Source organism: Synechococcus sp. CS-1328 (assembly GCF_025128095.1).
GTDB lineage: Bacteria > Cyanobacteriota > Cyanobacteriia > PCC-6307 > Cyanobiaceae > CBW1002.
The window spans coordinates 1-109072 of sequence record NZ_JAHLYT010000051.1 but is presented as its reverse complement, the minus strand read 5'-3'; the positions used below and the strand labels follow the sequence as shown (position 1 = coordinate 109072).

Genomic DNA, 109072 nt, shown 5'->3' with positions numbered 1-109072 from the left:
TTGGTAATCCAGGGCCTGAAGGCTCCGGAAGAGGTATGGACGGGGTCCGGTGAGGGAAACCCCTCCACGGCGGTGCTCCGCCTGTAACGACCGTAACGGAATGTTGCGGTTCTGTAAAGGGGGTTCATGAAGTTTCTGGGATGGGCGGCTTCCCCTCCCTCTGTCCCCGGGCTGGCCGCCTCGCCCTCCGGATGTGCTTGTTAGCGTCCGCCCATCCCCACCGTTGACCCCGCCGGAGCCCCATCGGAGTGAGCACCCTGCCTGATCGGAGCGCCCCGAGCCAGCAGCGGGTTCTGCTGGTGCGGCTGCCCTGTAATCCCATCTTCCCGATCGGGCCCATCTACCTGGCCGATCATCTGCACAAGGCTTTCCCGGAGTTGCCGCAGCGGATTCTGGATCTGGCGGCCCTGCCGGTGCTGGATGTGGAGCGGGTGCTGCTCCACACGATCGAGGCTTTCCGTCCCACCCTGCTGGTGTTCTCCTGGCGAGACATCCAGATTTATGCGCCGGTGGACGGGCGTGGCGGCAACCCGCTGCAGAATTCCTTCGAAGTGTTCTATGCCCGCAATCCCCTGCGGCGCCTGCGCGGTGCCATGGGCGGTCTGCGACTGATGGGTGCCTTCTACGGCGAGTTGTGGCGCAATCTGCGGCTGGTGCGTCGCGGACTGCGGCGGGCACGGCGCTTTGCCCCCGAGGCCCGTGCCGTGATCGGTGGCGGCGCCGTGAGTGTGTTCTATGAGCAGCTGGGCCGCAGCCTGCCCCGCGGCACGGTGGTATCCGTGGGAGAGGGCGAGCCCCTGCTCGAGAAGCTGCTGCGGGGGGACTCCCTCAGTGGCGACCGCTGTTATGTGGTGGGTGAAGCGCCAAGGCCCGGGCTGATTCACGAGCAGCCGCTGAGCCTGAGCAAGACCGCCTGCGACTACGCCTACATCGAAACGATCTGGCCCCAGCTGAACTGGTACCTGGACGGGGGTGATTTCTACGTGGGCGTGCAGACCAAGCGCGGCTGCCCCCACAACTGTTGCTATTGCGTCTACACCGTGGTCGAAGGCAAGGCGGTGCGGGTGAACCCGGTGGAGGAGGTGGTGCGGGAGATGCGGCAGCTCTACGACCGGGGCGTGCGCGGCTTCTGGTTCACCGATGCCCAGTTCATCCCCGCCCGCCGCTACATCGAAGACGCCAAGCAGCTGTTGCGGGCGATCCAGGCGGACGGCATGACCGACATCCGCTGGGCCGCCTATATCCGCGCCGACAACATCGATGCCGAGCTGGCCGAGCTGATGGTGGCCACCGGCATGGACTACTTCGAGATCGGCATCACCTCCGGCTCCCAGGAGTTGGTGCGCAAGATGCGCATGGGCTACAACCTGCGCACTGTTTTAGAGAACTGCCGCCTGCTGGCCCGGGCCGGTTTCCGCGAGCATGTGTCGGTGAACTATTCGTTCAACGTGATCGATGAGCGGCCCGAGACGATCCGCCAGACCGTGGCCTATCACCGCGAGCTGGAGAAGATCTTCGGGGCCGACAAGGTGGAGCCGGCCATCTTCTTTATCGGCCTGCAGCCCCACACCCATCTGGAGCAGTACGGCTTCGAGCAGGGCCTGATCCAGCCGGGCTACGACCCGATGAGCATGCTCCCCTGGACGGCCCGCAAGCTGCTCTGGAACCCCGAGCCGATGGGCAGCACCTTCGGCCGGATCTGTCTGGAGGCCTTCGAACGCAACCCGGCCGATTTCGGTCGCACCGTGATGGCCCTGCTCGAGCGCGACTACGGCACCGCTCCCCTGGAGGAGGCCCTGCATGCGCCGGTGGAGGGGAGGCGGGCTCTCGCTACGGCGGTGCATTGAGCCAAGCAATGACTTCAGTAAGCGGTGCGTTGAGCAAACAGTGCTTTGAGCAGGTACTCAGCTGAACGCTCAGCCACTCGACGGGGCCCACCAGCGCCGCCTCACCCAGAGCAGTGCCCCCAGGCCGAGCCAGCCCACCAGCCCACCGATCGGGTTGGGGGCCACCTCTCCCGGACCCACCAGCCAGGCCGGGGCCTGGTTCGACAGTTGCAGCAGGCTGCCCTGCAGCAGGAACCAGCCCCCCACCAGGCCGCCGTGCAGCCCGATGGCGCCCCAGAGCAGGCCCCCATCGGCGCGGCGCTGCAGGCCCAGCACCAGGCCCAGCAGCCCCAGTCCGCCCAGCAGGGCCAGCAGCCCAGCCGGAGCCAGGTTGAAGCGGGTGTGCACCAGGCTGAACAGAACGGCCTGGGCCAGCAGGGCCCTCTGGCCTGCCGAGCGGCTGCCCCCCAGCAGCTGGGTGAGTTCGCCCCAGAGCCAGCCCCGGAAGACCAGTTCCTCGGCGAAGCCCACCCCAAGCATCAGCAGCAGGGCGTTGATCCAATCGCTCGGAGCCACGGCTCCCTGCCAGCGGGCCCAGCCGCCCAGCACCAGTGCCAGGCTGAGGACCAGCAACAACAGCAGGGCCTTGATCAGGCCCCGCAGCAGCGCCCGCAGCACAGCCGGTGCGGGGCCGAGCACCCCCAGCGACGTCCAGGGGGCCTGCTGCCGCCACATCCGGCCCACCCAGAGGGGCAGGCTGAGCAGGAACAGGGCCAGGGTGAAGCCGGTGCCGATCAGGGGGCGATCCACTGGCTCCAGGGGCAGGGGCAGGGCCAGCAACCATCCCGCTCCATAGAGCAGGGGCACGTAGAGCAGCCCCGCCAGCCAGCGCCAGGGGCCGGCGGCACCGGCCAGGCTCATGTCTCCGGTTCGATCGTGCTGGTGAGCCCCTTGCCTTTGAGGGTTTCGCAGTAGAACTCCGCCGGCTCCAGATCACAGACGATGACCAGGCCCACGCCGGTGTTGTGGGCTTCCAGCATCACGGCAATCGCGTCCTGCTCGCTGAGGGAGGGGACCACCTGGCGCAGGGTCGTCACCACGTATTCCATGGAGTTGACCGGATCGTTGTGCAGCAGCACCTTGTAACGGGGGGAGGGCTTGCGCACCCGCTCCGTCGTCTTTTCGATCACCGCCGCCCCGCCGGGGGAACGGCTGGGTGTGGCGGTGGCGCGTGGGTTGGCGCCAGCGGCAGCATCCAACACGTGGATCCTGGAGGCATCAGCCACAGACAGCGCCAGGGAAGGAGGTGTCATGAGGGTCTCCAGCATGACCTGGCCCAACTGTATCGATTCGCCCTGGGCTTGCGGCCGCAGGGCAGGATTGGAGATCAGCTGACTCACAGGGCCCGCACCCGGCGCATCGCCTCCTCCACATTGGCGCGGCTGTTGAAGGCCGAGAGGCGGAAGTAGCCCTCACCGGCGGCACCGAAGCCGCTGCCGGGGGTGCCCACCACATGGGCCTGGCTCAACAGCCGATCGAAGAAACCCCAGGAATCCACGCCCTCGGGGGTCTTCAGCCAGACGTAGGGGGCCTGCTCGCCGCCATACACCTGCAGCCCAGCGGCGCTGAGCTCCTGGCGGATGATCGCGGCGTTCTCCATGTAGAAGTCGATCAGGGCCTTCACCTGGGCCTGCCCTTCGGGTGAATACACGGCCTCGGCCCCCCGTTGCACGATGTAGCTCACTCCGTTGAACTTGGTGCACTGGCGCCGGTTCCACAGGCCCCACAGCTCCACCTTCTCGCCATTGGCGGCAGTGCCCATCAGGCCGCGAGGCACCACGGTGAGAGCGCAGCGGGTGCCGGTGAAGCCCGCATTCTTGGAGAAGGAGCGGAACTCGATCGCGCACTCGCGGGCCCCTTCGATTTCATAGATCGAATGGGGCAGTTCCGGGTCCTGAATGAAGGCCTCGTAGGCGGCATCGAACAGGATCAGGGCCTCGTTGGCGCGGGCGTAGTCCACCCAGGCCCTGAGCTGCTCCCTGGTGGCCACCGCGCCGGTGGGGTTGTTCGGGAAGCAGAGGTAGATCAGATCCACCTGGCCTGTGGGGATCTGGGCCGTGAAGCCATTCTCGGCGGTGATCGGCAGGTAGGTGAGGCCGCCGTACTGACCCGCGGCATCGGCGTCGCCGGTGCGGCCGGCCATCACGTTGCTGTCCACATACACCGGATACACCGGATCGGTCACGGCGATGCGGTTGCCCTCGCCGAGGATGTCGAGGATGTTGCTGCTGTCGCACTTGGAGCCGTCGGAGACGAAGATCTCCTCGGCCGTGATCGCACAGCCGCGGGCCTGGAAGTCGGTGGCGGCGATCTTCTCGCGCAGCCACAGATAGCCCTGCTCGGGGCCGTAGCCGTGGAAGCCCTCGCGGGTGCCCATCGCATCCACGGCGGCCTTCATGGCGGTGCGGCAGGCCTCGGGCAGCGGTTCGGTCACATCGCCGATGCCCAGGCGAATGATGGCGGCCTCGGGGTTGGCCTCGCTGAAAGCCTTGACCCGTCGGGCGATCTCGGGGAACAGGTAGCCCGCCTTGAGCTTGAGGTAGTTGCCGTTGACCTGAACCATTGCAAGAGAGGGCTGCGCCGCAGCTGGAGTCGCTGGCGGGATTGTCCTACGGCAGTGGCCCTTGATCTGAGCCGCACAGCAGACCACCGGCTCTGGTGCCGCCTGCGGCGCTGCATAGCATCAAGCTCTGCCAAGCCGTGCCCGCCGTGCCTTCCACCGCTCCCGCCGCCACGGCTCTGTCTGACGACGCTGTGTCTGCCGGAGCTGTCTCTGCTGAGGCTGGCTCTGCCCCGATCGATTTCGATGCCCTGGTCGATCTGGGCATCAGCAAGCCCGCCCGTTACCTGGGCAACGAGCTGGGGGTGATGCCGCGCGACTGGGAGCGCGACTGGCGAGCGGCTGGGGTGCGCTGGGCCCTCACCTATCCCGAGGTCTACGAGGTGGGGGCGAGCAACACCGGCCACATCATTCTCTATTCGATTCTCAATGCGGTTCCCGCTCAGCTCTGTGATCGGGCCTACCTACCCGCCCCTGACCTGGCCGACCGGCTGCGGCAACGGCGGCAGCCCCTGTTCGCGGTGGAGAGCCGCCGCCCCCTGGCGGCCTTTGACATCCTTGGCTTCAGCCTCAGCTACGAACTGGGCGGCACCAACATCCTCACGATGCTGGAGCTGGCCGGCATCCCGATCCGCGCCGCCGATCGGGGAGACCTGCCCCTGGATGATCCCGCCGCGCCGCCGTTGATCTTCGCCGGTGGTCCCACGGCCACCAGCAACCCCGAGCCCTATGCCGCCTTCTTCGATTTCGTCGCCCTCGGCGATGGCGAGGAGCTGCTGCCGGAGATCGGCCTGGTGGTGGCGGAGGCCCGTGCCGCCGGCCTCAGCCGCCGCGCCCTGCTGCGCGATCTGGCCCAGGTGCCGGGGGTGTACGTGCCGGCTCTCTACGGCCCAGGTGCCGATGGGGTGAGCCTGCAGCCCATCGAGCCAGGGCTGCCGCCGCGGATCCAGCGCCGCACTGCCACGCCGATGCCCCACTACGCCATGGGGCTGGTGCCCCACATCGAAACGGTGCACGACCGCCTCACCGTGGAGATCCGGCGCGGCTGCACCCGTGGTTGCCGCTTCTGCCAGCCGGGCATGCTCACCCGTCCGGCCCGCGATGTCGAACCGGAGGCGGTGATCGAGGCGGTGGAGGAGGGGATGCGACGCACCGGCTACAGCGATTTCTCGCTGCTGTCGCTCAGTTGCAGCGACTACCTGGCCCTGCCGGCGGTGGGTGTGGAACTGCGCAACCGGCTGGCCGAGCGCAATGTGAGCCTCACCCTGCCCAGCCAGCGGGTGGATCGCTTCGACGAGAACATCGCCCATATCCTCGGCGGCACCCGCAAGGGGGGGCTCACCTTTGCGCCGGAGGCCGGGACCCAGCGCCTGCGCGACATCGTCAACAAGGGCCTCACCGACGCGGAGCTGCTGCGAGGCATTCGCACGGCGATGCAGAGCGGTTACCGCAAGGTGAAGCTCTATTTCATGATCGGTCTGCCGGGTGAAACCGATGCCGATGTGCTCGGCATCGCCGAGACCTGCCGCGCCCTGCAACGCGACTGCGCCGATCTGGGCCGGCTGGAGCTGAATCTCACGATCAGCAACTTCACGCCCAAGCCCCACACGCCCTTCCAGTGGCACAGCGTTTCAACCGCCGAGTTTGTGCGGCGTCAGCAGCTGTTGCGCTCCGCCCTGCGCCAGCTGCGCGGCATCAAGACCAATGTCACAGACGTGCGCCTGTCGGCGATCGAGGATTTCGTCGGCCGCGGCGACCGACGCCTGGCGCCGGTGCTCGAGGCGGCCTGGCGGGCCGGCGCCGGTCTCGATGCCTGGTTCGAGTCGGCCGATCGAACCCATGCCGCCTGGACCGCCGCCATCGAGGCCGCCGGCCTGGGGGGTCGCTACCGGGCCCTGGAGATGGGGGCCTGGAGCAGCGCCGAGGCCCTCTCGGCCGAGGATCTGGAGGCGTTCTGCGCCCAGCCCCTGCCCTGGGATCACATCGATGCGGGGCTGGAGAAACGCTGGCTGGCCGAGGATCTGCAACGGGCCCTGGCGGCCCTGGTGGTGCCGGATTGTTCCTTCGCCGGTTGCAGCAGTTGCGGTGTCTGCGGCCCGGAACTGGGACACAACGTGGTGATCGCGCCGCCGCCGATTCCGCCCCTGGAGGCGCAGCGTGCCCCGGCCAGCGAGCGGGTGTTCCGGCTGCGCTTCGGGTTCGCCAAGACCGGCTCCCTGGCCCTGATCAGCCATCTCGACACGGTGCGGCTACTGGAGAGGGCCCTGCGGCGCAGTGGTCTGCCGGTGAGCTTCACCGGTGGGTTTCATCCCCTGCCCCGGTTGCAGTTCGCGCTCTCGTTGCCGCTGGGGGTGGAGGGCCTGGGGGAATGGATGGATCTGGAGTTCACCGAGGCCTGCGATCCGGCGGCGGTGCGCCAGGCGCTGCAGGCTGAGCTGCCCGCGGAGTTCCGCCTGCTCTCGGTCGGGGAGGTGGCGGTGTTCGGCCCCAGCCTCTCCCAGGAGGTGGAGGCGGCCTTGTGGCAGTTTACGGCCAGCCCTGTGGAGCCTGATGCCCCCAGGGCTGAGGCAGACCCGGAGCTGGTTGAGCAGCAGCTCTTGTCGTTCCCTCGCTGGCAGGCGGCAGTGGCGGCCGTACTCCAGGCCGAATCGCTTCCCTGGGCGGACACCGACAAAAAAGGCCGGCCGCGGCAGCGGGACTGCCGGCCCTATCTGCTCGACCTCGCCGTGGACACCAGCGCTGGCGCCGGCCTCCATGCCGCTGAAGCGGTTGTGACGGTCCGGGCCTGGGTGGATCCCCAGGGGCGCAGTCTGCGGCCGGAGCAGGTGATCCACTGGCTCGACGAGGCTTTGGGCTGTCGACTGCGGGCCTCCAGAACCCAGCGGCAGGGGCTGATCTTGCGGGCGTGCTAATTTGCCTACAGGACGGCAGAAAAGTTCGCCGGTCTTTCCAACGACGGTCGGATCGAGCATTCCGCCGCCAGAACGTTTCTTCGAACAAGTCGCTTCTCTGGCGACCCACTTCCCCGGACGTTCCTCCGCGGTTTGTCTGACGCAGCGCGTCTGCGTCTTCAATTACTTCCGGATGGGCTGTCGCAGGCTTGCCGTTCCGCTGACAGTTCCACCGGCGTGCTGATGCACGCGCTATCGCCTCGCAGGGTCCTCTGAGGGGCGGGTCGATCCACCTTTGGCGGCGCTCTTTCGCGCCCAGAATTTTTCCATGCCCCAGCAGATCGTCATTGCCGAGCACCTGCGGATCGCCGCGGTTCTCAACGACGAGCGTGTTGATGAACTGGTCGTGGCCCAGGGCCGCTACCAGATTGGCGACGTCTATCTCGGCACCGTTGAAAACGTGCTGCCCGGGATCGACGCCGCTTTTGTCAACATCGGCGAAAGCGAAAAGAACGGCTTCATTCACGTCACCGATCTCGGGCCCCTCCGGCTCCGCAAAGGGGCTGCCGGCATCACTGAGCTGCTGGCGCCGCGCCAGACCGTGCTGGTGCAGGTGATGAAGGAACCCACCGGCACCAAAGGCCCTCGCCTGACCGGCAACCTCACCCTGCCGGGGCGTTTTCTGGTGCTCCAGCCCCACGGTCAGGGGGTGAACATCTCCCGCCGGATCAATGGCGAGAACGAGCGCAACCGCCTGCGGGCTCTCGGCGTCTTGATCAAGCCCCCGGGAGCCGGCCTGCTGATCCGCACCGAAGCTGAGGGCGTCAGCGAAGATCTGCTGATCGACGATCTCGAATCCCTGCTGCGCCAGTGGGAAGGCATCCAGCAGGCTGCCGAGACGGCCAGTCCGCCCACCCTGCTCAACCGGGATGAGGATTTCGTCCATCGGGTGCTGCGCGATCTCTACACGCCTGAGGTGGTGCGGGTGGTGGTCGACACCCACGCAGCGGTGGAACGGGTCAATGCCTTCCTCGGCGCGGATCAGGCCAATCTCCTGGTCGAATTTCACCAGGAGCCCAGCGAGATCCTGGAGCACTTCCGCGTCAATGCGGCGATCCGCGATGCACTCAAGCCCCGGGTCGATCTGCCCTCGGGCGGCTACGTGATCATCGAGCCCACCGAGGCTCTCACCGTGATCGATGTGAACTCCGGTTCCTTCACCCGCTCCGCCAACGCCCGGGAAACGGTGCTGTGGACCAATTGTGAGGCGGCGGTTGAAATCGCCCGTCAGCTGAAGCTGCGCAACATCGGTGGCGTCGTGATCATCGACTTCATCGATATGGACTCGCGCCGCGATCAGCTGCAGCTGCTCGAGTACTTCACCGATGCGGTGCGCCACGATGCGGCCCGCCCCCAGATTGCCCAGCTCACCGAGCTGGGTCTGGTGGAGCTCACCCGCAAACGGCAGGGCCAGAATCTTTACGAGCTGTTCGGTCGCGCCTGCCCCAGCTGTGGCGGTCTCGGCCACGTGGCGGTACTGCCCGGCCAGGACACGCTTCAGCCCCTGGCCACGATGACCGGTCTGGTGCGTTCGGCGGCATCGGCCCGAGCAGAGGTGGCCAGTCCCGGCGCCGCGGAGGCCAGTGGCAGTGGCCGCAGGCGGCGTGGAGGCCGGGGCGGTCGTGCTGGTTCTGGCAGTGAGCTGCCTGAGTTGACCACCTTCCCCAGCGCCATCGAGGACGGCTCCGAGGGCGCTGCGCCTGCCGAGGCTCCTGCTGCCATCCCGACTCCGGCGACCGAGTCCGGCCCGCGGCGCCAGGAGCCCCAGGTGGTGGTGGTGCCCATGGAGCCGGATCAGGAGCTCGTATACGGCTGGATGGGCCTCAATCCCTCCCTGCTGCTGGATGCGCCCCCTGCTTCCGACAACGTCGTGGTGCGGATCGCCCGTCCAGGTGTGGATCCCGAGCTGGTGCTGGAGGAGGCCCGCCAGCAGATGGCGGCCTCCGGCCCGCGCCGTCGCCGCCGTGGTCGCGGTGGAGACGTCGGCAGCAACGGCCGCACCCACGCTGAGGCCACTCCTCTTGCCACCCAGGCGGTTGGGGGATCGATGCTCAGTGAGTTCGCGCCGATCGGACCGGCCCCAGTGGCGATTACGCCCCTGCCCGTTGATCAGGGTCCCGAAGACGTGGTCACGGTGACCGTGCCCAGCCATCCCGCGGCCAGCCATGCGGCGCCTCGCCGCAGTCGCAGCCGCTCGTCAGCGGCCGTCGCCGAGCCCTTGGTCGTGGCCGTGGCGATTGCCGCGGAGGTTCCCGCCGAAGCGGCTGCAGAACCCGAGGACAATGGCGAGCCCCGCCGCCGCCGCCGCCGCTCCTCTGCCAGCGGTTGAGTTCGGTGTCATGGTGCCGCCGCCGCTCGAGTCCTGGCAGGAGCGTGATCCGCTGCTCTGCGCTGGAATGGACGAAGTGGGTCGCGGCTGTCTGTTCGGTCCGGTGTTCGCCTCGGCGGTGATCCTGTCTGCCCAGGCGTCCCACTCCCTGGTCTCGGCGGGGCTCACCGACAGCAAGAAGCTCACGGCCCGCCGCCGCGCTGCCCTGGTGCCGCTGATCGAGGCCGAGGCGTTCACCTGGGCGATCGGTCAGGCCAGCGCTGCCGAGATTGATCGGTATGGCATCCGGCCGGCCACGGAGCGGGCGATGCACCGCGCTCTGCAACGCCTGCCCAGGCCGCCCCAGCTTGTGCTCGTGGATGGCAACTTGCCCCTGCGGGGCTGGTCCGGTGAGCAGCGCGCTTTGGTGGGCGGCGATGCCCGCTGCCCGGCCATCTCGGCGGCGAGCGTGCTCGCCAAGCAGTGCCGCGATGCCCTGCTCGAACGGCTGGCCCTGCAGTTCCCCGGCTATGGCCTCGAACGGCACCGGGGCTATGGCACGGCCCAACATCGCGAGGCGCTGCAGCGGCTGGGCCCCACCGCACTGCACCGCCGCAGTTTTCTCAAACCTGCGTGCACCAGTCCCGGAAGTCCCCCAGCAGCTGCTGCCCCACCCGGGTTCTGATGCCCAGCAGGATGCGGCTGAGCACCGAGTGACCGGTCGCTTCGAGCACCTTGGTGGGGATCAGCTTCAGCAGCGGTGGCTGGCTCACGGTCACCGCCAGGGTGGCCTCCCCCTCCAGACCGGTATCCGCAGCCTCCAGCCACGACTGCAGGGTCAGCTGGAAGTCGTCGATCAGACCCAGGCCCTCCAGTTCGCAGTCGATGGCGTTGAGCTCGATCCGGCCAGGCTGGCGCCGCACCTGCAGCTCCACCACCGGCTGAATCTGCAGTTGGAACACCTGCAGCCGGGTGACGGCGTAGCGGTAGCGGCCCGCCTCCAATCGCTCCAGCTGACTGGGATCGAGCAGGGCGCCGATGACGCGCTCCTCATCGTCGAGGTAGGGAGGCAGCAGCCCGACCCGATCGCAGTCCTCGGCGGGCAGGGAAAGTTTCAGCGACTGGCTGGCGCTGAAGGCCACGGGCATGGCCGGCAGGCCGACGCGGCATGATCTTATCGGTCCACCGTGAGCAGTCCCGAGTCCATGCGCCTTGCCTTCCTTGGCCCGACGGGCACCTACGGCGAACAGGCGGCCGGGCATTTGGCGCGTCTGGAGGAGATCGCCGATCCCCAGCTGGTGCCGCAGCGGGAGATCCGTGCCGTGATCCGGGCTCTGGCCGATGGGGACTGTGAGGCGGCGGTGGTGCCGGTGGAAAACTCGGTGGAAGGTGGCGTCACCACCTGCCTGGATGCGCTGTGGGAGCATCCCGATCTCACCATTGCCCGGGCGCTGGTGCTGCCCATCCGCCACGCCCTGATGGGCAGCGGCAGCCTGGCCGACATCAGCGAAGTGCTCTCCCACCCCCAGGCCCTGGCCCAGTGCGGTCAGTGGCTCGCGGCCCAGCTGCCTGCAGCCGTGCAGTTGCCCACCAGCTCAACCGCCGAGGCGGCCCGGCTGGTGGCCGGCAGCCGCTTCCGCGGCGCCATTGCGTCGCGGGAGGCCGCCGCCGAACACGGTCTGGAGGTGCTGGCCTACCCGATCAACGATGTGCCGGGCAACTGCACCCGCTTTCTGCTGTTGCGCCGCGGCCCCCGCGCCCGGGTCGGTGCGCTGGCCAGCCTCGCCTTCTCGTTGCAGGCCAATCGCCCCGGCGCGCTGCTGGAGGCCCTGCAGTGCTTCGCTGCGGAGGGGCTCAACATGAGCCGGATCGAATCGCGCCCATCCAAACGGGAGATGGGGGAATACATCTTCTTTGTCGATCTGGAGTTCATCGCGTCGGATCCCACCGACGCCACTGCCCGGCTCGAGCGCTCGCTAGACCGCCTGCGGCCCCTGTGTGAGCACGTCATGCTGTTCGGGGCCTATCCGATCACCAACCTGGCCGAAGCGGATGCAGCGGACTCTGCTGCAGCGGCGACTCCCGCCAACGCAGAGGTCGCCTAGTCGCCTTTCCGGCCGCGGAACACTCCGAACTGCATCATTCCGGTGCGGAAGGCCCAGTCCATCAGCAGCAGGGTCGGCGTTTCCCTCAGGCCCTGCAGGGCGGCGCCGGGGCCGAGGCCCAGCACGGCCCCGGGCCGGCGCACACCCTCGAGGATCGACTCGATCCAGGAGGGTTGGGTCTGGTTGCTCCAATCGCCGGTGCTGATCTGGATGCCACCGCCCCAGGGGCTTGTTTCCAGGTTGTGCTGCAGCGAGCGGATGCTGGCGAACTCCGGGTGGGCCCATTGCTCGAGCAACTGGCGCATCACCCAACGCTCCACTCGGTTCAGGTGCCCATCGGCCGGGTCGCGCCGGTTCCAGTCCGCCACTGCCAGCAGGCCCGCCGGTTTCAGCACCCGCAACAGCTCATCGGCGTAGCGCTGCTTGTCAGGCATGTGCGGACCGGCCTCCACGCTCCACACGGCATCGAAGCTGGCGGGCTCCAGATCGAGGGCCAGGGCGTCCATCACCGCGAAGCTGCAGGTGAGTTCGGCTGGCGTGAGGGCCTGGGCACGAGCGATCTGGGCGGGGCTGATGCTGATGCCCAGCACGTTGAAGCCATAGTCGCGGGCCAGGATGCGGGCGCTGCCTCCGATGCCACAGCCCACGTCGAGCACCCGACTGCCCGGCGGCAGCTGATCGAGGCCGCTCCAGCGCACCAGCTCATGCACGAAGCTGGCCTTGGCAGCGCGGAAGTCGCAGCGGCGCGGCGGAGTGCCGTAGTGGCCCAGGTGCACATGCTCGCCCCAGAGGCGCTCCAGCAGCTGGTCTTCGGTCCAGCGGTCGTAGGCCGCCGCCACGCTGGCGGTGCTGGAGAAGCTGCGCCGTTGGCGCTGCCACAGCCAGACCGCCCCGACCAGGCCACCGGCCAGCAGGGCTGTCCCCACGAGGGGCAGGGTCAGGTTCGCCATGGTTCAGCCCTGGCCGCGAGGCTCGGAGCCATCCTCTGGATCCCCACCGGATTCTGCGTCGGACTCACCGTCCGAGAGATCACGGAAGGTGTCCATCAGAACGGTACGGGCGGCGAGCTGGCGGCGTGTCTGGTCGAGAAGGTCGTATTCCTGCCGCAGGCGGTCGCCGGTGTCGGTGAGCTCCAGCAGGGCCTGCTGCTCGTCGGCCACGGGGCCACCCAGATGGGAGCCGATCCAGAACGAGAGTTCCCGGGGCAGATCCGGCAGGTCGTTGGGCAGCTGAGCGGGCTTGCCCACCAGCTTTCCGGTCAGTTCGACCACGTCCTGCAGGGCCTGGGTCACAGCGGCGGTGAGAGTCTGCAGGTCGTCGTGGCTGCTCGAGACTTCATCCTCGATCCAGCTCACGAGCCCCACCCGGAAGGGGGCTTCGCGCACGATCTCCAGCACCCGGAAGCGCTGCTGGCCCATGGTCACGATGTTGCTGCGATCGTCCGGCTGGGTCTGGCAGTGCAGGATTTCGGCACAGCACCCCACCGACGCCATCCGCTGCTCCTGAGGATCCCAGCGCACCACCCCGAAGCGTCGATCCTCGGCCATCACCGTGCTGAGCAGCATCCGGTAACGCGGCTCGAAGATGTGCAACGGCAGTACTTCCTGCGGGAACAGCACCACATCGGGCAGGGGGAACAAGGGCAGTTCCCGGATGGTCGTGGTGCTGGTCATGCCGTGATTCCTGCCCAGGTGAAGGCTCGCCCCGGTCCAGCTGGACGGCTGCTCGATGCGGTGGCGCAGCAGGGGCTCAGTACAGGCGGAGAGGCGTGCAACGGGGTGGTCAAGAATGGTTGATCCTAGAAAGAACACCCCCGCCACCGGATGGACCGGCAACGGGGGTGCGTCATCAAGCCTCTGAGAAAGCGACAGCTTCAGAGCTTGACTTCAATGTCGACACCACTGGGGAGATCCAGCTTCATCAAGGCGTCGATGGTTTTGGAGGTGGGGCTGTAGATATCGATGATGCGGCGGTGGGTGCGGGTTTCGAAGTGCTCGCGGGAATCTTTGTCCACGTGGGGCGAGCGCAGCACGCAGTAGATCTTGCGCTTGGTGGGCAGGGGAATCGGACCGATGGCCGTGGCAGCGGTGTGATCGGCGGTTTCGATGATTTTTTCGCAGGAGAGATCCAGCATGCGGCGGTCAAAGGCCTTCAGACGGATGCGGATCTTCTGCTGGGCGATGGCAGTGGACATGGAGGGGCGCGCAGGAAGACCGACCTGACAGGGTCGGCGGGAGGGATGGGTTGTCGAGGTGCACGAAAAGGGGCGGGGTTTTGGGCCCCGACCCCTTCAACCTAGATCAGCAGCGGCGGCAAGCCGGCTCAGGCGACGATCTTGGAGACCACGCCGGCACCGATGGTGCGACCACCTTCGCGGATGGCGAAGCGCATGCCCTGCTCAATGGCGACCGGGCAGATCAGTTCGGCACTCATCTTGATGCGGTCGCCGGGCATGACCATTTCCACGTTCTCCCCGTCATCGGAGGTGAAGGCGGTGATCTGGCCGGTCACATCCGTGGTGCGGATGTAGAACTGCGGGCGATAGCCAGCGAAGAAGGGGGTGTGGCGGCCGCCCTCTTCCTTCTTGAGCACATACACCTCGCCCTCGAACTTGGTGTGGGGCTTGATCGAGTTGGGCTTGACGAGCACCATGCCGCGCTCGATGTCTTCCTTCTGAATGCCACGCAGCAGCAGGCCGACGTTGTCGCCTGCCATGCCCTCATCGAGCAGCTTGCGGAACATTTCGACCCCGGTCACGGTGGTCTCGCGGGTGTCGCGGATGCCCACGATCTGGACGGTTTCACCCACTTTCACCTTGCCGCGCTCAATCCGGCCGGTGGCCACGGTGCCACGACCGGTGATCGAGAACACGTCTTCGATCGCCATCAGGAAGGGCTTGTCGATCTCGCGCTCGGGCTCGGGGATGGCCTCGTCAACGGCATCCATCAGATCGAGGATCTTGTCGACCCACTCGTCTTCACCACGCACGGCCTTCTTGCCACCCTGGATGTACTCCAGGGCTTTGAGGGCGGAGCCAGCCACAATCGGGATGTCATCGCCGGGGAAGTCGTAGCTGCTCAGCAGCTCACGCATCTCCAGTTCGACGAGTTCGAGGATCTCCTCGTCGTCGACCATGTCCTTCTTGTTGAGGAAGACCACCAAGGCGGGCACGCCCACCTGCTTGGCCAGCAGGATGTGCTCCTTGGTCTGGGCCATCGGGCCGTCAGTGGCGGCAACCACCAGGATGGCGCCGTCCATCTGGGCGGCACCGGTGATCATGTTCTTCACATAATCCGCGTGGCCAGGGCAGTCGACGTGGGCATAGTGCCGCTTGTTGGTTTCGTACTCAACGTGGGCTGTATTGATCGTGATGCCCCGCTCTTTCTCTTCGGGAGCGCCGTCGATTTCGTCGTAGGCCTGGGCCTTGGCCATGCCCTGGGACGCCAGCACATTGGTGATAGCAGCCGTCAGGGTGGTTTTGCCGTGGTCAACGTGGCCAATGGTGCCGATGTTGACGTGAGGCTTGTTCCTTTCGAACTTCTCGCGAGCCATGGAAGGGAAGAATCGGGGGGTTAGTGAGTAGAGAGAAGATCAGGAATTGCCCTGATTCTTGGAGATGATGGCCTCGGCCACGTTGCGAGGAACTTCCTCGTAATGGCTGAATTCCATCGAGAAGATACCCCGACCCTGGGTCATGGATCGGAGCTGGGTGGCGTAGCCGAACATCTCGGCCAACGGTACCTTGGCCTGCACCTTGGACTGTCCGTCATCGACGGACTGCCCCTCCACCTGGCCGCGGCGGGAGGAGAGGTCACCGATGATCGAGCCGAGGAAATCCTCGGGAACTTCGACCTCGACCTTCATCATCGGTTCAAGCAGTACGGGATTGCACTTCTTGACGCCGTCTTTGAAGGCCAGCGAGCCGGCGATCTTGAAGGCCATTTCCGACGAGTCCACATCATGGTAGGACCCATCGACCATGGTGACCCGCACATCGATCATCGGGAAGCCGGCGATCACGCCTGACTGGCAGGTCTCCTTCATGCCCTGTTCGGCAGGGCCGATGTACTCCTTCGGCACGATGCCGCCAACAATCTTGTTGACGAACTCGAAACCGGAACCTGGCTCTCCAGGCTCCATTTCGATCACCACATGGCCGTACTGGCCCTTGCCACCGGTCTGGCGGGCAAATTTGCCCTCACCCTTGGAGCTGGCGCGGATAGTTTCCCGATAGGACACCTGAGGGGCGCCGATGTTGGCCTCCACCTTGAATTCGCGCAGCATCCGGTCCACAAGGATTTCCAGGTGGAGCTCGCCCATGCCAGCGATCACGGTCTGGTTGGTTTCCGGATCGGTGCGAACTCGGAAGGTGGGATCTTCTTCTGAAAGAGACTGCAACGCCTTCGATAGTTTCTCCATGTCGCCCTTGGTCTTGGGCTCCACAGCCACCGAGATCACCGGCTCGGGGATGTAGAGGGATTCTAGAATGATCGGATCATTTTCCACGCAGAGTGTGTCTCCGGTGGTGGTGTCCTTCAGACCAAGAACGGCGCCAAGATCACCGGCACGAAGTTCGTCCACTTCCTCACGATCATCGGCCTTGAGAATGATCAGACGGGAAATGCGCTCCTTCTTGTCCTTGGTGGAATTGAGCACGTAGCTGCCCTTCTGGAGCACACCCGAATACATGCGGATGAACGTCAGTTTGCCGAAGGGATCGGCCATCACCTTGAAGGCCAGGGCGCTGAAGGGGGCGCTGTCGTCCGAAGGCCGCATGGCCTCGGTGCCATCGGGCAGCAGGCCTTGAATGGGGGGAACGTCGATCGGCGCAGGCAGGTAATCCACCACGGCGTCGAGCAGCAGCTGAACACCCTTGTTCTTGAACGCTGAACCACACAGCATCGGTACGAGGCCGTGCTTGAGCACGCCTTCGCGAATGCCTTTGTTCAGCTGTGCTTCAGTCAGTTCGCCGTTCTCGAGGAAGGCTTCGAGGAGCTCCTCATCGTTTTCAGCGACCGATTCCATCAGCTTTTCGCGCCAGGTCTCGACTTCATCGGCCATGGAGGCAGGGATATCGGCCTCTTCGATGTCCTTGCCGAGGTCATCTTTATAGATATACGCCTTATTCTTCACCAGGTCGATGATGCCGCTCAACTCGCCTTCGGCGCCGATCGGCAGCTGGATCGGGGCGGCATTGGCCTTGAGGCGATCCTTGATCTGCTCGTAGACCTTGAGAAAATCAGCGCCGGTGCGGTCCATCTTATTGACGAAGACCATGCGGGGCACCTTGTAGCGGTCCGCCTGACGCCACACCGTTTCCGACTGGGGCTGAACGCCACCGACTGCGCAGAAGACCGCAATCACACCATCCAGCACCCGCATGGAGCGCTCCACCTCGATGGTGAAGTCCACGTGACCGGGCGTATCAATGATGTTGATGCGGTGATCCTTCCAACTGGTGGAAATCGCCGCCGCGGTGATCGTGATGCCCCGCTCCCGCTCCTGGGCCATCCAGTCGGTCACAGCGGCGCCGTCATGCACCTCACCCATCTTGTGGACGACGCCCGAATAAAACAGGATCCGTTCGGTCGTTGTGGTCTTGCCCGCGTCGATATGGGCGGCGATACCGATATTTCTGACGCGTTCCAGGGGGTAGGCGCGGGCCACGGGGACTGTCTCCGAAGGGGGTCGTGAAAAATGCGGGACTTACTTTACAAAGCGGCCGAACGGTCAGGCACAGGCCGGTCCGATCGGGCACACGTGTCATCCCAGAGATCCGGCCGCAACCGGATCTCTGCGTGGGGTCGCCTCAGTAGCGGTAGTGGGCGAAAGCCTTGTTGGCCTCGGCCATCTTGTGGGTCTCTTCCCGCTTGCGTACGGCGCTGCCAGCCTCATTGGCGGCATCCATCAGCTCGCCGGCCAGCTTCTGAGCCATGCTGCGGCCGTTGCGGGCTCTTGAATAGTTGACCAGCCAGCGCAGGGCCATGGCAGTGCCCCGCTCCTGACGCACTTCCATGGGAACCTGATAGGTGGCACCACCGACCCGGCGGGCCCGCACTTCCACCAGGGGGGTGGCGTTGCGCACGGCAGTTTCGAACAGTTCCAGCGGATCCGAGCCTGTGCGCTCGTTGATCATCGTGAAGGCGTCCGAGAGAATCCGCTGAGCGGTCGACTTCTTACCGTGCTTCATCAGCCGCGCCACGATCATCGAGGCGAGGCGACTGTTGAACTGGGGATCGGGAAGGACCGGGCGCTTCTCGGCGGCGTTACGGCGGGACATGGACCTGGGTTAAGGGCAGGGGGGCAGGAGAGGGGAAGGCTGAGGGCTGGTCAGCTCTTCGGGGTCTTGGCGCCGTATTTCGAACGGCTCTGACGCCGATCCTTCACGCCTGCGGTATCAAGGGTGCCGCGGATGATGTGGTAACGAACGCCTGGCAGATCTTTGACACGGCCGCCGCGGATCAGCACCACGGAGTGCTCCTGCAGGTTGTGGCCGATGCCGGGGATGTAGGCGGTCACCTCAAAGCCCGAAGTGAGCCGCACGCGAGCCACCTTGCGCAGAGCTGAGTTGGGCTTCTTGGGGGTGGAGGTGTACACGCGGGTGCACACACCACGCCGCTCGGGGCAGGCGCGCAGGGCCGGAGACTTGGTCTTGCGGGTCAAGCGCTGCCGTTCGGTGCGGATCAGCTGCTGAATGGTGGGCATCGAGGGCCTTAGTGCTTCTCGGAGGGGACTGGTCGGACGTCCGACCGATTTCGACAATCCGCCACGTTACTGGGTCGTCGGACGCTCATCTGACGAGCGGCTGAAGGCGGCCCCGCAGGCACAGGCACGGATGCTGCCGACGGGCCGGATCAGGAAGCCGCCGCCACTGAGGTCGCCGCGGTAATCCAGGCTGAGGCCTGTGAGCAGGCTCTGCTGTGGGGCGGGGGCGAACAGGGTGATGCCATCGGCCCGGGCGATCGGCGTGCCCGCCAGATGGCCCGGGCGCAGGCGGATCGCCCAGCGCTCGCAGCTGCCGTCGATCAGATCCAGATGCATCATCCCGGGGGTGCCGGCGACGGCGGCCTGGCGACCCAGTTCCGCCGCCGCCGCCGCCGTCAGGCGCAGGCTGTGACCCTTGGGCATGGGGGGCTACACGACAGGCAGAGCTTGTCAATAGTGTGCCAGCCGCCCACCCCCGGCTTCAGGGTCCGCTCCCGATCCGGGCCATGGGGCGACCAGCGGGCACCAGGCCGAGGCCGTTGTGCACCGAGCCCGCCACGCCGCGGCCCTTGACGGTGTGCTGCCCGCCCATCACCAGCCCCGTGGAGCTGCCGCCATCGAGATTGAGCGCATCGCGCAGGCCCATCTGCTGCAGCACCCAGGCGGTTTCACTGAGGGTGGGGCCGGCCTGATCCACTCCCTCCAGGGTCACCAGCCAGAGTCGCCGGCCGTCGCTGCCGACCACGGTGCGGGGGGCTCCCTGGCGCAGGAAGGCATCGCCGAAGCCCTCGGCGGCCCCGTTCAGCACCACCTGGCCGTTCTGCAGCAGCAGTGGCCCACCCCCCATGACGGAACCGGCCTGTCCAAGGGCGGAACTGGCCCGGCTGTCGATCTGCAGGCGCTCTCCCGGGGCCCAGGGAAGCGGCGCACCGGCGCGGGCCACCAGCAGGGAACTGCCCTCGGGCAGGGGAACGCCACGGGCCAGGGCGGTGCTGTCGAAGAGTTGCGTCACCACACCGTTCTGGATCAGGGCCCCTGATTCAGAGCCGCTCAGGGCCTGGTAGGCGGCCCCCCAGTCGGCGGTGTATCGGCTCAGGCCGCGCTGCACATAGCCGCTGTTGAGCACCGTCAGGGGCGTGCGGCTGCCGTTGGCGTCCAGCACCCATTCCTGCAGTTGCAGCCGGCCGAATTCAGGCAGTCGCTGGCCGCTCCAGGCCATCACGCCGCGGTTGAGGATCGGCCCCGACAGCCAGCGGCCACCCTCCTTGAGAGCCCCGAGCGGCAGGCGGCGCACCCGGTTGAAGTAGCCGCCGTTGATCGCCACCAGGGCGTCCTGTTGGCGTGCCAGATCCGGCAGGGAACTGAGGCCCTGCATGCCGTCGCTACGGGTGAGGGTGCGCAGCTCCAGGGTGCTGGCCGCCGGATCCATCACGACACTGTTGATCCGCAGATTGCGGCCGGCCACCGTTCGGGTCTGCCGGTCCCAGAGGAGGTCGCGGCCGAGCAGGGCCTGAAGCCGGGGATCGATCGGTGCAGGCTTGGCGGCAGGCGCACTCGCGGTCGTGGCAGCGGCGGCATCGCTGGCCAGATCGACCACCAGGCGGTGCGGGGTGCCGAGGGTGAAGAGTTTGATCAGGCGGGTGCCAGCGCTGACCCCCAGCTCCACACCGCCGCTGCGGGGGCGGGGCTGGAGGCCCAGGGCAGCGAGCTGGCGGAGCTGGTCGGGGGAACCCTCTAGCGCCACCCAGAGCTGGCTTCCCTCCTGCCGGACCAGGGCGGGTGCATTGAGATCCAGCACCACCCGGCGTGTGCCGTCCGGGGTGGAGGTCCGCAGGCCCAGCAGAGTCGCCGGCGGCAATTCCAGATGGAGGGCGTCTCCGACGATGCGCGTCTGAACCCCCATCGGGTTCAGCAGGGGCAGCACGTTCACGGCCACCTCGTCGTCGAGGCTGCGCTGCTCGATCGCCGGCACCACCAGGGGTCTGCCGTACCACTCCAGATCAAGGGTGCCGCCGGCGATGCTGCGGCTGCTCACCCCCAGTTGGCCCTGGAGCACCTCCAGTGGCAACCACAGTTCCGAGCCGCCGGCAGGCGATTGCCGCCATTCCCAGCGGGCTTGCTGGCGCTGGCCGTTGATCACCAGCGCCGTGCCCGTGCTGTCGCGCTGGGCGATGGATCGGCTCTGGGCCGACCAGGGCGGCGCCAGGGGGCTGGGTGGTGCGGCGGGAAGCCGCGTGGCCTCAGCGGTCAGGGCCTGTGGTGCCGGCAGCGCGGCCAGGGATCGTGGCAAGGCCGCCACGGAATCGGCGGCGAGCAGGAGCAGCAACGGAGCCAGGACCATGGCGGGCTGCGGCAGGGGCCGGAAACCTAACCCTGATGGTTGTGGTCTGCCAGTCCGCAAGGACCCGTGAGCGTGCAGGACGCCCATGGTGAACACAACCTCGGCGGCGGGGGCTTCGGCGGAACCTGCGGGTCGCGATGGGAACGGCGTCAGGGGTGCAACTTCGGTAGTGTCAGTCCTTACGATGGACCGTTCTGCGTATTGCCGGGGCCATACCGCCATCGGTCTTAGCAGTCGCACGTCGTGTCCGCAGGTCCCGTCCAGCGTTATGCCCCGTCACACCCAGCCCGTTTGGCCCCATTGCGACAGCCCGGCGCCGGCGGCCGTGGCCGGGGAGAAAGATGCCTGCGGGGTTGGTTTTCTGGCGCACCTCAATGGTGAGCCGAGCCACTGGGTGTTGCAGCAGGCCCTGCGGGGGCTCGAATGCATGGAGCACCGCGGCGGCTGTGGCGGCGACAGTGATTCGGGCGACGGCGCCGGTCTGCTCTGCGGCATTCCCTGGGGCTATCTCGAGGCCGTCTGGCCCGAGGCGGCAGCGTCGGCGGGGAGCGCCCGCGGACTGGGCATGGTGTTCATGCCGGCGGACGCCGACCTGCGCGAGCAGGCCCGTCAGTTCTGCGATCAGGAGGCCGAGCGGCTGGGTCTGCGCTCACTGGGCTGGCGGCAGGTGCCGGTGGAGCCGGATGTGCTCGGTCTCCTGGCTCGCCAGACCGCACCGGCGATCGCGCAGTGGCTGCTCGCGGCCGAGCAGGACGGTGACGCCCTCGAGGCTCTGTTGTTTCGTCTGCGCCGCCGCATCGGCGACCGGGCCCGCGAGGCCTGGGGCCCTGGCCCGAACGACCTCTACTTCGCCTCCCTCAGTGGGCGCACTGTGGTTTACAAGGGCATGGTGCGTTCCGCCGTGCTCGCCGCCTTCTATGGCGATCTGCGCGATCCGCGCTTTGCGGTGAGCTTTGCGGTGTATCACCGCCGCTTCAGCACCAACACCTTGCCCCGCTGGCCCCTGGCGCAGCCGATGCGGCTGCTGGGCCATAACGGCGAGATCAATACCCTGCTGGGCAATCTCAACTGGGCGCGGGCTGCGGAGGCCCACCTTGAGGACGTCTGGGGTGAGAGTGCCGCTGACATCCGGCCGGTGGTCAATGCCGCCTTCAGCGATTCGGCCAACCTCGATGCCACCCTCGAGCTGATGGTGCGCAGCGGCCGGCCGATCACCGACAGCCTGCTGACCCTGGTGCCGGAAGCCTTCCTCAACCAGCCCGAGCTGGAGAGTCGTCCGGCCATCCAGGCGATGTACGAATTCAACTCCTGCCTCCAGGAGCCCTGGGACGGCCCTGCCCTGCTTGTCTTCACCGACGGTCGCAGCGTCGGCGCCACCCTCGATCGCAACGGCCTGCGGCCGGCTCGCTACTGCATCACCACCGATGGCTACGTGGTGATGGGTTCGGAGACCGGTGTGGTGGACCTGGAGGAGAGCCGCATCCTCGAGAAGGGACGGCTCGGCCCCGGCCAGATGCTGGCGGTGGACCTGGAGAGCGGCCGTCTTCTGCATAACTGGGAGGTGAAGGAGGAAGCGGCGGCCCGGTACCCCTATGGCGCCTGGCTGGCCGAGCACCGCCGCAGCCTCTCGCCGCAGCCCTGGGAGCAGGAGCAGCGTCTGGGGGATCTGGACCTGCTGCAGCACCAGACCGCCTTCGGCTTCAGCGCCGAAGATCTGGACCTGGTGATCGAGGACATGGCCGGAGCGGCGAAGGAGCCCACCTACTGCATGGGTGACGACATCCCGCTGGCAGTGCTCTCGAGCAAGCCCCACCTGTTGTTCGACTATTTCAAGCAGCGCTTCGCCCAGGTCACCAACCCGCCGATCGACCCGCTGCGGGAAAAGCTGGTGATGAGCCTCGAGATGTTCCTGGGGCGGCGAGGGTCCGCCCTGAAACCCGAGCCCCAGGCGGCCTCCGGGCTTCATCTCGAGACCCCCGTGCTCAATGAGGCCGAGCTGCTCGACCTGGGATCCCATCACATCCCACTGGCCACCCTCTCCACTCTCTACGCGGTGACCGATGGCCCCACTGGCCTTGAGGCGGCCGTGCGGCGGCTGAGCGAGGCCGCCGCCGAAGCGGTGCGGAACGGTTGCCAGATCCTGGTGCTCTCCGATCGGCAGGGTCCCGATGGTGGATCCGCTGGGATTGGCTCCACGATCACCTACATCCCCCCGCTGCTGGCGGTGGGCGCGGTGCACCATCACCTGCTCAACCTCGGGCTGCGGCTGCGATGTTCCCTGGTGGTCGACACGGCCCAGTGCTGGACGACCCACCATCTCGCCTGCCTGATCGGCTATGGCGCCAGCGCTGTCTGCCCCTGGCTGTCGTTTGAAACCACCCGCCACTGGCTGGCGCACCCCAAGACCCAGTCGCTGATCGAGCGCGGCAAGCTGCCTGCTCTCAGCGTGGACCAGGCCCAGGCGAATGTGCGCAAGGCCCTGGAAGATGGCCTGCGCAAGATCCTCTCCAAGATCGGCATCTCCCTGCTGGCCAGTTATCACGGCGCCCAGATCTTCGAGGCGATCGGCATCGGCGCCGATCTGATCGAGCTGGCCTTCAAGGGCACCACCAGCCGCGTCGCCGGTCTCAGTCTCACCGATCTGGCCTGCGAGACCCTGGCCTTCCATGCCAAGGCCTATCCCGAACTCAATCGCACCAAGCTCGAGTTCATGGGCTTCGTGCAATACCGCACCGGCGGCGAGTTCCATCTCAACAGCCCGGAGATGGCCAAGGCCTTGCATGCTGCTGTGAAGCAAGGTCCGGGCTACGACCATTTCTCCACTTACAAGACCCTGCTGGAGAATCGCCCGGTCACGGCCCTGCGGGACCTGCTCCAGCTGCGGCCGGCTCCTGAGCCCCTGCCTCTCGATCAGGTGGAGAGCGTCGAGAGCATCTGCAGTCGCTTCTGCACCGGTGGCATGAGCCTGGGGGCCCTCTCGCGCGAGGCCCACGAGGTGCTGGCGATCGCGATGAACCGCATCGGCGGCAAGAGCAACAGTGGCGAAGGTGGTGAGGATCCGGCGCGCTACCACCCCCTTGCCGATGTGGACGATCAGGGCCACTCGGCCACGCTCTCCACCATCCGCGGCCTTCGCCCTGGCGACTCGGCCAACTCGGCGATCAAGCAGATCGCCTCAGGCCGCTTCGGTGTGACTCCGGAGTATCTGCGCAGCGGCCGGCAGCTCGAGATCAAGGTGGCCCAGGGCGCCAAGCCTGGCGAGGGTGGTCAGCTGCCCGGGCCCAAGGTGGACCCCTACATCGCCTGGCTTCGCAACAGCAAGGCCGGCGTGGCCTTGATCTCGCCGCCGCCCCACCACGACATCTATTCGATCGAAGATCTGGCCCAGCTGATTCACGACCTCCACCAGGTGCATCCCGCCGCCAAGGTGAGCGTCAAGCTGGTGTCCGAGATTGGAATCGGCACCATTGCTGCCGGTGTGGCCAAGGCCAACGCCGACGTGATTCAGATCTCCGGCCACGATGGCGGCACCGGAGCCTCACCGCTGAGCTCGATCAAACATGCCGGCAGCCCCTGGGAGCTGGGGCTGACCGAAGTGCACCGCAGCCTGCTGGAGAACGGCCTGCGCGATCGGGTTCTGCTGCGCGCCGATGGCGGCCTCAAGACCGGCTGGGATGTGCTGATCGCCGCCCTGCTCGGCGCCGAGGAGTACGGATTCGGTTCGGTGGCGATGATCGCCGAGGGCTGCATCATGGCCCGCGTCTGCCACACCAACAACTGCCCGGTGGGCGTGGCAACCCAGAAGCAGGCCCTGCGCCAACGCTTCACCGGCCTGCCCGAGCATGTGGTGAACTTCTTCCAGTTTGTCGCCGAAGAGGTGCGCCAGTTGCTCAGCGTGCTCGGAGTCGCTCGCCTGGAGCATCTGATCGGCCGCACCGATCTGCTCGAGATGCGTGAGCTGGCACTGGCCAAGACCGGCACATTGGATCTCTCCTGTCTGCTGGCGCCGATCGAGGCTGCCGCCGATCGCAGCTGGCTCCGCCATGACGGCCAGGCCCACAGCAACGGTCCGGTTCTGGAAGACCAGCTGCTGGCTGATCCCGCTGTGATGGCGGCCATCGACGGCCATGGTGCGGTGGTCCGCGCCCTGCCGATCCTGAACACCGATCGCAGCGTGGGTGCCCGCCTCTCCGGTGAGATTGCCGCCCGCTATGGCAACACGGGCTTTGGTGGTCGTGTCGATCTCCGCTTCGACGGTGCCGCCGGCCAGAGCTTCGGCGCTTTCCTGCTGCAGGGCATGACTCTGCGGCTGGTGGGCGAGGCCAACGATTACGTCGGCAAGGGCATCAACGGCGGTCGCATCACCGTGGTGCCACCGGCTGGGGTTCACGACCCCGGCAGCCAGGTGATCCTGGGCAACACCTGCCTCTATGGGGCCACCGGTGGCGAGCTGTTCGCCCTGGGCCGCGCCGGTGAGCGCTTCGCCGTGCGCAACAGCGGCGCCGCCACCGTGGTGGAGGGTGCCGGCGATCACTGCTGCGAGTACATGACCGGTGGCGTGGTGGTGGTGCTCGGCAGCACTGGCCGCAATGTGGCTGCCGGCATGACCGGCGGTGTGGCGTTCGTACTGGATGAGGACGACGCCTTGCGCGATCGTCTCAACCCCGAGATCGTCGCCCTGTGCGACCTCACCACCCCTGAGCAGGAGGCCCTGCTGCGGCCGTTGCTGGAGGCCCATCTCGAGGCCACGGGCAGCAGCCGGGCTGCCCAGATCCTCGCCGACTGGTCCAGCTGGAAGACCCGCTTCAAGGTGCTGGTGCCCCCCAGCGAAAAGGCCAATCTCGGCCTGACCGAACGGGAGGCCGTGGCGGCCTGAACTGCGTCACGGCCCTGCTGCAACGGCTGCCACGACTGCTTCCGCTGTGGCTGCTCCTGCTGGCTCTGCCGCCGGCTGCCCGCTCTGAGCTCCAGGCTCCGGTGAGGGGCGCACCCGGCGCCTTCGGATTGCCACAGCTCTGTCGCAGCCTGGCGCTGGCAGAGGCGCGCGAACTGGTGCGACGCTCCGGGGCGGAACCTGTGCAGCTGGTGCAAAGTTCTGGCTCAGAGCTGGTCTGGGATGGCCGGTTCCTGGGTCTGCAGGGCCGCGCCACGCTTCTGTTCGACCAGCAGGAGCGGCTGGATCAGGTCGCCCTGGTGCTTCAGGCCGCTCAGATGGCTCCGGAGCTGTTTGATCGCTTCAGTGGGCAGATGGCCGCTGAAGCCCCAGTCCCCGGTACCGCCGGACCGTTGGTGCGCGGCACGGATGACCTGACCCGCCTCTGGAGTGAAGGGGGCGCTCCGCTGATGGCCCTGCGCTGGCTGCGCCGGCCCGAGCCCGAGATCCTTGAGCTGCGCTGGCTCGGTGGAGGTGGCAGTGGCAGTGGCAGTGGCGCTCAGCGCGGGAATTCCCGCATCAGCCGCTGCACCTCACCGGCGTGGTAGCTGCTGCGGGTGAGGGGTGTGCTCACCACCTGCAGGAAGCCCAGGTCTGCTTCGCCGTGGCGGCGGAAGGCCTCGAATTGCTCGGGCGTCACGAAGCGATCCACCGGCAGATGCTTCGGACCGGGGGAGAGGTACTGGCCGATGGTCACGATGTCCACCGCGTGGGCGCGCAGATCGCGGAGCACGCCGTCCACCTCGGCGTCGTGTTCGCCCAGTCCCACCATCAGGCCTGATTTGGTGTAGGTGCGGGGCCAGCCTTCCTGCACCCTCTGCAGCAGCTCCAGGGAGCGTTCGTAGATCCCCTGGGGTCGCACCTGGCGGTACAGACGCGGCACGGTCTCGATGTTGTGGTTCAGCACCTCTGGCGCGGCCGCCATCACCGCAGCCAGGGCCTCCCAGTTGCCGCAGAAGTCGGGGATCAGCAGCTCGATCGTGGTGAGGGGCGAGCGGCGGCGCACCGCTTCGATGCAGGCCACGAACTGGCTGGCACCGCCGTCGGGGAGGTCGTCGCGGTTCACCGAGGTGATCACCACGTGGCTGAGCCCCATCCGGCTCACCGCTTCCCCCAGCCGCTCCGGTTCGCTGGGATCGAGGCTGCGCACGCTCTTGTCGAAGTCGATGTCGCAGTAGGGGCAGGCCCGTGTACAGCCGGGCCCCATGATCAGAAAGGTGGCCGTGCCTCCGGCGAAACACTCGCCGATGTTGGGGCAGCTGGCCTCCTGGCAGACGGTGTTGAGCTTCAGGTCCACCAGCAGATCGGCCACGGCTCCGATCCGCTCCCGCTGGGGCGCCTTCACCCGGAGCCACTCGGGTTTGGTGGGGGTGGGCTGGCTGGTCACCATGGCCGGGCGCAATGCACGACTCTAGAAACCGGTCTCGGCCGGCTGGCTGGGGCGATCCCTTACACTCCGGAAATCGGGATGTGGCGCAGCTTGGTAGCGCACTTCGTTCGGGACGAAGGGGCCGCAGGTTCGAATCCTGTCATCCCGACTCTTCATCGCTCAGTTCTGGCGGGTCAGCTGAGCTCGGCTCCTGGATAGCCCCGCGGGGTGACCATCCGACCATCGCAGACGTAGCTGCTGCTATTGCCCACCAGCACCAGGGTGAGCATGTCGACCTGCTCGACCGGCAGATCCCCCAGGGTGTGCAGGCTCACGGCCTCTTCCGCCCGGCCCAGCTGACGGGCCAGGGCCACAGGCGTTGTCTTGGGGCGCCCTTGCAGCAGCAGCTCCCGGGCCCGATCCAGCTGCCAGTCCCGGCCTCGCGAGCGGGGGTTGTACAGCGCCACCACGAAATCACCAGCGGCAGCGGCTCCCAGCCGGCGTTCGATCACCGCCCAGGGGGTGAGCCGGTCGCTGAGGCTGATGGTGCAGAAGTCGTGCATCAGGGGGGCGCCGCAGCGGGCCGCCGCCAGTTGCAGCGCCGAGATGCCCGGATGCACCGCGAACGCCGGCCGCTGATCGCTGGGCAGTTGGCCCCAGAGCTCCAGGGCCAGGCCGGCCATGCCGTAGATGCCGCTGTCTCCGGAGGAGATCAGGGCGACGGGCAGGCCGGCCCCGGCCAGCTCCAGGGCGGTGGCGCAGCGCTGACGCTCCTCGGTGAGTTTCCCTTCAATGCGCTGTTGATCAGGCCGGCGCAGGGGTTCCAGCAGATCGAGATAGAGCCCATAGCCCACCCAGATGGTGGCCTCCGCCAGGGCACGGCGGGCATCGGGGGTGAGCAGATCGAGGCTGCCCGGTCCGCTGCCGACCAGTTCCAGCCGGCCCCGGGCCGGAGCCGACTGCCGCGGACTGAAGGCGATCGCCAGGGTGGCGGCTCCGGATTCCCCGGGGCCGGCCTTCTCGATCGTCTTGGTCAGCAGCAGACGGGGGGCGGGGGGCTCATGGGTGGATGAGGCGGCGCCCCAGGGCGTGATCGCCTCGGCGGCCAGCAAGGCCGACGCTTCCGCCACGCTGGCGGTCCCCATCTCGCCAGCCACCACCGGCGACGGGTTGGGCACGGCCACGGCATCCAGAGCGGTGGCCTCGAAGAGCCGCAGCGACCAGCCATGGCGCTCCGCCAGCTCCAGCAGCGCTGGCTCGTCGCCCTTGCGGTCAATGCTGCCCAGGCCGGCGACGGCTTCACGGGCCAGTCCGGTGCTGCTGAGGCCGCGCGTCACCAGGCGTTCCAGCAGGCTGGAACTGGTGTTCCGCTCGCAGCCGATGCCGAGCCAGAGGGTTGGGGGATGCCAGCGGCAGCCAAGGCCTTCGTAAGGGGTGATCCAGAGATCGGCCGATGGTTCAGCCGTGGTCTGCTGGCGAGGGCTCTGAATCTCGGTATCGACGCAGGTGGTCTCGATGCCGGCATCACGGTCTCCGCTGTCGTCGTTGGCCTGGCTCTCCTGCATCTGCAGCCCCAGAGCCTGGCTGGCCTCCAGAACGGCCCACCCCGTTTCGCCGCAGTCTTGCCGCACAAGCAGGGGCGAGCCTGGGTGAGGGTGGAGGCCGCCGTCCGTCTGGCATGCTCGCTGCATCAGCCTGGTCCAGTCGCCGCTGCCACGGCGCCAGCCCCAGGCCGTGCCGAAGCTGTCGAGTGCCAGTCGGCCCTGGCCTGAGCTGGCGCCGGTGACAACAGCCTGCCCGCCCAGCAGGGCCGCCAGGCGATGGCTGAGCGCTTCGCCGCCGCCAGCATGGCCGCCGAGCAGCGGAATGGCGAAGCGGCCCTGCGGGTCGAGCACCACCACGGCTGGGTCGCTGATCTTGTCTTGCAGCAGTGGCGCCACCAGGCGGATCGCCAGGCCGCAGGCTCCCACCGCCACCACGGCGCTGGCCCCGTCCCAGTGGTGCCGCAACCAGAGCGCTGGGTCGGAGGCGTCATCCGCCGCGCTGGTTCCTTCGCCTGGCTCAAGCCCTGGCATCGACGCAGTGCCTGGCAGTCGCACACGATCCACAAGGCCGGCCTGCTGCAGCTGGGCCAGCAGGGGCCGCGCGGCTTCGCTGAAGCCCAGGCCCAGCACCGGCCCTTTGCGTTCCAGGTTCATGCTTCCTCCTGGGTGGTGAGCGGCGTGGTCACATCGGCTGGCGGGGAGGGCATCGTGCCGGTCTGCAGAGTCGGTGCGGCCTCGATCGGTGCGGGTCCTGATTCCTTGTCCTCGTTGCTGCTGTCTGCGTTGGTTTCTGCGCCCTGCGGCTTGCCCCCCTGTTGCCCAGACTCCTGCGGTTCAGGAGCCTGAGCAGCGGCATCCGGAAGTGCGGTATCCGGAGGTTCGATACTGACCGGACTCTGCTCCTGCTGTTTCGTGAGGTCCTGATCGTTGCGTGGGTCTGCCTGCGGCGACCGGGGGGAGCCCTCTTCAGGGGCCGGTGACGCTTCAGGTGATGGCTCCAGCACCGGCGGGATCGTGGGAACGACGGGCTCGACGGGCTCAACGACCTCGGGTTGCGGTGGCGGAGCCTCCCCCAGCAGCTGGGCCACGGTCAGGGCATCGAGGCGGTTGCCCTGCCAGATCGGCCTGGGCCCGGGTTCAAGCCGCACCTCCTGCACCAGGCTGTTGAACGGCGCATTCAGGGGCTCGCCCTGGCCATCCACGAGCTCCAGCACAAGGGCGTTGGAGCCTGGGCGCCAGCCCTGCAGCCAGAGGGGTTCGTTGCGATCCACCAGGAAGCTGTCGCCGTTCACGGTGACGCGCAGGCGCCAGCTGTCGTCGTTCGGCCGCAGATGTTGCAGCGGCGCATCCAGAAGTAGCCAGTCGAGCAACACCGGTTGGGCGGAAACGGTGGCGCCTGGACTGGCCACGATCATCTGAGGGGATCCGCTCGCCGGCACTCCGAGGGGGTTGGCGGCCACCCGGTGCACCACGATCTGGGCCTGGGCGCCGGGGTTCTTGACGGCCTCACCCCAGGGCCTGGCGGCATAGGCGGTGATCCGGTGGCTGCCGGGCGACAGGGGCGGCAAGCTCAGCTCCAGCTGGTCGGTGTCCTGCAGGCGGAGCGGCGGATTCCCATCGATCTGGACCACCAGATGGGGGCCCAGTCCCAGGGGACCGGCGTCCACCAGGGGCCAGTCCCGCACGGCCAACTGCAGGGGCCAGTCTCCCTCGGTCAGGGTGGATCCGTTGCGGGGGCTGAGGATCTCCACCATGGGCTGATGCTCCCCCAGGGCGCCCATCAGTTGCTGGACTCCTGGGGGTGGCGCCACCTCGCGCAGGGCGGAAGGGGCCGGCCGGCTCAGGATGCCGGCCCCGCCCTCCTGACGTTGCGTTGGCCCGAAGCCCACTCGGGCCGCCATCGCGCTACAACCTGAGGCCCCAAGCACCAGGCCCACCAGCACGATCCAACTGAACAGCCGTGTGATCAGCCGTCCGGCGGGCCTCGTTGATGCCGGCCGCTGGACCCCGGCCGGGCCGCCGACCCAGCCCAGAACTGGCTGGGGGATCCAGCTCCATCCGATGCGCCTCCATTCAGATCGCCAGGCTTGCCCGAATGCCCGCTGGCTCTGACGCTGCGACCCTTTCGTGCCCTGCAGGTCCGATCGCACGTCCGATTCATCGTCGTCTGCAGGCATTCTGCTCACCGAACGCCAAGGCAGGCAGCTGTCTATAGCTCTGGTAGTAAGTCTTTGGCGCCTGGTGCTAGTGCAGGCTCTGGATATAGGGGTGTCTCGATGTGGCTTGCTCCCTGGCAAACCCCTTGTCAGGCCTGGAAAGCGCGGGGATTGAACCTTTGTAACTGGCGGGGGGATCCGATTGAAACTGACCCCTATACTTTCGCCAGCGGTCCCCTTTCAGGGGCCCCTCGCACCAGTCGTGGCAAGCGTTTTCGCCCTTTTGGGCAAAGCCTTGTTCGCCTGGCGCCCATGGGCAGGACGCTCGTCTTTCTGTTCATAGGGCCCGTCACTCGCCGTGGCGGCGCCGGCGTTCCGCGCCGAATTCGCCACAGCGGGTGTAAGGGGTGGACCTCCACCTCGACCCCGTCCCTCGAGGAACGTCTCGATGACCATCAGCCCACCAGAGCGTGGGAAAACGGCGAAAGCCCAGGTCGATCGGAACCCGGTTCCGGCGACCTTCGAATTGTTCGGTAAGCCCGGACATTTCGATCGCTCCCTCGCCAAGGGTCCCAAAACCACCACCTGGGTTTGGAACCTCCACGCCAACGCTCACGACTTCGACAGCCACACGAGTGATCTTGAAGAGGTTTCTCGCAAGATCTTCTCGGCTCATTTCGGCCATCTGGCCGTCATCTTCATCTGGTTGAGCGGTGCCTTCTTCCATGGCGCCCGCTTCTCCAACTACACCGGCTGGCTGGCCGACCCCCTGCATGTCAAGCCTTCGGCGCAGGTGGTTTGGCCGATCTTCGGCCAGGAAATCCTCAACGGTGATGTGGGTGCCGGATTCCACGGCATTCAGATCACGTCAGGCCTGTTCCACGTCTGGCGGGCCTGGGGGTTCACCTCAGAAACCCAACTGATGGCCACCGCCATCGGTGCCTTGGTGATGGCCGGCCTGATGCTCAATGCCGGCGTCTTCCACTATCACAAGGCGGCTCCCAAGCTCGAGTGGTTCCAGAACGTTGAGTCGATGCTCAACCACCATCTGGCTGGCCTGCTCGGCCTGGGTTCCCTGTCCTGGACGGGGCATCTGCTGCATGTGTCCCTGCCCACCACCCAGTTGATGGATGCCATCGACGCCGGCTCACCGCTGGTGCTGAACGGCAAGACCATCGCTTCGGTGGCGGACATCCCCCTTCCCCATGAATTCCTCAACCAGGATCTGCTCACCCAGCTGTTCCCAGGTTTTGGTGCCGGCATCTCGGCCTTCTTCAGCGGGAACTGGGCTGCCTACAGTGATTTCCTCACCTTCAAGGGTGGCCTGAATCCTGTCACCGGCAGTCTGTGGATGACAGACATCGCCCATCACCACCTGGCGATTGCGGTCCTGTTCATTGTTGCCGGTCACATGTACCGGACCAACTGGGGCATTGGCCACAGCATCAAGGAAATCCTTGAGGGCCAGAAGGGCGATCCTCTGCTCTTCCCTGCTCCCAAAGGTCATGACGGACTCTTCGAGTTCATGACCACCTCGTGGCACGCCCAGCTTGGCGTGAACCTTGCATTGATGGGTTCGCTGAGCATCATCGTGGCCCACCACATGTACTCGATGCCTCCGTATCCCTATATCGGCATCGACTACCCCACCCAGCTTTCGATCTTCACCCACCACATGTGGATCGGTGGCTTCCTGATCGTCGGTGCCGGTGCCCACGCCGCCATCGCCATGGTGCGTGACTACGACCCCGCCAAGCACATCGACAACGTGCTCGACCGGGTGCTCAAGGCACGTGACGCTCTGATCAGTCACCTCAACTGGGTGTGCATCTGGCTGGGCTTCCACAGCTTCGGTCTGTATATCCACAACGACACCATGCGTGCCCTGGGACGTCCCCAGGACATGTTCAGTGACTCCGCCATCGCACTGAAGCCGATCTTCGCGCAGTGGATTCAGGGTCTGCATGCCGCCGCTGCTGGCACCACCGCTCCCAACGCCCTGGCGGGTGTGAGCGAGGTGTTCAACGGCGCTGTCGTGGCCGTTGGTGGCAAGGTTGCCGCCGCGCCGATTCCCCTGGGAACGGCAGATTTCATGGTGCACCACATCCATGCCTTCACCATCCACGTGACGGTGTTGATCCTGCTGAAAGGTGTGCTGTACAGCCGTAGCTCCCGTCTTGTTCCTGACAAGGCGAACCTGGGCTTCCGCTTCCCCTGCGACGGCCCCGGCCGTGGCGGTACCTGCCAGGTTTCAGCTTGGGACCATGTGTTCCTGGGTCTGTTCTGGATGTATAACTCCCTTTCGATCGTGATCTTCCACTTCAGTTGGAAGATGCAGAGCGATGTCTGGGGAACCGTGAATGCAGACGGCAGCGTCTCGCATATCACCAACGGGAATTTCGCCGAGAGTGCCATCACCATTAATGGCTGGCTCCGCGATTTCCTCTGGGCTCAGGCCGCACAGGTGATCAACAGCTACGGCTCGTCCTCCAGTGCTTACGGCCTGATGTTCCTGGGAGCCCACTTCATCTGGGCCTTCAGCCTGATGTTCCTGTTCAGTGGCCGTGGCTACTGGCAAGAGCTGATTGAGTCCATTGTCTGGGCTCATAACAAGCTGAAAGTTGCCCCCGCCATTCAGCCGCGGGCGCTCTCGATCACCCAGGGCCGTGCCGTTGGTGTCGCCCATTACCTGCTGGGCGGTATCGCGACCACCTGGTCCTTCTTCCTGGCCCGCATCATTGCGGTCGGCTGACCTTTTCTGACCTTTCCCAATGGCAACGAAATTTCCTTCGTTCAGCCAGGGTCTGGCACAGGACCCGACAACCCGCCGTATTTGGTACGGCATTGCCACGGCTCACGACTTCGAGAGTCACGACGGCATGACCGAGGAGCGGCTTTACCAAAAGCTGTTCTCCACCCACTTCGGTCACCTGGCCATCATTGGCCTCTGGGTTTCGGGCAACCTGTTCCATATCGCCTGGCAGGGCAACTTTGAGCAGTGGGTCGCCGATCCGCTGCACGTCCGTCCCATCGCGCATGCGATCTGGGATCCGCACTTCGGCCAGGGAGCCATCACCGCCTTTACCCAGGCGGGCGCCACCTCCCCGGTGAACATTGCGTATTCCGGTTTGTACCATTGGTGGTACACGATCGGCATGACGACCAACGCCGAGCTGTATCAGGGTTCCATCTTCATGATGATCCTGTCGGCCTGGGCGCTGTTCGCCGGCTGGCTCCACCTTCAGCCCAAGTTCCGGCCTTCCCTGGCCTGGTTCAAGAATGCTGAGTCCCGTCTGAACCACCACCTGGCTGTTCTGTTCGGCTTCAGCTCCATCGCCTGGACCGGTCACCTGGTCCACGTCGCCATTCCTGAGGCCCGTGGTCAGCACGTCGGTTGGGACAACTTCCTTTCGGTGCTGCCCCACCCCGCTGGTCTGGCTCCGTTCTTCACCGGTAACTGGGGCGTCTATGCCCAGAATCCCGATGGTCTGAATCAGGTCTTCGGCACCGCCGAAGGCTCGGGTACCGCGATCCTGACCTTCCTGGGTGGCTTCCACCCCCAGACCGAAGCTCTCTGGCTCACGGACATCGCCCATCACCATCTGGCGATTGGTGTGATCTTCGTGATCGCCGGTCATATGTACCGGACCAACTTCGGCATCGGTCACTCGATCCGTGAGATCCTTGAAGCTCACAACCCCCCGAAGGGCACTCCTTTCGGAGGTGCGCTCGGTGCTGGTCACAAGGGTCTCTACGACACGATCAACAACTCGCTTCACTTCCAATTGGGTCTTGCTTTGGCCAGCCTGGGAGTGATCACCAGCTTGGTGGCGCAGCACATGTATGCGCTGCCGTCCTACGCGTTCATCGCGAAGGACTACACAACACAAGCTGCGCTCTACACCCACCACCAGTACATCGCCATCTTCCTGATGTGCGGTGCGTTCGCTCACGGTGCAATCTTCTTCATTCGTGACTACGACCCCGAAGCCAACAAGAACAATGTTCTGGCTCGGATGCTCGAGCACAAAGAAGCGATCATCAGCCACCTGAGCTGGGTGTCCCTGTTCCTCGGCTTCCACACCCTGGGCCTCTACGTCCATAACGACGTGGTCGTGGCTTTCGGAACGCCCGAGAAGCAGATCCTTGTAGAGCCCGTCTTCGCCCAGTTCGTCCAGGCCGCTTCCGGCAAGGCGATGTACGGCATGGACGTGCTGCTCTCCAACCCGGCCAGTGCCGCCAGCCTGGCTTCGGCCAACATCCCTGGCGATCACTTCTGGCTGGATGCCATCAACGGCAACACCGATGTGTTCCTGCCGATTGGCCCTGGTGATTTCCTGGTGCACCACGCCATTGCGTTGGGTCTCCACACCACCACCTTGATCCTGGTGAAGGGCGCCCTGGATGCCCGGGGTTCCAAGCTGATGCCCGATAAAAAGGACTTCGGCTACTCCTTCCCCTGCGACGGCCCCGGCCGTGGCGGTACCTGCGACATCTCTGCCTGGGACGCCTTCTATCTGGCGGTCTTCTGGGCCCTGAACACCGTGGGTTGGGTCACCTTCTACTGGCACTGGAAGCACCTCGCCATCTGGCAGGGCAACGTGGCTCAGTTCAACGAATCCAGCACCTACCTGATGGGCTGGTTCCGTGATTACCTCTGGCTGAACAGCTCTCAGCTGATCAACGGTTACAACCCGTTTGGCTCGAACAACCTGGCCGTCTGGTCCTGGATGTTCCTGTTCGGTCACCTGGTATGGGCCACCGGCTTCATGTTCCTGATCTCCTGGCGGGGTTACTGGCAGGAACTGATCGAGACCATTGTCTGGGCGCATCAGCGCACGCCACTTGCCAACCTGGTGGGCTGGCGCGACAAGCCTGTGGCTCTCTCGATCGTCCAGGCCCGTGTGGTTGGTCTGGCTCACTTCACAGTGGGTTACATCCTCACGTACGCTGCCTTCCTGATCGCTTCCACCTCGGGCAAGTTCGGCTGACTGTTCGCGGGGCCACAGCGTTGGCCCCGCTTGATAACCTTCAGTTGACCTGCCTTCACTCGAGGGACGATGACACCCCTGGCCTTGTGCCGGGGGTTTTTCGTGGCTGGTACAGCCCTGGTCCGACCAGGATGGCGCTTGCCGATAGTGGAGTGCCGTTGCACACGTCTCTGCTCTTTTCGTCCGTTTCCGTTCTGGTTGTGTCTGTCTGGCTTATACTCGTGCTGCAGCTTCAGGCCTGTGTCCTCTGAGTGCGAGCCATGCAATCGGAGACGCTTGGTGCGAGCCTTGGTCAATCGCCAAGAGGATGCGAGACCTCATCGGTATAAACGACTGCTCTGGGAATAGACTTTCAGTTGGGACAGTCTGGTTCAGGGCAATGACGTTGACAGCTTCAGATTGCTCTTCATTCTCTTGGCCAGCTTGCGGCTTCGTTGTCGATCTTTGTCTTGTGCCACTATCTTTTGGTCCTCTGTCTTGGGTTGGCGTTGCTGATCTGCCCTCCTGCCTGCCTCAGGCTTTTGGCCGATTGCGTTTTCGCGGCGATGTTTCTATCTGTGTTGGGAATCAGGCGCGGCTCCAGTTGGAGCAGATGTTGTTGTTCTGCGTCACATCCCTTGGCTGCCGCTGGTTGACTTCATTGTCGGTCGACATGGTGCCAACCGTTTCCGGATGCGTTTCTCTGGAGAGGTAGTGATGTCTCAAGGCCCTGTCTCTTTGGGGGATCGTTTCAGGCTCCTTGCACAATCTGCAGGTCGTCATTGCTTCTGCGATGTTGGCAGGTGCCATGCCTGTTGACGTCAATGGCTTGGGGTAAATCGCGCGGGGCTGATGGCTCCGGATGAATGATTCGGTGTTAATGATCCAATCCCAGGTTCTTTGTCTTAGCCACCAGCTGGTTTGATCCCATGCGTTCCTGCCAGGATGGGTCGCTACAAAAAAGCCCCGCCGAGGCGGAGCTTCTTGGTTTGGTCTTAGGTGATGCTGAAGCCCAGGGGCTCAGCTGACGCCCCAGACGCCACCGGCGATGTTGCCCAGCGGAGCCGCGACGGCTGTGCCCGTCAGGAACCAGGCGAAGGCGGCGCCGCCGCAGCCACCTAGCCAGAAGCCGCTGGCGAATTCGGCCCAGCCTGCCTTGGTGAACAGATCGGCGGGCGGATTGTCGATCGTGGCGTCAGGGGGTTGGACGCTGGGGCCGGAGCCGGCAGTGCCGTAGATCGACAGGCAGATCGTGAGGATCGTCACCAAGCCAATCGTGGCCAGAAGACCGGCGGTGCTGGCGTAGTCGGTGGCGCGCAGCGGACCGCAGATTGCGAAGGGGCCGTAGAGGAAGTAGCCGTGGGCCATGCCCACTTCCAGACCGCGGCGGTTCGGAGACAGGGCAGGACGATAGGCGGGCAGCGCGTTCAGGAAGGCCTTGGTGAAGTAGCTGCTGTTGACGGGAGTGGCCAGATTGCCGACGGTCGGGTCGGCCACGGGGGTCACGGTCATGGTGGCGGAATGAGGGGAACGGGATCGGGTGGACCCGGAGGCGATCGCGACGGCTCAGTCGCTCGCTTCGATCACGTTGAACAGCAAGGCCATGGCCACGGCTGGGCCCAGAATTCCCACAAGGGGAACGAGCACCGATGGCAACCAGGCCGCTGCAAATTCTCCAGTCATGGCATAGGCCAATAGGAATCGTCGGTACTGTACGGAGAGGTCTGAAACAGACCCTTGGCGCTGTTGATGGGCGACATAAAAGTTCAATCCCCGCCTGCGCCCTTTCGGCCCTTCCTGTGCCGCGGTTCCCAGCTTCTCCCTGGCTTGAGCGGCGGTTTCAGCACCTATCGGCTTGCGTAGCCGCTTCGCCTGGCTTCGGCCATGAAGGCTTGATGCCGAGACTGAGGCCCTGGATTCATTCGATGGCACTGCCACGCAAGGTGGCCCGCACGCGGTAGATCGGTCGCCCCTGGCTTTCGTGGTACGTCCGCATCTGCAGTTCCGACAGCAGGCCGAAGCAGAACAGCTGCACCCCGGTGAGAAAGCAGAGCAGGGCCATTAGCAGCAAGGGCCGGTCGCCGATGTTGGCGCCCTGCAGCTTTTCCACCAGCAGCCAGGCGCCGATCAGCAGTCCCAGGCCCATGCCCACCAGGCCTCCCAGGCCGAAGACGTGCATCGGTCTGGTGAGGAAGCGCTTCATGAACCACACTGTGAGCAGGTCCATCAGCACCCGGAACGTGCGGTCGATCCCGTACTTGCTGGCGCCGAAGCGGCGAGGGTGATGGCGCACCTTCACTTCGGTGATCCTGGCCCCCTCGATGAAGGCCAGCGCCGGCAGGAAGCGGTGCAGCTCTCCGTAAAGGTTCATGTCCTCCACCACCTCGCGCCGATAGGCCTTGAGCGAGCAGCCGTAGTCGTGCAGCTTCACGCCGGTGACCCGGGCGATCAGGCGATTCGCCAGCAGGGAGGGCAAAAGGCGGCTCACGGCCGCATCCTGCCGCTGGTAGCGCCAGCCGCTGACCAGGTCGTAGCCCTGCTCCAGGGTGTCCAGCAGCAGGGGGATGTCGGCGGGGTCGTTCTGCAGATCGCCATCGAGGGTCACGATCACGGGGCCGCGGCTGGCATCGAAGCCCGCTGCCATGGCCGGGGTCTGGCCGTAGTTGCGACGCAGCAGCACCGCCACCAGTTCCGGGATCGTGCCTGCCAGCTCTTGCAGCAGGACCGGGGTGCGATCGCGGGAGCCGTCGTCTACCAGCACCAGTTCGAAGGTGATCCCCAGGGGCCGCAGCTGCCCCAGCAGTTGCTCCACCAAGGGTCTGAGACTGTCCTCTTCGTTGTAGAGCGGCACCACCACCGAAAGAGTGGGCAGGGTGGGGGCCGGCATGGCGGCGGATCCGGAGGCGAGCCGAACCCTAAACCGAGACTGGCATCAGTCTCCGCAGGCGCTGCCGTCGTGGCAGTGCATCACCCGGCCGGCGCCGCGCAGTTCCAAGCGGTAGTGGCGTGCCACGGGATCCGGGTTGTGGGGCGAGAGGTCGTCGATGCCGATGCCATTGCGGCCGTGCGCGATCCCCGAGCTGTGCAGGTAGCGGCCTCCCGTGAGGTGTAGGGCCACATGGGTGCAGCGCCGCGGTGTGCCGAAGAAGATCAGATCGCCTGGACGCAGCAGCGCCGTCGCTCCTGGGCGGACGGCCACCGGCTCGCAGAAGCGTTCCTGCAGGTAGGCATCGCGCGGCAGCCAGATGCCCTGGCCGGCAAACAGGGTCTGCACCAGGCCGGAGCAGTCGAAATCCGGCCCGAGCGATCCGCCCCACAGGTAGGTGTTGGGCTGGAGCCTGGCGGCTTCTGCCGCCGCCAGCACCGCCGGCAGGCGGGCTTCGATCTGGTGGCGTTGCAAGCGTTGGCTGCGGGGTCGACTGCCGCTCACGGCGTGGCCCAGCAGGTGGTTCGGCTCGATCCAGCCGGGGTAGCCGTCCTCCAGCAGTCGGACCCGCAGGCGCGCCGGTCCCCCTGGCTCCCTTGGTGGGCCCGATCGGGCGCCATCGCGCAACTGCAGCACCCGCCCCGCCGCCGCCTGGGTGGCCAGGCCGGCTCCCTTGGCCCGGCTGTAGAGGTTGAGTGGGGCGGTGAGCTGCCAGAGGCTGCCCGCTTCCAGCAGCTCGCGGGCTGCCGGGATGCCGGTCGGCAGAGTGCCTAATGTCGCCATCACGCTGCTCGGCGGAGATGGTGTTCTACAACCCGGATCCGGGCATGGCCGAGCGCCTCGCTGATCTGGTGGCGGCACTGGAGCTGGAGGGGCGACCCGGGCTGGGCCAGAGGCTGTCGATCACCTGGTTGCGTTACCCCGAGTCCCTGCGGCACCAGGCCCATGACCTGGATCCGGCCAGCTTCTGGCAGCGACCGGTGACCGGCGCGGCCTGGGCAGGCGATCGCCTCCGCTACCCCGCCAGTGTGGTGAAGTTGATCTATCTGGTGGCCGCCGAGGCCTGGCTGCAACGCCAGCGGCTTGGCGATGGGCCGGAGCTGCGCCGGGCCCTGGCCGACATGATCCGCGACTCCAGCAACGACGCCACGGCACTGGTGATGGATCTGCTCAGCGGCACCACCGGTGGCCCGGAGCTGCCGCCGCACCGTTACAGCTCCTGGTGCCACCAGCGCGGCATCGTCAATCGCTGGCTGGCGGAGCTCGCCTGGCCTGAACTGGTGGGCTGCAATGCCTGCCAGAAGACCTGGGGCGATGGCCCCTACGGCCGTGAACGTCAGTTCTACGGGCCTGACCTGGAGAATCGCAACCGCCTCAGCACCGATGCCGTGGCCCGGGTTCTGCATGGGGTGATGGCAGGCGCGATGGTGTCGCCGCCGGCGTGCCGGCGCATGCAGGACCTGCTGGCCCGCCCGCTCGATCCTCTGGAACTGCAGGCCGATCCGGAGAACCAGGTGGATGGCTTCATCGGCGAAGCCCTGCCGCTGCAGACACCCTTCTGGAGCAAGGCCGGCTGGATGAGCCAGGCGCGCCATGACGCCGCCTATGCGGAACCTGAGAACGGTCTGCCGTTCCTGCTGGTGATCTTCAGCGAAGGGCAGGCGTGCGCCGCTGATCCGGCCCTGTTGCCGGGGATCACGACCGAATTGCTGCGCTACGGCGGTCCGGTCTGAGGCACTCCGGGCCGGGTGCTGCAGGCCCGATCGACATTCCCGCCATCCCACCTGAGCGGACGCCGGGGAGTCTGCACTTTGGAAACGGAGAGGGAGGGATTCGAACCCTCGACAGATGTTGCCACCTGTAACTCCTTAGCAGGGAGCCGCTTTCAACCACTCAGCCACCTCTCCAGCGGCTTGGTGAGTTTATCAGTGGGCCGGCAGCCTCAGCCCTCCTCGCTGCCGTTCACCGCAAGACGCGGCAGCCGGTGCTTGAAGCCGCAGAGGATCTCCCAGGGGATGGTGTGGCAGCGCTCGCTCCAGTCGGCCGGGCCGATGCTGCGGTCGCCCTGCTGTCCGAGCAAGGTGACCACCGATCCCACCTCAAGCTCGGGGGTTTCGGTGGCATCGAGCACCAGTTGATCCATGGTGATCGCGCCCACCTGCGGCAGGCTCTGGCCTCGGAACAGCACCTCCAGCTGGTTTGAGAGCTGGCGGGGGACGCCATCGGCGTAGCCGATGCCCACCACCGCCAATCGGCTGGGGCGGCTGGTACGGAAGCGATGGCCGTAGCTCACCCCCACCCCCGCCGGCACCTCCCGGATCAGGGAGACGCGGGCGTGCAGCTGCATCGCTGGTTGCAGCGGCAGCCGGCCGGCCAGATGCGGGGCTGGCTCCTGGCCATAGAGGGCCAGCCCGACCCGCACCAGGTCGTAGTGGATGGCGTGATCCCGCAGGGTGCCGGCCGAGTTGGCCAGGTGGCGGTGGCCGCAGCTCAGCGTCTGCTGGCGCAGGCTGTCCAGCACGTTCTCGTAGCGGCGTTGCTGCTCGCGCGTCAGGCCGTCGTCCTCGTCGGGGCAGGCATCGGCATGGGCGAGGTGGGAATAGAGCCCCACCAGATCCACGGCATCGAGATCCTGCAGGGCCGCCACCAGGCGGGGGCCGTCCTGCCAGTCAGCGCCGAGCCGGGCCATGCCGGTGTCGAGCTTGAGCTGCAGCGGCATCGTGCGGCCGCTGCCGCTGGCCAGGTTCTGGCAGAGCAGGGCTTCCCGCATGCTGCTGATCGTCGGCATCAGCTGCCAGCGCAGGCAGCTGCGCAGTTCCTCCACCTGGGTGAGGTTGCCCAGCACCAGAATCGGCGCCCGGATCCCGGCGGTGCGCAGCTCCACCCCCTCGGCGAGGGTGGCCACCCCGAAGCAGCTGGCGCCGCCGGCGAGGGCGGCCTGGGCAACCAGCACCGCACCGTGGCCGTAGCCATCGGCCTTGACCACGGCCATCAGCTCGGTGACCGGACCGATGAAGCTGCGCAGGGCGCGGGCGTTGGCGCGGATGGCGCCAGCATTCACCTCCACCCAGGCCCGTTGCCTGGACTGGCCGGTCTCATGGGGTGCCAGGGGTGTGCTGAGCGGCGAGGAGGACATCAGCGCCTCTCCACGGCAGCCAGGAGCCGCCGAGCGTCGCTGCCGGTGCCGTCGAAGGAGGCGTGGAACACAGTCGCGCGGGGAGAACGCTCCTAGCATGACCTGCAATCAGAGGGGCTGGCATGGGCCACGTTCTCGTTCTGAATGCGTCCTACGAGCCGCTCAATATCACCCACTGGCGCCGCGCCATGGTGATGCTCCTCAAGGGAAAGGCCGAGGGCCTGGAGCACGACTCCAGCCGTGTCATCCGGCCGGATCTGCTGCTGCCCACCGTGATCCGTCTGCGTCAGTTCGTGCGGGTGCCCTACAAGCCCCTGCCCCTGACCCGCCGCAATCTGTTTCAGCGCGACAACCACCGCTGCCAGTACTGCGCCAGCACCACCCAGCCGCTCTCGATCGATCACATCGTGCCCCGCAGCCGTGGCGGCGCCGATGTCTGGGAGAACGTCACCACCGCCTGCCTGGGCTGCAATGTGCGCAAGGGCAATCGCACGCCCCGCGAAGCCGGCATGCCGCTGCTGCAGGAGCCCCATCGCCCCCACAGCGGGCTCAATTTCGAGGCCAGCCGTCAGATCCGGGCCGGTCGCCACGCGGAGTGGGCCAAATATCTGATCGGTGCCGCCTGATCCGGTTTTGCTCGCGGCCTCGAAAACCGCTGGTTCTGAAGCCCCAACCTGGGTTCAGATCCCGCTCGCCTGGCGGGCCAGCTCTTCCAGTTGCCGGCTCTGCTCGGCGGCGATCGAGGCCCCGATCAGCTCGCCCAGCTGGCCCGCCAGCACGGGTTCGAGCGCAAAGTTGCGTCCCAGGCGGTGGTCGGTGGTGCGGTTGTCTTTGTAGTTGTAGGTGCGGATCTTTTCGCTGCGATCCCCGCTGCCCACCTGAGCCCGACGGGTTGAACTCTCCGCGGCGGCGGCGGCGGCGAGTTCCCGCTCCAACAGCTTGGCCCGCAGGATCTCCATCGCCCGTTCCCGGTTCTGCAGCTGGGAGCGTTCCTGGGTGCAGAACACGCGGATGCCGGTGGGCTTGTGCAGCAGATCCACCGCCGTTTCCACCTTGTTCACGTTCTGGCCGCCGGCGCCGCCGGAGCGGGCTGTGCTGATCTCCAGCTCGCCTGGATCGATCTGCACCTCCACCGGATCTGCCTCCGGCATCACTGCCACCGTGGCCGTGGAGGTGTGCACCCGCCCCTGGGATTCGGTGGCAGGCACCCGCTGGACCCGGTGCACACCCGCCTCGAACTTGAGCTGGCTGTAGACCCCGTCGCCCCGGATCGCCAGGATGAGTTCCTTGTAGCCGCCCAGTTCCGCTTCCGAGGCACTCACCGGCTGGACCTGCCAGCCCTGGCCTTGGGCGTAGCGGTCGTACATGCGGGCCAGATCTCCCGCCCAGAGCCCGGCTTCGTCGCCGCCGGCACCGGCGCGGATCTCCAGCATCACGCTGCGCTCGTCGCGGGGGTCGTGGGGCAGCAGCGCCAGGGTCAGCCGTTCCTGCAGCTGATTGATCGTGGCCCCCAGCCGCTCCAGCTCCTCGGCGGCCAGTTCCTCCATGGCGGGATCGCCGCGATGCTCCTTCAGCAGTTGCCCCGCTTCCTGCCGCTCGCGTTCGCATTTCTGCAGGGCGGCGTAGTCCTGCACCAGCGGCTCGAGCCGGGCGCGTTCCCGCGCGATCGTCTGCAGCTGGGCCGGATCGGCCGTGACCGCCGGATCGGCCAGCTGACGCTCCAGGGCCGCGAAGGTGGTGCAGGCGGTGGCCAGTCGTTCGTGCAGCAGAGCTTGATCGATCACAGCGATGCAGCGACTGAGGAGAGGAGAGGGGGACGCGGGATGGGGCGCACCCATCAAAAAGCCGGATGCCCAGGGGCATCCGGCTGAGTGGAGCAGGTTGAGCGCCGGCCGTCAGGCCTGGGGCGCGTCCGAATTGGACACATCGGCTTTGACTTCGGCTTTGGCCGTGTCGGCCGAGCCCATGCCGTATTTGCGCATGAAACGGTCGACGCGACCCTCGGTGTCGAGGATCTTCTGGGTACCGGTGTAGAAGGGGTGGTTGCCGCTCCACACATCGACGTGCAGTTCGGGCTGGGTGGAGCCCGTGGTCATCACCACCTCTCCGTTGCAGATCACCTTGGCATCGGGATACCAGGTGGGGTGAATGTCGGCCTTCGGCATGGCTGCGATCAGAGCAGTGCGAACAGAGAAGAAAAGATCAGCGCTTGGAGAACTGGGGAGCCTTGCGGGCTTTCTTGAGGCCGTACTTGCGGCGCTCCTTGGCACGGGGATCGCGGCTGAGGTGGCCTTCCGTCTTCAGGGGCTTGCGATTGTCCGGCGACAGGTCGCAAAGGGCACGGGCGGCACCTTGTTTGATGGCATCGGCCTGGCCAGTGAGGCCGCCGCCGCGCACGTTCACGAGGACGTCGTACTGGGATTCAAGACCCAGGGTCTGCAGGGGGGCCTTCACGGCCGCCAGGTAGACGGGGTTGTAATTGAGGTAGTTATCGCCGGGGCGACCGTTGATCGTGACGCTGCCGGTGCCGGGAACGATGCGCACCCGTGCAACAGCGGTCTTGCGGCGACCAGTGCCCCAGTAGACGACGGAATTGCTGCTCATTGGGCGGAAGTGGCGGGGTCGAGGGCGAGAGCCTGGGGCTGCTGGGCGGCGTGGGGATGATCGATGCCCTTGTAGACCTTCAGCTTGCGGAACAGCTGGCGGCCCAGGGCGTTGTGGGGAAGCATGCCCTTGATCGCCTTCTCCACGATCCGCTCGGGAATTCGGCCCTGCAGGTGAGCGAAGGTTTCGGTCTTCATGCCACCGGGGCGACCGGAGTGGCGGCGATACAGCTTCTGGGTGGGCTTGTTGCCGCTCACCTTCACCTTCTCGGCGTTGATGACGATCACGAAATCGCCGGTGTCGAGGTGGGGGGTGTAGCAGGGCTTGTTCTTGCCCCGCAGCACTTGGGCCACTTCACTGGCGAGACGGCCAAGAGTCTGATTCTCAGCGTCGACGACGTACCACTGGCGCTCCAGGGACTCGATGGAAGGAAGGGATGTCTTGTTCATCGCACCGGCAGGCCGGATGGGTTGGGCCCATCGCGGCGGATGGGGCAGGACAGATCAACAGTCAACCTACCGCGTCACCGGTTTTGACCCTGATGGGGGTCAGACAGGGGTGCGCGCAGCGTCGGCTGCAGAGAGTGCGGGGCTGGATCGATCACCTGCTGATGCTCCCCGATCCCGGATGATCAGCTCGATCGGCGGTGGGTCCGAAGGACCGCTCCGCAGGGGCTGAAGCAAGCGGGTTCAGGGCGAATCTGGGATCGCCAACACGAACCGCGGTTGGCCATCGTACCAGGCCCTCCTTTGAAAGACCTCCTGCGGATAGCCCACCCGCAGCAGGCAGAGTCCCTGGGGAGGCGCCGCCTCCTTCACCTGATCGCGAGCCTGCACGCGCCAGCGTTGTGAGAAGTCGGCCAGGCTCAGTTGCCCCTCGCCCACGGCCACCAGCTGCCCCATCACCAGGCGCACCATGCCGTAAAGAAAGCCACTGGCCTGCATCTCCACTACCACCAGGTCTCCCTGCCGGTCCACCGCCACCTCCTGCAGGGTTGTGCGGGCATGGGGGCGGCTGCTGCCGGCCCGCTGGAAGGCGGAGAAGTCGTGTTCGCCGAGCATGCCCGCCAGGGCGTCGGCCATGGCCTGCTCGTCCAGCCGCTGCTGGTAGCGGTGCCAGGTCCAGGGGGAAAGGAAGAGGTTGGGGGTGCGCCCGTTATGGATTGTGTAGCGGTAGCGGCGGTAGGTGGCGCTGAAACAGGCATGCCAGGTCAGCGGCACCTCGGCGGCGGCCACCACACGGATGGAGGCGGGCAGGCGTCCATTGAGGGCCTTGGGCCAGCGCTGCGCCGGGATGGGGCCGCTGGTCTCGAAGTGCGCCACCTGGCCGGCGGCGTGGACGCCGCTGTCGGTCCGGCCCGCGGCCATGGTTCGTACCGGTCGCTGTTGATCCTGGCTGGGTGGATCCAGGCTGGAGATGGCCTCCTCCAGGGCTTGCTGCACGCTGGGCTGTCGCGGCTGGCGTTGCCAGCCGCAGAAGGCCGCTCCGTCGTATTGCAGGCAGAGGGCGATGCGGCGGCGACGTTCGAGGCCCATGACTTCGCCTTTGGCGGCTTCGCGGTTGGCGGATTCGCGGACTGCGGATCCGCCAACCGCCTGTTCCGGAGCGCTGGCGGAAGCACTGGGTGGTGCGCTCGACGTCAAGCCGGTCATCAGCGGCTCCGCTGGACAGAATCAGGCCATAAAAAAACCGCGGAGGCCTTGAGGCGTCCGCGGCCAAGGGGCAGCGCAGCGTTGGCGTGGGCGCGTGCCGGCACCACCGCCAGGCTCAGACCAGTTCGATGATCGCCATCTCGGCGTTGTCGCCGCGGCGCGGCACCGTCCGGATGATGCGGGTGTAGCCGCCGTTGCGATCGCCGTAGCGGTCCTGGGCCTTGTCGAACAGGGCGTGGACGAGTTGCTTGTCGTAGATGTAGCCGATCGCCCGACGGCGGGCCGCCAGGGTGCCGTCCTTGGCCAGGGTGATCATGCGCTCGGCTTCGTCACGCAGGGCCTTGGCACGGGCCTTGGTGGTGGTGACGCGACCTTCGCGAATCAGTTGGGTGGTGAGGCCGCGGAGCAGCGCCTTGCGCTGGTCTGCGGGACGGCCCAGCATGGGCACTCGGCACTGGTGTCTCATGACGGAAAAGCTCGAACAGGGACGGAACGGGGTGGGGTGCCGCGGCTCAGGCGGTGGTGCGGCTCTGGGGCAGGGAGATGCCGATGCGCTCCAGGGCTTCGATCACTTCATCGGCAGACTTGGAGCCGAAGTTCTTGATCTCCAGCAGATCCTCATAGCTGAAGCCCATCAGGTCGGACACGGAGTTGACCTGGGCCCGCTTGAGGCAGTTGTAGGCCCGCACGGAGAGGTTGAGTTCCTCGAGCGGAATCTGGGCTTCGGCTGAAGGCTCGATCTCCGGACCGGGTTCCTCAGCCATGGTGAGGCTGGCCAGTGGCTGGAACAGGGCGATCAGCTGGTTGGCAGCCTGGGCCATGGCGTCATCCGGCGTGATGCTGCCATTGGTCTCGATCTCGATGCGGAGCCGCTCGCGGGCAGAACCGCCTTCGCCCACGGCGGTCTCATCGACCGTGTAGTTGACGCGCTTGACGGGCATGAAGACGGCATCGATCTGGAGCAGATCGATGGCGCTGGTGTCTTCGCTGTGGCGATCGACGGGCCGGTAGCCGACGCCGCGCTCGACATGGACTTCCATCTCAAGGCTGTGGCCCTCGGCCACGGTGGCAATCGGACGCTGGCCGTCGATCACCTGCACCTGGGAGGAGAACTGCAGGTCGGAGGCGGTCACGATGGCGGGGCCATTCATGACAAGCCGACCGATCTCGAGCTCGCGGCTGCGGCTGCTGATCGGGATCTCCTTGCAATTGAGCAGAATGTCGAGAACGTCTTCGCGGACGCCCGGAACCGTGGCGTATTCGTGGTTGACGGAGGCGATCCGCACGGCAGTGATGGCACTGCCCTCAAGGCTGCCGATCAGGACGCGGCGCAGGGCGTTCCCGAGGGTGGTGGCCTGACCCCGATCCAACGGGCCGATCAGGAACACCCCCGTCTGGGAACGGTCGTCAGCGATCTGATGCTCGATCCGATCGATCTGGTAGTGGAGCACGGTCTGAAGGGTCGGGAGTGGGAACGAACGCCGCGAGCGGCTGGGCTAACGACGGGTCAGACGCGGCGGCGCTTGGAACGACGGCAACCGTTGTGGGGCAGGGGGGTCACGTCGCGGATCAGGGTGATTTCCAGACCGGCCACCTGCAGGGCGCGGATCGCGGTTTCACGGCCGGAGCCGGGGCCACGCACCAGCACTTCGATCTGGCGCATGCCCTGCTCGAGGGCGCGGCGTGCGGCGGCTTCAGCGGCGGTCTGGGCGGCGAACGGCGTGCCTTTACGGGCGCCCTTGAAGCCACTGGCGCCGGCGGATGACCAGGAGATCACTTCACCGGCGGTGTCCGTGATCGAGACGATCGTGTTGTTGAAGGTGCTTTGAATGTGCGCGACACCGTTGGGGACGTTGCGCTTTGTTTTCTTGGCGCCGGATTTCTTGGCTGGCTTCGCCATGGCAGAGGCCCTGCGGATACAGGGAGGTGATCGGGGGACTGAACGGAACACCCTGGTGACGCCCGACGAACCGATGCAGTCGCCAGGCGACCTGGCTGGAGCGATTCGGGTTGCCGTTGCGGCCGAAGCAGCAGCGGCGATGGGCGGCAGGGTGGGGAGATGGAGGAGAAGGGAGCGGAGCCGCAGACGCGGTGTCGCGTCTTACTTCTTCTTGCCGGCCACGGTTTTACGGGCACCGCGGCGGGTGCGGGCGTTGGTGCGGGTGCGCTGGCCGCGCACCGGCAGGCCGGCCCGATGGCGACGACCCCGCAGGCAGCCGATGTCCTGCAGCCGCTTGAGGGCCATGCCCTCCTGGCGGCGCAGGTCACCTTCGAGGGTGTAACCCTCGGCGGCGCCCCGCAGCTTCTGAACATCGGCGTCGCTGAGGTCCTTGACACGGGTGTCAGGGTCAACGCCGGTCTTGGCCAGGATCTGCTGGGCCCGCGTCAGCCCGACCCCATAGACGTAGGTGAGAGCAATCTCGACCCTCTTGTCGCGAGGGATATCGACACCGGCAATCCGAGCCACAGATGAAACGTTCGAATGGGCAAAGGACCCGATGGGGTGCAGTGAGCACGGCCACGGTCGGGTCGGGGAGGAAAGGATGGATCAGCGCAGGGGCGGATCCGCAGAGCTTGTGGATGAGGGAGGAGCCGGATGGCTCAACCCTGGCGCTGCTTGTGCTTGGGATTGGTGCAGATCACCATCACCCGGCCGTGGCGGCGGATCACCCGGCACTTCTCGCACATTTTCTTGACTGAGGCACGCACCTTCATGGGCGGTGGGCTCTCCGATTTTGCAAACGAGCACCCTATCACAAGGGTCAACCCACCAGGGCTTCGATCCGCTCAGCGATCTGCTCCACCGTTCCCGAGGCCTCCACGGACTCCAGCAGCCCCAGGTTGCGGTAATGGGCGATCAGCGGGGCTGTCTGGGCTTGATACACCTCGAGTCGATGGCGGATCACCGTCTCGTTGTCGTCGGTGCGGCCACGGGAGAGCAGCCGCTGCAGCAGCAGGTCGTCATCGAGCTCCATCAGCACCACCAGTTCAATCTGCTGCTGCAGTTCCTCGAGCAGCTCACCGAGCGCCGCTGCCTGCGCCGTGTTGCGGGGGAAGCCATCCAGCAGCCAGCCGGCCGCGTGGTTCTCCAGACGGTTGCGCACGATGGCCAGCACCAGGGCATCGCTGACCAGCTCGCCCCGGGCCATCACCGCTTCCGCCTCCCGGCCCAGATCACTGCCCGCCGCCACTTCGCTGCGCAGCAGGTCGCCGGTGGAGAGATGCAGCAGCTTGCGGCGCGCTGCCAGTTGCTGCGCCTGGGTGCCTTTGCCGACACCGGGAGGACCGAGGAAGAGGAGACGTTGCTTCATGGCGGAACGGAACACACAAGGGAGAGGCCAGGTCGGCCGGACGCAGCTACTGCCGCACCAGACCTTCGTAGCGCTGGGAGATCACGTAGGTCTGCACCTGTTTGGCTGTGTCGATCGCCACGCCCACCAGGATCAGCAGCGAGGTGGCACCAAGCCCCTGGAAGGTCCGCACCTGGGTGGCACCTTCCACGGCCGAGGGAATGATTGCCACGGCGCCAAGGAAGAGGCCGCCCAACAGGGTGAGTCGATTCTGAACACCACTGAGATACAGGGCCGTGGCTGAGCCGGGGCGCACGCCGGGAATCGCCACGCCGCTGCGCTTGAGGTTGCTGGCGATGTCGATCGGATTGACCGTGAGCGAGGCGTAGAAGAAGGAAAAGCCGCAGATCAGGGCGAAAAACAGCAGGGCATACAGCCAGGGGGTGCTGCTGTTGGGGTTGAGATAGCCGGCGATGCGGATCAGCCAGGCATTGCGGGTCACGTTGGCGATCGTCAGCGGCAGAAAGACCACGGCAGAGGCGAAGATGATCGGCATCACGCCACCGGCATTGAGCTTGAGCGGCAGATAGCTCTGGCGGGCGGCCAGCAGATTCGCTCCGCCGACCTGGCGTTTGGCGCTCACGATCGGGATGCGACGGCTTCCTTCCTGCACGAAGATGATGCCCACGATCGTGACCAGAAACACCAGCACCAGCACGACGATGCCGCCCACGGTGGAGCGGTCGCCGCTCTGAGCCAGTTCGATCGTTGATCCGAGCGCCCGCGGCAGGGTGGCGACGATGTTCACGAAGATCACCAGCGAGGCCCCCTGGCCGATGCCACGCTCGGTGATCACCTCGCTGATCCACATCACCACCATCGAGCCCGTCACCAGCGCCAGGGAGGTCTGGATCACGAACACCGGTTCGCTGATCCCGGGCAGGGCGTATTGCCGCAGGATCAGGGCAAAGACCGTGCTCTGGAGAATGCCCCAGCCCAGCGCCACGTAACGGGTGATCTGGGCGATCTTGCGGCGCCCGGCCTCACCTTCGTTCTTCTGGAGATCCTCCAGCTGCGGCAGGGCTGCGGTCAGCAACTGCAGGATGATCGAAGCGTTGATGAAGGGGAGGATCCCGAGGGCGAAAACCCCCAGGGTGGAGAGACCGCCGCCGGTGAAGATGTCCAGAAAGCCGATCAGCTGTCCGCCCCGCTGCAGGAACTCCTGGAAGGCGACCCGGTCGATGCCCGGTACGGGGATGTAGATCCCGAGACGCACGAGCAACAGCAGGCCCAGGGTGATCAGCACCCGGTCCCGCAGACCTTTGGCCTGCACCAACTGGCTGAGGATTTCTCCGGCACTGGGGTTGCGGCCCCGGCTGACGAGCATGGCGAGGAAGGGGAAAGGGGGTGAAGGACCAGGGCGTGAGGGAAACCCTGGCGTTGGCCGGACAAAACAAAAGCCGTCTGTCGGGCCGTAAGGCACTGACAGACGGCTCTGACCCTAAAGGTTGCGGATGCGGCTGGTCAGTCGACCAGCTCGCAACTGCCGCCGGCGGCCTCGATCTTCTGGCGGGCACTGGCGGTGAAGCCGGCGGCGTGGACGGTGAGCTGCACGGAGAGCTCGCCGTTGCCCAGGATCTTGAGGGGATGTTTGGGGCTGGTCACAATGCCCGCCTCCTCAAGGGAGTCGAGCGTCACGACGCTGCCGGCCGCGAGATCAGCGAGGCGGGACACATTCACCACGGTGAAGAACTTGGGGTTCACCAGCGGGAAGTGCTTCAGCTTCGGCACCCTGCGGTACAGGGGCATCTGACCGCCCTCGAAGCCGGGGCGGGTCGGACGACCCGAGCGCGACTTCTGACCACGCATGCCGAAGCCGCAGCTGGCGCCCTGGCCAGCGGCGATACCGCGGCCCTTGCGGAGCTTGCGACGGCGGGAGCCGGCCTGGGGCTTGAGAGACTGGAGATTGAGCGACATGGGTGGCCTCAGGAGTAGATCTGCTCGAGGGAGATGCCCCGCTCCTTGGCGGTCTCCTTGTGGGTGCGCAGCGCTTGCAGGGCCACCATGGCGGCACGGGCGTTGTTGAGCGGCGTCTTGGAGCCCAGGCGCTTGGCCAGCACATTCTTGATGCCGGCGAGCTCCAGCACCGTGCGGATCGAGCCGCCCGCGATCACCCCGGTACCGGGAGCGGCGGGGCGGATCAGCACGCTGGCGGCGCCATCGCGGCCGTTGCTGAGGGTGGGAATTGAATTGTGGCGGGTGAGAGGCACCTTGACCAGGTGCTTCTTGCCATCGGCAACGCCCTTGCGCACGGCACCGATCACGTCGCCGGCCTTGCCGACACCCACGCCCACCTGGCCGCGCTCGTTGCCGACCACGACGATGGCCCGGAAGCTCATCTTCTTGCCGCCCTTGACGGTCTTGGAGACCCGGCGGATCTGAACGACGCGCTCCTGCCATTCGGAGTCACGCTCCTGGCCACGACGGTTGTCGCGACCCCGGCCGCCCTTGCGGTCGCCCCGGTTGTCACTGCGGCCGCCGCCGCCGCCGCCGCCGCGGCGCTGTTCCTGCTGCTGGCCTTCGGCCGCGGCGGGAACATCAGCAGCGCCCGGGATGGCGTTGGATTGAACTTGATCGTTGGTTTCGGTCATGGTGAGAGCAGGGATCAGAACTGAAGGCCCGCTTCCCGGGCGGCGTCAGCCAGGGCCTTGACCCGGCCGTGGTACAGGTTGCCGCCGCGATCGAAGACCACCTGCTGGATGCCCTGGGCGAGGGCACGCTTGGCGACCAGCTGACCGACGACGACGGAAGCCTCGCAGGTGCCGGCGGCCGTGATGCTGGTTCGCAGGTCTTTATCGAGGGTCGAAGCCGCACAGAGGGTGTTCTGGGCGGAGTCGTCGATGACCTGGGCGTAGATGTGATTGTTGGAGCGGAACACGGCCAGGCGCGGACGCTCGGCGGTGCCAGTGAGATTGCGACGCAGACGGCGATGGCGCTTCTGGGTCTGCTGTTTGCGGGAGACGGTGGACATGGAAGTACGGGGTAACGACGCTCAGGCAGACCTCATTTCTTGCCGGTCTTACCGGCTTTGCGCAGGATGCGCTCGCCCTCATACTTGATGCCTTTGCCCTTGTAGGGCTCCGGCGGACGAATGGCGCGCACCTTGGCGGCTTCGTTGCCCACCACTTCCTTGTCAGCACCGGAGACCAGCACCGTGGTGTTGTTCTCCACGGTGAAGCTGATGCCGTCGGGGGGCACCATCTCCACTTGGTGGCTGTAGCCGGCGCTCACCACCAGCTTCTTGCCCTGGAGGGCGGCGCGGTAGCCGACGCCGATGATCTCGAGCTTGCGGGTGAAGCCCTGGCTGACCCCTTCCACCATGTTGGCGACAAGGGTGCGGCTGAGGCCATGGCGCTCGCGGGAGCGGCGGCTCTCGCTGACGGGGCTCACCACAAGGGTGTTGCCGTCCTGGGCGATGGTGACGCCATCCGGCAGGGTGCGGCTCAGTTCTCCCTTGGGACCCTTCACGGTCACGGTGAGCCCCTGAAGGCTCACGGAGACTTTGTCGGGAACGGAGATGGGCGCTTTACCAATACGTGACATGAATCGAACTCCCGGGTCAGTAGACGTAGCAGAGCACTTCGCCGCCGACGCCCTGCTTGCGGGCGTCACGGTCGCTCATCACACCCTTGGAGGTGGAGATGATCGCCACACCCAGGCCGCCCAGCACCTTGGGAAGCTGGCGGGTGTTCTTGTAGATGCGCAGGCCGGGCTTGCTCACCCGCTGCACGGAGCGGATCGTGGGCTGGCGGTGCTTACCGCTGTACTTGAGTTCGAGCACGAGATGGTTCTCAACGCCTTCACCGGCTTCGGAGATCTCGGCGATGAAACCCTCCTGCTGCAGCACCTTGGCGATGCTGCGGGCCATGCGGGAGGCGGGAATCTTGGTGCTTTGGTGACGCTTCTCACTCGCATTGCGGATGCGGGTGAGCATGTCGGAAATCGGGTCGTGATTGGCCATGGTCGTGTCCGGAAGAGGGCTCAGTTGCTACGGAACGGCATCCCCATCTCGCGGAGGAGGGCCCGGCCCTCTTCGTCGTTACGGGCGGTAGTCACGATCGTGACGTCCATGCCCCGGATGGCGTCGATCTTGTCGTAGGAAATTTCGGGGAAGATGATCTGTTCCCGGATCCCCAGGGTGTAATTCCCCCGGCCGTCGAAACTCTTGGGGCTGACGCCGCGGAAGTCGCGAATCCGGGGAAGGGCCAGGTTCAACAGGCGCTCCAGGAAGGCATACATGCGCTCACCCCGAAGGGTGACGGCCACGCCGATCGGCATGCCCTGACGGATCTTGAAGCCGGCGATGGCTTTCTTGGCGCGGGTCACCACCACCTTCTGACCGGTGATCGTGGCCAGCTCGGCGATCGAGGCCTCCAGGGCCTTGGCGTTCTGGGCGGCTTCACCGAGGCCCCGGTTGACGGTGACTTTCACCACCTTGGGGACTTCGTGAATGTTGGACAGGTTCAGATCCTTGAGCAGCTTGGGCTGGATCGTCTCCCGGTAGCGCTGTTTGAGTGACATGACGGGGGGAGGGGAATGCACTTCTGGTCGGGGTCAGAAGGCGGAAGGGATCGGGGAGATGGAGTGGAGTGTGGAGCGTTGGCTGTAAAGGCTCTCAGCCAGGGGTGAGGCCGTGGCTGCAGGCGGCGCGGTTCAGTCGAGAACTTCGCCGGTCTTCTTAAGGCGGCGCTGTTTGGTGCCGTCGGGCTGCACCACGATCTCGATGCGGCTCGCCACCTTCTTGTCGGTGGAATAGACCATCACGTTGGAGGCATGCAGCGAGGCTTCCTCCGTGACGATGCGGCCGGTCTCGCCCTCCTGGGTGGGCTTGACGTGGCGGGTGCGGAGGTTGATGCCCTGCACGATGACGCGGTTTTCGATCGGCAGGGTGCGCAGCACCTCGCCGGTCTTGCCCTTGTCCTTGCCGGAGATCACCTGCACGGTGTCGCCCTTCTTGATGCGCATCTTGATGCGCGTCTGGGGCTTGACTTTGGGGGTGGCAGTGGCCATCTCAGATCACCTCCGGAGCGAGGGACACGATCTTGGTGAAGTTCCGCTCCCGCAGTTCGCGGGCCACGGGACCAAACACGCGGGTTCCCTTGGGATTGTTGTCAGTCCCCAGGATCACGGCGGCATTGTCGTCGAAGCGAATGGCGTTGCCGGTGTCGCGGCGCAGGGTGGCGCGGGTGCGAACCACCACCGCCTTGACCACATCCGACTTCTTGACGCCCATGTTGGGCATGGCGTCCTTGACGGCGGCCACGATCACATCGCCCACGTGGGCGTAGCGACGGTTGGTGCCCAGCACACGGATGCACTGGATGCGCTTGGCGCCGCTGTTGTCAGCGACGTTGAGGAAAGTTTCCTGTTGAATCATTGGGGTGTCCTGCTCAGTTGCTGCCGGAGGCCGGGGCGGCACCGGTGTTGGACAGGACCTCGGCCACCATCCAGCGCTTGGTGCGGCTGAGAGGGCGGGTTTCGGTGATGCGGACCCGATCGCCGACGCGGCAGGCGTTGCCTTCGTCGTGAGCTTTGTAGCGGGTGGTGCGGCTGACCGTCTTTTGATAGATGGGATGGGGGAAGCGGTTTTCCACCGCGACCACCACCGTTTTGTCCATCTTGTCGCTGACGACGGTGCCGACCCGTTCCTTGAGTGCCATGGGAATGGGGGAGGAAATCAGGAGGCGCTGGAGCGTTGACGCTCGCTCTGCACCGTGAGCAGGTGGGCCAGCTTGATGCGGGCTTCCTTGAAGCGGTGCGGATGTTCCAGGCGGCGGGTGGCCTGCTGGAAACGCAGATCAAACAGGGAACGCCGGGTGGCGTCGATCTGTTCGGTGATCTCGCCCTCGGTGAGCTTGCGCACCTCGGCGATGTCGGGAAGGGCCATGGTCAGGACTCCACTGCGATGGCGGCCTGGTCTTGGTCTGCGGATTCCTGATCGGCCAGGCTCAGGAACTTGGTTTTGACGGGCAGTTTGTACTGCGCCAGACGCATTGCCTCACGGGCAATGGCTTCGGTGATCTCGGGGCCACCCATCTCAAAGAGAATGCGGCCGGGTTTGATCACCGCCACCCAGAATTCCGGGTTGCCTTTACCGGAACCCATCCGGGTTTCAGCGGGGCGCATGGTGACCGGTTTGTCAGGGAAGATCCGGATCCAGATCTTGCCGCCCCGCTTGACATAGCGGGTCATCGCTCGGCGGCTGGCCTCGATCTGGCGGGAGGTGATCCAGCCACATTCCTGGGCCTGCAGGGCGAATTGCCCGAAAGCGATGGTGTTGCCGCGGGTGGCAGTGCCGCGCATGCGGCCCCGCTGCTGTTTGCGGAATTTGACGCGTCGTGGACTCAGCATGGTTCAGGCCTCCTGATCACTCTTGGTTCGAACGGTCTTCGAACTGTTGGGGCCGACGGCTGGCCCGGCGCTTCGGGGCTGCCCCCACGGGGAGCTTCTCTTGCTGGCCCGGAAGCACTTCACCCTTGAACACCCACACCTTGATGCCAAGTACGCCGTAGGTGGTGGTGGCCACCTTGGTGGCGTAGTCGATGTCGGCGCGGAGGGTGTGCAGGGGTACACGACCTTCACGGGTCCATTCCGTCCGGGCGATCTCGGCGCCGTTGAGGCGTCCGCTCACCTGGATCTTCAGGCCCAGAACGCCGGCGCGCTGGGCGCGCTGGACGGCCATGCGCATCACACGGCGGAACGCGACACGCTTCTCCAGCTGCTGGGCGATGTATTCCGCCAGCAGAAAGGCGTCGGCATCGACCCGCTCGACTTCGACCACGTTGATACGGACCTGACGGCTCGTATCTCCGAGGGTTTTCTGGATGCCGCTGCGCAGATCCTCGATACCGCTTCCCTGGCGGCCAACCAGCACACCGGGGCGTGCGGTCTTGAGTTCCACTTCGAGTTGGTCGGCCTTGCGCGAGATCAGCACGTCGCTGATGCCGGCAGAGCCGTATTTCTTGTGGATGAACTTGCGAATGCGGTCGTCCTCCTGCAGGAGGGTGGGATAGGTACGACTGGGGGCGTACCAGCGGGACCGGTGCTCCTGGGTGATCCCCAGGCGCAGTCCGGTTGGATGGATCTTGTGTCCCATCGTTCGGTGTCCTCGGGGGTCAGGTGGTGGGAGCAGCCACAGCAATGCTGATGTGGCAGGTCTGTTTCTTGATCGCGTAGGCGCGACCCTGGGCGCGGGGCCGGAAGCGCTTCATGGAGGGACCCATGTCGGCGCTGGCCTGGCAGACCACCAGGGTGGCTGGATCGAGACCGAGATTGTGCTCGGCATTCGCCACCGCTGAACGCAGCACCTTGGTGATCGGGCCGGTGGAGCGGTAAGGCATGAACTCGAGCATGATCAGCGCCTCGCGATAGGTGCGGCCGCGGATCTGATCGAGCACCCGGCGGACCTTGGAGACGGAACCGCGGATGTAGCGGCCGTGCGCCAGGGCTGGGCTGTTGGGGTTGATGTTGGCCATGGCGTCAGCGACCTCCTTTCTTGTCCTTGATATGGCCCCGGAAGGTGCGGGTGGGGGCGAATTCCCCCAGCTTGTGACCAACCATCTGCTCGGTCACGTAGACCGGCACATGGCTCTTGCCGTTGTGCACGGCAATGGTGTGGCCGATCATCATCGGCAGGATGGTGGAAGCCCGTGACCAGGTCTTGATCACGGACTTGTCGTCGGCGGCGTTCTGCTTTTCGACCTTCCGCAGAAGGCTGTCGGCAATGAACGGACCTTTCTTGAGTGAACGTCCCATAGCGGTTTAAGCGGAGAGCAAAGCGGTGGGTTACATCAGGAATCGCGTCCGCCACGGCTCCGCTTGGAGGTGCGGCGACGTTTCCGGAGCACAAACCGATTGCTGGGTTTGTTCCGCTTACGGGTTTTGAGGCCCAGGGCCGGTTTGCCCCAGGGGGTGACAGGGCCGGAGCGGCCGATCGGGGCACGGCCCTCACCACCACCGTGGGGGTGGTCGCAGGGGTTCATGACCGAGCCACGCACCTCAGGACGACGACCGAGCCAGCGCTTGCGGCCGGCCTTGCCGAGGCTGGTGTTGCGCATCTCGGAGTTGCCGACCTCGCCGAGGGTGGCGTAGCACTCACGCCGCACCAGACGCACTTCGGTGGACGGCAGCTTCAGGGCGACATAGTCGCCTTCCTTGGCCACCACCTGGGCGCTGGCACCGGCGGTGCGCACCATCTGGCCGCCACGACCGGCGTACAACTCGACGTTGTGGACGTTCGAGCCGAGCGGGATGGACGACAGGGGCAGGGCGTTGCCGGTCTCGATCGGAGACTCGGGTCCGGAGACCACATGCTGACCGATCTGGATGCCGGCCGGCGCCAGGATGTAGCGCTTCTCACCATCGGTGTAGAAGAGCAGCGCCAGACGGGCGTTGCGGTGGGGGTCGTAGTGGATCGCCGCCACCTTTGCCACCACGCCGTACTTGTTGCGGCGGAAGTCGACGAGGCGATAGAGGCGCTTGTGGCCACCACCACGGTGGCGGCAGGTGATCACACCGCGGTTGTTGCGGCCCTTGCGGCGGTGCTTGGCCACCACCAGGCCCCGCTCACGGCCGCGACCGGTGACTTCAGCGAAGTCGGTCGCGACACGGGTGCGGGTGCCGGGGGAGGTGGGACGGTAATTACGGATTGCCATGGTGTTTCAGACCCCTCAAGACTCAGGGAACAGCTGGATGGCATTGCCTTCGGCCAGGCGCACCACCGCTTTCTTCACCTGGGCGCGCTTGCCGGCGAATCGGCCCACCCGCCGGGTGCGGCGTGGGGGATTCATCGTGCTCACACCCACCACCTTGACGTCGAACAGGGATTCGACCGCCGCCTTGATGTCGGGCTTGGCGGCGCGGTGATCCACCTCAAAGGTGTACTGGTTCAGCTCGAGGGCCCGGGTGGCCTTTTCGGTGATCAGCGGCCGGCGGATCACATCCGCGAGCCGGCCTGCAAATCGTTCAGCCATCGCCGTAGACCTCCTGAATCTTCTCGAGTGCTTCCTCACCCACCACCAATTTCTTGGCATTGAGCAGATCGAACACGTTGAGCTGATCAGCGGCGATCAGCTTCACTTTTTCGAGGTTGCGCACCGACAGGCGCACCGCCTCGTTGGCTCCGTCCAGCACCAGCAGCACCTTCTGGCCGGCCTCGATGCCGAGACGGCTCAGGGCGGCGGTGACCTCACGGGTCTTGGGGGCCTCAAGCTCGGCGCCGAAGCCCTTCACCACGATGAGGTCATCGAGACGGCTCATCAGCGCGGTGCGCAGGGCGAGGCGACGTTCCTTGCGGTTCATCGCCAGGTTGTAGCTGCGCGGCTTGGGGCCGAACACCACACCACCGCCGGGGCGGAGGGGCGTACGGATCGAACCCTGACGGGCGCGGCCGGTGCCCTTCTGCTTGTAGGGCTTGCGGCCACCACCGGCCACTTCGGCCCGGGTCAGGGTGCTGGCCGTGCCCTGACGGGCATGGGCCAGTTGCCGCACGACGGCGCGATGCACCAGGTCGGCGGCGGACGTTTCCTTGGCGACTTTGAGCTCAAGTGAAGCCTTGCCGGCTTCCTTGCCCTGCCAATCGCGAACAACACATTCAGCCATGGTTCTCCTCCTCAGGTCGCGGCCTTGGCGCCCACCCGTTTGGCCGGGCGGATGTTGAGCAGGGCGCCGGGCTTGCCGGGCACCGAACCCTTGACCACCAGCAGGTTGCGCTCGGCATCCACCTTGAGGATGGTGAGGCCACGTGTGGTGATCTGTTTGCCGCCGTAGCGGCCTGCCATGCGCTTGCCGGGGTAGACACGGCCCGGCGTGGTGCCGGCACCGGTGGAGCCGGGTTCGCGGTGGTTCTTGGAACCGTGGCTCATGGGGCCGCGGCTGAAGCCGTGGCGCTTCTGATAGCCGGAGAAGCCGCGACCCATGGTGTCGCCACTCACATCGACCTTCTGGCCCGCCTCGAAATCGGAGACGGTGATGGGGTTGCCCAACTCAAGACCGTCGAGGTTGTCGACGCGGTATTCGCGCAGGTGGCGAACGGGTTGGTCACCGGATTTGATCTGGTGGCCCTTGGCGGGCTTGTTGACGAGCTTCTCGCGAATCTCGCCGAAACCGACCTGCACGGCGGTGTAACCGTCGGTGCCGTCGCTTTTGAGTTGGGTGATACGGCAGGGACCAGCCTCGATCACGGTGACCGGAATGGATCTGCCCTCTTCGTCGAAGAACTGGGACATGCCCAGTTTCTTCCCAAGAATGCCGATGGACATAGGGAGGGGAACGACGCCAGCGGAACCACAGCAGCCCCCGTGCCGCAAGGCACCGGCGAAGCGGTGAAGCTGAATTCGGGATGTCGCAGAAACGGCCGGAGGCCGGGGCTAGCGAAACGAATCAGCGGGCTGGGACTTGCGGCGGGAGTGGTCCGGCTCCGAAGAGAGCCGCTCCTGTCAGCAGTTTCCCGGCGGATCGCACAGCGAGGATCGCTGCTTGAGCCGCACTGGCCGGGAAGCCCACCTCCACGGGTGAGCTTTGTGCGGAGCTCTGGAGGCCCGGCTAGCGGACGGGCACAGATCTGCAGCACAAGAAATCAATGTAGCATTGAGGTGGTTTGGCCCATGCTGAGATCTGCGCGGATCTGGCGCAGCCTTCCGGGTCTGCTGTCGGTTGTCTCCAGGGCTGTCAGACTGGTACCTGCCACCGTTCTTCCCGCTCCGATGCCCCTGCTGCTCACCGGCCGCGGTTTCCGACAGGACCTGGAGAAGGCCGGCGCCCTGGCCTTGTTCGTGCCCCTGGAAGGTGGCTCCGAGACCCGCTTGCTGCGGCGTCTGCGGGCCGCCGGCTACCGGGCTCAGCTCACCACGGCCCGTGGTCTCGGGGATCCGGAGGCTTACCTCTTCCAGCTGCATGGCGTGCGCCCGCCCCATCTCGGTCACCAGTGCGTTGGCCGCGGCGCGGCGGTTGGCGAGGTGCAGCGGGTGATGCCCCAGCTGGGAAGCCTGCTGGAAGGCGAGGCGCCCATCCTGCTCTGGTTGCTGGAGGGGGCGGTGCTCTCCAAGGCCGAACTGGCCTCCCTGGTGGCGCTCAGCCGGCGCGAGCCGCGTTTCAAGGTCGTGGTCGAGATGGGCGGTTCCAGATCGTTGCGCTGGCAACCCCTGGCCGAGCTGGCGGATGGCTGAGCCTCGTCCGTCTTCCCTGCGGGGATGAGGGTGCGGCTGGCTCCGGTGTGGGAGAGGTCTGCGTTGCCCTCGCAGCACCACTTCAGAGGGCTGGATCCCCTGGCGCATCCTGATCGCGCCCTGGCCGGTGGGTACTGGGTCAAGTGGATCGGCGGTGCCAGCAACCAGGATCTCGGCGCCCTTGAGGATCTGGCCGGCATCTACACCCTCGCCGGTGTGCATTGCCTGGATCTGGCGGCGGATGCCGCCGTGGTGTCGGCCGCACGGCGCGGCATCGCCTGGGCCCGCGAGCGCGGTGCCGCGCAGCCCTGGCTGATGGTGAGCCTCAGTGATGGGGACGATCCCCATTTCCGCAAGGCCTGGTTCGATCCCGCTCGCTGTCCTGCGGACTGCCCGCGGCCCTGCGAACGCGTCTGTCCCGCCCTCGCCATCGGCTCCTCCGGCGGCGTCATCGCCAGCCGCTGTTATGGCTGCGGTCGCTGCCTGCCGGCCTGTCCCCTGGATCGGATCGAGGAGAGGGCTCAAATAGTGGAGGGTGCCTTGGTGCCCGCTTTGCTCGCCCAGCTGCAGCCCGATGCCGTGGAGATTCACACCCAGGCCGGCCGCGGCGAGGCGTTTCGGAAGCGTCTCGCCGAAGTGCACCGCAGCGGTGTGCCCTTGCGGCGCCTGGCGGTGAGCTGTGGCCTGGAGCGGGGCGCAGGCGTGTTCAGCGGGACAGGGGGAGCGGGGGAGTCACCACCTCCTGTGCCGCTTGGGCCCGAGCCATTGGCGGCTGAACTCTGGCAGCGCCATGCGGCGCTGCGGGCCTGCGGTTTTCGGCCGCTCTGGCAGCTGGATGGCCGACCGATGAGCGGGGATGTGGGCGATGGCACCGCCCATGCCGCCGTGCGCCTGCTCGAAGACCTGACCCCCCTGGCTCCTCCCGGGCCGTTGCAGCTGGCCGGCGGCACGAATGGCAGCACCCTGCCGCGGCTGGAAGCCCTGGGCCGGCGTCTGGGTCGCCGCCGGGCTGGGGCCGCCGGTGTGGCCTTCGGCAGTGTGGCTCGCCGTCTGCTGCAACCCCTGCTGCTGGAGGCGGCGAGCCGGCAGCGGCCGCTGCTGGGGGAGGGTGATCTCTGGCCACAGGCCCTGACGCTTGCCGACGCGCTGGTGCGTCCCTGGTTGCCCCCAGCCCCTTGATCCTCAGCTCCGCCGGCGGGCGTCGGGCCGGAACCGCTGGCTAGAACGGGCATCGAGGTCTGCCGTCCGTCCCTACCAGCCGGCCTTCTTGCCCCTGTGGCCGATCCGACCCTGTTCCGGCGCACCACCGACGATCTCGACCGGTTGCTGGAGGTGCTGCCGCCGGTGGTCCAGGAATCCCTGCTGGCGATCGATGGCCATGAGCAGCTCCTGGAAGTGGTGCTCGATCTGGGTCGGGTGCCGGAGGCCCGCTATCCCGGCCGGGCGATCGACCTGGGCAGTCGAGCGATCAGCCGCGGCGATCTGGCGGCCGTGCTGGACCAGCTCGGCCCCTTCGGTGGCGACAACCGGGCCGGCATCGAGCGCACCCTGCACCGCATCAGCGCCATCCGCAACCGCAGTGGCGATGTGGTGGGGCTCACCTGCCGGGTGGGCCGCGCCGTGTTCGGCACAGTGGCGATGGTGCGGGATCTGCTCGATTCCGGAGAGTCGTTGTTGTTGATGGGCCGGCCCGGCGTGGGCAAGACCACTGCCCTGCGGGAGATTGCCCGGGTGCTGGCCGATGAGCTGGCCAAGCGGGTGGTGGTGATCGACACCAGCAACGAGATCGCCGGTGACGGCGACATCCCTCATCCCGCCATTGGTCGGGCGCGGCGCATGCAGGTGACCCGGCCGGAACTGCAGCACCAGGTGATGATCGAGGCGGTGGAAAATCACATGCCGGAGGTCATCGTGATCGATGAGATCGGCACCGAACTCGAGGCCCAGGCCGCCCGCACGATCGCTGAACGGGGCGTGATGCTCGTGGCCACGGCCCACGGCAACGCGCTGGCCAACCTGATCAAGAATCCCACCCTCTCCGATCTGGTCGGGGGAATCCAGTCGGTGACACTCGGCGATGAGGAGGCCCGCCGCCGCCGTAGCCAGAAGACGGTGCTGGAGCGGGCGGCTGAACCCACCTTCCCCCTGGCGGTGGAGATGCACAGCCGCAACCGCTGGCTGATCCACCGGGATGTGGCCGGCACGGTGGATCTGATGCTGCGGGGCCAGAGCGCCCGCCCCCAGATTCGTGAGCTGGGCAGTGATGGTCAGGTGCACTGGCAGGAGTCAGCCCCCTCGCCAGCCCGGGGAGCAGCGGCGCCCCATCGTCCCAAGGCTGCGGCCCTGGCCCCGGTTCCGCTTCCCGACCCCCACCAACCGGTTTTTCATCGCCGCTCTGCGGCCGTCTCGCCGAACCACGCCGAATTGGCTGACCCGGACTCGGAATTGGAGCTGGACCCGGAGCTGGACCCGCAGTCGGTGGCACAGGTGCAGGACCCGTTGCGGCTGCTGCCGATTGGCATCAGCCGCCACCTGCTGGAGCAATTGCAGCGCAGCCGCCGCTGGACGCTGCAGCTGGTGGATGGTCCCGAGCAGGCCGATGTGGTGCTGAGCGTGCGTCAGCAGCTCGGCCGCGATCCGGAGGGTCGCCGTGAGGCCCAGCGGCTGGGGCTGCCGATCCTGGTGATCAAGTCCGACACGCTCGCCCAGGTGCAGCGTGGTGTCGAGCGCCTGCTCGAGCGCCACCGGCGCGGCCCGGTTCACGCGTCCGTCGGAGAGGTGGAGGGCCCACGATCGAGGCTGGGGTACGGCAGTGCCGCTCACGACGATGCCCTGGCGGCCCTGGAGGAATGCCGCCTGGCGGTGGAGCAGGTGGTGCTTCCCCATGGCCGCCCCGTGGAGCTGTTGCCCCGCAGCGAGACGGTGCGGCAGATGCAGGCCGAGCTGGTGGGTCGCTATCGCCTGCGCAGTGCTGTGTTCGGCCGCGGCCTGGAGCAGCGGTTGCGGGTGTTCCCGGCCTGATCGGAGTGCGGCCTGGCCCGGTGCTGCTGCCGGGAGATTGACGAAGGACCGGGCGCTGTGGGTAACTATCTGAGCACCGGCTCAAGGCCGGAGCCGACCGACGATCGCCGCTTCGGAGCCCCTGCTCCCGAACTGCCTCGCTCGAGCGCTTTGGGCCGTCGCCAAGTGGTAAGGCAGCGGGTTTTGGTCCCGCCATTCCTAGGTTCGAATCCTAGCGGCCCAGTTTTTTCAGTCTGTTGTGGCGATTTCGCCTTCCCCGACCCCGTTACTCGTCTTCGATTTCGACGGCGTGCTCGTGGATGGCATGGCCGAGTATTGGTGGTCATCCCGCCGGGCCGCCCTGCGGCTGGATCCTTCTCTCTGTCTTCCTGAGCAGGCCCCTGCCGGCTTTCTGCAGCTGCGGCCCCTGATCCACAAGGGCTGGGAGATGGTGCTGATGGCCGCCGAGCTCGGCCGTCCGAACCTGGATCTGGCAGCTTTGCTGCTGGACTATGCCGCGTCTCTGGCGCCGACCCTTGAGCGGCGAGGCTGGAGGGCGCCGCAACTGCAGCAGGCGCTCGAACAGGTCCGCAGCGAGGCGATTGCCAACGATCGGCAGGCCTGGCTGGCTCTGCACCGTTTCTACCCCGGGGTGCCGGAGCGGTTGCGCCGGCTGGCGTTGGAGGGGGCTGACTGGGCCGTGCTCACCACCAAGGGCGGGGCGTTTGCCGCCGAGCTGCTGGCCGCCGCCGCTCTCGAGCCCCGCGCCGTCTACGGCCATGAACAGGGCAGCAAGCCGGATGTGCTGCTGCGGCTGAGGGCTGAGGCGGCCTCGATCGGATTCCTGGAGGATCGGCGTCCAACCCTGGAACAGGTGCGAGCCACGCCCGGTCTTGAGGCGGTGGTCTGCCTGTTGGTGAGCTGGGGCTATCTCGGCCCCGCAGACGCCTGCGCACTGCCTGAGGGCATCGACCTGCTGACCCCGGAGTCCTTCGCCGCACCGCTGGCACGCTGGCCCGGATTCGCTACAGTACGCCCGTACTAAGTTGGAGGCTCGGGTTGGGCGTGCTGGCGCAGTGGTGCAAACGGCGCAATGGCGCGGTGGTGCAAACGGCGCAATGGCGCGGTGGTGCAAGCGTCGCGGTGGCGCCTTGGCGCCAGTGGTCGGCGTTGCGTAGTGGGTGCAGCGCTCCCGGTCTTGCTGACGCATCGGCCGTGATACGTCGGCCGTTTCAGGTGGCACTGATGTTGTGGCACCGGCTCTGCCGTCCTGGCTCTGCCCCGGCCCCTGGCTCTGCCACTGGCGTTGCTTCTGTCACGGCCGCAGCGTCTGCCGCTGTCATCGTCTCTGTCTGCGTCACTGTCTACCTGCGTCACTGTTCTGTGTCCGCCACGCTCTCTGATGGTCACCTTGCCCCGGCGCTGACCCTGCTCCTGGCGTTGCCGCCCTCTCTGTCGCACGCTGTGCGGCGCCCCCTTCTCCGTTCCGATCGCACCGGCCCGTTCTCGCCGCTTCTTCCATGACCCCTGACTCCAAGGCCGTGTCCGCCACCTCCCGCAGCCTCGAGGCCCGCTCCCCCAGCGATCGTGACAAGGCGCTGGGACTCGTGCTGAACCAGATCGAGCGCAACTTCGGCAAGGGCTCGATCATGCGACTGGGCGACGCCTCCCGCATGCGGGTGGAAACCGTCTCCACCGGCGCCCTGACCCTGGATCTGGCTCTGGGGGGCGGCTATCCCAAGGGCCGGGTGGTGGAGGTCTATGGCCCTGAAAGTTCCGGCAAGACCACCCTCACGCTCCATGCGATCGCCGAGGTGCAACGCCGCGGTGGCGTCGCGGCCTTCGTTGATGCCGAGCATGCGCTCGACCCTGTCTACGCCGCGGCCCTCGGAGTGGATATCGAGAACCTGCTGGTCTCCCAGCCGGATACCGGTGAGATGGCCCTGGAGATCGTCGACCAGCTGGTTCGCTCCGCCGCCGTCGACATCGTCGTGATCGATTCGGTGGCGGCGTTGACGCCCCGGGCCGAGATTGAGGGAGAGATGGGTGATCTGGCAGTGGGCAGCCAGGCCCGCCTGATGAGCCAGGCGATGCGCAAGATCACCGGCAACATCGGCAAGTCGGGCTGCACGGTGATCTTCCTCAACCAGCTGCGGCAAAAGATCGGCGTCACCTACGGCAATCCCGAAACCACCACCGGTGGGAATGCGCTGAAGTTCTACGCCTCGGTGCGGCTTGACATCCGCCGGATCCAGACGCTCAAGCGCGGCACGGAGGAATACGGCATTCGCGCCAAGGTGAAGGTGGCCAAGAACAAGGTGGCTCCACCCTTCCGCATCGCTGAGTTCGACATCCTGTTCGGCCGGGGCATCAGCACCCTCGGTTGCCTGCTGGATCTGGCCGAGGAAATCGGGGTCGTGACCCGCAAGGGTTCCTGGTACAGCTACGAAGGCGACAACATCGGCCAGGGCCGTGATAACACCATCATCTGGCTGGAGCAGAACCCCGAGCAGAAGGAGCGGATCGAGGCGATTACCCGCCAGAAGCTCACGGAAGGATCGGAGGTGACCGCCAACTCGCTGCGGCCCCTGGCGGCGGCAGCCAAGCTGGGCGCTGACCTGTCCGATGATCCGGCCCGCGCCCTGGTCGAGGATCTTGGCGCTGCACCGCTTGAGCTGAACGCTCCTTCAGCGGCAGCGTCTCCTGCGAGTGCCACTGCTGGAGCCCGATCCTCCTCGCGCAGCACCGCCGCTGCTGCCACCGGCGGCTGACGCGCCGGTGCTCTCGGGTCATCTGGCCAGCCTTGCCTTGGGAAAGGCTTGAGAGCAAGGCTGGCGACGGCTGTTCGATTCAGACAGCCGTTGCGATTCAGACAGCCGTTTCGATCGGCTCGCTGGTCGCCAGCGAGCCGCGATGGCGAGGACCGCTGGGCTTCAGAACGGAGTGAATCGGAGCGGGCTCAGGCTTCTGGAGGATCTGGGTGACCCGCTGCAGCTCCTGGATGGCTTCGGCACCTTCCAGCTTCACCAGTTCGTGCCCGTCGCGGGATTCGACCCAGGTGATGCCGAAATCAGACACGAGAAATCGCACCGTGTGGTTGTCGCCCAGGTCGGCCACGAAGGAAGCTCCATGATTATCCCGGCCATCACCGCACACGTAGCAGGTGGCTACACAGCCTTGCTGCTGGAGGCTGCGGGCAAGAGCCTGAAGGCTCATCACCAGGTCGTGGACGAGGGTTCGGTATTGCTCAGCCAGACGCGGGAACATGACGGGCCAGCGGGGTCGGTGGCGCAATCCTAATGTTTTCTTCAGTTTTTCGCGGGCGCCATCGGTTTTGATCAGCGTCTGCTGGCAATTGCACCTGCTGGCCGGATTGGGCCTGCCTGCTGGGCGCTGCTCCGGCCGCGCAGGATTCAGCCGTCCGACAGGGTCCACCAGCCGGCGGCGGGGCCGATGAAGCGCACCGTGACCCAGAGCAGCGCCAGCGCGCCGATGCCGTACCAGGCCCCACGGGTGGTGATCGCCACGAACCGGTTGGCCTGATCCTTGCTCAAAGGCAGCCACGGCGCGACACGCTCCGGGCTCGTGCCGCTGCCTGCGGCTGGCTTGGGACCCCGCGGTGGCAGCCCCTGGGTGGAACGACGCTTGGCTTCCCCCATCCGCGCAGCAGTGGCAACTGCTGGCAACGCTAGTTGGGCAGCAGACGGCTCAGGCTCACCCAGGGTTCCAGGGCCCGCAGCACCGTGGCGCCCCAGCTGCGGCTGCGCAACCGTCCGTCCAGCACAGCCAGGCGCCCGCCGCCGCGGCGCAGGCCTGCCACGGACCGTTGCAGCCGGTTCACGGCCTCGGGCAGCAGCAGCTCCCGGAACCAGTCGAGCCCCTGCTGACGCAGGGCGGTGACCCGGGCGGCGGTGAGGGGATCCTCCAGGCTGGCGATCGGCAAGGTGGCCGCCAGGATCTGACCCGGCAGCGGCAGCCGCTCCTGCTGCTCCAGCCACCAGCTCCAGCGGGCGCAGAGAACCCCATTCGCATCGGGAGTGGTGGATTCGTGTTCCACCCGGCGGCCGAACTCCGCCGCCATCGCACTGGCCAGGCCGAGCCGCAGGCCGTCGTCGTCGCAGAGGATCACACTCAGCCGCCCTTGCCCCAGCACCAGGCGGCGGCTCTGCTCCAGCAGATGCTGAGGGAAGACGGGGCTATTGGGCAGCGGTTGGCGCAGGGGGGCGAACAGGGGCAGCGGATCGGCCAGGGGAGGATCCCCCAGATCGACCACCACCTGGGGCGTGAGGCCGAGGGCGGACCCGGGGGCTGCGGCGTTCGCCTGACTGCTCCGGCCGGCCGGAACAGAACCGGCCAACTGACCCAGCAGTACCGCCCCCCGGCCCCTGAGCAGGCCACCCAGGGCGTGGAGGGGCTGCAGGGGCTGGCGGTGCAGGGTCCACTGCAACAGCCGCATGTCCACCTCAGCCCAGCTGCTCCAGCCATCACCCCCCTGCTCCAGCCACTGGTCCCAGGGGGGCGGCAGGGGGCCGAGCAGGGCGAGCAGCTGGCGCAGCGGCGCCTCCTCCTCCGCGGCGATGGCCACCAGGCCGCTGGGCCGGCGCGGCGGTTCCAGAACCCGCCGGCTCAAGCGGTCGTGCAGGGCCATCAGGCTGGTTTCGGCCGCAGGCTGGCTGCGCAGCAACCGGTTCCAGCCGTCGGCCGTGATCCGCACCGCCAGGGAACGGCGCAGCTGCGGCTCCAGGGTTTCGGCCTCCGGGATCACCAGCTGGCGCTGCTCCAGCTGGCCGTTCCGCCAGGCCTCCATCAGCTCGCCGTGGTCCAGCAGCCAGATCCGATGGGGCGGGCAGGGGCCAGATCCTTCCCAGAGGGGGAGGGCGAGATTCACGGCCCGCAGCCGCGGCCATTCCACCTGCAGCAGGCGCTGGCGTAAGTCCTGGCTCAGCACCAGAGCCAGGGGGGCGTCGCTGAGGGCCAGCGGCACCAGCAGGCTGATCCACCAGTCGGGGCCGGTGCCGGGGGTGAGCCGGATCAGGGTGTGGTCGCTTCGCCGCAGGCTGCGGGCCACGAGCCGGCTGAGGCTGAGGTGATGCGGCCACTCGGCTGCTCCCTCCTGGCGCAGCAGGGCTTTCAGCTGTTGATGGGCCAGGGCTTCCAGCATGGGCGAATCGTAGGAAGCTGGTCCGACCCGGCTGCAGCGATGATGACCAACCCCGCCGAGCCCCGGCCTGCCTGGCGCCATGGCCCGGTGGGTGTGGTGGGTCTGGGGTTGATCGGCGGATCGCTCGGCCTCGACCTGCAAACGGCCGGAGCCGAGGTGCGGGCCCTGGTGCGCCGTGAGGCCACCGCCACCAGGGCCCGTGACCGTGGGCTGGCTTCGGTGGTGAGCACCGATCCCTCGGTCTTGGCAGGCTGCGATCTGGTGGTGCTGGCGTTGCCCCTGGATCAGCTGCTGGCGCCGCCGCCAGCCCTGCTGGAGGCCCTGCCTGAGGGGGGGGCAGTGCTGACCGATGTGGGCTCGGTCAAGGGGCCGTTGCTGCCGGTGTGGTCGGCGGCGTTGCGGCGGCTGGGCCGGGAGCGGCAGGCGCGTCGCTTCGTGCCCAGCCATCCCATGGCCGGCACCGCCGAAGCCGGTGTGGAGGCCGGCGTGCGCGACCTGTTCGTCGCCCGTCCCTGGGTGGTCACCCCCGCTGACGACACCGACCCCGAGGCGCTCGCCCTGGTGGCTGACCTGGCCGCGACCCTCGGGGCCCGCTGGGTGTGCTGCGAGGCCACGGCCCACGACGCCGCGGTGGCCCTGATCTCCCATCTGCCGGTGCTGGTGAGTGCGGCGCTGCTCCAGACCGCTGACCGGGGCAGCGCCGGCGAGGGCCAGCCTGCATCGAGCCAGCCGTCCCAGAGCCAGACCTCCCAGAGCAGTTCGCTGCCGAGCCTGGTGCGGACCCTGGCGTCCAGTGGCTTCGCCGACACCACCCGGGTGGGGGGCGGCAACCCCGAGCTGGGCACTCTGATGGCCCGCGGCAACCGGGAGGCGGTGCTGCAGGCTCTGGCCAGCTACCGCCACAGCCTTGATCAGCTCGAGCAGCTGGTGCGCCGGGAAGACTGGACGGAACTGCAGCAGGTGCTGACCGCCTGCCGCGACTTGCGCCCCCAGTTCCTCTGACCCATTCGGTTCAGATCCGCAGGGGCTGGCGGCGCTCCGCCAGCAGCTGGCGGCAGAGCATCAGCGAGGAGAGGCTCACGCCGGCGGTGCCCTCGCCGGGATGGATGGAATCGCCGCCGAGCCAGAACCCCGGCAATGGTGTGCGGCTGGCCAGCCCGAAGGGCCCGAAGCGGCTGGGGTGCTGGCCCAGCCCCCCCACATAGCCCCAGGGCCGTCCGGTCCAGCCGGCGAAGCCGCGGGGTGTGGCCAGTTCCCGGTGCAGCCAGTCGGTTGATCCGATCCCGAGCAGCTGCTCCAGGCCGGCCGCCATGGCGGTGCCGGCCTGGGCTTTGCGCGCCTGGTACTCGGTCTCGTCCAGGCCGAACCAGGGGTGGGCCGGCGTGAACACGCTGGCGATCACGGTGGCCTGGCCCTGGGGCGCCCGTCCATCGCCCTCCTGGCTCACCGACACGAACAGTGGGCCCGGGGCTGGCCAGTCGAGCTGGAGATGGCTGGGGGTGTGGGGCGGCAGCACGGAGCGCGGCACGGCTCCATAGAGCACCAGGGCGCCGGAGGGTTCGTGCAGATGCTGCAGGCGCTGCCGGTAGCCCGCTGGCAGCGCCTCGCCCAGCAGCTCGCTCAGGCACTGGGGGGGCAGGGTGCAGACCACCGCCTCACAGGCCAGGGCAAAGGGGGTGTTGCCGCCTTTGTCTCCCCGCACGATCCAGCCGCCATCGCGGCGCTCCAGCTGGTGGACCCGGTGCCGCAGTCGCAGGCGGCCGCCCCAGCGGGCCAGGCTCTCCTCCAGCGCCCGGCTGAGCTCCTGCATCGAACCCTCGAGGTGCCAGAGCCCCTGCGGCTCCTGCGCCACGGCCAGGGCGGTGGCGCCGTAGAGGGCGGCGGTGCGATCGGCGGGCTCCTGGGAGTAGAGCTTCAGTTGCAGGTCGAGGTAGCGCCGCAGGCGCGGGTCGTGGCCGCAGCCGCAGAGGGGCAGCAGATCGGCCACCGTGGCGCCCGTGGCCAGGGCACTGATCAAGGTGGCTGGCCGCAGGGCGCCGCAGAGCTGGCCCAGATCCCAGAGCGAGCGCGGTGGTAGCACCGGATCGCGCAGCGCGAAGGCCCAGTTGGTGCGATGCAGCCAGGCGCAGAGCTGCCAGAACCGTTCGCTGCCGGGGAACTGGCGCTGCCGTTCCGCTTGCCAGCGCAGCGGATCGCGCCAGAGCTGCACCGGTGGAAGGCCGTCGAGGAGATCCACCACACAGGCCGGATCCAGGGGTGTGGCCGCCGGCGGGGTCTGGTGCAGATGGGCGAACAGCCGCGCGTGAATGCCACCCACTTCCAGGCCGGCCACCTGGGTGGCGCCCACATCAAAGACATAGGGACCGCGCCGGAAGGTGCCGGCGCAGCCGCCGCTCTGGTGGTGGGCCTCGAGCAGATCCACGTCGAGGCCGGCGCGGGCAAGCAGGGCCGCCGCCGTGATGCCGGCGATTCCGGCGCCCAGCACCACCACCGTGCCGTGTGCATCGGTGCCGTCAGTTCCCGTGCCCTGCGACTGCGTGCCGTGCGCCTCCGTCATCGCGGCATGCTGGCAGCGTTCCCTTGGCCGGTGCGAGCCATGCTCCCGTCCCAGCTGGGTCTCTGGGCCCGGGATCACTGCGGTGAGGTGCCGGCCTCGGTGGAGCCGGTCGGCGGAGGCTGCACGGGCCGTGCCTGGCGCCTGCGGTTTTCCGCTGACCGCAGCCTGTTCGCCAAGACTCTGAAGCCAGCCGATCTGCCGCTGCTGCAGGCCGATGCCGACGGATTGCGCGCCCTGGCTGCCTCGGCACCCCCTGAGCTGGCGCTGCCCCAGCCCGTGTTTGTGGGGCTGGTGGCAGAGGCTGCCCTGCTGGTGACCGATTGGCTGCTGTTCGGCCAGTCGGGCGGCAACCAGGCGACCGCCAACAGCTCAGTCAGCCAGCGTGGCGACGCTGCAGCACGGCGGCAGCGGGGTTGGCAGCAGCTGGGCCGTTCCCTGGCGATCTTGCACCGGCGCAGCCTGGAGGGCGCCGATGGCCGGCATGGCTGGCCGCAGGACAATTGGATCGGTGCCGCTCCCCAGGTCAATGGCTGGTGCGACAGCTGGGTGGAGTTCTTCCGCGACCGTCGCCTGCTTCCCCAGCTGGAGTGGGCCGCACGCGGCGGCGCGCCACTGCGCCAGGCGGCCACCCTGCTGGAGCGTCTGCCCCAGTGGCTGGAGGGGCACCAGCCGGAGCCCGTGCTGGTGCACGGCGACCTCTGGGGCGGCAATGCCGCCCTGCTCGACGACGGCCGGGGTGCAATCTTCGATCCTGCCGTGTATCGCGGCGATCGGGAGGTGGATCTGGCGATGGCCCGCCTCTTCGGTGGTTTCCCACCGGCCTTCTTTGCTGGCTACGAGGCCGAGTGGCCCCTCGCCCCTGGCCACAGGGAGCGGGTGGAGCTCTACAACCTTTACCACCTGCTCAACCACGCCAATCTCTTCGGTGGCTCCTACCGGCAACAGGCTCAGGCGAGCCTGGAGGGCCTGCTGCGGCACCACGGGGACAGGGGCGCCGCCACCTGAAGGTCGCAGTTGGCCGGGGGGAGGTCCTGGCGATCAGGGCCTGAAGGGCGACATGGCGACGGGGCTGCCCTGCAGCACCTGCTCCCCTGGGCGGAGCTGGAAGCCCACGGCGGCCCGTGCTTCGAAGAGCATCACCACATCGGAGCCGCCGAAGGCGAAGTAGCCCAGCTCCTCCCCCTTGACCAGTCGGGCCCCCGCCTGGGCCGTGAAGTTCACCGACGACACCACCCCCATGCCCACCGGGATCACCGCCACCAGCCCCAGGGGCGACTCCAGAACCACAATTCCCCGCTCCTGGTTGAAGACGAAGCCGAGGTCGTTGTTGATCACACCGAGGCTGCCGTCCGCCTGACGCACCACATCCAGGTGCAGGGCCCCCATCACGGTGCGGACCTCCCGCACCACGCCGGCCACCGGGGTGTGGAAGCGGTGGTAGTTGAACGGGCTGAGGTAACTGTGCGTGAACACCCCGCCACGGAAGCGGTCCCGGTAGGGGCTGCCCTGCAGCAGGTCGCTCACGTTCCACTCCAGACCCTTGAGGGTGATGCGCGAGTCGTCCTGGATCGGCCAGGCCCCCAGGAAGGTGCTGTCGGCGGGCGCCACCACCACCCGGGGGTCGAGCGGGGCTGCAATCGGACGCTTGCCGGGGCGGACCGAGCGGGCGAAGAACTGGTTGAAGGTCAGCCAGCCGCTGGGGTTCTCGGCATAGTCCTCCACCCGGTAGAGGGGGTTGGCGCGAAAGCTGTCGAGCAGTTGCGCTGATTCCACCGTGTTGAAGAAGCTCCCGAGGGTGTGGACGTAGTCGCGCACCCAGGCCTGGAAGAGGGGATCCCGCCGCAACGTCTGATCGGGGGAGCTGGCAATCACGAAGTAGAAGTCGAGATTGTTGGGCAGCAGATCGCGGTTGTTGGGGATCTCCGTGATCATCCGGTCCAGGAAGGCCAGGTAGGAGGGCAGCAGGGGCTCCTCAAAACGCCCCGTCCGCCGCAGCGAATGCTCCACCAGGGTGCGGAGCTCGGGATGGGCCTGCAGCAGCGCGATCAGGCGCCCCACCACCGGCTGGTGCCGCTGATTCCCCGTCGGCGCCGGTCGCAGCGCTGACAATGGAGTGGCCGCCACGGCGGGCCCCGTTGTGATCGTGCCCAGCAGGGGCAGCCCGGCGGCACTCAGCAGCAGACTTGCCAGCAGCGCAGCATTTGCAAGTAGCGCAGCCTTTGCAGCTGATCTGCGGCTGCTCCGTGCGGGTCGTCCCATGGCAGCAGCAGAACGCTGAGGATGACCATAGCCAGACAGCCGCGGCCGCGGCCCTACCATCGCCATGACGATCTTCTGCCTGGGCCGCAACCACCCCGCCCTGCGGCCGGCTTCCGCCGGGGGGCGCGCCGAGGCCCCTGGCGAGGCCGACTCCCTCCTGGTGGCCAGCAAGGCCGATTCGGCCCTCAGCGGCCCCCGCGACCCCATCCCGCTGCTGCCGGTGCACCGGCAGGTGGACTGGGAAGCCGAGCTGGTGCTGCGCATCGGCCGCCCCGCCTTCCAGCTGCGGGATCCGGAGCAGGCCCGTGCCGTGATCTCCCACTGGGGGGTCGGGAACGACATCACCGATCGCTGGTGGCAGACCCTGGGCGGCGGCCAGTGGCTGAAGGGCAAGTCGTTCCCGGGCTTCGCGCCCCATGCCCTGGCGCCGGACCCGCCGGATTTCAACCTGGAGCGCCGGGTGCGCTGCTGGCTCAACGGTGAGCTGGTGCAGGACGCCTGGCTGCGGGACTATCTCCACCCCCCGGCAGCGGTGGTGCAGCAGCTGAGCCGTTTCACCCGCCTGCTGCCCGGCGATCTGGTGTTCTGCGGCAGCTTCCCCGGCATGGGCTTCCAGCGGCAGCCCCCCCGCTTCCTGGCCGCTGGAGATCAGCTGGACACGGAGATCGAGGGCCTCGGGCGGCTGGAGAACCCCGTGCGGACCGTCAGTCCGGAAGGCTGAACCGCCGGCGCAACTCCTCCAGGGGCGTGCGCCAGTGTTCCTCCCAGGGCTCCGCCAGGAAGGGGGGCGCTTCCATTCCCAGGGTGAAACCCCGCACAATCTGCTGGATCACGTGCTCACGATCACCGGCGGCCTGCGGGATGGAGCGGATCAGCTTGGCAGCCATCAGCAGGCAGGTGGAGGGGTTGCCCGTCTGGGTGAAGGTGAAGGCATTCATGCCCGATTCACCGGCTTCGCTGGCATCGAAGCCGAGCAGTACATGCCAGATGTCGTGCGTATCGCGCAGGCGATTGATCACATACGCCATGGCGTCGTCCACCCCCTCGCGGTGGAAGAAATGCGGATTGAAGTGGTGGCTGTCGATGAAGTCCGCATAGGTGCGGCCCAGGGTGCCCAGCGGCAGGCCCTCCAGGTCTTCGAGGGTCACCCCGGGCGGCTGATAGCGCTGCTCCACCAGGGCGGCGGTGGCGGGGTCCGCCAGGATGCGCTCCAGCATCTGCTCGTGGGTTCCCAGCTCCGAGAAGAAGCGGCTGATGGCGGCGTTGTCGTCGGCGTTGCCGGGACAGCGGAGATAGTTGATGAAACCGCCCAGGTCGCCGATGGGCTGCTGCCTCAACGCGGCAGACGGCAATCCAGATGGCTCGGCAGACGGCACGGCGGCCGGCTCGGTGTCGGGGGCCATGGCGGAGCGCTGAAGGGAGGGCTCCTCATTAACCGTGTCGCCTCTGCGTGTCAATTCCTTTCTCCCGGTGGCGGCGCAGCCCAGCATGGGGGCTCCGCCGGAGAACGCCGTGATGGCCCGCAGCAGCAATCGACCGGCCGTGCTGGCGGCGGCCGTCACGGTCTGCGTGAATGCCAACGCGATTCTTCCCCTGGTGGGGAAAGTGGAGATGCTGCACGTGATGCAGCGGATGTTTCTTTACGACGAGTTCCTCAATGTCACTGTTCTCTCGTCCACTCTCAGCCTGATTCTGGCGCCGCTGCTGCTGCAGGGCCGCTCCATCCGTGGATTGTTGCGGCTTGGCTTCCTTGCCCTGGCTGCGCTGAACACGATCCTGGCTTTCACGCAATTCGGTTGGCATGCCCTCTGGATCCGCGGCCTGATCGGTGTGATCTATGGCGCCATCATTCCCCTGGGGCAGTTCAACCTCGGCCAGATCCCCGTATCCGAAACGGAACGGGTGCGGTTGTTCAGCCTCAACATCGTGCTGATCCGCCTGATGCTCGTGGGTCTGCCCTTCGTGGGCATCGGCCTGATGCTGCTCTTCGGCGGCGCCGACGTTCTGTTCGCGGCCCTGGCAGTGCTCTCGGCCGTGGCGGCCCTGTTGATTCCGCCGGGGTTGCCCGAGTCTGCCCGGGTGCAGGCCACGCCCCTGGCTGAACTGCCCCTGGAGCGGCCGCGGCGCCAGCTGGCCTGGGTGGATGCGGTGCTGATCGTGATGCCCCAGGCGCTCTACGCCGTGCTGCTGGTGTGGCTGTCGCGGGCTGCCGGCAGTGAGAGTCGCTACCTGTTGCTGAGCCTGGTGTTCACGATCCCCTACGCCGCTGTTGGGATCTTTTCCCTGGGACTGGCGCGGCGTCTTCCGGCGCCGCTCTCGGCCCTGCTGGGGCTCTGGCTGCCGGTGCTGCTCTGCTGTGGACTGCTCGGTGGGGTGAGCACGGTGGAGGGACCCGCCACCCTGCTGGCGGTGGCCCTGGTGGGCTGGATCGGTCTGCCGATCACGTTCGCTCCGGGTCAGCTGATCAGCCTCTGGCCCACCGCCGGCGGGCGGCAGGTGGCCAACCTCGGCGTGATCCTGTTGATGACGCTGCCCCTGTCGCTGGGGCCAAGCCTCAGCGGGGTGGTGCTGGGGATGGGAGAACCCTCCCCCCAGAAGGCCCTGCTGCTCTGCCTGGTGAGCCTGCCGATGCTCCTTTGGCTGCAGCGGGCCTGGCAGGGCAGGGTGGTCCCCACCCTGCGGGATCCGGCAACCCTGGCCTGAGCGGCCTGGGCTTCAGCCCAGATATTCCTTGCGGAGGCCCTGGATCTGGGCCAGCACGGCGTTGCGCTTCTCGCTGGTGGTGAGGTTCTGCCAGCTCCACTGGCCCACCACGACAAGGCCAAGCAGTTCCAGTAGCCCAGGAACCACCGGTAGAAGGTTGATGGTGTCCAGCACCCCCTTGATCAGGATCTGAGCCACGATCACGGCCAGGAACACACCGGTGCCCTTGGCGATCCGACCCATCAGCGACCAGTCCACCTGGTCAAGGGTGGAGTTCACCTTGGTCAGAATGTCGCCGTAGCGCTCGGCGAAATTCACAGCAGCGTCGCCCACACCGGTGCTGCCGAACGGGCTGGTCGAGGCGCTGGCCTCACTTGCGTCGCTGCCGGCTTCCTTCAGGTCGGGCTCATTCAAGGTGGTGGTATCGCTCATGAATGGAGCCGCACAATTTGAAACGATCGAGGGCCAAGGTATCGGTGTGAGCTCCATTTGGCCAGCGCGGATCGGCTTCCGTCGGCGGGGGCTGACCTGCCTGGATGCCCTGCTGGCCGCCGCCAGCCCTGCGGAAGGCTGTGCCCTGCTGCTGGGTTGCCGCCGGGAGACCCACTGGCAGGTGGAGCGGATCTGGCCCTGTCTGAATGGGTGGCAGCCGATGGGGGAGCGGACCCGCCGCTTCGCGATCGATCCGCGTGAGCAGCTGCTGGCCCAGAAGTGGGGGCGGGCCCGTGCACTGACGGTTCTGGGGGCGGCCCACAGCCATCCCACCAGTGCGCCCCTGCCCTCGGCCACCGACCGGCAGCTCACTTTCCCCCCCGCCCTGCTGGTGATCGCAGGCCCTCCTGGCGGCGATGGCGACCCTCGCGGCAGTGTCCATGGGGACCTGCCCCGCACGGGCTGGGCCCTGCGCTGCTGGTGGCTGGACGAGGAGGGCAGCCAGCCGTTGCCGCTGGCGTGGACAATGGTGGATTGACCGGTCGCGCTTCTCCGATGCTTCCTCCCGACACCACCGGGGTGCAGCTGAGCCCCGACGAGGTGGCCCGCTTCGCCCGCCATCTGATCCTGCCCGAGGTGGGCATGGAGGGGCAGAAGCGTCTCAAGGCCTCCTCGGTGCTGTGCGTGGGCACCGGCGGCCTGGGTTCGCCGCTGCTCCTTTATCTGGCCGCTGCGGGCGTGGGCCGGATCGGCATCGTCGATTTCGACGTGGTTGATCACTCCAACCTCCAGCGTCAGGTGATCCACGGCACCAGCTGGGTGGGCAAGCCCAAGATCGAATCGGCCAAGGCCCGGATTCTGGAGATCAACCCCCACTGCCAGGTGGATCTCTACGAGACCGCCCTGACCAGTGAGAACGCTCTGGCGATCATCCGCCCGTACGACATCGTCTGCGACGGCACCGACAACTTCCCCACCCGCTATCTCGTCAACGACGCCTGCGTGCTGCTGGGCAAACCCAACGTCTACGGCTCGATCTTCCGCTTCGAAGGCCAGGCCACGGTGTTCAACCTCGATGCCGAAAGCCCCAATTACCGCGATCTGTTCCCCGAACCGCCTCCGCCGGGGATGGTGCCCTCCTGCGCCGAGGGCGGCGTGGTGGGCGTGCTGCCCGGCATCATCGGCGTGATCCAGGCCACCGAGGCGGTGAAGATCATCACCGGCATCGGCACCACCCTCAGCGGCCGCCTGCTGCTATTCGATGCCCTGGGCATGAAGTTCCGCGAGCTGAAGCTGCGGCCCAACCCGGAGCGGCCGGTGATCAACGAACTGATTGATTACCAGGAGTTCTGCGGCGTGGGTGGCACCGCTCCCGGCCAGGAGGAGGCGGGCAGTGTGCCCAGCATCACCGTGGCCGAGCTCAAGACGATCATCGACGGCGAGCTGGAAGACATCCTGCTGGTCGATGTGCGCAATCCCCCTGAAGCCGACATTGCCGTGATTCCCGGTGCCCTGCTGGTGCCGCTCGATCGGATTGAAAGTGGCGAAGCGATTGACGATGTGCGCCGGCTGGCCCAGGGCAAGAGGCTTTATGTGCACTGCAAACTCGGCGGTCGCAGTGCCAAGGCCCTGATTGCCCTGGGCCGTCATGGGATTGAGGGCACCAACGTGTCCGGTGGCATCGACGCCTGGAGCCAGGAGGTGGATCCATCGGTGCCCCGTTACTGACGACAGCTCCGGGGGGGGATCCTCAGGAGCGCCGGCGGGCACGGGAGCGCCAGCAGGAGGCGCAGCATCGGCTCGATCGTCGCCTGATCGCCCAGGAACGCCAGTACCTGCCCTTCCTGGTGGCGGCCCTGCTGCCGGTGCTGCTGATGCCGATGGCCAGCAGTGCCGGCCCCATGCCGCAACCGTTGGTGGCGCCGGTGGTCTTCGACCTGCTGGCCCTGCAGTCGCTGCGGACCCTGCCGGTGCTGCAGCCCTCCTGGCGGGCTCGGATCTACGGCCGGATCTACCAGGGGCTGGCCCTGCTCACCGCCGTGCTCGTGTGGGTGCCTGCTCTCTTCCAGGGGTGGCCGAATGGCCATCTGCGGGCTGGAGTGCTGCTGCTGATCTCCGTGTTCTTCATCACCACCTCCGTGCGGCTGGTGCAGCTCCTGGCCCGGGTGCCGCGGGTCAACCTGCCCGTGCTGGCCGGTGCCGCCGGCGGCTACGTCCACTTGGGCCTCACCGGCGGCATGGTGGCCACGGCCCTGGAGGTGGTGCTGCCCGGCACCTTCTCCCTGGGGTCGGTGAGCACCCATGAGGCCCTTACCGATCGGTTGCTCTATTACAGCTTTGTGACGGTGGCCGGGCTCGGTTATGGCGATGTGCTGCCCGGCAACCCGGTGGGCGAGCGCTTCGCCATCCTGCTGAGTCTCTCCAGCACCCTCTACGTGTCGTTGCTGGTGGGCCTGCTGCTCGGACGCTTCATCGCCTACGAAGCGGCGGAACTGGAGGAGGAGTGGCAGGAGCGCAAGGGCCTTGGGGAACGGGATCAGCTGCCGCCAGACGATCAGTAATCCACGCCGCGCTTGAGGTCGACGCCGCGTTCGGCGTAGTGCTTGTGGCACACCATTTCGGAGTGGACGCTGGCCAGGGCGAAGTAGGCCGGCAGGTTCTTGCAGCGGCCCGTGAGGATCACCTCGGTTTCGGCCGGCTTGCGCAGCAGGGCCTGCACGATCGGCTCCACCGGCAGCAACTCCAGGTCCACGGTGGGATTGATCTCGTCGAGGATCACGGTTTTGTAGAGCCCACTGGCGATGGCGGCGCGGGCGATCTCCCAGGCTCTCTCGGCCTCCACATAGTCGATCGGCTGCTGCTGGCCCCGCCAGACGATCGCGTCACGGCCGGAACGCAGATGATCCACCAGGTGGGGATAGCTCTCGCGCAGCGCCGCGATCGCCGCATCTTCGGTATAGCCGCTGCCCCCCTTGAGCCACTGCAGGATCAGCACCCGGTGGCTCTTGTCCTGGCTGATGCCCCGGCCGATCGCCTGCAGGGCCTTGCCCAGGGCACTGGTGGATTTGCCCTTGCCCTCGCCGGTGTAGATCTCGATGCCCTCGAGGCCCTGGGCCTGGCCCGGCTCCCCATCGGCGTCATCGGGGCGTCGATGGGCGCGCATCTCGGAATGGAGGTCAGCCAGCTGCACTAGGGCGCCGGGTGCTCCCCGGCCCGTGGCGATCACCTCCATCCCAGCCGGTTTGGCCGACAGGGTCCGCACCACCTCGTCGGTGTCGAGCAGGCCCAGGTCCAGTACCGGATTGAGTTCGTCCAGCACCACCACGGAATAGAGGTTGCTGGCAATCGCCCCTTTGGCGATGTCCCAGCCTCGTTGCGCTTCCTGGCGATCGAAGCGGGTTGCTTCCTCGGCCGTGAAGAAGTCGCCGCGGCCGGTGCGCACCTGGTCGATCAGATGGGGAAAGCCCTGCTGAAGCGCCTCGATGGCGGAATCTTCGTCGTAGGCCCGACCCGGACCCTTGAGAAAACGGAGCAGCAACACCCGGGTGCGCTTCTGTTCACAGATGCCCAGCCCGATCGTGCGCAGCACCACGCCCAAGGCCGCCTGGCTCTTGCCTTTGCCGTCACCGTCGTAGACGTGCAGCTGGCCATGGGCGCGTTCATCACTGCCGGCCGCCGTGCGGATGCCGATGCCGCGGCCGGTGCCCCGTTGCGGCGTCTGGGTACTGCTGGCGGGGGGAGACATCGCAGGGGCGGCGGCAGATCGATGCTAACGACGGACCGCCCCTGCGCTTGCCAGGATTGCCGCCATGACCCATCCCCGGATCGAGCATCTGCCGGAGCCTCTGGAGCGAGGCCTGGAACGGCTGCGTCAGCACCTGGCCGGATTCGGGTCGGTGGTGGTGGCGTATTCCGGCGGGGTGGACAGCACCCTGGTGGCGGCGATCGCCGCGGAGCAACTGGGCGAGGGTGCCCTGGCGATCACCGGGGTCTCGCCGGCTTTGGCGCCCCATCTGCGCGAGGAGGCCCGGCTGCAGGCGGCCTGGCTGGGCCTGCGGCATCGGGAGATTCCCACCGCCGAGCTGAATGACCCTGCTTACAGCGGCAATCCGGAGCGGCGTTGCTACGCCTGCAAACGCGAACTGCACAGCCTGCTGGCGCCGTTGGCCGCCGCTGCCGGCGGGGCGCCCGTGCTCGATGGTGTGAACCTCGACGACCTCGGCGACCATCGCCCCGGCATCGACGCGGCCCGTGAGCACGGGGTGAGTTCTCCCCTGGCCGATCTTGGCCTCGACAAGCAGGCGGTGCGTCGCATCTCGCGCGCGCTTGGGTTCCCATGGTGGGACAAGCCGGCCCAGCCCTGTCTGGCGTCGCGGTTTCCCTACGGCGAGCCGATCACGACCACGCGGCTGCAGCGGGTGGCCGCGGCCGAGGCCTGGTTGCGTCAGCGGGGGCTGCGGGATCTGCGGGTGCGCAGCCAGGGTGAAACGGCGCGGATCGAGCTGCCCGCCGCCCAACTGCCGGAGCTGATGCTGCGGCTGGCCGATGACGGCAGTTCCGCTGGTTTCCGCCAGGAGCTGGTGGAGGTTTTGCTGGGCCTGGGCTTCACGGCGGTGAGCCTGGACCTGGAAGGCTTGGTGAGCGGCAAGCTCAACCGCGGCTCGATCACGGCGTCAAGAACCGCCCATGACGGCCGGGCTGGCCATCACCCCTGAGCCTGTGGGGATGGCTGCGTTGGCCCTGACGGCTGAACTGGCAGGGACTGTGTTGAGTGGGTCGTGCCTGCTGACTTGACACGCACTGCGGCATCCAGCCGATCGGAGACCATAAAAAAAGCACCCATCAGGGTGCTTCCAGCTCTCACTGTGCGCCGATTGGGCTGGCGCCTTGAGATCCAAATGCTGATCCAGTCCAAACGCTGAGTCAGCAGTGGGGTGCAGGGGTCAGGCGGCCGCCAGGATCGGATCCCGATCTGCCCCGGCGATGCACTCCGGTGTTTCGCGGCGAAAGCTGGTGAGCTTGTGCGTTCGGGCCTCCAGCTCCTCGCAGAGCACCGCACAGGCCAGCTCTGGCATGGTGTGGTCACCGCAGGTGAACACATCCACGGCCGCGTACCCGGATTCGGGCCAGGTGTGAATCGAGATGTGCGATTCGGCCAACAGGGCAAGCCCTGTGACCCCCTGGGGATCGAAATGATGGGTGATCAGATTGAGCAGGGTGGCGCCAGCACGTTTCGCTGCTGTGGTGATGGCGGTCCTGAGAAAGGCTTCGTCGTTGAGCTTGGCAGACGTGCAGTCGTAGAGCTCAAGGATGCAGTGTTTACCCACCGTATCGGTGGTACTGGGCCCACTCACGCTCTGCAGGGTGGTGGGGGTGGTGGAGTGAGCACCAGTCCATCCCGGGTTGGGGTGGAGGCAGGGCAGGCTCTGGTTCATTGAATCCAGACAAACAGGGTTCACCATACGCCCCAAAGTCCTTGACTGGTGCAGGAAGTGACGCAATCCAGCCTCTGTCGCGCCGATCAGGGTCTGGATTCAGCCTCCAGCCTGTCCGCCGCCAGCGCGTCCGGTTCAGGCCCCAGGGTGCCGCCGCGCATGCGCACCAGCTGGGCGGCCTGCCGCCAGCCCTCGCCGAAGCCGTCCACGTGGGTGGCGCTGACCAGGCATTGGTGGCCGTCCCCCACTGCCTCCAGCAGCAGGCGCTGGCGCTGCGGATCGAGCTCGGCCAGCACGTCGTCGAGCAACAGCAGGGGTGGCGCGCCCACCACCTCTTCCACCAAGGCCAGTTCCGCCAACTTCAGGGCCAGCACCAGGGTGCGCTGCTGGCCGGCTGAGCCGTACCGCCGCGCCAGTTGCTCCCCCAGCAGCAGAGCAATTTCATCCCGCTGCGGACCCACCAGGCATTGGCCCAGCCGCAGCTCCTCGCTGCGTTGCTGCTGCAGCTGGGCCGCCATCGCCTCCCGCCAGGGGGCCTCGGCGTCCTCCCCCTCCAGCAGCGTGCCGCTTCGGTAATCGAGCCGCAGCTGGTCCCGGCCGCCACTGAGACGCTCCTGCCAGGCCGCCGCCAGGGGTTCGAGCCGCCGCAGGGCTCGCCAGCGCCGCCGGTGCAGCCGGGTGCCGATCGCCGCCATCTGCAGATCGAAGGCATCCAGCAGGGCCTCCCGCTGGGTTTCGGGGCCGCCGCGGCGCAACAGTTGGCTGCGTTGCCGCAACAGGCGGCCGTAACGGCTGAGCAGGTCGCCGTAGACGGGCTCAAGCTGCAGCACCACCCGATCGAGCCATTGGCGCCGCAGGGCAGGCTCCCCCCGCACCAGGTCAAGGTCGAGGGCGCTGAAGGTGACGCAGCGCAACCGCCCTGGCAGGTCCAGCTGCCGCTCCAGCACCTTGCCGTTGCGACTGGCGATCCGCCCCCCCCGCAGTCGTAGCTCCAGCTGCAACTGGTCGCCGTCGGTGCAGACCGCCTGCAGCTGGCTGTGGCTCTGGCCATGGCGGATCAGGTCACGGTCGCTGCCGCTGCGGTGGGAGCGAAGGCTGCAGAGCAGCTCCACCGCCTCCAGCAGGTTGGACTTGCCTTCGCCGTTGGGCCCCACCACCAGCAGGCGCGGCTCGCGTAACTCCAGCCGGAGATGCTCGATGTTGCGGAACTGGCGCAGCTCCAGACGATGCAGCCGGATGGCTCAGGTGCGGCGTGCGGTTAAGGTAGCCCTGTCGAGAGGCACATCCGCAGCCCAACCTGCTTCGGACGCTGTTGTTTCAGGGTCAGCTCTGGTTTCAGGGTCAGCTCTGGTTCGGCCGTCATCTTCGGCTCGACACAAAGGCCTCGGCGCAAGGGCATGTAGCTCAGTTGGATAGAGCATCAGATTCCGGTTCTGAGGGTCGGGGGTTCGAGTCCCTCCATGCTCGTGGCCAGCCTTGCCGAACTCAGCCCTGCCGATCCGAACGGCAGGGTTTTTTTATGGCAGGCCCCTCGCCCTGCCGGTTCCGGCCTGGCGCTCATCCGGGCTGCTGCTGATCCGGTCTGCCGCTCAGAGGTTCGCCCCGGGGGATCCCAGCGACAGGCCCATGGCGCGGATCCCGCCTGGATCGACCAGAAACCCCAGGGCTTCCAGCGGCAGGATTGCCTCAGGAGGGGCGGACAATGACACGCTGCAGCCGCCCAGTTCCCGCCGCAGCCGCGTCAGGGCCCCATGCAGCAGCGCCGCCAGGATCTCGGTCGGGTCGGGGTCCTGGGGATCGGCGAGCAGATCCCAGAGGTTGGCATTGAGGGCCTGATCACTGGTGGAGCGCACAAACCCCACCAACAGTCCGTCGGGTCCGCGCACAGCCAGGTGCCAGGCGCTGCGTTCGATCGCCTGCAGCCAGCGTTGGCTGGCTCGCGGCTGCTCGCCGCAGACGTCCATCAACCGGTTCAGTTCCTCCGGCGAGGGGATCGGATCCTGCAGCAGGCGGTAGCCCTCCCGAAGCTGGGGTGCGGCGGGTTGACTGCGGAACGGGATCAACAGGGAGTCCAGCACGGTCAACCGGTGTTGCGCATGCCGGCGGCAATGCCGTTGATCGTGAGTAGGGCGCCGCGCAGCAGCTCGCTGCGGCTGTAGGTGCGCCCGTCCTGGCCGGCGGCCAAGGCTTCGCTCATCGGCGGTTGACGGTTCTGATCCCGCAAGCGGCGCAGCAGGGCCACCTGCAGGTAACCGAGCGGCACGATCGTGCGGTTGCGCAGATCCACCGACAGCTGCAGGGCCGGATCGCTGTCGAGCAGGCGCTCCTGCCCGGAGATGCGCAGCACCAGATCACGGGTGCGCTGGAACTCGGCGGCGATCGTCTGGAAGATGCGCTCGAAGGCGTCGCGGTTCTCCTCCCGACCCAGCGCCTGCACGTAGTGGTGGGCGAGATCGATGTCCACCTTGGAGAGGGTCATCTCCACCTTGGAGATCAGCATGCGGAAGAACGGCCAGCGCTGGTGCAGCAGTCGCAGCAGCTCCAGCTGGCCGGGATCCCGATGCAACTCCTCCTCCAGGGCTGCGCCCACGCCGAACCAGCTGGGCAGCAGGAAGCGACTCTGGGTCCAGCCGAACACCCAGGGAATGGCCCGCAGGCTGGAGAGGTCCTTGGCGCCGCTCTTGCGCCGGGCCGGCCGGCTGGAGATCTGCAATTTGCTGATCTCCTCGATCGGGGTGACCTGCTGGAAGAAGGCCACCAGATCAGGGTTGTCGTGAACCAGGGCGCGGTAGTGATCACGGGAGCGGGCGGCGAGCCGCGCCATCAGCTCATTCCAGCTGGGGGTGTCGTCCACCGGAGCACTGATCAGGCTGTTCTGAAGCACAGCCGTGGTCATGGTTTCGAGGTTGTAGAGGGCCAGCTCCGGCAGTGAGTACTTGGAGGCGAGCACTTCCCCCTGTTCGGTGATCTTGATCCGGCCCTTCAAGGTGCCGCTGGGCTGGGCCAGGATCGCCTGGTAGGCCGGACCGCCACCGCGACCCACCGACCCACCGCGGCCGTGGAACAGGCGCAGGGCCACGCCGTGCTGGCTGGCCAGCTGTTCCAGGGCAATCTGGGCCTTGTGGATTTCCCAGTTGCTGGACAGAAAACCGGAATCCTTGTTGCTGTCGGAATAGCCCAGCATCACTTCCTGCAGTGGTGGGCCGCCCTCTTCCCCCGAGGCGATCAGGGCCCGGTAGAAGGGTTCGCAGAACAGCCGCTCCATCACGGCCGGAGCCCGTTGCAGGTCTTCCACCGTTTCGAACAGGGGAACCACCAGCAGCGACGACAGGGGCGCCAGCGGATCCACCAGGCCCGCTTCCTTGGCCAGCAGCAGCACCTCCAGCAGATCCGACACCGTGTGGCTCATCGAGATCACATAGGTGCGGCAGATGCGGGCGCCGAATTCCTGCTGCAGCCGCTGCAGCATCCGGAAGACCGCCAGGGTCTCGTGGGTGGCATCACTCCAGCGCACCGCCGGCGACACCAGCGGCCGGCGGGTCTTGAGTTCGGTCAGCAGCCAGCTCACCCGCTGCTCCTCATCCATCTCGCCGTAGGTCACCGGCAGCTGCAGATAGCGGCTCACCTCGTCGAGCGCATCGCTGTGGCGGGTGCTCTCCTGGCGGATGTCCAGGCTGGCAAGGCAGAAGGCGAAGATGTGCACCTGGCTGAGCAGGCTCTCCAGGGCTTCGCAACCCAGTCCGGTGCTCTCGAGGCTGTCGCGCACCAGTTCGAGGTCGGCCCGGAATTCGTCGACCGAGCCGTAGTGCAGTTCCGGTGGCGGAGGGGAGGCGAGGTTGCCGACCCCGCCGCCATCCCCGACAAAGGCCGACGGCAGGCCCGAGTGGCCGTCGCAGGGGGATTCCCAGCCGGCATCCACCAGCTGCTGGTTGCGCTGACGGGTGAGCTGGAGCCGCTCCAGGGTGTAGCTCAGCTTCAGGCGGTAGGGCTCCAGCCGGTAGCGTGCCGCCCGCTCCTCATAGATCTCCGGGAAACGCAGCCGATCCATTTCCAGGGATTCCAGCAGGGCTGGGCTCACCTGGCTCCACTGCATCGAGATGCTCAGCTGATCGCGCAGCTTGCCCACGGAGTGGATGTAGCGCTCCAACATCAGCTGACGCTGATAACAGGCTGTGCGCCAGGTGATCTCGGGAGTCACCGAAGGATTGCCGTCCCGATCGGAGCCCACCCAGGAGCCGAAGCTGCAGAAGGCATCGCGGGGCGAGAGCACGTCGGGGTAGCTGCCGCTCAGGGCCGTCCGCAGCCGCTGGCGCAGCTGGGGCATGGCATCGAACAGCACCTGCTGGAAGTAATGCAGGGCGTAATCCACCTCATCGAGAACCGAGGGTTTGAACTGGTGCAGTTCGTCGGTACGCCACCACAGCCGGATCTCTTCTTCCAGCTGCAGGCGGATGCGCTCGTCGTCTTCGATGTTGGCCAGGCTGCTGCGCTGCAGTTGCTGGATCAACGCCGCGACCTTCCGCTGCTTGTGGCGCACGGTGTGGCGCACGATCTCGGTGGGGTGGGCCGTGAACACCAGGCGAATATCCAGCTCCCGCAGCAGGTTCTCGATCTGGGCCGGCGGCACGTTGAGGTTGCGCAGGCGTTGGAACAGCTCCCGGAAGGTGGCCGGTTCGGTCTGGCTGGCCAGGGGCGGCAGAAACGGATCGGTGCTCGGCGGTTCAGGCTGCAGCTTGAGGCTCTCGAGATAACTGTCTTCCTCGATGTGCTGCTCAAGGATGTTCACCAGCTGGAAGTAGAGCGAGAAGGCTCTGGCTGCCGCGATGGCTTCAGAAAGATCCATGCCGCGGATCAGCTGCACGATCGCGTCGGTGGAGGCGGCGTTGGGCAGGATCGTGGCGCCGCCCTCGAGTGGATCGGTGGCGCTGAGCTGTTTCAGCTGCAGCAGCCGATCCGCCTGCTCCGGTGGACATTCGCTGCGCAGCACCGTTTCCCACAGGTCCTCCACCAGCTCCAGTCGTTCGCCGAGCAGCTGGCTCACCAGAGGCTTGGGCTCGGTGGTGGTGACAAGCGACTCCCGCATCGGGATGAACGGCATGGCGGTACGGGTCATGATCATCCCAAAGGGGGTTTGGTGTCTGTCTCGTTGGGCTCCGCGCCCAAGACCTCCTGCTGTTCCATCACCTGCGCCTCGCTGGCGATGATCTCTGCAATGGTGGCGCCGGATCGCTGCCACTCCAGCCAGCGCATCGCCTGATTGCCCTGGTCGATCACCTGCTGCACCGGGGCCAGCACGCTGGTGAGACCGAGTTCGCTCGCCAGCGGGGCCATCGTCTCGAGGCTCTCGCGGATCCAGTCGGCAGCGATGATCGTGCGGCCCGAGCGCCAGTGGGTCAGAGGGGCCAACAGGCTGGAGCGGGCGGCGGATTGATCATTGGCATCGGCCAGCTGGGCCAGGTCCTGGGAGTCCAGGGGACTGGCCCGCAGGGGATCGAGGGCTGCCGGGTCTGCCAGCAGCTGGTGCAGGCGCAGTTCGGCGAAGGCGGTCACCGCCAGCAGCAGCAGCGGATCGGTGATCAGATCGCAGATGCGGATCTCGATCCGGTTGAGCTTGTGGGGCCTGGCGTCCCCGTTGGGCCGCACCGAGGTCCAGAGGTGGCGCACGTTCTGCATCGATCCAGCCGCCAGCTGTTCCGCCATCCACTCCACGTAGTGAGCGTGATCGCGAAACAGCGGCACCTGCGCAGGGGTGAGCGGGAATTGCAGCCAGCGCTGCGAGTGGGCGCCCGTCACCGCGCCATCGAGAAAGGGGGAGCTGGTGCTCAGGGCCAGCAGCAGGGCCGCCTCACAGCGCAGCAGCCGCAGCCCAGCGAACAGGGCCGGCATGTCGGTGAGGCCCAGGTTGATGTGCACGCTGGCGGTGACCACCAGGGTGCCGTAGGTGGACTCGATATAGCCGTGATAGGGGTTGTCTGGATCCGATCGCTCGAAGTGACGGCTGTCCCCCAGGCTCAGGGTGCTGCCCGGCAGCAGGGTGAGCTGCCGCTGCTGCAGCCAGGGCCGCAGCCGTTGCCGCGGTTCCAGCAGCAGCTCCAGCTGGCGCTGGTAACTGGCTTCCGGCGGGGTGGTGTATTCGAGGTTGCGCCGATCCGGCTCGGTCACGAAATCGGGGAACTGGCGGGCCACTTCGGCGGAGCAGCCCACCACTGTGCCGTCGGCCCGGCCGGTGAACAGTTCCACCTCAAATCCCTTCGGCAGCAGAGGACAGCTCATGCCCGGACCTCGCTGCCGGAGGTGTGCCGCGTTGGAGCCTGCACGCAGGCCAGGGCCTTGAGCATGCCGCGCGCCTTGTTCAGGGTTTCCTGGTATTCGGCGGTGGGCTGGGAATCGGCGACCAGTCCGGCGCCGGCCTGTACCTGCACCCGCCAGCCGCCGTCATCGGCGGGCAGCACCACCATCGTGCGGATCGTGATGGCTGTGTTCAGGGCCCCTGCCAGATCCACCGCCCCGTACACCCCCGAGTAGGGCCCGCGGGCGCTGGGCTCCAGCGCATGGATCAGCTGCATGGCCCGGATCTTGGGGGCGCCGCTGACGGTGCCTGCCGGGAAGGAGGCCATCAGCAGATCCCAGACGTCTCGATCCGCCGCCAGCAGACCCTCCACCTGACTGACGATGTGCATCACGTGGGAATAGCGCTCGATCACCATCAGATCGGTGACCTTCACCGTGCCTGGCCTGCAGACCCGGCCCAGATCGTTGCGGCCCAGGTCCACCAGCATCACGTGCTCGGCCCGCTCCTTCGGATCGGCCAGCAGCTCAGCCTCCAGGGCCCGGTCCTCGGATTCGTCGCCACCGCGGGGACGGGTGCCGGCAATCGGCCGCAGGGAGGCCTTGATGGCGCCGCTGCCATCGGTGGAGGGTTCCGCCTTCACCATCACTTCAGGACTGGAGCCGATCAGGTACCAGCCGCCGAAATTGAAGAAGGCCATATACGGCGAAGGGTTGACCATCCGCAGGCTGCGGTAGAGGTCAAACGGGTCCCGGGCCACGTGGCTTTCGAGGCGTTGGCTCAGCACCAGCTGAAAGACGTCGCCGGCGGCGATGTGGGCGCGGGCCTGACGCACGGCATCTTCAAAGTCGGCCTGGCTGCGGTTGCTGCTGGGTGGTTCGGCCAGTTCGGCGCGGTCGTTCCAGGCCAGGGGCGTCAGGCCGGAGGGCAGGGGAGCCTGCATGCGGGCCTCCAGAGCCTCGATCCGTTCGAACGCTTCCTGCCAGGCATGGGCCGGATCTGCGCCGCCGCTGAGATCGGCGTAGGACACCGCCGTGATCTGGCGTTTCACCTGGTCGAACACCAGCAGGCTGTCGGCCAGCATCCAGCAGCCATCCGGTGGCCCCAGGGGGTCGGTGGCATGGATCGGGACGGTGGGTTCGATCCAGTGGATCAGCTCATAGCCCCAGAAGCCGAACAGTTGCCCCACCGGCGGCAGGCCCGGCACCGGTGCCGGGCGGACCGGCTCCAGGGCCTGGCGCAGCTGCGCGAAGGGATTGCCGTGCAGGCTTTCGCGGCGACCGTCGCGCCAGCAGCGTTCCCCCTCCTCGCCGCGCACCGTCAGTGTCCAGAGCGGATCGCTCACCACAAAGCTCCAGCGCCCCAGGCGTTCGCCCCCCTCAACCGACTCCAGCAGCACGCCATGGCGGCTGGCCTGGCCCACCTTCAGCCAGGTGGTCAGGGGCGTCTCCAGGTCGGCGGGCCAGCGTTTCCACAGCGGCAGGAAGCTGAGGCCTGCCGCCACCTGGGCGTGGAAGGCCTCATCGAACCATCCTCCGTCCAGGACATCCCCGTCGAGACCGGTGGTGCGCTGGCTGGGGCGCTCGGAAGGGACCATTGCAGCGGCAGGCGGGCAAAAAAAACGGGGCGCCTAGCCCCGCTGTTATAGGTCTTGGCCAGAACGGCTCAAGCGTCGAAGGTGTTCTTGCCGCTGAACTTGAGAGCCGAGGGATTGGGGTTGTCGCCGATGCGACGGGGGGTGTGACCCACCATCGAGCGCCCCTCATTCACTTTCTCGGGGAAGACACCATCTTTGGGGTGCAGATATTCGGTGTCACCGCCGGGATAGATGCGGTAGATCTTGTAATCCTCGATTCTGGGCTTGAACTTGGTGCGCAGTTGGGTGCCCAGGGCCAGGCACTGCTCCTTGCGGGCGAAATACATCACGTTTTCGCCTTCGTTCATTTCAGCCGCACCACCGGTGGGCAGCTCAAAGGCCTGGGCCTTGCTGCTGGTCCAGGTGATCGCGTATTTCTCTTCGGTCTCGGCGGAGTTCAGGAGGCCGCCGGTGCTGCCGATGTACTTCGGGAGTTGACCGCTCAGCGCCGTTGCTGTCATAGCTGTTCCTGGATGGGGAGTCGGCAGACCGTTTCAGGCGGAAACTAGCACCGTGATTTTCGTGGTTCCGCCACCCTCTCGGCAGTCTTCACACCCGTCAACAAACCGTCCGATCGCCAGGGCGCCCGAGACCCGCCCGTTCAGCACACGGGGAAGAAGACGGTGATATCGCTGCCGGAGCGCTCCGCCAGCCGTCCGCCCAGCCGATGGAACAGCCGCTGGGTGGCCTGCCGGCTGAGCTGCAGGCTGCCGGTTTCGGGGTCCCAGCTCAGCACGGGTCCCACCCGTCGACCGTCTTCGGGGCGCTGCGGCCGGGCCCCTTCGCTGCAGATCTGCAACTTGAGCCGATTGCCGGCAGGCTGGAGGCTGAGCCGCACCCGGCTGCCGCCGCTGAGGCCGCGGCTGAAGCGGTCCACCAGGCCGCCCAGCATCGTTTCCAGCCGGCTCGGATCGCTCAGCACCGGTGGCAGCTCATCGGCCAGCCGCAGCTCGAACTGCAGGCCGCGCCGTTCCAGCTGGCGCTGCCACAGCGGTTCCAGCTGGCGCAGCAGGGCACTCAGATCGGTGCGGGCCAGCCGTTCCCGTTCGCCATGGCCGCTCTCGTCGCTCTCGGGCTGGCGTTGCAGCTCGGCGGCGTGAAAGATCAGGCCGAAGCGATCGATCTGCTCGTTGCATTCGCCGTCGATCTGTTCGAGGCGCTCGCGCACCACGGCTGAGAGATCGCTGCGGCGCAGCAGCGAGCGGATCAGGGTCCGGATTGTGGCCAGGGGGGTCCGCACCTCATGGGTGAGCGCCTCCAGCAGGGCCAGTTCGCTGCTCACCGCCCGTGGGGTCTCGGCTCGGTTGCCGCCATGCACCAGCGGCTGCAGGGTGAGGCTGGGGGCGATCGTCCCCAGCCGCTCCGCCAGCCTCGGCCAGAAGCGCAGGGCGACATCCTCGGCATTGGCCAGGGGGCCCAGCTCCTGCAGGGAGCTGCGCAGGTCGGCGGCGGCGCTGGGGCGCTGCTGCTGCAGGCGCCGATCCAGCAGGGTCAGGGCGGCCGAGAGGCCGGCTGGATCGAAGCGGGCCACCAGTCGCCGCTCCCGGGGGGGGCCATCTAGGCAGAGGGCCACCTGCAGGCGTGGGGTGATCAGCAGCAGCAGGGGATCGCTGCCGTCGTCCTCGCTGAGCTGCAGCCGCTCGAACCCGGGAAGTTGTCCAGGCGCTGGTGTGCCCCTTGACCCGGCGGCGCCTGGCAGCAGGGGAGCGACGGGGCCCTGCAACCGCTCGAGGCTCTCCGGTGCCCACACCCAGCCCTTGAGGTGCTGCAGCAGCTCCGGTTCGTAGAGGGCGGGCAGGGGTGCCGCCAGCCAGAGGCCCCGCAAGGGGGGCTGCGGCAGCAGGAAATCCTCCTGCAGGGTGGCCAGGGCCGCCCACCACTGGCGGCGCACGCCGTCCTCGTCGCTGCGGCCTGCCGGTACGGCGGCGGCCAGGCTCTGGCGCAATGCCGCCAGCGTCGTGGAGCCGTGCTGCATCACCAGCGCCCGCGGCTGGCACGGGTCTGGCGGTTCACCGAGGCGCACAGGCCGAGGGCGATGAAATTCACCAACATCGCGAATCGCCCGTAACTCAGCCACGGCAGGGGAATGCCGGTGATCGGTCCGAGGCCGATGGTCATGTTGATGTTCACCACCACCTGGAACATCAGCATCGCCCCAACCCCCACCACCACCAGGGATTCGAAATCACTGGTGGCTTTGCCGGCGATCTGCAGCAACCGCCACATCAGCAGGGCAAAGCCGCCGACCACAAGCATGGTGCCCAGGAAGCCGGTCTCCTCTCCCAGGGCGCTGAAGATGAAATCGGTGTGTTGTTCCGGGATGAAGCGCAGCTTGGTGAGGTTGCCCTGCATCAATCCGGTGCCCCAGAGCCCGCCGGAGCCGATGCCCACCTTGCTCTGCAGCAGGTGATAGCCGCCGCCCAGGGGGTCCTTGGAGGGGTCGAGGAACATCACCAGACGATCCCGCTGGTGAGGCTTGAGGCCGTGGCTCCACAGCCATGGGGTGGCCACGGCAAACAGCCCCTGCACCGCCAGCACCACCGAGAGGGCCAGCCGCTTCCAGGGCAGGGAGCGCCAGGCGATCACTCCCATCAGCGGGATCCAGCCGGCCAGGGCCCAGGGCAGGGTGCCCGAGAGGATGGCGGTGAACAGGGGTGATAGCAGCAGCAGCACCCAGGCCAGGGGCATGCCGGCCCAGAACAGCATGGTGAGCAGCACGGCGCCGAAGACCAGGGAGGTGCCCAGATCCGGCTGGATGAACACCAGGATCCAGGGCAGTCCGATCACCATCGCCGGGCGCAGCAGATCAACCGGTCGCTCGACCGGGTAGCGCGACAGCACGCCGGCCAGCAGCAGGATCGCCGCCAGCTTGGCGAATTCGGAGGGCTGCACGTAGAAGCCACCGATGTTGATCCAGCTCTGGGCCCCCATGGCCGAGGTGCCGATCACGCGCACGGCGACCAGGCTGGCCACGGTCAGGCCGTAGATCGGCCACTGCAGGGTCTGCAGCCGCTTCAGCGGCACCCGGGCCAGCAGCAGGGCCAGCACCATCCCCACCGCCGCGGTGATCCAGTGCTGATACCACTCGGCGTAGGGGGCCTGGCGCTGGGTGCTGGCGATCAGAATGCCCGACACCAGGGTCATCGCCAGGGGAATGCCCCAGAGGATCAGGTCCACGTCCTGCAGCGGGCGACGGCGCCAGGCCCGTCGCTTCGAGAACAGGCCGCGGCGGCCCGCCGCGCTGGAGCGGGCCAGGGCGCTGGCCATGGATCAGGCCGCCGCCGGAGTGAGTGCCATCATCCGCTCGGCCAGGGCACCGAAGGCTTGGGCCGTCACCGATTCCGGGGCGCTGATCACCACCGGCAGGCCGCTGTCACCGCCCTCGCGCACGCTCATCTCCAGGGGCAGTTCCGCCAGCAGGGGAACACCGGCTTCATCGGCCAGGCGCTGGCCGCCGCCGCTGCCGAACAGGGCGTAGTGCTTGTCAGGCGCATCGGGGGGGATGAAGGCGCTCATGTTCTCCACCACGCCGAGCACGGTCACGCCCATCTGCAGGAACATCGCCAGGCCGCGGCGGGCATCCTGCAGCGACACCTGCTGGGGTGTGGTGACAATCACCACCCCGGCCATCGGTACGGCCTGGGCCAGGCTCAGCTGGGCATCGCCGGTGCCGGGGGGCAGGTCCACCACCAGCACGTCCCGTTCGCCCCAGTCGGCCTGATAGAGGAACTGGCGGATGATGCCGTTGAGCATCGGCCCCCGCCAGATCACCGGCTGGTTGTCCTGGATCAGCAGGCCCATCGACACCATGGCGATGCCACAGCTCTCGATCGGCACCAGGATCTGGCTGTCGCCACTGCCGCGCACCTCGGGGGTGCGGTCGGCCACGCCGAGCATGGTGGGGGCGTTGGGGCCGTAGATGTCCGCATCCAGCAGGCCCACCCGCAGGCCGCGGCGGGCCAGGGCGCAGGCCAGGTTCACGGCCACGGTGCTCTTGCCCACACCGCCCTTGCCGCTGCTTACGGCGATCACCTGGCGCACACCGGGGATGGCCTGCCGCTCCGGCAGCTGGCCCGGCCCATGGCCGGCGCCGCCGATCGGGGACCCCTGCTGCACCGGCTGGGCCAGTTCGATCTGCACGTCGTCGATGCCATCGAGGGCGAGCAGGGCGGCACGGGCCTCGGCCACGATCCGCTCCCGCTGACTGTTGGCGTAGCCCGGCAGCGCCAGCCGGAACACGGCTCGCCGCTCCTGCAGCCGCACCTGCTGGATCCACTCCAGCTCAATCAGGCCGCGGCCGCTGCCGGCATCCTGAAGGGCTTGGAGGGCGGCGTGCGCCTGGTCAGGGGTGGCCATGCCGGCGGGTCACTGGTGGCTGGATCCTAAGGAGAGCGCTGGCGGCCGCTGTCAGGCCGGGTCCGTCGCGCTTGCGATGCCCCTGGTGAAACAGCACACGAACCCGTGACAGACGCTCTCGAAGCCTTGTCTGGGGACCCGGCGGGCTGGAATGGTGAAGCCACCTTCCCAGCCCCAGCGGTGCCCGCCTTCATGGAGATGCCCCCCGCCGACTCCCGTGCCCGTGCCAAGGCCCTGCTGATGGGTCTGCAGGATTCGATCTGCGCCGGCCTGGAGCAGCTCGATGGCGAGGGCCGCTTTCAGGAAGAGAGCTGGGAGCGGCCCGAGGGCGGCGGCGGCCGTTCGCGGGTGATGAAGAACGGTCGGGTGTTCGAGCAGGGGGGCGTCAACTTCTCCGAGGTGGAGGGAGACCAGCTGCCGCCTTCGATCCTCAGCCAGCGTCCTGAGGCGGCGGGCCAGCGTTGGTTCGCGACCGGCACCTCGATGGTGCTGCATCCGCGCAATCCCTACATCCCCACGGTTCACCTCAACTACCGCTACTTCGAGGCGGGGCCGGTGTGGTGGTTCGGCGGCGGTGCCGACCTCACCCCGTATTACCCGTTCCTGGAGGATGCCCAGCATTTCCACCAGACGCTCAAGACCGCCTGCGATTCGGTGAATCCGGCCTACTACACGGTGTTCAAGCCCTGGTGCGACGAGTATTTCTTCCTGCGCCACCGGGCTGAGACCCGCGGCGTCGGCGGCATCTTCTACGACTATCAGGATCCCGGCGGCATGCTCTACAAGGGCCAGGATCCAGGCGGTCTGGCGGCGGCGGCCGCCACGGCGATCGGTCCGCTGCCCCAGACCTGGGAGCAGCTGTTTTCCCTGGCGAGCGCCTGTGGCAACGCCTTCCTGCCCAGTTATGTGCCGATCGCCGAGAAACGCCAGGACACCCCCTACGGCGAAAGGGAGCGCGACTTCCAGCTCTACCGCCGCGGCCGCTACGTGGAATTCAATCTGGTCTTCGACCGGGGCACGATCTTCGGCCTGCAGACCAATGGCCGCACCGAATCGATCCTGATGTCGCTGCCGCCGCTGGTGCGCTGGGAATACGGCTACACGCCCGAGGCGGGCAGCCGCGAGGCGCTGCTCACCGAGGTGTTCACCAGGCCGCAGAACTGGCTCGAGGACTCGACCCTCGTGGAGCGCTGCCAACCCCATCAGGCGGTGGGCTGAAGGGGCTCGTCACCCCGGCTCTGAGGGCCTCCACCACCCGGCCGGCGATCGCCTCGATCGTGGCCTGGCGGCGCTGCGGATCCCGCAGGCTGTCTTCCAGCGGGCCTTCCAACTTGCCGATTTCGAGGATGGCGATGCCGCGGCGCGGTGCTCCCAGGCCGCCTCGGTAGCCGAGGGGATAGGGCCCGAAGGCCGCCGCCAGGCTTTCATCCAGGCGTGAGCGGCTCCAGGGGGTCAGGGGTGGGATCAGGCCGGAGCCCACGCCATCGGGGCCGTAGGCGTCGTAGTGGATCTCCAGGGCATAGCCGCCCTGGGCCACATGGTTCCGCCCCACGCTCCAGTTGGTGCGCGGATCGTCCGCCTCGGCGATCGTGCGGGCCGGCGGCTCATAGAAGACGATGTTGAGGCCGCTCTGGCGGCCCAGCTCCACCACCGCCCTGGCGGTCAGCAGGTTCCAGTAGAGCTCGTCCCGCATGCTGGGATCCATCGGTGCGGCACCTCCCAGATCCACGGCGGCGCCGCTGGTGCCCGAGCCATTCATCGCTTGCGAATCGGCATGGCCTGCCATCACCAGGATCGGGATGGAGGGTGTCACGGGGCGAATCCCCAGCCAGTCCTTGGCCAGCCTGGAGCGCGGGCCCGTCAGGGGGTCGCTGCCTGGCATAAGGGGGGTGCGGGCCCCGGCCGCGCTCAGCAGCGGCGCCAGCAGCAGGGCCGTGAGCAGAGACAGACGCAGAACCCGCATGGGGGGTAAAGGGGGAGAAGGGAAACCGTGATGGTTGCGGGGATGGAACCGCTGCAATCAGGCAGGTGACGGTGGTGCTGTGTTTTGGATTGCTTGCTTCGGGAGGATGTTCGGATCGATCAGATCGGCGAACTGAGCAGGGCGCCGTCGCTGGCCAGCTCCAGCTGCGAACCCAGCTCCACTTCCAGGGCGATCAGTTCGTCCCGGTGGGCGCGCAGGCGCAGGGTGCTGCCGCTGGCCGACTCGTCGTTGATCAGGCGCAACTCGACGCTTTCGGCCCGCTCGGCGCGGCGCCGGTAGAGCAACCCCGCCGCCGGACCGAGCAGGGCCAGCAACAGCGGCCACCAGCCCAGGGCGGGCAGCAACTGGCGCAGCACCAGGCCGAGGCAGGCGGCGCCGATGCCTCCGAGCAGCGAGAGCAGCAGCGCCAGGGCGGTGCTGGAGCCCACCTGTCCCTGGAAGCGCAGCAGACGGAGATCCGGATCGCCGCCTGCCGATTGCCAGCCCCGCGCCGTGAGCCAGTCACTCAGGCCCTGCAGCACCTCCACCGGTGGCCGCGGCGAATGCACCTCCACCACGGTGGTGCGGTCTTTGCTGGCAGCCCGCAGGAAGAACACCAGCCCGATGGCCAGCAGCAGGGTGAGCAGGAAGGTGGAACCCAGGGTGGGCATGGCGGGGCAAGCAGCGTGCCGCCGGGCGGACGCGGTGTGAAGGATCCCCATTGTGGACGGAATGGGGAGTCCATGGATCCCGCCGCTCTTGACCGGCCTGCCTGAGCGGGCGCTCCATCACGATGGTGGGACCTGCCTGTCGCTGCCATGGCCCCGGCCCCCGGTTCCGCCCCCGCCCGTTTCGCCGTGTTTGACGGGGATCTCGATGCCGAGTGGCAGGCGCTCTACGCCGGAGCCCGGGCCCTGGCGGTGGATACGGAGGCGATGGGGCTGATCCACGGCCGCGACCGGCTCTGCCTGGTGCAGATCTGCGACGACCACGACAACGTCTGCTGCATTCGCCTGGCCCGCGGCCAGGACGCGGCGCCGCGGCTCCAGGCCCTGATGGAGAACCCGGCGATCGAAAAGGTGTTCCACTTCGCCCGCTTCGATGTGGCGGCCCTGGCCGAGAATCTCGACATCGCGGTGGATCCGATCTTCTGCACCAAGGTGGCCAGTCGCCTGGGCCGCACCTACAGCCCCAGGCACGGTCTCAAGGATGTGGTGCAGGAGCTCGTGGGGGTGGAGCTCGACAAGCAGGCCCAGAGTTCTGACTGGGGCCGGGTCGAAGACCTCAGCGAGGCCCAGCTGGCCTATGCCGCCGGGGATGTGCGCTATCTGCTGCCTGCCCGCGATCAGCTTGAGACCATGCTGAAGCGGGAAGACCGCTGGGATCTGGCGCTGCGTTGCTTTGGTTGTCTGCCGGTGTTCGCCGAGCTGGATCGCCACCGCTTTCCGCTCCTGTTCGAGCACTCCAGCGGCGGCAACCGCTGAGCCGCCAGTTCCGCGCCCAGTGCCGGCCTGATCTCAGCCTGATCTCAGACAGTTGTCTTTGCAGGCAGTGCACGTCCCGGTTCAGTCCTCATCGAGGAAATACTCCTCGCTGCTCACCGCCCCCAGCACCGAGGAGAGCAGAGCCTCGTTGTCGACTCCGCTGGCGATCACCTCCTCCAGCATCCGTTCGGCCAGCGCCACCTTGGAGGCCACGTCCCGCAGGGCTTCCTGGCTGGCCCGCACGTCCACCTTGCGGCGGGCGGAAGCGAGGCTCACCCCCAACCGGCTGGCCAGCCGGCCGCAGGCGGCGTTGTAGGTGCGGTCGGGAATGGCAACCATGGGCAGGGTCTGAGGCTCCGCTCATCATCCGCCGCAGCGGCGGACTGCCAGGGCCGGTGCTTACGCCAGCAGGTGCTGCCTGATCAGCTCCGCCAATCGCTGGCTACCGCCGGCGGGGCCCATGCGGCGGCGGCCGATGGTTCCCAGCCGCCGCCTCAGCTCCGGCTCGTCCAGCCAGCGCGTCGCCGTGCGGGCCAGTTCGGCAGGTGTGTGGCAGGGCAGCACCGCCCCACCCAGCAGGCGGGACTGGCGGCGGGCGAACCCCGGCTTGAACTGCGGCCCGGGGCCCGGCAGTGAGAGGGCCGGCACCCCCAGCCCCACCAGCTGCTCGGTGGCGGTTCCGGCGGTGGCGAGCCCCAGCTCGCACCAGGCCGCCCAGCGGCCGAAGCAGCCTGGACCCACCAGCAGGTCGATGCTGCCCGCCCGCCAGCGGTCCCGCGCTCCGATCGCGTCCTGCTCCGCGCTCAGGCAGGCGCTGCTGAAGCCAGCCCGGCGCAGCAGCGGGGCCAGCTCCGCGCTGGTGGGCTGGTTGCCGCAGGCCAGCAGCAGGTGGAGCGGGCCGTTGACCCGCACCTGCAGCGCGGCTTCGAGCAGACGCTCCAGATTGCCGAGCGCTTCCGGCAGGCGGCTGCCGGGCAGCAGCAACAGTCGCCGACCGTGGCGCAGGCCGATGGGCGCGGCCTCGGCCTGGAAGCCATCCATCATCGGGTTGCCCGGGGCGAGGGCGGCGACGCCGTGGCGCCGCAGGCCGCGGGCCGTGAGCCGGTCGCGCACGGCCACCAGACGACAGGGAGCGGCGCGCATCAGCGCCCATTCCCACGGATCCCATTCACTGCCCTTGCAGCGGTGATAGCGGTCGTCGAGGCCGGGCCGGCCCCAGCCCGGTGGCGGCGGCGTGGCCCAGGTGGCGTCGCTCTTGGGGGTGCCCACGAAGCCGTAGGGGCCGCCGCCGCTCCAGGCCAGCAGCAGGGGCAGCAGATCCCCCACCGCCAGCACCGGATGGCCGGCCTGTCCCCAGCGCCGCACCCAGCGCCACTGCCGTAGGGAGAGGAGGGGCAGGCCGGCCCGCAGGTCACGCAGCAGGCCCCGCAGGCTCTGGTTGCTGAAGCCACCACTGGGCAGGGAGCGGCGGGGGCCCACCACCTGCAGCCAGCCGGCGGCTTCGGCCGCCGCGTAGGTCTGGCCAAGGCCCACCAAGGCCATCACCGTCAGCTGGCAGTCCGGTTGCTGCTCCCGCAGGGCCTCAAGGATGCGCAGGGCGATCAGATCCTCGCCGTGGCCGTTGCTCAGGACCAGCAGACGGGAGGGCATGCCATGGCTGATACGATCCGCTGCAGGGAGTTTGCTCCCCGGTCGGCGGCATGGCCAAGTGGTAAGGCAGAGGATTGCAAATCCTTTACCCCCAGTTCGAATCTGGGTGCCGCCTTGATGATCCGAACTCCATCCGGAGTTCATGCTGGTGCTGAGCTCGATCTCCAGCTTCTGGGCCGTGTGGCCGCGAGCCTGCGCTCAGGTGAAGATGCCGAACACCACCGAGAGCAGTGCGAATCCGACGGCGCCCACCAGGGCAAGCAGCGATGTGGTGTGGAGCATGACGTCCTCCGATGGGCCAATCCTAAAGGAAATCTGTAGGCCCGCCAGTGGTTGTTGCAACCCTTTGCGGGGCACTCGGTGAACGCCCTCGGTGGTCGCACTCAGGGGTCGCACTCAGTGGTTGCCCTCAACGCGCCAGAGCCCACCGTCCCCGTCATGGGCTTCGCAGAGGAAGTGGTGTCGATCGAGGCGGCACTCCCCCCGGGCCAGGCGGCTGCTGGGCAGCCTGGTGATCAACCCCTGCTCGTCGTAGCTGCGGCTGGCGACCGTGCTCACCTTCACCAGCAGGGGCCATTGGGGGCTGCACCGACCTTCCTGGCACTGCAGGGAGGCGCTACCTGGCTCAAGGAATCCCACGAAGATCAGTTGCTCGCTGGCGAAGCGGGAGCCACGCCCGCTGCCGATGACCTGGATGCTGAGCAGTCCTTCCATCAGCTGATCGAGCCGCAGGCTCTGGCAGCCCCGGTTCGTCTTGGCGCCGTCTGCTGGTTCCCCCACCAGCAGGTGGGCGCTGCTGCCGTGGTTGGCCTTCGGTAGAGCCGCTGCCTTCAGCGGGGCCGCCGCAGCTCTCGCGGGTGTCTTGGCAGGGGCGGCAGAGGGCTCGCTGGTCGTCCCCGAGGGCGTGTCACTGTCCCCAGGGCCCCTTGCGGTGCTCTCCTCCAGGCTTGGCAGGGGCGGAGGGGGGTGTGGAGGCCGCGGCCTCTTCAAGAATTGCTCGGCGCTTGCGTCTTGCGTCCGGTTGGCAGGACGGGCTGCCCCGACGCGTTGGGTCACTCGAGCCGCCCGCTGTGGCGCAGGCGCATCAGGTTGGGCTGGTGCCACCTCAAGACTGAGCGCTTGCCACTGGCAGTCGCGCACGGCTGTTTCCCAGCGACCGAAGTCTTCCGGGGGCTTGCCTGCTGCCGCATCGGCCACGAGAACACCGCTGGCCCCGAAGCTCAGGCAGAGCGCCATGGCGATCGCCGCTCTCACCAGATTCGGCACGCTGCGCCTCGGCATCGTGGCACCGCTGCCGGTGTTGGCGGCTTTTCCGAGACTCAGTAGCCCGAATCAGCCACGCAGATGCCCTGGCAGCTGATGTCGTTGCTGGCAGTGCGGCCGCAGTGCTGACAAAGCACACGATCAGGCTGGTGGTGCACGGCTGGGTCTGCAGGCTTGGCAGCCAGCGCCACCGCCGCGCCGGCTGTGGCGCTGGCCTGAGCCGCGCTGGGTTCTGCGGGCAGGGAGGACATCGGGCTGGGGGCAGTGGGGAGCGGCACACGATCATGGCGTTTCCGTTCATGGGGTTCGGGAGATGGCGCTGCAGACCGCCCAGCCGGGGATCGGTGTCGGCACCTGGGCCTGGGGTAACCGGCTCCTCTGGGGCTACGAGCCCTCCCAGGATCCCCAGCTGGAGGCCACCTTCCGGCAAGCCCTGGCCCGGGGCCTGCAGTTCTTCGATACGGCGGATTCCTACGGCACGGGCCGCTTCGATGGCCGCAGCGAGGAGCTGCTGGGCCGCTGTTGCGCGGCCCTCTCGCCCCTGGAACAGCAGCGCCTCACCGTGGCCACCAAGCTGGCTCCCTTCCCCTGGCGCTGGGGTCGGGGGGGATTCCGCCGGGCATTCGCCGCTTCGCGCCGGCGACTCCAGGGAAAACTGGACCGGGTCCAGCTGCACTGGAGCACGGCCCGGTATGCGCCCTGGCAGGAAGCGCCGCTGCTTGAAGGCCTCGCCGATCTGGTGAGCGCAGGAGAGGTGGCCGGTCTGGGGTTGTCGAACATGGGGCCGCGGCGCCTGCGGCAGGTGCAGGCCCGTCTGGCAGAACGCGGTATCCCGATCCTCAGCCTGCAGGTGCAGCTCTCCCTGCTTGCCCCTGAGCCGCTCGCTGCTGATGGGGTGGCGGCGGTCTGTCGCGAGCTGGGCATCGCCCTGATCGCCTACAGCCCCCTGGCCCTTGGGGTGCTCGGCCAGTCCCCTGGAGAGGTGGCGCCATCGCTCTCGGGACCCCGGGGCGCCCTGCAGCGGCGGCTGTTGCCGGCGGCCCAACCGCTGCTGCAGGCCCTGCAGGAGATCGCCGGCTTCCGCAGCGCCACGCCAGCGGCGGTGGCGCTCAATTGGTGCCGGGCCCATGGCGCCATGCCGATTCCTGGGCTGCGGCGACCGGAGCAGGTCGATGCGGCAGCGGCGGCCCTGTCCTGGACGCTGAGCGAGGCGGAGCGTCAGAGGCTGGATGCTCTCGCCCTTGCCAACCGGGTCCGCATGCCTGGCAATCCCTTCCAGAGCGGCTGAGCCGATCTGGATCAGCCGATCGCTTCGGCCGGTTCGGGGGCTGGGGTGAGGACCACCGGCAGGGCGCGTGGGCGCTCCTCGGCTGCCGCCACCACGACCGGACCATCCAGCCGCCGCAGCAGGGGCGCTGGCGAACCTCCGGTTTCAGTCGCTTCGCTCGGTTCGCTCTCCTCGGACCCATCCGGCCCGCAGGCTTCCAATGCCTCCTGCAGCAGGGAGTCGAAGGTGGCGCCGGGCAGCCGGTGGCGTGCCACTTCCAGGAAGGCGCGGGCCAGGGATTCGCCGGCGGCGGCCCGCAACGCCGGGTTGCTGCGCCGCAGTTCCTGCTCCTCCTGAATGGCGCCGATGAACCGTTCGGTCACGTCCCGCTTGGTCGAGGCCCGGATGCGGGTGTCCTGCTCGGCTTCGCTGAGGGACACCTGGCTTTCGAGTTCCTCCAGACGCCGCCGCAGGCTTTCCAGCACCTCCTGCGCCTCCTTGGACACGTGGGCCAGCTGGCCATCCGACAGCCGCGGCAGATCGGCCACGTAGACCTTTCCATGATCCCGCAGGGCCAGGAAGGTGGGCCGCAGGCCACCGCTGCGAGGCCCGGTGAATCCTTCGCGGGGGCGTTGTGGACGGACCGGAGGCCTGGGCCCGGCGGAGCTACGTCGCCGGGTGATGCGTTTGGAGGTATCGAACATGGTTCAGAAAACGAATGACATTCGGCGCGCAGCGACCGCAGGCCTCGCTGCCGTGTCCCGCGGGAACGGAGGAGCGGACGCTGGGGAAGGTTAAGCAGGGCGGATGACCCCACCGGCGCAATGGCGGCTGGGTTCAGTACGGCAAACCGGCCAGTGGAGCCTCCTCTGGCGCCTCGCCTTGCCGCACCTCTCCGAGCAGCCAGGCCTGGTGGCCCAGGTCGCGGCAGGCCTCAAGCACCGCCTCGCTGGCTGTCTGCGGCACCACAAGGCAGAAGCCCACCCCGAGGTTGAAGGTGTTCCAGAGGTCGGCTTCGGGCACCTCGCCGCTCTGCTGCAGCCAGCGGAACAGGGCCGGTCGCTCCCAGCTGCCGGCCTCGATGGCGGCATGGAGCCCGTTCGGCAGGCAGCGGGGCAGGTTCTCCGGCAGGCCTCCACCGGTGATATGGGCCATGCCGTGCAGCGGCAGGCGCCGCTGCCGCAGTCCCGTCACCAGGGATCCATAGAGGCGGGTGGGTTGCAGCAGGCTGTCGATCAGGGGCTCTCCGGTCTGGGGCAGCCGTGTGTCCGGGGTGACGTGGTTGATCTCCAGGATGCGGCGCACCAGGCTGAAGCCGTTGCTGTGCACGCCACTGCTGGCCACCGCCAGGATCCGGTCGCCCGCCTGCACCGCCCGCCCGTCGATCAACTCGTCTTCCTCCACCACGGCCACGCAGAAGCCGGCCAGGTCGTAGCGGCCGGGGCCGTAGAAGCCGGGCATCTCCGCCGTTTCGCCGCCCAGCAAGGCGCAGCCGCTCTGGCGGCAGCCGTCGGCGATGCCTTCCACCACGGCCGCCATCGCCTCGGGGCTGAGCTTGCCGGTGGCGATGTAGTCGAGAAAGAAGAGGGGTTCGGCGCCGCTGGTGATCACGTCGTTGACGCACATGGCCACCAGGTCGATGCCGACGGCGTGATGGCGGCCATGGGCCTGGGCCAGCTCCAGCTTGGTGCCCACCCCATCGGTTCCTGACACGAGCAGCGGGCGCTTGAGGCCCTCGGGCAGGCGGCAGAGCCCGCCGAAGCCGCCCAGGCCACCCACCACCTCCGGGCGGCGGGTGGATTCAACGCTGCTGCGGATGCGATCAACGAAGGCTCGCCCCGCCACCACATCCACTCCAGCCGTGCGGTAATCCATCCAGGAGGGCTCCGGTCGTCGCTCGTCTGCCACCGATCCTGCCGCTTCTCGCTCCCCACCCCCTGCGTCCGCCCTCCAGGCGCCCAACTACCCATGAAGGCGGTGGCCGATTCCCAGATCGGCACAAATTTCGATCAGTGCAGCTTATGGAGGCGATTGGTCTTGCTGATGGCCCGGGACTGGCAAAGGGCCGAGGAAGCCTGTAGGTGTCAAGAATCTGGCGAATGATGACAGTTCCTGATCAGCAGTTGCCTGTCCATGGCTAACCAATTTGCTGGTGCAGTGCGGTTAAGTTCGGCTCGTTGTGATTTCCCGATAGGAACTCCGCCGACGGCTTCTTCCTCCTTCTCTTCCAAAATCGAGGTTCGAAGTCATCGTCAACTGGTCACCTGAATCCTTGGTGACCGTTGCATGGTGCGGCGAGTTTCGCCTGTTATGCGAGCAACATTTTCCCTCGGTGTTCTCACCGCCCTGATTTCTGGCGCCGGTTCTGTCTTCCCCGCCATCGCGGATGTCGGCAGAAGCACTCCTCTCTCTTTGAATGGTGCCCTTGACGGCCTTTCCGTCGATGTGGCTCCCGTCAAAGGGTCTTCGGATCTCGCGCTGGCGTCGTCGTCTGTGCAGAGCCCGGCTGTTGCCATTCGCCAGATCGAGGAGTCTGCGACTCCTGCCAGGCCGTCGTTGATGCAGCAGGCTCCGATCGTGCCTCTGGCCTCGGCTCCCGTCCGTCTTCCCGAAGTGGCGCAGGTGCTCAGCGGCCAGGCCAGCTGGTACGGGCCCGGCTTCTTCGGCAACCGCACCGCCAGTGGTGAAGTGTTCCGCCCTGGCACCCTCACGGCTGCCCACCGCACCCTCCCCTTCGGCACCAAGGTGCGGGTCACCAACCTCAGCAATGGCCGCAGCGCTGTGGTTCGCATCAATGACCGCGGTCCTTTCCACGGCAACCGGGTGATCGACCTGGCCCATGGCGCGGCTCGGGATCTCGGTGTCGTCGCCAGCGGTGTTGCTTCGGTCAAGCTCGAAGTCCTGCGCTGAGCCCTTGGCGGCCTCAGCCCCCTGGCCCATCCGTCAATCTGGCGGATGGGCTTTTGCTGTTGATCCTGTGTCCCGCTTGCCCCTTCCCCTGCTCACGTCGCGAACGGAGCTGAGGCGCTGGTGCGCCGAGATCCGCGCCTCGGGTCGCCCACTCCACTTCGTGCCCACCATGGGGGCGCTGCACCGGGGCCATCAGGAATTGATCCGTCGGGCGGCTCGGGGGGTGGGCTCCAGTTCACCGGCCGTGCTGGTGAGTGTGTTCGTCAACCCGCTGCAGTTCGGCGCCGGTGAGGATTTCGAGCGCTATCCGCGGGATCTGACGGCCGACGCCGACCTGGCGGCGGCGGCGGGCACCGACGCCCTGTTTGCTCCGGATGCGGACGAGATCGTTCCGGGTGGTGAGGCGGCCCTCACCCGCATCCAGCCGCCGGCCCTGCTGCAGGCCTCGCTCTGTGGTCGCCAGCGCCCCGCTCACTTTGAGGGGGTGGCCACCGTGGTGGCTCGCTTGCTGGCGCTGGTGCGTCCTGATCGGCTCCTGCTGGGGGAGAAGGACTGGCAGCAGCTGGTGATCCTGCGCCGTGTGGTGGCGGATCTGGCCCTGCCGCTGACCGTGCAGGGCTGCGGCACCGTGCGGGACCCTGATGGGCTGGCCTGCAGCTCCCGCAATCGCTACCTCAGCCCGGCGGAGCGGCAGCAGGCGGCGACGCTCCCCGCTGCCCTGGCCCGGGCCACTGAGCTCTATCGCCGCGGTGAGCGGCAGGCCGCTCCTTTGCTGGAGGCTGTCCGGGCGCCGTTGGAAGCGGCGGGCTTGGCAGTGGAGTATGTGGAGCTGGTGGAGCCCCATGGACTCCAGCCTCTGCTGCAGGCGGGCCCGCTCGGCCTGCTGGCGGTGGCTGCCCGCTGCGGCTCCAGTCGCCTGATCGATCACACCTTTCTGATGCGCCGCTCCCCGATCGTTGCCATCGATGGCCCCGCCGGTGCCGGCAAAAGCACCGTGACCCGTGCCTTCGCCCAGCGGCTGGGCCTGCTCTACCTCGATACGGGGGCGATGTACCGGGCCCTCACCTGGTGGGTGCAGCGCCAGGGCCTCGATCCGGCCGCTCTCGCCGGCCTGGCCTCGCAGCTGCAGGCCCTCGAACTGCAGCTGAGCCTGGCGGAGGACGGCAGCCAGCGGGTCACGATCGATGGGCACGATGTGACCGAGGCGATCCGCGCCCCCGAGGTGACGGCCCTGGTGTCGCAGGTGGCGGCCCAGCCCTGCGTTCGCGACGTACTCACACGCCAGCAGCAGGCGCTGGGCCGCAGGGGAGGCCTGGTGGCGGAAGGCCGCGACATCGGCACCGCCGTGTTCCCCGACGCCGAGCTGAAGGTGTTCCTGACCGCCACGCCGGCGGAGCGGGCCCGCCGGCGCGCCCTGGATCTTGAGCAGCGGGGATTCGCGGTGCCGCCCCTGGCGGAGCTGGAAGCGCAGATCGCCGAGCGGGATCATCTCGACTCCACCCGTGCCGTGGCGCCGTTGCTGCAGGCCGAGGATGCGGTCGCTCTGGTCACCGATGGTCTGACGATCGAGGCCGTGATTCAGCGGCTCGTCGACCTGTTCCGCGAGCGGGTGCCAGAGGATGCCTGGCCCGCTGTGCCCCTGCAGGATTGACCAGCGCCTGCAGGGCAGCGGGGCTGCTGATGCGATGGGCAGCCCCGGCTGCCTGTCTCACTCCAGACTGCGGCGCAGCTCCTCCAGCAGGCCGCCGCAGGCATCTTCGAGCAGATCCAGGACCTGCTCGAAGCCCTCGTCGCCGCCGTAGTAGGGATCCGGCACCTCCCGCGCCCTGAAGCGGCGGCAGTGGTTGGTGATCGGTTCGATCAGGGCGCCACCGTGGGCTGCCCCATCCCCGTCTGTTCCCTCTGCGCCTGTCCTTTCTGATCCCTTCCGTCCTGGGCGGGCCAGACTCTTCACCGCCCTGAGGTTGTCCTCGTCCATCGTCAGGATGCGATCGAAGCGGTCCAGGTCAGCGCGCTCGATCTGGCGGGCCCGGCTTGGCAGAGCAATGCCGCGCCGGGCCGCGGCGGCCCGCATCCTGGGGTCGGCCTGCCGGCCCACGTGCCAGCCGCCGGTGCCGGCCGAATCCACCACGACGGCCTGCTCCAGGCCCTCGCGGGCCAGCAGATGCAGAAACACCCCCTCCGCAGCGGGGGAGCGGCAGATATTGCCGAGGCAGACGAACAGCAGACGCGGTTCAGCCATGCTGCGCCTCCAGGCGGTGGATGGCTTGCTCCGCCCGCAGGCGCACCACGGCCGTGGCCTCAAGGTGGCTCTCCCTGAGACCCTCCAGCGCCTGGCGCAGCCGTGGCCGTAGCTCCGCGGTGGGGCTCAGCTCGGCGGCCAGGGATTCCAGGCCCACCACCACGGCGTAGCGCACCACCCATTCGCCATCGCCGCAGCTCGCCTCCAGGGCTCCCAGGCAACGCTGCACGAGGGCGGCACGGGGGGCTTCCGCCAGCTCCTGCATCTTCAGCTGACCGAGCCCCCGGGCGGCAGCACGGCGCACGCTCGGTCCGATGTCCTGGGCCAGGGCGTCTTCGAGCACCTCCAGGCCCCGCACGTCGCCGATGCCGGCCAGGGCACGCACGGCCCAGGCCCGAGCGCCGTAGTTGTAGCCATCGAGATTGGTCAGGATCGCCTCCACGGCCTGGTTCCCCAGGGCGATCAGGCCATCCACCGCGGCCACGGCGGCGCCGGGATTGTTGAAGCCGAGCACGTCCACCAGGCAGGGGGCAGCGGCAGGGTGGGCGGCGGCGGCGAGGGCCTGGGTGGCCTGCAGCAACTCCAGGGCGGTGCTGGCCTGTTCCACCCGCTCGATCAGCTCCTGCGTGAGCTGGAGATCGGCGGTTTCGCCCGTCGTTGAAGCGGGAAGCGTCATCGGTTCAGGCTCTCAGAGCAGGGCATCCATCGCCTCCAGCACCGCTGCAATCTCAGAATCGACCTGGGTGGCGGCATCGTCGCCCTGCTCCACCAGGCCCCGCAGGGCAATCAGCTTGAGGCTGTTCTCCGCCAGGGTGGCGGCAATGGGCTGCAGGGCAGGCCGCCAGCCCGCCGCTCCCAGGTCCATCAGGGCGGCGCGCCGCACCTGCAGCTGGGGATGCTGCAGCAGCACGACCAGCTGCTCCCCCCAGTGGGCCTCGCCGGTGAGCTGCAGCAGGGCGCGGCAGGCCGCGCTGCGGATCAGCGGGCGTTCGTGCTCCACGAAGGGACGGATCACCGCCACAACTTCGTCGCTGGCCACACCGATGTCCCCCAGGGCCTCCAGCAGGGCCTCGCAGGGTTCCACCAAGCGGGGGCTGTTGCTCTGCTGGGCGCCGGCCCCCGCTGGTCCACTGGCCAGGCGTCGCCGCAAGGGCTCGACGGCAATGGCGGCCCTGAGGTCACCGAGGGCTCGTGCCGCCGCCTCCCGCAGTCCATCATCCGGGTCGTCCAGGGTCTCGAGCAGGTCGCCGATGGCCGGGGTGGCGGCCGGTCCGAGCTTGCCCAGGGCCCGGGCGGCGTTCCGTGCCACCGCGTTCTCTTCGACGCCGGCTCCGGGGTCACGGGCGCGTCGCTGTTGCAGGGCGAACTGCAGCAGGGGCACGGTGTCGGGATGGCTGCTGCGCGCCCGCCCCAGCCACCAGGCGGCGTAGTACTGGGCCGAGGGATCGTCGCTGCACCGGAGGCGCCGCAGCGCTTCCGCCTCGTCGATCGGATCGCCCTCCGCTGGGATGGCCTGGGAATCGCCGCTGCCGCTCATGGCCCGCAGACTGCTGCTCAGATGCTGCCGATGCTGACAGCCGCAGCCTCCTGGCGAAGCGCCTGCGCAACAAAAAAGCCCCCCGTGAGGGGGGCTTGAGAGCAGGGAGCGAACGAACCTCAGGGAACGAAGGCTCGGAGCGGGATCAGACGAGGGCCGCGATGGCGTAGTCGATGTAGTTGTTGGCGATGACGCCGGGATCGCCGGAGACGCCGTGGTTGGCCTTGATGTAGTTCAGGGCTTCGACGTACCAGGAGGGGGACAGTT

At 67.3% G+C, this 109072-nt stretch carries 109 protein-coding genes, 5 tRNA genes and 1 pseudogene; 33 read left to right on the top strand and 82 right to left on the bottom strand.

The features are described 5' to 3' along the window. The first annotated feature begins 248 nt into the window (after positions 1–248). Positions 249–1847 carry a photosystem II high light acclimation radical SAM protein gene (locus KQ310_RS10025; protein ID WP_259721598.1) on the top strand — a complete coding sequence of 533 codons (1599 nt, stop codon included), beginning with the start codon at positions 249–251 and terminating at the stop codon, positions 1845–1847. Between the two features lie 69 nt (positions 1848–1916). Here the strand turns inward: KQ310_RS10025 and KQ310_RS10020 are convergent, their stop codons facing one another. From KQ310_RS10020 to KQ310_RS10010, 3 genes are all read right to left on the bottom strand, one after another. Then, complete coding sequence (locus KQ310_RS10020) at positions 1917–2747, bottom strand: CPBP family intramembrane glutamic endopeptidase (RefSeq protein ID WP_259721597.1); 831 nt, start codon at positions 2745–2747, stop codon at positions 1917–1919. Beyond that, positions 2744–3085 carry an ATP-dependent Clp protease adapter ClpS gene (gene clpS / locus KQ310_RS10015; RefSeq protein WP_259721611.1) on the bottom strand — a complete coding sequence of 114 codons (342 nt, stop codon included), beginning with the start codon at positions 3083–3085 and terminating at the stop codon, positions 2744–2746. The genes KQ310_RS10020 and clpS overlap by 4 nt, the downstream gene beginning before the upstream one ends. Before the next feature lie 137 nt (positions 3086–3222). Continuing rightward, positions 3223–4449, bottom strand: coding sequence for an LL-diaminopimelate aminotransferase (locus tag KQ310_RS10010; protein WP_259721596.1), 1227 nt, complete (start codon positions 4447–4449; stop codon positions 3223–3225). Positions 4450–4640: 191 nt separating this feature from the next. Here KQ310_RS10010 and KQ310_RS10005 point away from each other — a divergent pair, with 191 nt between their 5' ends. The 3 genes from KQ310_RS10005 (at position 4641) to KQ310_RS09995 (ending at position 10390) form a co-directional block, all read left to right on the top strand. After that, positions 4641–7358 (top strand): TIGR03960 family B12-binding radical SAM protein, encoded by a 2718-nt coding sequence (locus KQ310_RS10005; RefSeq protein WP_259721610.1) that lies wholly within the window; start codon positions 4641–4643, stop codon positions 7356–7358. A gap of 307 nt (positions 7359–7665) precedes the next feature. After that, a complete protein-coding gene (locus KQ310_RS10000; RefSeq protein WP_259721595.1) occupies positions 7666–9726 on the top strand; it encodes an Rne/Rng family ribonuclease in 2061 nt (686 codons plus the stop codon). Positions 9727–9736: 10 nt separating this feature from the next. Continuing rightward, the gene (locus KQ310_RS09995) at positions 9737–10390 is read left to right on the top strand and encodes a ribonuclease HII (RefSeq protein WP_259721609.1); all 654 of its coding nucleotides are present in this window, start codon (positions 9737–9739) and stop codon (positions 10388–10390) included. On the opposite strand, the gene KQ310_RS09990 is transcribed toward KQ310_RS09995, so the two are convergent. Beyond that, complete coding sequence (locus KQ310_RS09990) at positions 10329–10853, bottom strand: DUF1997 domain-containing protein (RefSeq protein WP_259721594.1); 525 nt, start codon at positions 10851–10853, stop codon at positions 10329–10331. The two genes, KQ310_RS09995 and KQ310_RS09990, sit on opposite strands and share 62 nt — an antisense overlap. 57 nt (positions 10854–10910) lie before the next feature. Here KQ310_RS09990 and pheA point away from each other — a divergent pair, with 57 nt between their 5' ends. After that, positions 10911–11810, top strand: coding sequence for a prephenate dehydratase (gene pheA / locus KQ310_RS09985; protein WP_259721608.1), 900 nt, complete (start codon positions 10911–10913; stop codon positions 11808–11810). Here the strand turns inward: pheA and KQ310_RS09980 are convergent. From KQ310_RS09980 to KQ310_RS09940, 9 genes are all read right to left on the bottom strand, one after another. After that, positions 11807–12760, bottom strand: a complete 954-nt coding sequence (locus KQ310_RS09980; RefSeq protein ID WP_259721593.1) for a methyltransferase domain-containing protein — start codon at positions 12758–12760, stop codon at positions 11807–11809. The two genes, pheA and KQ310_RS09980, sit on opposite strands and share 4 nt — an antisense overlap. Positions 12761–12763: 3 nt before the next feature. Beyond that, the gene (locus KQ310_RS09975; RefSeq protein WP_259721592.1) at positions 12764–13483 is read right to left on the bottom strand and encodes an LON peptidase substrate-binding domain-containing protein; all 720 of its coding nucleotides are present in this window, start codon (positions 13481–13483) and stop codon (positions 12764–12766) included. A gap of 200 nt (positions 13484–13683) precedes the next feature. Beyond that, entirely contained in the window at positions 13684–14004 is a 321-nt protein-coding gene (gene rpsJ, locus KQ310_RS09970) for a 30S ribosomal protein S10 (RefSeq protein WP_197157124.1), read from the bottom strand. A 128-nt stretch (positions 14005–14132) separates the two neighbouring features. Next, complete coding sequence (gene tuf, locus KQ310_RS09965) at positions 14133–15362, bottom strand: elongation factor Tu (protein ID WP_259721591.1); 1230 nt, start codon at positions 15360–15362, stop codon at positions 14133–14135. A gap of 39 nt (positions 15363–15401) precedes the next feature. After that, entirely contained in the window at positions 15402–17477 is a 2076-nt protein-coding gene (gene fusA, locus KQ310_RS09960; protein ID WP_259721590.1) for an elongation factor G, read from the bottom strand. A 142-nt stretch (positions 17478–17619) separates the two neighbouring features. After that, positions 17620–18090, bottom strand: a complete 471-nt coding sequence (gene rpsG / locus KQ310_RS09955) for a 30S ribosomal protein S7 (protein ID WP_259721589.1) — start codon at positions 18088–18090, stop codon at positions 17620–17622. Between the two features lie 50 nt (positions 18091–18140). Then, positions 18141–18515: a 30S ribosomal protein S12 gene (gene rpsL / locus KQ310_RS09950; protein WP_259721588.1), complete on the bottom strand. Its 375-nt coding sequence runs from the start codon at positions 18513–18515 to the stop codon at positions 18141–18143. Positions 18516–18581: 66 nt separating this feature from the next. After that, positions 18582–18938, bottom strand: coding sequence for an AIR synthase (locus KQ310_RS09945; RefSeq protein WP_259721587.1), 357 nt, complete (start codon positions 18936–18938; stop codon positions 18582–18584). 58 nt (positions 18939–18996) lie between these two features. Beyond that, positions 18997–20856, bottom strand: coding sequence for a phosphodiester glycosidase family protein (locus KQ310_RS09940; protein WP_259721586.1), 1860 nt, complete (start codon positions 20854–20856; stop codon positions 18997–18999). 268 nt (positions 20857–21124) lie between these two features. On the opposite strand from KQ310_RS09940, the gene gltB reads away from it, so the two are divergent. Beyond that, positions 21125–25732 carry a glutamate synthase large subunit gene (gltB, locus tag KQ310_RS09935; RefSeq protein ID WP_259721585.1) on the top strand — a complete coding sequence of 1536 codons (4608 nt, stop codon included), beginning with the start codon at positions 21125–21127 and terminating at the stop codon, positions 25730–25732. 101 nt (positions 25733–25833) lie between these two features. Next, complete coding sequence (locus KQ310_RS09930; protein WP_259721584.1) at positions 25834–26337, top strand: hypothetical protein; 504 nt, start codon at positions 25834–25836, stop codon at positions 26335–26337. Here KQ310_RS09930 and lipA read toward each other — a convergent pair. Further along, entirely contained in the window at positions 26289–27179 is an 891-nt protein-coding gene (lipA, locus tag KQ310_RS09925) for a lipoyl synthase (RefSeq protein ID WP_259721583.1), read from the bottom strand. The genes KQ310_RS09930 and lipA overlap by 49 nt on opposite strands. Before the next feature lie 74 nt (positions 27180–27253). On the opposite strand from lipA, the gene KQ310_RS09920 reads away from it, so the two are divergent. Then, positions 27254–27327 (top strand) — tRNA-Pro (locus tag KQ310_RS09920). A gap of 25 nt (positions 27328–27352) precedes the next feature. On the opposite strand, the gene cobJ is transcribed toward KQ310_RS09920, so the two are convergent. Continuing rightward, on the bottom strand, positions 27353–29356 hold the full coding sequence (cobJ, locus tag KQ310_RS09915) for a precorrin-3B C(17)-methyltransferase (protein ID WP_259721582.1): 2004 nt from the start codon (positions 29354–29356) through the stop codon (positions 27353–27355). After that, positions 29353–30603: a hypothetical protein gene (locus tag KQ310_RS09910; protein WP_259721581.1), complete on the bottom strand. Its 1251-nt coding sequence runs from the start codon at positions 30601–30603 to the stop codon at positions 29353–29355. Before KQ310_RS09910 ends, cobJ begins: the two co-directional genes overlap by 4 nt. Before the next feature lie 703 nt (positions 30604–31306). Between KQ310_RS09910 and psaA the strand changes: the two genes are divergently transcribed. Continuing rightward, positions 31307–33610, top strand: coding sequence for a photosystem I core protein PsaA (gene psaA, locus KQ310_RS09905; protein WP_259721580.1), 2304 nt, complete (start codon positions 31307–31309; stop codon positions 33608–33610). Between the two features lie 19 nt (positions 33611–33629). Beyond that, positions 33630–35849 carry a photosystem I core protein PsaB gene (psaB, locus tag KQ310_RS09900; protein WP_259721579.1) on the top strand — a complete coding sequence of 740 codons (2220 nt, stop codon included), beginning with the start codon at positions 33630–33632 and terminating at the stop codon, positions 35847–35849. A gap of 999 nt (positions 35850–36848) precedes the next feature. Here psaB and KQ310_RS09895 read toward each other — a convergent pair. From KQ310_RS09895 to KQ310_RS09880, 4 genes are all read right to left on the bottom strand, one after another. Then, on the bottom strand, positions 36849–37340 hold the full coding sequence (locus KQ310_RS09895) for a photosystem I reaction center subunit XI (RefSeq protein ID WP_259721578.1): 492 nt from the start codon (positions 37338–37340) through the stop codon (positions 36849–36851). A 54-nt stretch (positions 37341–37394) separates the two neighbouring features. Next, positions 37395–37511, bottom strand: coding sequence for a photosystem I reaction center subunit VIII (locus KQ310_RS09890; protein WP_259721577.1), 117 nt, complete (start codon positions 37509–37511; stop codon positions 37395–37397). Positions 37512–37746: 235 nt separating this feature from the next. Next, positions 37747–38715, bottom strand: coding sequence for a glycosyltransferase family 2 protein (locus KQ310_RS09885; protein WP_259721576.1), 969 nt, complete (start codon positions 38713–38715; stop codon positions 37747–37749). A gap of 45 nt (positions 38716–38760) precedes the next feature. Further along, positions 38761–39537, bottom strand: a complete 777-nt coding sequence (locus KQ310_RS09880; protein WP_259721575.1) for a C40 family peptidase — start codon at positions 39535–39537, stop codon at positions 38761–38763. Between the two features lie 17 nt (positions 39538–39554). Here KQ310_RS09880 and KQ310_RS09875 point away from each other — a divergent pair, with 17 nt between their 5' ends. Continuing rightward, on the top strand, positions 39555–40487 hold the full coding sequence (locus KQ310_RS09875) for a class A beta-lactamase-related serine hydrolase (RefSeq protein WP_259721574.1): 933 nt from the start codon (positions 39555–39557) through the stop codon (positions 40485–40487). An 85-nt stretch (positions 40488–40572) separates the two neighbouring features. Here KQ310_RS09875 and KQ310_RS09870 read toward each other — a convergent pair. Both KQ310_RS09870 and alr read right to left on the bottom strand, forming a co-directional pair. Next, positions 40573–40661, bottom strand: a tRNA-Ser gene (locus KQ310_RS09870). 35 nt (positions 40662–40696) lie between these two features. Next, positions 40697–41890, bottom strand: a complete 1194-nt coding sequence (gene alr, locus KQ310_RS09865) for an alanine racemase (protein WP_259721573.1) — start codon at positions 41888–41890, stop codon at positions 40697–40699. Positions 41891–42012: 122 nt separating this feature from the next. Here alr and KQ310_RS09860 point away from each other — a divergent pair, with 122 nt between their 5' ends. Then, complete coding sequence (locus KQ310_RS09860; protein WP_259721572.1) at positions 42013–42516, top strand: HNH endonuclease; 504 nt, start codon at positions 42013–42015, stop codon at positions 42514–42516. Positions 42517–42570: 54 nt separating this feature from the next. Here KQ310_RS09860 and prfA read toward each other — a convergent pair whose 3' ends face one another. From prfA to rplC, 30 genes are all read right to left on the bottom strand, one after another. Then, positions 42571–43671: a peptide chain release factor 1 gene (gene prfA, locus KQ310_RS09855; protein ID WP_259721607.1), complete on the bottom strand. Its 1101-nt coding sequence runs from the start codon at positions 43669–43671 to the stop codon at positions 42571–42573. A gap of 114 nt (positions 43672–43785) precedes the next feature. Further along, entirely contained in the window at positions 43786–44055 is a 270-nt protein-coding gene (gene rpmE / locus KQ310_RS09850) for a 50S ribosomal protein L31 (protein WP_259721571.1), read from the bottom strand. Between the two features lie 37 nt (positions 44056–44092). Further along, the gene (gene rpsI, locus KQ310_RS09845) at positions 44093–44494 is read right to left on the bottom strand and encodes a 30S ribosomal protein S9 (protein ID WP_259721570.1); all 402 of its coding nucleotides are present in this window, start codon (positions 44492–44494) and stop codon (positions 44093–44095) included. Continuing rightward, positions 44491–44943 carry a 50S ribosomal protein L13 gene (rplM, locus tag KQ310_RS09840; RefSeq protein WP_259721569.1) on the bottom strand — a complete coding sequence of 151 codons (453 nt, stop codon included), beginning with the start codon at positions 44941–44943 and terminating at the stop codon, positions 44491–44493. Before rplM ends, rpsI begins: the two co-directional genes overlap by 4 nt. A gap of 240 nt (positions 44944–45183) precedes the next feature. Then, positions 45184–46029 carry a tRNA pseudouridine(38-40) synthase TruA gene (gene truA, locus KQ310_RS09835; protein ID WP_259721606.1) on the bottom strand — a complete coding sequence of 282 codons (846 nt, stop codon included), beginning with the start codon at positions 46027–46029 and terminating at the stop codon, positions 45184–45186. 232 nt (positions 46030–46261) lie between these two features. Further along, positions 46262–46612: a 50S ribosomal protein L17 gene (gene rplQ / locus KQ310_RS09830; protein WP_197157067.1), complete on the bottom strand. Its 351-nt coding sequence runs from the start codon at positions 46610–46612 to the stop codon at positions 46262–46264. Positions 46613–46658: 46 nt separating this feature from the next. Next, entirely contained in the window at positions 46659–47597 is a 939-nt protein-coding gene (locus tag KQ310_RS09825) for a DNA-directed RNA polymerase subunit alpha (RefSeq protein ID WP_259721568.1), read from the bottom strand. 56 nt (positions 47598–47653) lie between these two features. Beyond that, the gene (gene rpsK, locus KQ310_RS09820) at positions 47654–48046 is read right to left on the bottom strand and encodes a 30S ribosomal protein S11 (protein ID WP_010311626.1); all 393 of its coding nucleotides are present in this window, start codon (positions 48044–48046) and stop codon (positions 47654–47656) included. Between the two features lie 201 nt (positions 48047–48247). Next, the gene (gene rpsM / locus KQ310_RS09815; RefSeq protein ID WP_197157063.1) at positions 48248–48613 is read right to left on the bottom strand and encodes a 30S ribosomal protein S13; all 366 of its coding nucleotides are present in this window, start codon (positions 48611–48613) and stop codon (positions 48248–48250) included. Positions 48614–48747: 134 nt separating this feature from the next. Continuing rightward, on the bottom strand, positions 48748–48861 hold the full coding sequence (rpmJ, locus tag KQ310_RS09810) for a 50S ribosomal protein L36 (protein WP_007100636.1): 114 nt from the start codon (positions 48859–48861) through the stop codon (positions 48748–48750). A 47-nt stretch (positions 48862–48908) separates the two neighbouring features. After that, a complete protein-coding gene (locus KQ310_RS09805) occupies positions 48909–49457 on the bottom strand; it encodes an adenylate kinase (protein WP_259721567.1) in 549 nt (182 codons plus the stop codon). Between the two features lie 46 nt (positions 49458–49503). Beyond that, complete coding sequence (gene secY, locus KQ310_RS09800; RefSeq protein WP_259721566.1) at positions 49504–50823, bottom strand: preprotein translocase subunit SecY; 1320 nt, start codon at positions 50821–50823, stop codon at positions 49504–49506. Positions 50824–50960: 137 nt separating this feature from the next. Further along, complete coding sequence (rplO, locus tag KQ310_RS09795) at positions 50961–51413, bottom strand: 50S ribosomal protein L15 (protein ID WP_259721565.1); 453 nt, start codon at positions 51411–51413, stop codon at positions 50961–50963. An 8-nt stretch (positions 51414–51421) separates the two neighbouring features. Then, positions 51422–52087, bottom strand: a complete 666-nt coding sequence (rpsE, locus tag KQ310_RS09790) for a 30S ribosomal protein S5 (RefSeq protein ID WP_259721564.1) — start codon at positions 52085–52087, stop codon at positions 51422–51424. 14 nt (positions 52088–52101) lie between these two features. After that, complete coding sequence (gene rplR, locus KQ310_RS09785) at positions 52102–52467, bottom strand: 50S ribosomal protein L18 (protein ID WP_259721563.1); 366 nt, start codon at positions 52465–52467, stop codon at positions 52102–52104. Between the two features lie 32 nt (positions 52468–52499). Beyond that, positions 52500–53039, bottom strand: coding sequence for a 50S ribosomal protein L6 (gene rplF / locus KQ310_RS09780; protein WP_259721562.1), 540 nt, complete (start codon positions 53037–53039; stop codon positions 52500–52502). Positions 53040–53055: 16 nt separating this feature from the next. After that, entirely contained in the window at positions 53056–53457 is a 402-nt protein-coding gene (gene rpsH / locus KQ310_RS09775) for a 30S ribosomal protein S8 (RefSeq protein ID WP_259721561.1), read from the bottom strand. Between the two features lie 20 nt (positions 53458–53477). Beyond that, entirely contained in the window at positions 53478–54017 is a 540-nt protein-coding gene (gene rplE, locus KQ310_RS09770) for a 50S ribosomal protein L5 (protein WP_197158908.1), read from the bottom strand. 132 nt (positions 54018–54149) lie between these two features. After that, the gene (rplX, locus tag KQ310_RS09765) at positions 54150–54506 is read right to left on the bottom strand and encodes a 50S ribosomal protein L24 (RefSeq protein WP_259721560.1); all 357 of its coding nucleotides are present in this window, start codon (positions 54504–54506) and stop codon (positions 54150–54152) included. Position 54507: 1 nt separating this feature from the next. Next, positions 54508–54873, bottom strand: a complete 366-nt coding sequence (gene rplN, locus KQ310_RS09760; RefSeq protein WP_006173346.1) for a 50S ribosomal protein L14 — start codon at positions 54871–54873, stop codon at positions 54508–54510. Positions 54874–54886: 13 nt separating this feature from the next. Then, positions 54887–55156 (bottom strand): 30S ribosomal protein S17, encoded by a 270-nt coding sequence (gene rpsQ / locus KQ310_RS09755; protein ID WP_259721559.1) that lies wholly within the window; start codon positions 55154–55156, stop codon positions 54887–54889. 17 nt (positions 55157–55173) lie between these two features. Then, complete coding sequence (rpmC, locus tag KQ310_RS09750) at positions 55174–55383, bottom strand: 50S ribosomal protein L29 (protein WP_197157045.1); 210 nt, start codon at positions 55381–55383, stop codon at positions 55174–55176. Positions 55384–55385: 2 nt separating this feature from the next. Next, entirely contained in the window at positions 55386–55847 is a 462-nt protein-coding gene (rplP, locus tag KQ310_RS09745; RefSeq protein ID WP_259721558.1) for a 50S ribosomal protein L16, read from the bottom strand. 16 nt (positions 55848–55863) lie between these two features. After that, complete coding sequence (rpsC, locus tag KQ310_RS09740; protein ID WP_197157041.1) at positions 55864–56592, bottom strand: 30S ribosomal protein S3; 729 nt, start codon at positions 56590–56592, stop codon at positions 55864–55866. Positions 56593–56611: 19 nt separating this feature from the next. Beyond that, a complete protein-coding gene (gene rplV / locus KQ310_RS09735; protein ID WP_259721557.1) occupies positions 56612–56971 on the bottom strand; it encodes a 50S ribosomal protein L22 in 360 nt (119 codons plus the stop codon). Positions 56972–56975: 4 nt separating this feature from the next. Continuing rightward, entirely contained in the window at positions 56976–57251 is a 276-nt protein-coding gene (gene rpsS / locus KQ310_RS09730) for a 30S ribosomal protein S19 (RefSeq protein WP_197157037.1), read from the bottom strand. A gap of 35 nt (positions 57252–57286) precedes the next feature. Beyond that, positions 57287–58150: a 50S ribosomal protein L2 gene (rplB, locus tag KQ310_RS09725; RefSeq protein WP_259721556.1), complete on the bottom strand. Its 864-nt coding sequence runs from the start codon at positions 58148–58150 to the stop codon at positions 57287–57289. Between the two features lie 15 nt (positions 58151–58165). Beyond that, entirely contained in the window at positions 58166–58468 is a 303-nt protein-coding gene (locus KQ310_RS09720) for a 50S ribosomal protein L23 (protein WP_048018109.1), read from the bottom strand. Next, complete coding sequence (rplD, locus tag KQ310_RS09715; RefSeq protein WP_259721555.1) at positions 58461–59096, bottom strand: 50S ribosomal protein L4; 636 nt, start codon at positions 59094–59096, stop codon at positions 58461–58463. The genes KQ310_RS09720 and rplD overlap by 8 nt, the downstream gene beginning before the upstream one ends. An 11-nt stretch (positions 59097–59107) precedes the next feature. Then, on the bottom strand, positions 59108–59755 hold the full coding sequence (gene rplC / locus KQ310_RS09710) for a 50S ribosomal protein L3 (protein ID WP_259721554.1): 648 nt from the start codon (positions 59753–59755) through the stop codon (positions 59108–59110). A 444-nt stretch (positions 59756–60199) separates the two neighbouring features. Here rplC and KQ310_RS09705 point away from each other — a divergent pair, with 444 nt between their 5' ends. From KQ310_RS09705 to recA, 6 genes are all read left to right on the top strand, one after another. Then, positions 60200–60661 carry an NAD(P)H-quinone oxidoreductase subunit N gene (locus tag KQ310_RS09705; protein WP_259721553.1) on the top strand — a complete coding sequence of 154 codons (462 nt, stop codon included), beginning with the start codon at positions 60200–60202 and terminating at the stop codon, positions 60659–60661. A gap of 24 nt (positions 60662–60685) precedes the next feature. Further along, complete coding sequence (locus KQ310_RS09700) at positions 60686–61840, top strand: LdpA C-terminal domain-containing domain (protein WP_259721552.1); 1155 nt, start codon at positions 60686–60688, stop codon at positions 61838–61840. Positions 61841–61936: 96 nt separating this feature from the next. Beyond that, positions 61937–63682, top strand: a complete 1746-nt coding sequence (locus KQ310_RS09695) for an AAA family ATPase (RefSeq protein ID WP_259721551.1) — start codon at positions 61937–61939, stop codon at positions 63680–63682. A 151-nt stretch (positions 63683–63833) separates the two neighbouring features. Next, positions 63834–63905: transfer RNA gene (locus KQ310_RS09690), tRNA-Gln, on the top strand. A gap of 81 nt (positions 63906–63986) precedes the next feature. Continuing rightward, positions 63987–64706, top strand: a complete 720-nt coding sequence (locus KQ310_RS09685) for an HAD family hydrolase (protein ID WP_259721605.1) — start codon at positions 63987–63989, stop codon at positions 64704–64706. Positions 64707–65181: 475 nt separating this feature from the next. Next, positions 65182–66432 (top strand): recombinase RecA, encoded by a 1251-nt coding sequence (gene recA / locus KQ310_RS09680; protein ID WP_259721550.1) that lies wholly within the window; start codon positions 65182–65184, stop codon positions 66430–66432. A 97-nt stretch (positions 66433–66529) separates the two neighbouring features. On the opposite strand, the gene KQ310_RS09675 is transcribed toward recA, so the two are convergent. The 3 genes from KQ310_RS09675 to KQ310_RS09665 all read right to left on the bottom strand — a co-directional run bounded on the left by KQ310_RS09675 (position 66530) and on the right by KQ310_RS09665 (position 68822). Next, positions 66530–66928, bottom strand: coding sequence for a DUF1815 family protein (locus tag KQ310_RS09675; RefSeq protein ID WP_259721549.1), 399 nt, complete (start codon positions 66926–66928; stop codon positions 66530–66532). A gap of 146 nt (positions 66929–67074) precedes the next feature. Then, positions 67075–67320, bottom strand: coding sequence for a DUF2839 domain-containing protein (locus KQ310_RS09670; protein WP_259721548.1), 246 nt, complete (start codon positions 67318–67320; stop codon positions 67075–67077). Positions 67321–67349: 29 nt separating this feature from the next. Beyond that, the gene (locus KQ310_RS09665) at positions 67350–68822 is read right to left on the bottom strand and encodes a helicase (protein WP_259721547.1); all 1473 of its coding nucleotides are present in this window, start codon (positions 68820–68822) and stop codon (positions 67350–67352) included. Between the two features lie 39 nt (positions 68823–68861). Between KQ310_RS09665 and KQ310_RS09660 the strand changes: the two genes are divergently transcribed. After that, positions 68862–69824, top strand: coding sequence for a prephenate/arogenate dehydrogenase (locus KQ310_RS09660; RefSeq protein ID WP_259721546.1), 963 nt, complete (start codon positions 68862–68864; stop codon positions 69822–69824). A 10-nt stretch (positions 69825–69834) separates the two neighbouring features. Here KQ310_RS09660 and crtD read toward each other — a convergent pair whose 3' ends face one another. After that, positions 69835–71379, bottom strand: a complete 1545-nt coding sequence (gene crtD, locus KQ310_RS09655) for a C-3',4' desaturase CrtD (RefSeq protein ID WP_259721545.1) — start codon at positions 71377–71379, stop codon at positions 69835–69837. Between the two features lie 39 nt (positions 71380–71418). Here crtD and KQ310_RS09650 point away from each other — a divergent pair, with 39 nt between their 5' ends. After that, complete coding sequence (locus tag KQ310_RS09650) at positions 71419–72384, top strand: fructosamine kinase family protein (protein WP_259721544.1); 966 nt, start codon at positions 71419–71421, stop codon at positions 72382–72384. 33 nt (positions 72385–72417) lie between these two features. Here the strand turns inward: KQ310_RS09650 and KQ310_RS09645 are convergent, their stop codons facing one another. Then, positions 72418–73638, bottom strand: a complete 1221-nt coding sequence (locus KQ310_RS09645; RefSeq protein ID WP_259721543.1) for a phosphatidylserine decarboxylase — start codon at positions 73636–73638, stop codon at positions 72418–72420. Positions 73639–73702: 64 nt separating this feature from the next. On the opposite strand from KQ310_RS09645, the gene KQ310_RS09640 reads away from it, so the two are divergent. Beyond that, a complete protein-coding gene (locus KQ310_RS09640; RefSeq protein ID WP_259721542.1) occupies positions 73703–74359 on the top strand; it encodes a fumarylacetoacetate hydrolase family protein in 657 nt (218 codons plus the stop codon). Here KQ310_RS09640 and KQ310_RS09635 read toward each other — a convergent pair. After that, entirely contained in the window at positions 74343–75041 is a 699-nt protein-coding gene (locus KQ310_RS09635; RefSeq protein ID WP_259721541.1) for a Coq4 family protein, read from the bottom strand. The genes KQ310_RS09640 and KQ310_RS09635 overlap by 17 nt on opposite strands. 34 nt (positions 75042–75075) lie before the next feature. On the opposite strand from KQ310_RS09635, the gene KQ310_RS09630 reads away from it, so the two are divergent. After that, complete coding sequence (locus tag KQ310_RS09630) at positions 75076–76341, top strand: hypothetical protein (protein WP_259721540.1); 1266 nt, start codon at positions 75076–75078, stop codon at positions 76339–76341. Between the two features lie 12 nt (positions 76342–76353). Here KQ310_RS09630 and KQ310_RS09625 read toward each other — a convergent pair whose 3' ends face one another. Beyond that, positions 76354–76773 (bottom strand): CAAD domain-containing protein, encoded by a 420-nt coding sequence (locus KQ310_RS09625; protein ID WP_259721539.1) that lies wholly within the window; start codon positions 76771–76773, stop codon positions 76354–76356. A gap of 46 nt (positions 76774–76819) precedes the next feature. Here KQ310_RS09625 and KQ310_RS09620 point away from each other — a divergent pair, with 46 nt between their 5' ends. The 3 genes from KQ310_RS09620 to KQ310_RS09610 all read left to right on the top strand — a co-directional run bounded on the left by KQ310_RS09620 (position 76820) and on the right by KQ310_RS09610 (position 79334). Beyond that, on the top strand, positions 76820–77311 hold the full coding sequence (locus KQ310_RS09620) for a M67 family metallopeptidase (RefSeq protein ID WP_259721538.1): 492 nt from the start codon (positions 76820–76822) through the stop codon (positions 77309–77311). Positions 77312–77328: 17 nt separating this feature from the next. Next, positions 77329–78501 (top strand): molybdopterin-synthase adenylyltransferase MoeB, encoded by a 1173-nt coding sequence (gene moeB, locus KQ310_RS09615; protein ID WP_259721537.1) that lies wholly within the window; start codon positions 77329–77331, stop codon positions 78499–78501. A 119-nt stretch (positions 78502–78620) separates the two neighbouring features. After that, on the top strand, positions 78621–79334 hold the full coding sequence (locus tag KQ310_RS09610; protein WP_259721536.1) for a potassium channel family protein: 714 nt from the start codon (positions 78621–78623) through the stop codon (positions 79332–79334). On the opposite strand, the gene KQ310_RS09605 is transcribed toward KQ310_RS09610, so the two are convergent. After that, a complete protein-coding gene (locus KQ310_RS09605) occupies positions 79328–80518 on the bottom strand; it encodes a cob(I)yrinic acid a,c-diamide adenosyltransferase (RefSeq protein WP_259721535.1) in 1191 nt (396 codons plus the stop codon). The two genes, KQ310_RS09610 and KQ310_RS09605, sit on opposite strands and share 7 nt — an antisense overlap. Positions 80519–80582: 64 nt before the next feature. Here KQ310_RS09605 and larE point away from each other — a divergent pair, with 64 nt between their 5' ends. Continuing rightward, positions 80583–81488: an ATP-dependent sacrificial sulfur transferase LarE gene (gene larE, locus KQ310_RS09600; protein ID WP_259721534.1), complete on the top strand. Its 906-nt coding sequence runs from the start codon at positions 80583–80585 to the stop codon at positions 81486–81488. 228 nt (positions 81489–81716) lie between these two features. Here the strand turns inward: larE and speD are convergent, their stop codons facing one another. Together speD and recF are read right to left on the bottom strand one after the other, a co-directional pair. Beyond that, positions 81717–82208: an adenosylmethionine decarboxylase gene (speD, locus tag KQ310_RS09595; protein WP_259721533.1), complete on the bottom strand. Its 492-nt coding sequence runs from the start codon at positions 82206–82208 to the stop codon at positions 81717–81719. A gap of 86 nt (positions 82209–82294) precedes the next feature. Then, positions 82295–83431 carry a DNA replication/repair protein RecF gene (gene recF, locus KQ310_RS09590; RefSeq protein WP_259721604.1) on the bottom strand — a complete coding sequence of 379 codons (1137 nt, stop codon included), beginning with the start codon at positions 83429–83431 and terminating at the stop codon, positions 82295–82297. Between the two features lie 170 nt (positions 83432–83601). Here recF and KQ310_RS09585 point away from each other — a divergent pair. Then, positions 83602–83675, top strand: a tRNA-Arg gene (locus tag KQ310_RS09585). 122 nt (positions 83676–83797) lie between these two features. On the opposite strand, the gene KQ310_RS09580 is transcribed toward KQ310_RS09585, so the two are convergent. The 8 genes from KQ310_RS09580 to KQ310_RS09545 form a co-directional block, all read right to left on the bottom strand. Then, a complete protein-coding gene (locus KQ310_RS09580; RefSeq protein ID WP_259721603.1) occupies positions 83798–84286 on the bottom strand; it encodes an N-acetyltransferase in 489 nt (162 codons plus the stop codon). Positions 84287–84288: 2 nt separating this feature from the next. Next, the gene (gene ppc, locus KQ310_RS09575) at positions 84289–87291 is read right to left on the bottom strand and encodes a phosphoenolpyruvate carboxylase (protein ID WP_259721602.1); all 3003 of its coding nucleotides are present in this window, start codon (positions 87289–87291) and stop codon (positions 84289–84291) included. A gap of 32 nt (positions 87292–87323) precedes the next feature. Continuing rightward, positions 87324–88481, bottom strand: coding sequence for a glutamate--cysteine ligase (gene gshA / locus KQ310_RS09570; protein ID WP_259721532.1), 1158 nt, complete (start codon positions 88479–88481; stop codon positions 87324–87326). Beyond that, entirely contained in the window at positions 88478–90094 is a 1617-nt protein-coding gene (locus tag KQ310_RS09565) for an anthranilate synthase component I family protein (protein WP_259721531.1), read from the bottom strand. Before KQ310_RS09565 ends, gshA begins: the two co-directional genes overlap by 4 nt. A gap of 68 nt (positions 90095–90162) precedes the next feature. Further along, positions 90163–90594, bottom strand: a complete 432-nt coding sequence (locus KQ310_RS09560; RefSeq protein WP_259721530.1) for a photosystem I reaction center subunit II PsaD — start codon at positions 90592–90594, stop codon at positions 90163–90165. A 140-nt stretch (positions 90595–90734) separates the two neighbouring features. Further along, positions 90735–92108, bottom strand: coding sequence for a sensor histidine kinase KdpD (locus tag KQ310_RS09555; protein WP_259721529.1), 1374 nt, complete (start codon positions 92106–92108; stop codon positions 90735–90737). Beyond that, complete coding sequence (rodA, locus tag KQ310_RS09550) at positions 92108–93400, bottom strand: rod shape-determining protein RodA (protein ID WP_259721528.1); 1293 nt, start codon at positions 93398–93400, stop codon at positions 92108–92110. The genes KQ310_RS09555 and rodA overlap by 1 nt, the downstream gene beginning before the upstream one ends. Before the next feature lie 3 nt (positions 93401–93403). Continuing rightward, a complete protein-coding gene (locus tag KQ310_RS09545) occupies positions 93404–94489 on the bottom strand; it encodes an Mrp/NBP35 family ATP-binding protein (RefSeq protein ID WP_259721527.1) in 1086 nt (361 codons plus the stop codon). A 192-nt stretch (positions 94490–94681) separates the two neighbouring features. Here KQ310_RS09545 and hemF point away from each other — a divergent pair, with 192 nt between their 5' ends. Next, the gene (gene hemF, locus KQ310_RS09540) at positions 94682–95707 is read left to right on the top strand and encodes an oxygen-dependent coproporphyrinogen oxidase (RefSeq protein WP_259721601.1); all 1026 of its coding nucleotides are present in this window, start codon (positions 94682–94684) and stop codon (positions 95705–95707) included. Here hemF and KQ310_RS09535 read toward each other — a convergent pair. Together KQ310_RS09535 and KQ310_RS09530 are read right to left on the bottom strand one after the other, a co-directional pair. Continuing rightward, entirely contained in the window at positions 95634–96452 is an 819-nt protein-coding gene (locus tag KQ310_RS09535; RefSeq protein WP_259721526.1) for a hypothetical protein, read from the bottom strand. The two genes, hemF and KQ310_RS09535, sit on opposite strands and share 74 nt — an antisense overlap. A gap of 119 nt (positions 96453–96571) precedes the next feature. Further along, a complete protein-coding gene (locus tag KQ310_RS09530) occupies positions 96572–97123 on the bottom strand; it encodes a cofactor assembly of complex C subunit B (protein ID WP_259721525.1) in 552 nt (183 codons plus the stop codon). 147 nt (positions 97124–97270) lie between these two features. Here KQ310_RS09530 and KQ310_RS09525 point away from each other — a divergent pair, with 147 nt between their 5' ends. Further along, positions 97271–97936, top strand: a complete 666-nt coding sequence (locus KQ310_RS09525) for a ribonuclease D (protein ID WP_259721524.1) — start codon at positions 97271–97273, stop codon at positions 97934–97936. Positions 97937–98017: 81 nt separating this feature from the next. Here KQ310_RS09525 and KQ310_RS09520 read toward each other — a convergent pair whose 3' ends face one another. Both KQ310_RS09520 and KQ310_RS09515 read right to left on the bottom strand, forming a co-directional pair. Further along, positions 98018–98275 carry a hypothetical protein gene (locus KQ310_RS09520; protein WP_259721523.1) on the bottom strand — a complete coding sequence of 86 codons (258 nt, stop codon included), beginning with the start codon at positions 98273–98275 and terminating at the stop codon, positions 98018–98020. Positions 98276–98335: 60 nt separating this feature from the next. Continuing rightward, positions 98336–99586, bottom strand: coding sequence for a lipid-A-disaccharide synthase-related protein (locus KQ310_RS09515; RefSeq protein ID WP_259721522.1), 1251 nt, complete (start codon positions 99584–99586; stop codon positions 98336–98338). Positions 99587–99630: 44 nt separating this feature from the next. Here KQ310_RS09515 and KQ310_RS09510 point away from each other — a divergent pair. Continuing rightward, positions 99631–99701, top strand: a tRNA-Cys gene (locus KQ310_RS09510). Positions 99702–99982: 281 nt separating this feature from the next. Here KQ310_RS09510 and KQ310_RS09505 read toward each other — a convergent pair. Both KQ310_RS09505 and KQ310_RS09500 read right to left on the bottom strand, forming a co-directional pair. Beyond that, the gene (locus tag KQ310_RS09505; protein WP_259721521.1) at positions 99983–100867 is read right to left on the bottom strand and encodes a hypothetical protein; all 885 of its coding nucleotides are present in this window, start codon (positions 100865–100867) and stop codon (positions 99983–99985) included. Between the two features lie 38 nt (positions 100868–100905). Further along, complete coding sequence (locus KQ310_RS09500) at positions 100906–101100, bottom strand: hypothetical protein (RefSeq protein ID WP_259721612.1); 195 nt, start codon at positions 101098–101100, stop codon at positions 100906–100908. Positions 101101–101162: 62 nt separating this feature from the next. Between KQ310_RS09500 and KQ310_RS09495 the strand changes: the two genes are divergently transcribed. Beyond that, on the top strand, positions 101163–102137 hold the full coding sequence (locus KQ310_RS09495; RefSeq protein WP_259721520.1) for an aldo/keto reductase: 975 nt from the start codon (positions 101163–101165) through the stop codon (positions 102135–102137). A gap of 11 nt (positions 102138–102148) precedes the next feature. On the opposite strand, the gene KQ310_RS09490 is transcribed toward KQ310_RS09495, so the two are convergent. Beyond that, positions 102149–102820, bottom strand: a complete 672-nt coding sequence (locus tag KQ310_RS09490) for a hypothetical protein (RefSeq protein ID WP_259721519.1) — start codon at positions 102818–102820, stop codon at positions 102149–102151. A 133-nt stretch (positions 102821–102953) separates the two neighbouring features. Next, positions 102954–103991, bottom strand: a complete 1038-nt coding sequence (gene purM / locus KQ310_RS09485; RefSeq protein ID WP_259721600.1) for a phosphoribosylformylglycinamidine cyclo-ligase — start codon at positions 103989–103991, stop codon at positions 102954–102956. 435 nt (positions 103992–104426) lie between these two features. Between purM and KQ310_RS09480 the strand changes: the two genes are divergently transcribed. Together KQ310_RS09480 and KQ310_RS09475 are read left to right on the top strand one after the other, a co-directional pair. Then, positions 104427–105026, top strand: coding sequence for a septal ring lytic transglycosylase RlpA family protein (locus KQ310_RS09480; protein WP_259721518.1), 600 nt, complete (start codon positions 104427–104429; stop codon positions 105024–105026). 76 nt (positions 105027–105102) lie between these two features. Beyond that, positions 105103–106677 (top strand): bifunctional pantoate--beta-alanine ligase/(d)CMP kinase, encoded by a 1575-nt coding sequence (locus tag KQ310_RS09475; protein WP_399238088.1) that lies wholly within the window; start codon positions 105103–105105, stop codon positions 106675–106677. Positions 106678–106734: 57 nt separating this feature from the next. Here KQ310_RS09475 and KQ310_RS09470 read toward each other — a convergent pair whose 3' ends face one another. From KQ310_RS09470 to KQ310_RS09455, 4 genes and pseudogenes are all read right to left on the bottom strand, one after another. Continuing rightward, positions 106735–107268 (bottom strand): low molecular weight protein-tyrosine-phosphatase, encoded by a 534-nt coding sequence (locus tag KQ310_RS09470; protein WP_259721517.1) that lies wholly within the window; start codon positions 107266–107268, stop codon positions 106735–106737. Then, the gene (locus KQ310_RS09465; RefSeq protein WP_259721516.1) at positions 107261–107944 is read right to left on the bottom strand and encodes a HEAT repeat domain-containing protein; all 684 of its coding nucleotides are present in this window, start codon (positions 107942–107944) and stop codon (positions 107261–107263) included. The genes KQ310_RS09470 and KQ310_RS09465 overlap by 8 nt, the downstream gene beginning before the upstream one ends. Positions 107945–107956: 12 nt before the next feature. Further along, the gene (locus tag KQ310_RS09460; RefSeq protein WP_259721515.1) at positions 107957–108805 is read right to left on the bottom strand and encodes a HEAT repeat domain-containing protein; all 849 of its coding nucleotides are present in this window, start codon (positions 108803–108805) and stop codon (positions 107957–107959) included. A 145-nt stretch (positions 108806–108950) separates the two neighbouring features. Then, positions 108951–109072, bottom strand: a pseudogene (locus KQ310_RS09455) (phycocyanin subunit alpha); the annotation flags it as partial.

Coding starts and splice junctions, on each gene's coding strand:
- KQ310_RS09480 (WP_259721518.1), top strand. CDS start 104,427: ATGCGAGCAACATTTTCCCTCGGTGTTCTCACCGCCCTGATTTCTGGC.
- secY (WP_259721566.1), bottom strand. CDS start 50,823: ATGCTCGTCAGCCGGGGCCGCAACCCCAGTGCCGGAGAAATCCTCAGC.
- KQ310_RS09975 (WP_259721592.1), bottom strand. CDS start 13,483: ATGACCAGCACCACGACCATCCGGGAACTGCCCTTGTTCCCCCTGCCC.
- KQ310_RS09525 (WP_259721524.1), top strand. CDS start 97,271: ATGGCCCCGGCCCCCGGTTCCGCCCCCGCCCGTTTCGCCGTGTTTGAC.
- KQ310_RS09980 (WP_259721593.1), bottom strand. CDS start 12,760: ATGGCGAACCTGACCCTGCCCCTCGTGGGGACAGCCCTGCTGGCCGGT.
- KQ310_RS09880 (WP_259721575.1), bottom strand. CDS start 39,537: ATGGCGACATTAGGCACTCTGCCGACCGGCATCCCGGCAGCCCGCGAG.
- rpsS (WP_197157037.1), bottom strand. CDS start 57,251: ATGGGACGTTCACTCAAGAAAGGTCCGTTCATTGCCGACAGCCTTCTG.
- rplN (WP_006173346.1), bottom strand. CDS start 54,873: ATGATTCAACAGGAAACTTTCCTCAACGTCGCTGACAACAGCGGCGCC.
- KQ310_RS09895 (WP_259721578.1), bottom strand. CDS start 37,340: ATGACCGTGACCCCCGTGGCCGACCCGACCGTCGGCAATCTGGCCACT.
- rplO (WP_259721565.1), bottom strand. CDS start 51,413: ATGTCGCTCAATCTCCAGTCTCTCAAGCCCCAGGCCGGCTCCCGCCGT.
- rplX (WP_259721560.1), bottom strand. CDS start 54,506: ATGGCCACTGCCACCCCCAAAGTCAAGCCCCAGACGCGCATCAAGATG.
- rplM (WP_259721569.1), bottom strand. CDS start 44,943: ATGAACAAGACATCCCTTCCTTCCATCGAGTCCCTGGAGCGCCAGTGG.
- KQ310_RS09910 (WP_259721581.1), bottom strand. CDS start 30,603: ATGGCGGCCCGAGTGGGCTTCGGGCCAACGCAACGTCAGGAGGGCGGG.
- rplP (WP_259721558.1), bottom strand. CDS start 55,847: ATGCTGAGTCCACGACGCGTCAAATTCCGCAAACAGCAGCGGGGCCGC.
- KQ310_RS09670 (WP_259721548.1), bottom strand. CDS start 67,320: ATGGGGGAAGCCAAGCGTCGTTCCACCCAGGGGCTGCCACCGCGGGGT.
- rplC (WP_259721554.1), bottom strand. CDS start 59,755: ATGTCCATCGGCATTCTTGGGAAGAAACTGGGCATGTCCCAGTTCTTC.
- gltB (WP_259721585.1), top strand. CDS start 21,125: ATGCCCCGTCACACCCAGCCCGTTTGGCCCCATTGCGACAGCCCGGCG.
- KQ310_RS09995 (WP_259721609.1), top strand. CDS start 9,737: ATGGTGCCGCCGCCGCTCGAGTCCTGGCAGGAGCGTGATCCGCTGCTC.
- rplD (WP_259721555.1), bottom strand. CDS start 59,096: ATGGCTGAATGTGTTGTTCGCGATTGGCAGGGCAAGGAAGCCGGCAAG.
- rpmE (WP_259721571.1), bottom strand. CDS start 44,055: ATGCCGAAGGCCGACATTCACCCCACCTGGTATCCCGATGCCAAGGTG.
- KQ310_RS09500 (WP_259721612.1), bottom strand. CDS start 101,100: ATGTCCTCCCTGCCCGCAGAACCCAGCGCGGCTCAGGCCAGCGCCACA.
- KQ310_RS09860 (WP_259721572.1), top strand. CDS start 42,013: ATGGGCCACGTTCTCGTTCTGAATGCGTCCTACGAGCCGCTCAATATC.
- KQ310_RS09495 (WP_259721520.1), top strand. CDS start 101,163: ATGGCGCTGCAGACCGCCCAGCCGGGGATCGGTGTCGGCACCTGGGCC.
- crtD (WP_259721545.1), bottom strand. CDS start 71,379: ATGACGGAGGCGCACGGCACGCAGTCGCAGGGCACGGGAACTGACGGC.
- cobJ (WP_259721582.1), bottom strand. CDS start 29,356: ATGAACCTGGAACGCAAAGGGCCGGTGCTGGGCCTGGGCTTCAGCGAA.
- KQ310_RS09705 (WP_259721553.1), top strand. CDS start 60,200: ATGCCCCTGCTGCTCACCGGCCGCGGTTTCCGACAGGACCTGGAGAAG.
- KQ310_RS09685 (WP_259721605.1), top strand. CDS start 63,987: ATGGCCGAGTATTGGTGGTCATCCCGCCGGGCCGCCCTGCGGCTGGAT.
- rplF (WP_259721562.1), bottom strand. CDS start 53,039: ATGTCACGTATTGGTAAAGCGCCCATCTCCGTTCCCGACAAAGTCTCC.
- KQ310_RS09555 (WP_259721529.1), bottom strand. CDS start 92,108: ATGCAGCACGGCTCCACGACGCTGGCGGCATTGCGCCAGAGCCTGGCC.
- rpsH (WP_259721561.1), bottom strand. CDS start 53,457: ATGGCCAATCACGACCCGATTTCCGACATGCTCACCCGCATCCGCAAT.
- KQ310_RS09520 (WP_259721523.1), bottom strand. CDS start 98,275: ATGGTTGCCATTCCCGACCGCACCTACAACGCCGCCTGCGGCCGGCTG.
- KQ310_RS09565 (WP_259721531.1), bottom strand. CDS start 90,094: ATGGTCCCTTCCGAGCGCCCCAGCCAGCGCACCACCGGTCTCGACGGG.
- KQ310_RS10000 (WP_259721595.1), top strand. CDS start 7,666: ATGCCCCAGCAGATCGTCATTGCCGAGCACCTGCGGATCGCCGCGGTT.
- KQ310_RS09940 (WP_259721586.1), bottom strand. CDS start 20,856: ATGGTCCTGGCTCCGTTGCTGCTCCTGCTCGCCGCCGATTCCGTGGCG.
- rpsE (WP_259721564.1), bottom strand. CDS start 52,087: ATGACCGAAACCAACGATCAAGTTCAATCCAACGCCATCCCGGGCGCT.
- moeB (WP_259721537.1), top strand. CDS start 77,329: ATGCTTCCTCCCGACACCACCGGGGTGCAGCTGAGCCCCGACGAGGTG.
- KQ310_RS09945 (WP_259721587.1), bottom strand. CDS start 18,938: ATGCCCAAGGGTCACAGCCTGCGCCTGACGGCGGCGGCGGCGGCGGAA.
- rplE (WP_197158908.1), bottom strand. CDS start 54,017: ATGTCACTCAAACAGCGCTACCGGGAGACGATCCAGCCCAAGCTGCTC.
- psaB (WP_259721579.1), top strand. CDS start 33,630: ATGGCAACGAAATTTCCTTCGTTCAGCCAGGGTCTGGCACAGGACCCG.
- hemF (WP_259721601.1), top strand. CDS start 94,682: ATGGAGATGCCCCCCGCCGACTCCCGTGCCCGTGCCAAGGCCCTGCTG.
- rodA (WP_259721528.1), bottom strand. CDS start 93,400: ATGGCCAGCGCCCTGGCCCGCTCCAGCGCGGCGGGCCGCCGCGGCCTG.
- KQ310_RS09460 (WP_259721515.1), bottom strand. CDS start 108,805: ATGAGCGGCAGCGGCGATTCCCAGGCCATCCCAGCGGAGGGCGATCCG.
- KQ310_RS09650 (WP_259721544.1), top strand. CDS start 71,419: ATGCTCCCGTCCCAGCTGGGTCTCTGGGCCCGGGATCACTGCGGTGAG.
- KQ310_RS09470 (WP_259721517.1), bottom strand. CDS start 107,268: ATGGCTGAACCGCGTCTGCTGTTCGTCTGCCTCGGCAATATCTGCCGC.
- rpsC (WP_197157041.1), bottom strand. CDS start 56,592: ATGGGACACAAGATCCATCCAACCGGACTGCGCCTGGGGATCACCCAG.
- rpsL (WP_259721588.1), bottom strand. CDS start 18,515: ATGCCCACCATTCAGCAGCTGATCCGCACCGAACGGCAGCGCTTGACC.
- truA (WP_259721606.1), bottom strand. CDS start 46,029: ATGGGCCTCGAACGTCGCCGCCGCATCGCCCTCTGCCTGCAATACGAC.
- rplR (WP_259721563.1), bottom strand. CDS start 52,467: ATGTCCACCGTCTCCCGCAAACAGCAGACCCAGAAGCGCCATCGCCGT.
- speD (WP_259721533.1), bottom strand. CDS start 82,208: ATGAACCAGAGCCTGCCCTGCCTCCACCCCAACCCGGGATGGACTGGT.
- KQ310_RS09515 (WP_259721522.1), bottom strand. CDS start 99,586: ATGCCCTCCCGTCTGCTGGTCCTGAGCAACGGCCACGGCGAGGATCTG.
- KQ310_RS09890 (WP_259721577.1), bottom strand. CDS start 37,511: ATGACTGGAGAATTTGCAGCGGCCTGGTTGCCATCGGTGCTCGTTCCC.
- gshA (WP_259721532.1), bottom strand. CDS start 88,481: ATGAGCTGTCCTCTGCTGCCGAAGGGATTTGAGGTGGAACTGTTCACC.
- rpsG (WP_259721589.1), bottom strand. CDS start 18,090: ATGTCCCGCCGTAACGCCGCCGAGAAGCGCCCGGTCCTTCCCGATCCC.
- recA (WP_259721550.1), top strand. CDS start 65,182: ATGACCCCTGACTCCAAGGCCGTGTCCGCCACCTCCCGCAGCCTCGAG.
- KQ310_RS09635 (WP_259721541.1), bottom strand. CDS start 75,041: ATGGCCCCCGACACCGAGCCGGCCGCCGTGCCGTCTGCCGAGCCATCT.
- tuf (WP_259721591.1), bottom strand. CDS start 15,362: ATGGCTCGCGAGAAGTTCGAAAGGAACAAGCCTCACGTCAACATCGGC.
- rpsJ (WP_197157124.1), bottom strand. CDS start 14,004: ATGTCCACTGCCATCGCCCAGCAGAAGATCCGCATCCGTCTGAAGGCC.
- KQ310_RS09605 (WP_259721535.1), bottom strand. CDS start 80,518: ATGTCTCCCCCCGCCAGCAGTACCCAGACGCCGCAACGGGGCACCGGC.
- KQ310_RS10010 (WP_259721596.1), bottom strand. CDS start 4,449: ATGGTTCAGGTCAACGGCAACTACCTCAAGCTCAAGGCGGGCTACCTG.
- KQ310_RS09465 (WP_259721516.1), bottom strand. CDS start 107,944: ATGACGCTTCCCGCTTCAACGACGGGCGAAACCGCCGATCTCCAGCTC.
- KQ310_RS09645 (WP_259721543.1), bottom strand. CDS start 73,638: ATGGGACGACCCGCACGGAGCAGCCGCAGATCAGCTGCAAAGGCTGCG.
- KQ310_RS09660 (WP_259721546.1), top strand. CDS start 68,862: ATGATGACCAACCCCGCCGAGCCCCGGCCTGCCTGGCGCCATGGCCCG.
- rpsK (WP_010311626.1), bottom strand. CDS start 48,046: ATGGCGAAGCCAGCCAAGAAATCCGGCGCCAAGAAAACAAAGCGCAAC.
- KQ310_RS09665 (WP_259721547.1), bottom strand. CDS start 68,822: ATGCTGGAAGCCCTGGCCCATCAACAGCTGAAAGCCCTGCTGCGCCAG.
- ppc (WP_259721602.1), bottom strand. CDS start 87,291: ATGCGGGAGTCGCTTGTCACCACCACCGAGCCCAAGCCTCTGGTGAGC.
- KQ310_RS09625 (WP_259721539.1), bottom strand. CDS start 76,773: ATGAGCGATACCACCACCTTGAATGAGCCCGACCTGAAGGAAGCCGGC.
- KQ310_RS09885 (WP_259721576.1), bottom strand. CDS start 38,715: ATGCCGGCCCCCACCCTGCCCACTCTTTCGGTGGTGGTGCCGCTCTAC.
- rplQ (WP_197157067.1), bottom strand. CDS start 46,612: ATGAGACACCAGTGCCGAGTGCCCATGCTGGGCCGTCCCGCAGACCAG.
- KQ310_RS09530 (WP_259721525.1), bottom strand. CDS start 97,123: ATGCCCACCCTGGGTTCCACCTTCCTGCTCACCCTGCTGCTGGCCATC.
- alr (WP_259721573.1), bottom strand. CDS start 41,890: ATGTCCTCCTCGCCGCTCAGCACACCCCTGGCACCCCATGAGACCGGC.
- rplB (WP_259721556.1), bottom strand. CDS start 58,150: ATGGCAATCCGTAATTACCGTCCCACCTCCCCCGGCACCCGCACCCGT.
- KQ310_RS09675 (WP_259721549.1), bottom strand. CDS start 66,928: ATGTTCCCGCGTCTGGCTGAGCAATACCGAACCCTCGTCCACGACCTG.
- KQ310_RS09700 (WP_259721552.1), top strand. CDS start 60,686: ATGAGGGTGCGGCTGGCTCCGGTGTGGGAGAGGTCTGCGTTGCCCTCG.
- rpsQ (WP_259721559.1), bottom strand. CDS start 55,156: ATGGCACTCAAGGAACGGGTCGGCACCGTCGTCAGCGACAAGATGGAC.
- KQ310_RS09720 (WP_048018109.1), bottom strand. CDS start 58,468: ATGGCTGAACGATTTGCAGGCCGGCTCGCGGATGTGATCCGCCGGCCG.
- KQ310_RS09505 (WP_259721521.1), bottom strand. CDS start 100,867: ATGCCGAGGCGCAGCGTGCCGAATCTGGTGAGAGCGGCGATCGCCATG.
- pheA (WP_259721608.1), top strand. CDS start 10,911: ATGCGCCTTGCCTTCCTTGGCCCGACGGGCACCTACGGCGAACAGGCG.
- lipA (WP_259721583.1), bottom strand. CDS start 27,179: ATGGTGACCAGCCAGCCCACCCCCACCAAACCCGAGTGGCTCCGGGTG.
- rpmC (WP_197157045.1), bottom strand. CDS start 55,383: ATGGCCCTTCCCGACATCGCCGAGGTGCGCAAGCTCACCGAGGGCGAG.
- KQ310_RS09875 (WP_259721574.1), top strand. CDS start 39,555: ATGGTGTTCTACAACCCGGATCCGGGCATGGCCGAGCGCCTCGCTGAT.
- KQ310_RS09805 (WP_259721567.1), bottom strand. CDS start 49,457: ATGAAGCAACGTCTCCTCTTCCTCGGTCCTCCCGGTGTCGGCAAAGGC.
- purM (WP_259721600.1), bottom strand. CDS start 103,991: ATGGATTACCGCACGGCTGGAGTGGATGTGGTGGCGGGGCGAGCCTTC.
- KQ310_RS09990 (WP_259721594.1), bottom strand. CDS start 10,853: ATGCCCGTGGCCTTCAGCGCCAGCCAGTCGCTGAAACTTTCCCTGCCC.
- rpsI (WP_259721570.1), bottom strand. CDS start 44,494: ATGAGCAGCAATTCCGTCGTCTACTGGGGCACTGGTCGCCGCAAGACC.
- KQ310_RS09640 (WP_259721542.1), top strand. CDS start 73,703: ATGACGATCTTCTGCCTGGGCCGCAACCACCCCGCCCTGCGGCCGGCT.
- KQ310_RS09535 (WP_259721526.1), bottom strand. CDS start 96,452: ATGCGGGTTCTGCGTCTGTCTCTGCTCACGGCCCTGCTGCTGGCGCCG.
- psaA (WP_259721580.1), top strand. CDS start 31,307: ATGACCATCAGCCCACCAGAGCGTGGGAAAACGGCGAAAGCCCAGGTC.
- KQ310_RS09545 (WP_259721527.1), bottom strand. CDS start 94,489: ATGGCCACCCCTGACCAGGCGCACGCCGCCCTCCAAGCCCTTCAGGAT.
- rpmJ (WP_007100636.1), bottom strand. CDS start 48,861: ATGAAGGTGCGTGCCTCAGTCAAGAAAATGTGCGAGAAGTGCCGGGTG.
- KQ310_RS10020 (WP_259721597.1), bottom strand. CDS start 2,747: ATGAGCCTGGCCGGTGCCGCCGGCCCCTGGCGCTGGCTGGCGGGGCTG.
- KQ310_RS09560 (WP_259721530.1), bottom strand. CDS start 90,594: ATGACAGCAACGGCGCTGAGCGGTCAACTCCCGAAGTACATCGGCAGC.
- larE (WP_259721534.1), top strand. CDS start 80,583: ATGACCCATCCCCGGATCGAGCATCTGCCGGAGCCTCTGGAGCGAGGC.
- KQ310_RS09490 (WP_259721519.1), bottom strand. CDS start 102,820: ATGTTCGATACCTCCAAACGCATCACCCGGCGACGTAGCTCCGCCGGG.
- rplV (WP_259721557.1), bottom strand. CDS start 56,971: ATGGCCAACATCAACCCCAACAGCCCAGCCCTGGCGCACGGCCGCTAC.